General features: G+C 37.8%; 81 protein-coding genes, 1 tRNA gene and 1 riboswitch (1 of these 83 running past the window's edge). Of the genes, 14 read left to right on the top strand and 68 right to left on the bottom strand.

Annotated features, from left to right (window positions below; translation table 11 throughout):
- From DHD80_RS14605 to DHD80_RS14490, 24 genes are all read right to left on the bottom strand, one after another.
- Positions 1–1,991, bottom strand: partial view of a polysaccharide lyase family protein gene (locus DHD80_RS14605; RefSeq protein WP_251742195.1) — the 5' portion only. 754 nt of this gene lie to the left of the window's left edge; only the first 1,991 of its 2,745 coding nucleotides appear in the window; the start codon lies at positions 1,989–1,991; its stop codon lies off the left edge, out of view.
- A gap of 375 nt (positions 1,992–2,366) precedes the next feature.
- The gene (locus tag DHD80_RS14600) at positions 2,367–3,353 is read right to left on the bottom strand and encodes an exo-alpha-sialidase (RefSeq protein ID WP_251742194.1); all 987 of its coding nucleotides are present in this window, start codon (positions 3,351–3,353) and stop codon (positions 2,367–2,369) included.
- Positions 3,354–3,447: 94 nt separating this feature from the next.
- Complete coding sequence (locus tag DHD80_RS14595) at positions 3,448–5,028, bottom strand: glycoside hydrolase family 28 protein (protein WP_279347053.1); 1,581 nt, start codon at positions 5,026–5,028, stop codon at positions 3,448–3,450.
- A 51-nt stretch (positions 5,029–5,079) separates the two neighbouring features.
- On the bottom strand, positions 5,080–5,373 hold the full coding sequence (gene rhaM / locus DHD80_RS14590) for an L-rhamnose mutarotase (protein WP_251742193.1): 294 nt from the start codon (positions 5,371–5,373) through the stop codon (positions 5,080–5,082).
- A gap of 30 nt (positions 5,374–5,403) precedes the next feature.
- On the bottom strand, positions 5,404–6,795 hold the full coding sequence (locus tag DHD80_RS14585; RefSeq protein ID WP_251742192.1) for a hypothetical protein: 1,392 nt from the start codon (positions 6,793–6,795) through the stop codon (positions 5,404–5,406).
- A 47-nt stretch (positions 6,796–6,842) separates the two neighbouring features.
- Positions 6,843–7,871, bottom strand: a complete 1,029-nt coding sequence (locus DHD80_RS14580; protein WP_251742191.1) for an arabinan endo-1,5-alpha-L-arabinosidase — start codon at positions 7,869–7,871, stop codon at positions 6,843–6,845.
- Between the two features lie 33 nt (positions 7,872–7,904).
- Complete coding sequence (locus DHD80_RS14575; RefSeq protein WP_251742190.1) at positions 7,905–9,242, bottom strand: glycoside hydrolase family 88 protein; 1,338 nt, start codon at positions 9,240–9,242, stop codon at positions 7,905–7,907.
- 80 nt (positions 9,243–9,322) lie between these two features.
- Positions 9,323–10,405: a PKD domain-containing protein gene (locus DHD80_RS14570; protein WP_251742189.1), complete on the bottom strand. Its 1,083-nt coding sequence runs from the start codon at positions 10,403–10,405 to the stop codon at positions 9,323–9,325.
- A gap of 29 nt (positions 10,406–10,434) precedes the next feature.
- A complete protein-coding gene (locus tag DHD80_RS14565) occupies positions 10,435–11,151 on the bottom strand; it encodes a DUF6250 domain-containing protein (protein ID WP_251742188.1) in 717 nt (238 codons plus the stop codon).
- A 1-nt stretch (position 11,152) separates the two neighbouring features.
- Entirely contained in the window at positions 11,153–12,454 is a 1,302-nt protein-coding gene (locus DHD80_RS14560; protein WP_251742187.1) for a DUF4861 domain-containing protein, read from the bottom strand.
- A gap of 19 nt (positions 12,455–12,473) precedes the next feature.
- Positions 12,474–15,167: a hypothetical protein gene (locus tag DHD80_RS14555; protein ID WP_251742186.1), complete on the bottom strand. Its 2,694-nt coding sequence runs from the start codon at positions 15,165–15,167 to the stop codon at positions 12,474–12,476.
- Positions 15,168–15,185: 18 nt separating this feature from the next.
- The gene (locus DHD80_RS14550; RefSeq protein WP_279347052.1) at positions 15,186–17,114 is read right to left on the bottom strand and encodes a rhamnogalacturonan lyase; all 1,929 of its coding nucleotides are present in this window, start codon (positions 17,112–17,114) and stop codon (positions 15,186–15,188) included.
- A 16-nt stretch (positions 17,115–17,130) separates the two neighbouring features.
- Positions 17,131–18,408: an oligogalacturonate lyase family protein gene (locus DHD80_RS14545; RefSeq protein WP_251742185.1), complete on the bottom strand. Its 1,278-nt coding sequence runs from the start codon at positions 18,406–18,408 to the stop codon at positions 17,131–17,133.
- A 76-nt stretch (positions 18,409–18,484) separates the two neighbouring features.
- On the bottom strand, positions 18,485–20,062 hold the full coding sequence (locus DHD80_RS14540; protein WP_251742184.1) for a RagB/SusD family nutrient uptake outer membrane protein: 1,578 nt from the start codon (positions 20,060–20,062) through the stop codon (positions 18,485–18,487).
- Positions 20,063–20,072: 10 nt separating this feature from the next.
- Positions 20,073–23,054 (bottom strand): TonB-dependent receptor, encoded by a 2,982-nt coding sequence (locus DHD80_RS14535; protein WP_251742183.1) that lies wholly within the window; start codon positions 23,052–23,054, stop codon positions 20,073–20,075.
- A gap of 281 nt (positions 23,055–23,335) precedes the next feature.
- Positions 23,336–25,726: a DUF5703 domain-containing protein gene (locus tag DHD80_RS14530; protein WP_251742182.1), complete on the bottom strand. Its 2,391-nt coding sequence runs from the start codon at positions 25,724–25,726 to the stop codon at positions 23,336–23,338.
- Between the two features lie 69 nt (positions 25,727–25,795).
- A complete protein-coding gene (locus tag DHD80_RS14525) occupies positions 25,796–27,532 on the bottom strand; it encodes a RagB/SusD family nutrient uptake outer membrane protein (RefSeq protein ID WP_251742181.1) in 1,737 nt (578 codons plus the stop codon).
- 35 nt (positions 27,533–27,567) lie between these two features.
- Complete coding sequence (locus tag DHD80_RS14520) at positions 27,568–30,741, bottom strand: SusC/RagA family TonB-linked outer membrane protein (protein ID WP_251742180.1); 3,174 nt, start codon at positions 30,739–30,741, stop codon at positions 27,568–27,570.
- Positions 30,742–30,761: 20 nt separating this feature from the next.
- Positions 30,762–32,213: a fasciclin domain-containing protein gene (locus DHD80_RS14515; RefSeq protein WP_251742179.1), complete on the bottom strand. Its 1,452-nt coding sequence runs from the start codon at positions 32,211–32,213 to the stop codon at positions 30,762–30,764.
- Between the two features lie 37 nt (positions 32,214–32,250).
- Positions 32,251–33,957: a fasciclin domain-containing protein gene (locus DHD80_RS14510; RefSeq protein WP_251742178.1), complete on the bottom strand. Its 1,707-nt coding sequence runs from the start codon at positions 33,955–33,957 to the stop codon at positions 32,251–32,253.
- Positions 33,958–33,972: 15 nt separating this feature from the next.
- Positions 33,973–35,463, bottom strand: coding sequence for a RagB/SusD family nutrient uptake outer membrane protein (locus DHD80_RS14505; protein ID WP_251742177.1), 1,491 nt, complete (start codon positions 35,461–35,463; stop codon positions 33,973–33,975).
- Between the two features lie 10 nt (positions 35,464–35,473).
- On the bottom strand, positions 35,474–38,683 hold the full coding sequence (locus tag DHD80_RS14500) for a SusC/RagA family TonB-linked outer membrane protein (protein WP_251742176.1): 3,210 nt from the start codon (positions 38,681–38,683) through the stop codon (positions 35,474–35,476).
- Between the two features lie 76 nt (positions 38,684–38,759).
- Positions 38,760–41,018: a fasciclin domain-containing protein gene (locus DHD80_RS14495; protein ID WP_251742175.1), complete on the bottom strand. Its 2,259-nt coding sequence runs from the start codon at positions 41,016–41,018 to the stop codon at positions 38,760–38,762.
- Positions 41,019–41,372: 354 nt separating this feature from the next.
- Positions 41,373–42,773: a sulfatase-like hydrolase/transferase gene (locus tag DHD80_RS14490; protein ID WP_251742174.1), complete on the bottom strand. Its 1,401-nt coding sequence runs from the start codon at positions 42,771–42,773 to the stop codon at positions 41,373–41,375.
- A gap of 398 nt (positions 42,774–43,171) precedes the next feature.
- Here DHD80_RS14490 and DHD80_RS14485 point away from each other — a divergent pair, with 398 nt between their 5' ends.
- From DHD80_RS14485 to DHD80_RS14460, 6 genes are all read left to right on the top strand, one after another.
- Entirely contained in the window at positions 43,172–45,901 is a 2,730-nt protein-coding gene (locus tag DHD80_RS14485) for a glycosyl hydrolase (protein WP_251742173.1), read from the top strand.
- A 9-nt stretch (positions 45,902–45,910) separates the two neighbouring features.
- Positions 45,911–47,041, top strand: a complete 1,131-nt coding sequence (locus tag DHD80_RS14480; protein WP_251742172.1) for a glycoside hydrolase family 88 protein — start codon at positions 45,911–45,913, stop codon at positions 47,039–47,041.
- Between the two features lie 5 nt (positions 47,042–47,046).
- The gene (locus tag DHD80_RS14475; RefSeq protein ID WP_251742171.1) at positions 47,047–48,825 is read left to right on the top strand and encodes a family 43 glycosylhydrolase; all 1,779 of its coding nucleotides are present in this window, start codon (positions 47,047–47,049) and stop codon (positions 48,823–48,825) included.
- 483 nt (positions 48,826–49,308) lie between these two features.
- Positions 49,309–50,115, top strand: a complete 807-nt coding sequence (locus DHD80_RS14470) for a TlpA disulfide reductase family protein (protein WP_251742170.1) — start codon at positions 49,309–49,311, stop codon at positions 50,113–50,115.
- 362 nt (positions 50,116–50,477) lie between these two features.
- Complete coding sequence (locus DHD80_RS14465; RefSeq protein WP_251742169.1) at positions 50,478–51,668, top strand: DUF4998 domain-containing protein; 1,191 nt, start codon at positions 50,478–50,480, stop codon at positions 51,666–51,668.
- A 185-nt stretch (positions 51,669–51,853) separates the two neighbouring features.
- Positions 51,854–52,279 carry a hypothetical protein gene (locus DHD80_RS14460; protein WP_251742168.1) on the top strand — a complete coding sequence of 142 codons (426 nt, stop codon included), beginning with the start codon at positions 51,854–51,856 and terminating at the stop codon, positions 52,277–52,279.
- 750 nt (positions 52,280–53,029) lie between these two features.
- Here DHD80_RS14460 and DHD80_RS14455 read toward each other — a convergent pair.
- The 3 genes from DHD80_RS14455 to DHD80_RS14445 form a co-directional block, all read right to left on the bottom strand.
- Positions 53,030–53,103: transfer RNA gene (locus tag DHD80_RS14455), tRNA-Arg, on the bottom strand.
- 5 nt (positions 53,104–53,108) lie between these two features.
- On the bottom strand, positions 53,109–53,294 hold the full coding sequence (locus DHD80_RS14450) for a GIY-YIG nuclease family protein (protein ID WP_251742167.1): 186 nt from the start codon (positions 53,292–53,294) through the stop codon (positions 53,109–53,111).
- Between the two features lie 155 nt (positions 53,295–53,449).
- A complete protein-coding gene (locus DHD80_RS14445) occupies positions 53,450–53,902 on the bottom strand; it encodes a GatB/YqeY domain-containing protein (RefSeq protein WP_251742166.1) in 453 nt (150 codons plus the stop codon).
- Between the two features lie 100 nt (positions 53,903–54,002).
- Here DHD80_RS14445 and DHD80_RS14440 point away from each other — a divergent pair, with 100 nt between their 5' ends.
- Positions 54,003–54,896 (top strand): alpha/beta hydrolase, encoded by an 894-nt coding sequence (locus DHD80_RS14440; RefSeq protein WP_251742165.1) that lies wholly within the window; start codon positions 54,003–54,005, stop codon positions 54,894–54,896.
- Positions 54,893–56,080: a histidinol-phosphatase gene (locus tag DHD80_RS14435; RefSeq protein ID WP_251742164.1), complete on the top strand. Its 1,188-nt coding sequence runs from the start codon at positions 54,893–54,895 to the stop codon at positions 56,078–56,080. The genes DHD80_RS14440 and DHD80_RS14435 overlap by 4 nt, the downstream gene beginning before the upstream one ends.
- Before the next feature lie 230 nt (positions 56,081–56,310).
- Here the strand turns inward: DHD80_RS14435 and DHD80_RS14430 are convergent, their stop codons facing one another.
- The 11 genes from DHD80_RS14430 to DHD80_RS14380 form a co-directional block, all read right to left on the bottom strand.
- Entirely contained in the window at positions 56,311–58,308 is a 1,998-nt protein-coding gene (locus tag DHD80_RS14430) for a DUF4886 domain-containing protein (protein WP_251742163.1), read from the bottom strand.
- A 57-nt stretch (positions 58,309–58,365) separates the two neighbouring features.
- Positions 58,366–60,633: a beta-glucosidase BglX gene (bglX, locus tag DHD80_RS14425; protein ID WP_251742162.1), complete on the bottom strand. Its 2,268-nt coding sequence runs from the start codon at positions 60,631–60,633 to the stop codon at positions 58,366–58,368.
- 39 nt (positions 60,634–60,672) lie between these two features.
- Positions 60,673–62,481 carry a family 43 glycosylhydrolase gene (locus tag DHD80_RS14420; protein WP_251742161.1) on the bottom strand — a complete coding sequence of 603 codons (1,809 nt, stop codon included), beginning with the start codon at positions 62,479–62,481 and terminating at the stop codon, positions 60,673–60,675.
- The gene (locus DHD80_RS14415) at positions 62,478–63,290 is read right to left on the bottom strand and encodes a prolyl oligopeptidase family serine peptidase (RefSeq protein WP_251742160.1); all 813 of its coding nucleotides are present in this window, start codon (positions 63,288–63,290) and stop codon (positions 62,478–62,480) included. Before DHD80_RS14415 ends, DHD80_RS14420 begins: the two co-directional genes overlap by 4 nt.
- Positions 63,280–64,671, bottom strand: a complete 1,392-nt coding sequence (locus tag DHD80_RS14410; protein ID WP_251742159.1) for a glucoamylase family protein — start codon at positions 64,669–64,671, stop codon at positions 63,280–63,282. Before DHD80_RS14410 ends, DHD80_RS14415 begins: the two co-directional genes overlap by 11 nt.
- A gap of 44 nt (positions 64,672–64,715) precedes the next feature.
- Complete coding sequence (locus tag DHD80_RS14405; protein ID WP_251742158.1) at positions 64,716–66,869, bottom strand: glucoamylase family protein; 2,154 nt, start codon at positions 66,867–66,869, stop codon at positions 64,716–64,718.
- 1 nt (position 66,870) lies between these two features.
- Positions 66,871–68,241 (bottom strand): glucoamylase family protein, encoded by a 1,371-nt coding sequence (locus DHD80_RS14400; RefSeq protein ID WP_251742157.1) that lies wholly within the window; start codon positions 68,239–68,241, stop codon positions 66,871–66,873.
- Between the two features lie 120 nt (positions 68,242–68,361).
- Positions 68,362–70,074, bottom strand: coding sequence for a LamG-like jellyroll fold domain-containing protein (locus tag DHD80_RS14395; RefSeq protein WP_251742156.1), 1,713 nt, complete (start codon positions 70,072–70,074; stop codon positions 68,362–68,364).
- A 2-nt stretch (positions 70,075–70,076) separates the two neighbouring features.
- Positions 70,077–71,654, bottom strand: coding sequence for a RagB/SusD family nutrient uptake outer membrane protein (locus tag DHD80_RS14390; RefSeq protein ID WP_251742155.1), 1,578 nt, complete (start codon positions 71,652–71,654; stop codon positions 70,077–70,079).
- Between the two features lie 13 nt (positions 71,655–71,667).
- Positions 71,668–74,673: a TonB-dependent receptor gene (locus DHD80_RS14385; protein ID WP_251742154.1), complete on the bottom strand. Its 3,006-nt coding sequence runs from the start codon at positions 74,671–74,673 to the stop codon at positions 71,668–71,670.
- Between the two features lie 226 nt (positions 74,674–74,899).
- Positions 74,900–77,647 (bottom strand): LuxR C-terminal-related transcriptional regulator, encoded by a 2,748-nt coding sequence (locus tag DHD80_RS14380; protein WP_251742153.1) that lies wholly within the window; start codon positions 77,645–77,647, stop codon positions 74,900–74,902.
- 79 nt (positions 77,648–77,726) lie between these two features.
- Here DHD80_RS14380 and DHD80_RS14375 point away from each other — a divergent pair, with 79 nt between their 5' ends.
- The 5 genes from DHD80_RS14375 (at position 77,727) to DHD80_RS14355 (ending at position 82,216) form a co-directional block, all read left to right on the top strand.
- Entirely contained in the window at positions 77,727–79,424 is a 1,698-nt protein-coding gene (locus DHD80_RS14375; RefSeq protein WP_251742152.1) for a sulfatase, read from the top strand.
- Between the two features lie 152 nt (positions 79,425–79,576).
- Positions 79,577–80,839 carry a putative DNA modification/repair radical SAM protein gene (locus tag DHD80_RS14370; RefSeq protein ID WP_251742151.1) on the top strand — a complete coding sequence of 421 codons (1,263 nt, stop codon included), beginning with the start codon at positions 79,577–79,579 and terminating at the stop codon, positions 80,837–80,839.
- Positions 80,836–81,612: a TIGR03915 family putative DNA repair protein gene (locus tag DHD80_RS14365; protein ID WP_251742150.1), complete on the top strand. Its 777-nt coding sequence runs from the start codon at positions 80,836–80,838 to the stop codon at positions 81,610–81,612. The genes DHD80_RS14370 and DHD80_RS14365 overlap by 4 nt, the downstream gene beginning before the upstream one ends.
- 48 nt (positions 81,613–81,660) lie before the next feature.
- Positions 81,661–81,897, top strand: a complete 237-nt coding sequence (locus DHD80_RS14360; RefSeq protein ID WP_251742149.1) for a hypothetical protein — start codon at positions 81,661–81,663, stop codon at positions 81,895–81,897.
- Between the two features lie 76 nt (positions 81,898–81,973).
- Entirely contained in the window at positions 81,974–82,216 is a 243-nt protein-coding gene (locus tag DHD80_RS14355) for a hypothetical protein (protein WP_251742148.1), read from the top strand.
- A 45-nt stretch (positions 82,217–82,261) separates the two neighbouring features.
- Here the strand turns inward: DHD80_RS14355 and DHD80_RS14350 are convergent, their stop codons facing one another.
- The 14 genes from DHD80_RS14350 to DHD80_RS14285 form a co-directional block, all read right to left on the bottom strand.
- Positions 82,262–83,239 (bottom strand): polyprenyl synthetase family protein, encoded by a 978-nt coding sequence (locus tag DHD80_RS14350; RefSeq protein ID WP_251742147.1) that lies wholly within the window; start codon positions 83,237–83,239, stop codon positions 82,262–82,264.
- 47 nt (positions 83,240–83,286) lie between these two features.
- Positions 83,287–84,330 (bottom strand): 23S rRNA (adenine(2503)-C(2))-methyltransferase RlmN, encoded by a 1,044-nt coding sequence (gene rlmN / locus DHD80_RS14345; RefSeq protein ID WP_251742210.1) that lies wholly within the window; start codon positions 84,328–84,330, stop codon positions 83,287–83,289.
- A 73-nt stretch (positions 84,331–84,403) separates the two neighbouring features.
- Positions 84,404–85,453 carry a tRNA preQ1(34) S-adenosylmethionine ribosyltransferase-isomerase QueA gene (queA, locus tag DHD80_RS14340; protein ID WP_251742209.1) on the bottom strand — a complete coding sequence of 350 codons (1,050 nt, stop codon included), beginning with the start codon at positions 85,451–85,453 and terminating at the stop codon, positions 84,404–84,406.
- Between the two features lie 81 nt (positions 85,454–85,534).
- Positions 85,535–86,761 (bottom strand): 3-phosphoshikimate 1-carboxyvinyltransferase, encoded by a 1,227-nt coding sequence (gene aroA, locus DHD80_RS14335; RefSeq protein ID WP_251742146.1) that lies wholly within the window; start codon positions 86,759–86,761, stop codon positions 85,535–85,537.
- Between the two features lie 26 nt (positions 86,762–86,787).
- The gene (locus DHD80_RS14330) at positions 86,788–87,042 is read right to left on the bottom strand and encodes a hypothetical protein (RefSeq protein WP_251742145.1); all 255 of its coding nucleotides are present in this window, start codon (positions 87,040–87,042) and stop codon (positions 86,788–86,790) included.
- Entirely contained in the window at positions 87,042–87,368 is a 327-nt protein-coding gene (locus tag DHD80_RS14325) for a nucleotide pyrophosphohydrolase (protein ID WP_251742144.1), read from the bottom strand. Before DHD80_RS14325 ends, DHD80_RS14330 begins: the two co-directional genes overlap by 1 nt.
- Positions 87,334–89,382 carry a DUF3857 domain-containing protein gene (locus DHD80_RS14320; RefSeq protein WP_251742143.1) on the bottom strand — a complete coding sequence of 683 codons (2,049 nt, stop codon included), beginning with the start codon at positions 89,380–89,382 and terminating at the stop codon, positions 87,334–87,336. Before DHD80_RS14320 ends, DHD80_RS14325 begins: the two co-directional genes overlap by 35 nt.
- 9 nt (positions 89,383–89,391) lie before the next feature.
- Positions 89,392–91,305 (bottom strand): DUF3857 domain-containing protein, encoded by a 1,914-nt coding sequence (locus tag DHD80_RS14315; protein WP_251742142.1) that lies wholly within the window; start codon positions 91,303–91,305, stop codon positions 89,392–89,394.
- Between the two features lie 51 nt (positions 91,306–91,356).
- Positions 91,357–91,809 (bottom strand): D-aminoacyl-tRNA deacylase, encoded by a 453-nt coding sequence (gene dtd, locus DHD80_RS14310; protein WP_251742141.1) that lies wholly within the window; start codon positions 91,807–91,809, stop codon positions 91,357–91,359.
- Entirely contained in the window at positions 91,809–92,750 is a 942-nt protein-coding gene (rsgA, locus tag DHD80_RS14305) for a ribosome small subunit-dependent GTPase A (protein ID WP_251742140.1), read from the bottom strand. Before rsgA ends, dtd begins: the two co-directional genes overlap by 1 nt.
- 72 nt (positions 92,751–92,822) lie before the next feature.
- The gene (locus DHD80_RS14300; RefSeq protein WP_251742139.1) at positions 92,823–93,914 is read right to left on the bottom strand and encodes a bifunctional 3-deoxy-7-phosphoheptulonate synthase/chorismate mutase type II; all 1,092 of its coding nucleotides are present in this window, start codon (positions 93,912–93,914) and stop codon (positions 92,823–92,825) included.
- Positions 93,915–93,919: 5 nt separating this feature from the next.
- Positions 93,920–94,789, bottom strand: coding sequence for a prephenate dehydrogenase (locus DHD80_RS14295; protein ID WP_251742138.1), 870 nt, complete (start codon positions 94,787–94,789; stop codon positions 93,920–93,922).
- The gene (locus tag DHD80_RS14290; RefSeq protein WP_251742137.1) at positions 94,786–95,931 is read right to left on the bottom strand and encodes an aminotransferase class I/II-fold pyridoxal phosphate-dependent enzyme; all 1,146 of its coding nucleotides are present in this window, start codon (positions 95,929–95,931) and stop codon (positions 94,786–94,788) included. The genes DHD80_RS14295 and DHD80_RS14290 overlap by 4 nt, the downstream gene beginning before the upstream one ends.
- Positions 95,928–96,755, bottom strand: coding sequence for a prephenate dehydratase (locus DHD80_RS14285; protein ID WP_251742136.1), 828 nt, complete (start codon positions 96,753–96,755; stop codon positions 95,928–95,930). Before DHD80_RS14285 ends, DHD80_RS14290 begins: the two co-directional genes overlap by 4 nt.
- Before the next feature lie 342 nt (positions 96,756–97,097).
- Between DHD80_RS14285 and gldA the strand changes: the two genes are divergently transcribed.
- A complete protein-coding gene (gene gldA / locus DHD80_RS14280; protein ID WP_251742135.1) occupies positions 97,098–98,015 on the top strand; it encodes a gliding motility-associated ABC transporter ATP-binding subunit GldA in 918 nt (305 codons plus the stop codon).
- Positions 98,016–98,103: 88 nt separating this feature from the next.
- Here gldA and DHD80_RS14275 read toward each other — a convergent pair whose 3' ends face one another.
- The 16 genes from DHD80_RS14275 to DHD80_RS14200 form a co-directional block, all read right to left on the bottom strand.
- The gene (locus tag DHD80_RS14275) at positions 98,104–98,859 is read right to left on the bottom strand and encodes a head GIN domain-containing protein (protein WP_251742134.1); all 756 of its coding nucleotides are present in this window, start codon (positions 98,857–98,859) and stop codon (positions 98,104–98,106) included.
- A 103-nt stretch (positions 98,860–98,962) separates the two neighbouring features.
- Positions 98,963–100,069 (bottom strand): acyloxyacyl hydrolase, encoded by a 1,107-nt coding sequence (locus tag DHD80_RS14270; RefSeq protein ID WP_251742133.1) that lies wholly within the window; start codon positions 100,067–100,069, stop codon positions 98,963–98,965.
- 268 nt (positions 100,070–100,337) lie between these two features.
- Positions 100,338–101,291 (bottom strand): methylenetetrahydrofolate reductase [NAD(P)H], encoded by a 954-nt coding sequence (metF, locus tag DHD80_RS14265; RefSeq protein WP_251742132.1) that lies wholly within the window; start codon positions 101,289–101,291, stop codon positions 100,338–100,340.
- 400 nt (positions 101,292–101,691) lie between these two features.
- Positions 101,692–104,370 carry a methionine synthase gene (gene metH / locus DHD80_RS14260; protein ID WP_251742131.1) on the bottom strand — a complete coding sequence of 893 codons (2,679 nt, stop codon included), beginning with the start codon at positions 104,368–104,370 and terminating at the stop codon, positions 101,692–101,694.
- Positions 104,371–104,432: 62 nt separating this feature from the next.
- Complete coding sequence (locus DHD80_RS14255) at positions 104,433–105,470, bottom strand: homocysteine S-methyltransferase family protein (protein WP_251742130.1); 1,038 nt, start codon at positions 105,468–105,470, stop codon at positions 104,433–104,435.
- 48 nt (positions 105,471–105,518) lie between these two features.
- Positions 105,519–105,625: riboswitch (SAM riboswitch) on the bottom strand.
- Between the two features lie 81 nt (positions 105,626–105,706).
- Positions 105,707–106,216: a hypothetical protein gene (locus tag DHD80_RS14250; protein WP_251742129.1), complete on the bottom strand. Its 510-nt coding sequence runs from the start codon at positions 106,214–106,216 to the stop codon at positions 105,707–105,709.
- Positions 106,216–106,638 (bottom strand): OsmC family protein, encoded by a 423-nt coding sequence (locus tag DHD80_RS14245; RefSeq protein WP_251742128.1) that lies wholly within the window; start codon positions 106,636–106,638, stop codon positions 106,216–106,218. Before DHD80_RS14245 ends, DHD80_RS14250 begins: the two co-directional genes overlap by 1 nt.
- A gap of 187 nt (positions 106,639–106,825) precedes the next feature.
- Positions 106,826–107,890: an NAD(P)/FAD-dependent oxidoreductase gene (locus DHD80_RS14240; protein WP_251742127.1), complete on the bottom strand. Its 1,065-nt coding sequence runs from the start codon at positions 107,888–107,890 to the stop codon at positions 106,826–106,828.
- The gene (locus DHD80_RS14235) at positions 107,883–108,476 is read right to left on the bottom strand and encodes a bifunctional precorrin-2 dehydrogenase/sirohydrochlorin ferrochelatase (protein WP_251742126.1); all 594 of its coding nucleotides are present in this window, start codon (positions 108,474–108,476) and stop codon (positions 107,883–107,885) included. Before DHD80_RS14235 ends, DHD80_RS14240 begins: the two co-directional genes overlap by 8 nt.
- Before the next feature lie 6 nt (positions 108,477–108,482).
- Positions 108,483–109,295 carry a uroporphyrinogen-III C-methyltransferase gene (gene cobA / locus DHD80_RS14230; protein WP_251742125.1) on the bottom strand — a complete coding sequence of 271 codons (813 nt, stop codon included), beginning with the start codon at positions 109,293–109,295 and terminating at the stop codon, positions 108,483–108,485.
- The gene (locus DHD80_RS14225) at positions 109,261–111,354 is read right to left on the bottom strand and encodes a HEPN domain-containing protein (RefSeq protein WP_251742124.1); all 2,094 of its coding nucleotides are present in this window, start codon (positions 111,352–111,354) and stop codon (positions 109,261–109,263) included. Before DHD80_RS14225 ends, cobA begins: the two co-directional genes overlap by 35 nt.
- Before the next feature lie 261 nt (positions 111,355–111,615).
- A complete protein-coding gene (locus DHD80_RS14220; protein ID WP_251742123.1) occupies positions 111,616–112,860 on the bottom strand; it encodes a GTP-binding protein in 1,245 nt (414 codons plus the stop codon).
- A gap of 11 nt (positions 112,861–112,871) precedes the next feature.
- Positions 112,872–113,771: a sulfate adenylyltransferase subunit CysD gene (cysD, locus tag DHD80_RS14215; RefSeq protein WP_251742122.1), complete on the bottom strand. Its 900-nt coding sequence runs from the start codon at positions 113,769–113,771 to the stop codon at positions 112,872–112,874.
- An 11-nt stretch (positions 113,772–113,782) separates the two neighbouring features.
- Positions 113,783–114,412 carry a phosphoadenosine phosphosulfate reductase family protein gene (locus DHD80_RS14210; protein ID WP_251742121.1) on the bottom strand — a complete coding sequence of 210 codons (630 nt, stop codon included), beginning with the start codon at positions 114,410–114,412 and terminating at the stop codon, positions 113,783–113,785.
- Positions 114,412–114,672: a DUF2061 domain-containing protein gene (locus DHD80_RS14205; protein WP_251742120.1), complete on the bottom strand. Its 261-nt coding sequence runs from the start codon at positions 114,670–114,672 to the stop codon at positions 114,412–114,414. Before DHD80_RS14205 ends, DHD80_RS14210 begins: the two co-directional genes overlap by 1 nt.
- Before the next feature lie 100 nt (positions 114,673–114,772).
- A complete protein-coding gene (locus DHD80_RS14200) occupies positions 114,773–115,192 on the bottom strand; it encodes an Rrf2 family transcriptional regulator (protein WP_251742119.1) in 420 nt (139 codons plus the stop codon).
- Positions 115,193–115,343: the final 151 nt, after the last annotated feature.

Genomic DNA, 115,343 nt, shown 5'->3' with positions numbered 1-115,343 from the left:
AATCCCTGAAAATATTCCTTACCATGGAAAAACTCTTCAGCTGTTCGATCGGGGATCCCTATTTCCCAAATTAAAGATCCTTTTTCCCGTGGGATGTTCCAGGTAACCCCTCCCAGATTTGTGGTTTGTGCTGCAGAAACCTGTACATTTTCCAATTTATACTCCCTAACAGCTCCTTCAGAAAAAGCATATAGTGTATAATTACCAGGTCTTACATCGGGAATTTCAAACTTTCCAGAGGCATCTGCTTTCACCCAGTATTGATAATTTTTGGATTCAAACTGCCAGTTGCCCCCTGGCTCATGCTGTGCTAACCCAATCATGGCACCGCCACCTGTAACATCAGGCTTATAAGGGTCGTTGATGGAAAAAACACCACTCACCGTGCCCCTGCCTGCGGCCATTGGGTATTCCGGGGTATTTGTCAACCAATCATAAGGCCATTTGGCTTTTTCTTCATCGGCCTGACTTTTGGCATCATCCCAAAGTGCCCCAACACTCCCCTTGCCATCATTAAGGTAAAGTTTGTAAGGTCCATAAATCTTGCTCCATTCTTCTCCAGCTTCCAGATAGGTGCTACTCCCGTTGTAGTGGTTCATTCCAAAATGCACATGGATAATCCCAGTTGCAGCACTCAAATCCTGCTTGGTAGGCCCATCATTAAAATAATCATATCCACCAAACACCAACCAAGATCCTATATCATTCTTTTGGCTGGCATGGCCATAGGTACCAATATCCCAATATTCTACATTATAATCGTATTTACTATCATATTTACCGGCCCTTACACCAGTATTTATTTTGATGATTTCTGCTATACTCGTGGAAGTGGCATTGGCATAATCATATGAATTGGGCATTTCCCAATGTCTTAAGGAATCTACACAAATGTATTCTACCTGGTCCTGATCTAATTTCCAGACCATTCTCCATTCACTAAATCCAGTAGCGGGATAGTTCTCAGGATGGCTCAAAATTGCGTAGGTATACACCCCTTGCCCGTCACGCTCCAATACATAATGGATATCTATATCTACAGCTTGCGACCTCTTGCCCGGTTCCCAATAACTTTTTAAAGATATATCCACAAAATCATCGGAAAGCTCTTTTACAGAAAAAATACTACCGGAAGGCTGGGTATAATTTGACCCCCCATCCATACTAAAATAAATATCATTAGACATCTCCCGCCCTTTTAATAAATAGGAAGTAATATGAGCGTCATCCTTATCGATTTCTGCGTGTACATAATCGTTTTCAAGAACGATAGTATTTGGTGATTCTTTCAATAAGCTATTCGGATCCTGATAAATAGAAACTACTGTCCTATCGTCCTGGGCATTATAAGTCCAGGAAATTTTGTCAAAGTTCCTTTCCGGAACAATAACCCCCTCCTGCACCCAGGCTTCTACCTCAGTTTGTATATCCCCTTTTAACCTTAACTGGGCCGAGCCTCTTAAGATAACTTTTCCCGAGCCCACAATAAACCATTCCCCAGGTTCCAGAATACCGTCTTCTATATAAATCGTTCCATTTCCGCCTTCCCCATAGCCTAAATAAACGTTCTGCTTGGTGTAAAGCGCCCCACCAAGAATATCCACACGGCCTGTACCATTTTTACCAATAAATGCACTGGACCTTATATTGAGTTCCCGGCCTTTGTTCACGATCACATTGCCGTTTAACTGGTCACTGCCCCAGGTCATTAATAATCCCTCTACCGTTAACTCTCCTCCTTCAAGGGTATTTACGCTGCTAAACCTATTTCTATTTGTATTTCCTGTAAAAACAGGTTGATAGGGGGTTCCAGCCCCAATTTGTAGGGTATAATTGGCACCGGGGTCATCTTCAGGTGCCCAGTTTCCAGCATTCCAGAAATTGGAATCTACAGCTCCTTTCCATGTCAACTCCTGTGCCTGAAATAAAAAAGGTAGCATAATCATTAAAAGGCCGATACCTACCTTTTTTGAAGTGTAAAAATTTCTCATCAATAATTGGATTTTGATTAAAAAATTATTCAATATTCTTACCCCCTCAAGCAGGAGTAAATAATTAACTTTCAAAAAATATTTTTTATGAATTGAAGAGCATTTCAGTCTTCAAATTGCCAGATCATTTATTGACCTGTTTCTTTCTCCTTGTTTTATCACACCAAAAGACCTGAAAGCTTTTTAGTAAATTTGATTATAAAAGATCAGTTAATCCATATAAAGCTACGGGAGTCAAAATGCTTAGCCATCCTGTAATGTCCTGCTCTGCACTGAAGTAATTCATTTAATGCGAACAGATTAGACATTAAATATTAAACAGCCAGAAAACAGTATTGGCTTCATTAAACTTAAAAGGAGCGGAAGATTCAGATTTTATGGAGATTTATTTAAATCCAAATTAACTTCTTTGTTTCTATGCGTAGTTATTTCTCCATTCTTATATTCAAGTTCTGCCACCTGTATAGAACTTCTCCTGGTTTCATAATTATCAATCCCATTATTTTCCGGGGTTCTTCCAGGATGAGTGAAATAAAAGATAAAAGCCCGGTCCCCCTTCACCACAACATCTGGGTGGCCTCCTTTTACTTTGTCATCATTTCCGGTGCCAGGATTTTGTAGAATATTGTTTTCCTGCTTTTTCCAATTTTCAAAATCTTCCGAAGAATAGACGCTTAATCCATCCCAGCTATCGAAAATAAGCCAGTTTTTATTTTTCCATCGAAATATTTTTGCACCTTCCCCACTTTCCTCAATTACCTTTTTTCCGCTATCATTCCAATGATATAAATCTGAACTATCTGCATAGTAAATGGACTTGTTGTCATTTTCATTGTTGTAGTACATCCTCCATCTCCCATCTGGTAATTTAAAAACACTGGCATCTATTACTCTTTCCGAAGATAAATCCAGTGTAGACTTATAGTACCAGTTTAAGAGATCTTCACTGGTAAAATGTACAATATCGCGTGGATGGTACCAGTCCTCAAATATTCCGGGGACTATGGAAAGGTACATATGATAAGTGCCCTTATGCGTTATAACCTCTGGAGCCCAAAAGGTGGATTCTGAATCTTTCAGAAAAGGATAATTTATATTCGCAGTTTCCCGGTACTTCCAGGTTGCCCCTCCATCTGAAGACTCCGCAATACCAATTTTAGTACCATGAACCCAGCTTACCCCAGATAGGGTATCGGCTTTAGCCCGCCGATTGGTATAGAACATAAAATGTTTCTGTTCGCTGGGGTTCCATATTATTACCGGATCTGCAGCCCCATCAAAAACAGGATCCCTGAAGAGGGGTTTATCGGCAATATTTTGGTCCTGATCTGTTTGCGCCATGACGGGCCCACAAATAAACATTGCGCAACAAGTTAAAAGCAGGAACGTTTTCCTGGTTATATTTTGTTTGTTCCTTTTTCTGAAAGTGAGCCTATAATCCATAATCTTTGGTTATTTATTCTGTTATAATCTGGTCTTTGAGTGCTTCGCAATTTTGTAATTCAATATTACGCGAATTCTTCAACTTCAGGATGGGCGCATTTTCCGCTTTTTGGGCATCCACATTATGTAGTTCTGCACCTTTCACATCCTCAAAAATTAGCGCTGGCCTCACTTCCTCTCCCAGATAATAAATATTAATGTCATGCATTTCTATATTTTCAGCATGCCTTACAAAGAAACCATAAGAAGGCATTATCCCCATTTTTGCGGGTTCAGGATAAGTATCTATATGTTCCGGCACCACTTTTTGAATTTGCGTCTTTGCTGAATCCAAAGCTTTATACCAGATGTTGATATTGCTGAACCTTACATCTTTAATATCATGTCCGGGAATACCGCTAACAATACTGGAGAAATGTGAATCGGCATTATAAACATTGATGTTGCTAATATTGATCCTTCTAAGTTCACCTACAGCAATATTTTCCGGACCCCTCATTCGACCTGCTAGTCTGAGAAAAAAGGGGGAATTGGTAAGGTCCCGCATGGTAATATTACTTATGGTAACATCTTCTAACAATCCGCCATCAACCGTTTCGAGTGCAAGACCGCGAGACCGATCAAAAACACAATTGCTAATGCTGATGTTTTTAAATCCGCCATTAGATTCTGTGCCAAATTTAATTCTGCCTGTAGGACCTTCCTGATCAGGAACCAAATGGCCTTCCTCTGTTTTAAAGGTGCCATCTATGAGCGTACCCACGTCATAACCGGACACCTGGCAATTGGTAATGGTTACATTTTCCGTAGCTCTCGCATAACCCAAAGCGAACGAACTTTTTAATACAATTGCGTCATCATTGGGAGAGTTGACTGTGCAGTTAGAGATTCTTACGTTTTTACAAACATCCACATCTATCCCGTCCCTATTGGTATCAATTTTTAGATTGTCAATGGTAAAATTATCGACTCCGGTTGCCAGGATCCCAAAATGACCGCCTTTTAAAATGGTGAAATTTTTCAGGGTAACATTTTTGCAAAGTTTAAGGGCAATGGTTTTATTGCCCCCGCCTTCCCACATAAGGTTTCCTGCGGGAATACCTTTTTCTTCCCACTTTTCATAGTCATAAAAACCCCGACTCAAATTCTCACCGAGAATGGTTCCGGGACCTGAAATTGTAATATTATTAAGATTCTCACCCCAAATAAGGCTGTTGCGCCAGTAACTATGTCCATAATCCTGAAACTTATTCCCAGCTCCTTCTCCGGGATCATCATAGCTTCCACCATCATTTTTTCCCGCTGCCTTTAAAACAGCACCGGCTTCCAGATAGAGGTGGATATTGCTTTTTAATCTAATGGAATAACTAAGATAAGTACCTGCCGGAAAGTAAACCATTCCACCGCCATCCTCTGCCGCAGCTACAATAGCTTTATTAATAGCTTCTGTATCCAGCGTTTTACCATCTCCTGCAGCACCGTAATCTTTGATATTATATTTTTCTGTGGCTAAACTCAGAGCCGATGTAAGCACCAGCAAAAGGCAAAGGAAATAATGTTTTATGTTTTGAGGTATTTTTCTGCTTATATTCATTCAGGATCTTTTAAATATTTATCGATTGGGAAACTTATGCCATAATCTTATTTACTCCATATGGAAAACTTTTTTCAATGGCTTTTCAACTGGAGAACTGTCAGGATTAGTTTCCATAATGTCGGCCATATATTTCCACCATCTTCGCAAGACAGGCTCTTCAGAAAGGTTATCTACATCTGCATTTGCTTTTAATTTTTGAACCGCAAAAAGTGTCCGAGTTTCTTCATCTAAAAATATACTGTAATCATAAATTCCCCTTTCGGAAAGAAGCCTACTCAATTCCGGCCAGATTTCATCGTGTCGTTTCTTATATTCTTCTTCAAAACCGGGTAGGAGTTTCATTTTAAAAGCTTTGGATTCCATACTATAAATTTAAATTTTATTCGGATAATTTCTTTGCAGCCACTCCTCCGGCACGGGAACAATTACAATATTCATTGACCGGTCATCTTCTGAAAGCATAGCCGATTGAATTTGAATTTTGGTTCCATCGGGTTTAAAGGTGGGATGCAAATGATCTGCCGCCGTTTGCTTGTGTCCGGTAGTAAGCATTTTCATTTCTCTGCTATTCCTGTCTATCAGGTACAGGCTTCTGGAAAAGTCATCGCCCACAGCCCAACGTCCATCCGGGGAACCGTGTACATGCCAGAGTCCGCTCCCATTGGAGGTTTGGCCGGCAATGATCATTTCCCTTGTACGGAGGTTCACTATGGCAAGACCTGTAGGTTTTTTACGTGTTCCGGAAGGTCCCCAGCTCGTTTCCTGCCCCGGATTTTCCGGATCTCTAACCGCAGTACTTTTAGCTGCTTCTTCAAGGGGTTGTTCTTCAATATCAACATCTCTATGGCCCATAATTGCCATGGCTACTTCATCTTTAGAGATTACTGCCTCATGCGTTACCCACTCATAATCAGCTTCAGGATAGAGCGGTCGTAAACCGCTGCCATCTGTCATTACCGTCCAGGTTCTTTGGGGTGATTTACCACCAGTCTCCCAGGAAAACACTATTTCTCCCGGATTCCATGTATTGGACTGAATGTGACCTACCTGAAAAGGCACGGAAACCACGTGTTGAATTTCGCCGGTATTAACGTTCATTTTTGCAATCCCACCCGGGCCGGCGCCCATATTCCGCGGGCCAAAATCACCTTTAATTTCAATCCCAGGATCCAAATGTTTGGCAGCCTCCTCTTTTCCAATCCGGAAATAAACCCATTCCTCTCCCGCATCTAGGGCCATATCGCCACCGGCCCCAATTTCTGTCGGCGTGACCCCAACAACTCTTTGATACTTATTGGCAGGTTTCATCTTCCCAGCTTCACTATCTTGGAAAAGTTTGGCAAGGTCAGTTTCAATTACCTCCAGAGAGCGGTTACTCCGCCAATCTCCTTCAGCAGTAGCAGCAATGTTCCTCATATAATATAATTTCATCGAATTTTGTGCAATATTCAGCATGCCGGTGTATCCACCTTCTGTAACCTGTACAATCTGCCCGGTTTCTTCATTTACCGCCATAGCTTCCCCTTTCACCCTGTTGGAACGAAAAATAACCCACTCCCCATCTGCCGTCCATTGCGGGTGAGTAGGATAAATTTTAGAATCTCCCCCCGGGGTGCTGGTAAGGAAGATTAATTCTGTACCCGTTACCGGATCTTTAATTACTTTTTTTTCAGAAGGAAAACGTTTCCCTATTTGTGCGGATGCCGGGAGAATGGTAATTACTGCAATAACCGTAATAACAGCTAAACTGAAGTTGAATTTCATTTCTATTGAATTAATTATAATTAGTCTACCATTGTTATTCAATGGATTTATTTTCGGGAAAAAACTTTCTGCTGAAAAGCCGCCATTTTAAAGTGTTTTCCAGTTGGCTCTGTTGTAGGCCAACCATCCTGTGTTATGTATAAAGGTGCAATATTAAGAAGTGAATCACCATCAGCAGAACGGGTATAGGCATGATAAACAATGTAGGCTATCCCTTCTTCAACGAAAAAACCGTTATGACCCCTACCCGGTTCTTTATGATCTCCTTTCAGAAAAACTGTATAATTATTATCCAACCAGCTCTCTCCATCCTTATTCAGGTAAGGCCCTTCAAGATTTTGGGATCTTCCCATTACTACCTGATAATTACTATCAAGACCTTTACAACAAATTCCCCTGGAAGCAAAAATGTAGTAATATTCAAGTCCTTTAATGACAAAAACACCTTCTCCGAGCGATGTGGTGATAATAGTGATTTCAGGAGGATTGTTTTTGAGATGTCCTGTTTGTGGATTCAATTCAACCATTCGTAAACCTGCCTGATAGGAACCGTAAAGGAGCCATACCTTGCCGTTTTCTGCAACATACACGTTGGGATCTATAACATTTACTCCCTCTCCGCCATTTCTAAAGCTAATTACCTGCCCATTATCCACCCATCTATAGTCCGGGTCATCAGAATCAAGAGTGGTGTTTGTAGCATAACCAATACTGGAATTAAAGTTCATCCACGCAGAAACGGAATAATATAAATGGTATTTCCCATTACGATAATGAATATCGGGAGCCCATAAATGGCCATCTTGTTCAGGGATATCCTTTTTATGCCAAGCCGGTAAAGAAACAGAATCAAAGACGCTTCCTGTCCTTTTCCAATGAATCATATCTTCAGAATATTTCATAGTTACTCCCTGTCCTGTAGAAAAAATATAATAGGTGCTGTCCTGTTTTATCATTACAGGGTCATGCACCCGTAATTCTCCCTTTAAATGAAGAGCACCATTCTTTTCCTGAGCCTGATTCGTTAAGAAAATGAGACAGACAGAAAAAGCAGTTAAATAACATTTAAAGGTCATTAAGTTGTCTTTAAAATTAAAAACTTTGAAATTCTATCCTTTTACTTTAAGCTGAAGAGAACTATCATTTATTTCGAAATCATTGTTTTTTAATAGCAAAATCATTTCAGCACCCGCAAGAAGTACAGGGCCGTAACCATGAGCTGCATATTTATTTATAGGCCGGTAGTAGTAAAAAGCCGGATCGAAGCCCATGCCTGTTCCAACACAAGTACCTTCTACCTGTCCCTGTTCATTCACTTTTGTCGAAACGGCATTCCATGCTAAAATTGCCATTGGTGAATAGGACATTTTATCAATATATCCCCGATTAATAGCTCGTAAAATAGCATATGCAAAAATTGCTGTAGCTGATGTTTCAAGATAAGTATCATTTCTATCGATAAGTTGATGCCAAAAACCAGTACCATCCTGATATTTGGACAACCCTTTTATATGTGCCTGTAATTGTTTTAACACATCTTCATAACCCGGATGGTTTTCCGGTAATACTTCAAGAAGCTCTACCATTGCCATTACAGCCCATCCATTAGCTCTAGCCCAGTGGTACTGGGGTCTTTCTTCCATTTCCTGAACCCAGCCATGCATATAAAGTCCTTTTTCTTTATTAAACATTCTGAAAGAAAATTGCTTTACCTGCTTAACAGCATCATCAAAATATTTTTTATTTTCGGTACGCTTACCCATCTGTGCAAGCGCGGGAATACTCATAAATAAATCGTCCAGCCACAACGTATTATTCTGCGGTCTATTTCTTGCAAGTGTCCCATCTTTCAACCGGAACTGATCATTACTTATATAATCGATAAAATTTTCTATAACAGGATCCAATTTTGCGTCCAAACCATCTCTTTGCGCTTTGATCATAGCTGCACAAATAGCACCTGCATCATCCAGAGCACTGGGATGCAAAACTGAATGAACGGGTGATTTTTTATAAGACTTCCCGCGATGCTGATTGGCAATCTCAGCTATTAATTTTAGCCTTTTATTGGTATATTCCTTAAAATAATTTTCTCCAGTAGCCTGAGAAGCCAGTAGCATTCCTGCATAAGTAACGCCCCATTCATAACTTGTTAATCTAAAAGAAGCTGGTGCAAAAGCTATATTAGCATCAAGATTTTTGAAGTTTTTGACTGCGGTGCTATCTTTCGAATTAATTATATCCGCAGGAGTTGATTGATCTAAAAAATTATAAACCCTGTCCAAAACATTTTTAACCTCGCTTATTTCCGGCGCCTTATATGGCGTAGGGTATGCAGGTTTTAAAAGATGTAGAGGGGTAGTTGCATCATTGATTTGAGCTGCTACTTTACTTACTGAAATAATAGAAAAACCTAGTATAATGAGCAGGAGTCGGTTAAAAACCATAGGAAGAAGATTTAGTTTAATTAATTACTAAATTTAAAAAGATAAAAGTTTAAATGTATCCCGCCCTATCCTGTAAAGAATTATTTTACAACTACATCCCAAACTTTAGATCTCCTTGAGTTTCCAAAAGGACCAGAAACTTTCAAGACTACAATATACTTTCCTCGTTCTTTATAAATATGGATGGGATTTTTTTTATTTGAAGTTGTTCCATCACCAAAATCCCATTCCAGAGATGTTATTTCCCCTTTGGACTCGTCAAGAAAAGCAACTTCTCTATTTTTCATATCAATAATTTCAAATGACCAATCGGCCTCTAATTTTGGATAAAATTCGGGTTCCAGAGGCATTAATTTAAAGGATAATGCGTAAGAAGCATCCCCATACATGGTATGCTCCTTCGAAAGATTCCAAAATCCATTATTCGAAGGATTATTCACATTATCATAATCAATAACAGCCCATGACAAACTCACTTTTTTATTTTCTTCTAAAATAGATTCTACGGCTCTTACCGGGCCTTCGTGACCTGCATAGTCAAATGGCGTAATCCAAAATTCAAGAGTGAGCTTCCCGGATTCTCCGGGTTGAAAATCGTAGTTATAAGCTGCATTAGAAAAAGGAAGCTCTTTAATCCATGGCTGACTGCCCCATACCAAAGTCCAGTCTTTTCCCTGTGCCGGAGTAAAAATATGGTAATTCTGGGCATGCACTCCATGAAATGAAAAAAAAGCATCTAAAGAATCTAATTGTTTATTTGGATGAAAACGATCAATGAAAGGTCCTCCCGACTGGTCTCCGTCTACAATAAGTTCGAAGGTGTCATTATGTAAGCCGGATAATGAAAAATCCCAATAATCATCATAGGCTTCATATAAAAAATAGAGCCTATTCAGTCCCTTTACCCATCCAACTTTTACCTGCACATATAAATTGGTGGAATCCACTTTCTCATGCTTTCCACTATCTTCCCAAAGTTGATCCATGCCAATAATGTAGCTTTCCGGAACCATTTGCCAGTCATTTGTATTTCCATCTATCCTCGGAATTTGATCTTTCGGAAATTGAAAAATTTTAAAACTTCGGCTTTCCTGTGCATTTGTCATAAAAAAAATGAGAAGAAATAAACCAGCAGTTAAAAATAGCTGTGTTTTATTTTTCATAGTTGAATATCTCTGCCTATTCTTAAAATTCATTCTTCTACCTTGTAAATCTTAAAATCATCTATTTCCTGATGGGATTCAACGGTTCTAAACCCAAAATATCCTTCAGTAAGCGGTTCATTATCTTCATATGAAAAATATTCATTGTCATCTACAAAAACTTTAGTGGTTCCTTTAAATACAAGAATCTGAATTAAATATGTCTTATTAGCCTCTAATAAATGAGTCTTACCGGTAAGATCATAAATTAGATTTCGCTCTCCATTACCAGGATATTTTCTAAACCTTGTAGTTGTATTGCGATTACCGCCAATTCCCGCGTAATACATTCTCACCGAATCGTATTCCCCGAAAGAACCTGACCGCGTAAATAGATTAGAGTTAGTCATATCCTGAGCCATCCAGAATTGATTAAGATCAGACAATCGGTCATTTTCACCTCCCCTGATAATCACTTTACGGTGATATTCGATAAGGATATTATTCTCAATTTTCTGCCGGGACCATATCGTAGCCCCGCCAGCGACATTTACATCCATCTTTCCTTCAATAATCGAAATCTCCGAATTTGGTCTTTGTTCCTTTTCAATTATCCAGCTAGAAAGATCTTTATTGAAATCGTCTTTATATAATAGTTTTTCTTTTTTTATCTTTTGATTTCCTAATTCAAGAATTCCTGATGATTTACATGAACTAATTCCAAAAATTAGAAATATTAGTATGATTTTTTTTAAATCAACATTCATCTTATTGAATTACTATTTCTATAGCTGAAGATAATTGGTTTGCAGTTTTAATTACATATTGTCTAAAAAATTCGGGGTCTGCAAATTTCTTCTCCTGGCTTAACTCCCAGCCTGCGATTACGTAATAACTTACAGGTTTTGAATTTTTAATACTTAGTTTTGCAAGATAAGAGTCTGTTAATTTGCCATTTTTTAGTGCATCCATATATCCTTGATAACTATCCTTAGGAAGAATTAGAGCAAGACCTAAAATCCATTCTCGTTCATAAGTTTGATGATCATGCGTAATTATAGCAACCCAGTCATCATTAACTTCTATTTCACTAACAGGATTCTGATTATTAATATTAACAAGACCCACTGCAAGCATTTCATTAGCTTTTAATCCGGTGATGTTAACCGTATTTTTAAATCCATAAATTCCAGGCCATATCGTAGTAGTCTCTTTTACATTATAAGTGTTTCCTGCTATTTCCCAATTCTTATAATCATAACTTAAAACCGATTTAACAGGCCCTTCCTCCTCAATTTTAAAATGAGTAGTTGCAACATTGCTTACCGTATCTGTCACCAAAGCACCCAGCCTTCTCACGGTATCATTTACAATGAGACCGAATCCACCAACGCCCACAGAATTACCAACAGATAGAATATCCCTTCCCCAGTCTTCCATCACATGATAGTTGTCCTCTACCGCACCTGTGTCATTTATTCCCACATCTTCTGGTGAAATATTTGAACTTCGTTTACCAAAAATATCTTTAGAATAACGTCCATCCAGATATTGTCTAAATCCTACTTTATCATTTTCCCAGGTGGGTCCATCAGTTTGATATTTCTGAAAGCCCTGTTTTGCAGGCATGTCATTTTTTGTTAAAACCTCTTCCGTAGCTGGTGCAACTGTGTCGCTTTCTGTTTTTCTTTTTCCGAATCTAACACTTGTTCGTTTAGTGTATTCAGGATTTTTACTTTTTTCAGTCCATTTTAAATCTAACTCTTTAGATTCGTTAGGCGCAAAATCTGCAACCAGGAATATCTGGTTCCAAACCCCATCAATATCTGTATCGGAAACCTGAAGCGGATAAATATCATCACCTGAAGTTAAAACAGGATATTTTGTGGAATCTTCTATTTTTAGTTTTGATCTTTCAATTATTACTGGCTTATCAAAAAGTGAATCGGAGGAGCTATTTTTTAAGATTACTTTTTTTGAAAACGATTTTTCAGTATTCTCATTTTCTCTCTTACACTGTATAAATAGTATAGAAGAAAGTAGAACTATGGATATTACTAATTTTTTCATATTATAGGAAAATTATTAATTATTCAGATTCTTTAAATCGAGGGTGATTTTCCGGAATTTGATCTCCTGCAAACTCTAAAAGTTCGATGGCATTTAACGCCCATTGTGCAGTATTATTAGTAGATACTCCATCAACCTCATCTATAGTCTCCAGACTTTCTAAATTACTAAAAGATCTAGAATTGAAAGTCGTGTATCCACCCCAGGCATTATCACGTAAAAATGTATCCCATGCTCTTTTTGCATATTTTTTATCCCCTGTTTTGCTATAATAATAAGCCGCCATCCTTGAATACCAAGGTCCTGGATCACCCAGGTTAACCTCTCTGCCAAACTCCTGTTTAATTTCACTTAATGGTGCTGCATAAAATTTACTGAACTGAAGCCATAATTTATCCCATTCATGACTCTCCAGTAATGGTGTTAATTCATAAGATATTTCCGGGCCCCCCATTAAAACCGATAAATGTAAAAATCCTATGTCATCTTCTTGAAGTCTATACAACTTAAAGGTTTTAGGATCATACCCAAATGCGGCATCTTTTGCCGAAAACATTCCATAAGGCATTTCAGCAAGGCTTTTTACTCCTGCCATAATACGGTTTTTATACTTTTCGTCTCCCGTGCGCTCCCATTGCGTCATCCAGTTTCCAACAAGAGCTAACCAATCAGGACCCACCCTTGCATGTGTAGGATATTGGCTCTTTTCCATAATTAACCTTACCGGGTCAAGTTTTCCTATCGCATTATTTGAAGCTTCAGCTGATGCTTCCATAAGATCACCTGTACGCTCGTCTGTAGTTAAATAATAATAGAACCGGCCCAGGGCGGCCTGCGCTATTCGTACTTCTTTAGCTCCCCCTCCCCAGTGTAATACATTGTGTCTCGAACCAAATCCTTCAAAAGGACCTGAATGGTAAACATCTACCTCACCAGTATGGCGTGTCATGGCCTCGGCCATTCGAAAAACATCTTCCTCACCAGTTCTTAAATACTGATACCAAAGCCACATATTAGGCATTAATTCAGTATTATCCCAGGCATAACCGCCCATATCATATTTCCATTCGTGACGGTCACTATCATAACCATGCATCACATCACCATAATCCCAGAACCCATACCAGTTTCGTTGTTCAACCTGAGACTTGTAAAAATCAATAGACTTTTGAAGCTGTTCTTCAATCCACTTTTTACCCTTAGTAGAGGTATCAGGCAAACTCCATGCGCCAAAAACTTCTATCCCATGAAGATACTCAGGCGAAGCAGTAAGGAGCGGAGGATTCGTACCTATATTTGCTAATTCATTCAGTTTCTTTAAAGATGGAACATCAGGACTTGCATTAATATAAATCTCGCTTGTCCGGCCAATTCCTTCCGGGGTACTATGCCCAGGTTGAGCATCTTCGTAACTTGCTTCAAGGGAATGTCCCCATGCAAGCGTGTCATACGGTCTTAAATCCATCGCTGGCCCTTCAGGAGACCATAGCCATGCCTTAATTTCCGCTTTCTCAGTTTTGGCATTATTAACTTCTAGTTTTCCAGGATAAGACTGCCAGAAATTTCGAATGGTCATAGCTATACCACCTGATACGTCTCCTGCAAATACCAGCCCTTGGGACCTTTTACCTGATCCAGCATCAATCCATGTACTTTGATCGTTTGTTCTTTTTTTTATTTCGAAACCTTCCGCATTACTCTGTACTAATTTAAAATCGTTCCAGGATGCCCAGTGATCTAATAAGAATTGTTTTCGATCTGAAAATTCAGTTCTATTAGGCAAACGTTTGGCATTTAGCTGTTCTTCATATAGGTTAGTACTATCTTTATAAAGTTTAATCCTCCCATTTACAGGCTGTACCGGTTCATCCCAAAAACCACCGTCTTTATCTCCTGAAAATCTTATATGTCTATTATGAATTTCTTCATTCATTGGAATTTCAAAACTTACAGCAAGACCTTTGATAAAATCCTCATATTGATTTCCATCATAAATAAAGGTGTGAACCATTTTGGCTTGTTCTAACCCCCAATAAAAATATAATCTTAGACTAAAAGATAGCCAGCCCTGAGAGCCTTCTTTAACGTGCTTACCTTGAATTTTAATTACAGCCCTAACGGGACCATTCTGTTCAACGGTTACTGAAGAAATTTCACCTATAAATTTAGTGAGTTCCGGGCGATTTCCAATTTCTAGATCTGGCCCGTCTTGTTTTATACAAATCAGTTTACCTCCTGAACTAATTTCCTCTCCATTCACTGAAATAGACTCAATTATTTTATTGCCGGTTTTTGGAATAACAAATTCAGCTTTTCCAGTATCAATGGTGATGGATATTGAATCTTCTGATAAACGAAGCGTATCATTATTTGCATTACGTGAACGATTACCAGTACGTTGCAATTTTAAACCTTTGTTTTCTGGCTTGATCACAGATGCAAAACCTACCCACTTAATTGACCCTTCCGGCCAATAGGCCATATTCCAAAATTGTAGGGGAAGTGCATTCCCTTGTGAATCTGTAAGACTGAATTTACTATTAGACTGTACTTCTCCACGGTTAAAAGGAATTCCCCAACTAACACCAGTTGTTATGGAAGGTTTTTTATCTCCCAACCAATGCAAATCTATATCTGGATCATTCTGAGCCATTAAAACGGTACCACAGGATAACAAAATCAAGAATAAAAAATAGCTTAATTGTTTTTTCATGGTTTGTTTTAATTAGGGTTACCTTTTTATTGGAATTACTTCTATCTCTGGCTTATCTACCGCTTCCATTTTTTCACCAATAAAAAAACTGGTGTGTGGCGGTTGATTATAGGCTACATTTTGCCATGCTATACTTAGTCTATATTGAGGATCATGCATAAGAGTATAAAACCTATAGTCGGTTGGAATGGTAGTGGTATAAATACGTAGAGACTTATTATCCTCTGCCCTGAGAATTACCTCTTCACGCCAGTCACCCAATATATCTGCACTTAAAGCTGGAGTAGCTTTAGTACCATTATTAGATTTGGTTCCTTCAGCAACCAGTAACTTTTCAATAGTATCAGAATTATAATTCCATTTATAAATAACATTTTTATCCAGCAATTCCCTCTGTAGATCGCCATCCCACCAAATAGCAAAATTCATTGGCAATCTCTTATCAGAAATTTTTTCTCCATTAGAACTATATAAGCCACCTATAGCACCCCACATTTCATTTCCCGAATATCTAGGATCTATATTAGCAGTTAGACCTCGGCCAATGTCTCCTCTGGCCGGAACTCCCCAAATAGTATCTCCGGTTTTAGCTTCTCGTAACCATAAACCTTTTCCTCTGTATTTATCTGGGTCTTCCTGAGCTGTCCATATCTCCAGCCCTGGCCTATTAGGTAAAAGATCTGAAACATGCATGGCATCTCCATGACCAAGTCCTGAATTATATAAACCTTTACCATTATCGTCTACCGTCATAGAACCAAAAACTACTTCATCTCTTCCATCTTGGTCTACATCGGCAATCGAGAGCTGATGATTTCCCTGGCTTGCGTAAGCCTCGTATGGTTTATTATTTGTATCAAAGATCCAACGACGATCCAGCTTATTGTCTTTCCAATCCCATGCAACCAGAACAGTGCGCGAATAATAACCACGACTCATAACAAGGCTTGGTGACTTGCCGTTAAAATATCCTACTCCGGCAAGAAATCTGTCCATGCGATTCCCATAAGCATCTCCCCAAATTTGCTTGATTTTCTCCTCACTGGGATTTTCAGTATCTGGATGTCTAGAGGGCAAGTATTTGGTCGTTGCCATAGCAGCTCCTGTTTCTCCATTGAAAACTGTAAGGAATTCAGGTCCAGAAAGGATTCTGCCTACCCCATTTCTGTAATCAGCCCTGGGATCTCCAATAACTTTTCCTTTTCCGTCAATGGTGCCATCTGCTGTTTTAATAGCAACTTCAGCTTTTCCGTCACTGTCCAGGTCATATACCATAAATTGAGTATAATGTGCCCCAGCCCTAATATTCTTCCCTAAATCAATTCGCCATAATTGAGTCCCGTTTAATTCATAAGCATCGATATAAACATTACCAGTATAACCATTGTGAGAATTATCCTTAGCATTGGTAGGATCCCATTTCAGGATAATCTCATACTGCCCATCTCCATCTAAGTCTCCTACACTACAATCATTAGGAGTATAGGAATATTCTCTTCCATCTGGAGTTGTACCTCCGAGAGGTTGTTGAAGAGAAATTTCATGGTAAGGATTTTCCCAAACCGTAGCGTAGGAAGACGTAGAAGCATCTTTCTTATTTGTAGGTTTCACACTATACTTCCCATTTTCGGAAGTCTCATCTATAAAAAAGGTAGTTTTTATTAATGGTGACTTATTTATTTTAGTTGAGTTTCTGTAAACATCAAAAGCCGTATCCTCAGGCTCCGTGCCTAAAAGTCTCCAACTTATAAAAATCTCATTACTTGATTTTCTTACGGCGACTACACCACGATCCAAATTCTCCATATATCGCTGGGCTTCAGCTGAAAAATTAAAAAGTAATATGATAAGAAATAAGAATAGCTTGTTTAAATAATGTGGTAGATTCCTGTATTTCAGATCCACTAATAATTTAGAATAATTAATTTTTATTAATCCAATTTTCATATTTACATTTTTTCTATTAATCTTCGGAGTTGGCAGGATGAAGGGGAACCAACATTATATCATTTTCAGTAAAATAGCTAGAATTAATTAACACCCATTTACCATCAGGGCTCACTGATTGATGTAAATGAGCTTCACCAGTAAAGGGGCTTTTACTTAGTAATCGGTGGCCTTGTGAAAGTAAAGTTACATCGGTAGTATCACTGGCATTTAAGCGATATAATTTTCCGTCGAAAGTATCTCCTGAAATCCAATTTCCTTCCGGGGTGCCATTAGAATGCCAATAACCACCACCATTGGTTTGGCCATGGTACTCCAGATTACCGGTCCGAATATTTAATGAAAAAATTCCTGTTTTATTTTTTCTCAATCGGTCTAAATGTCCCATTACATTGAAGAGGATATGATCTGGACCCATAAATACTTCATGGGTCACCCAATCGCTATCTGACTCCTCAAAAAGTGGCCTGTTCTTTACACTACCATCATTATTTACGGTTAAATACCATATTCTTTGCGGTGAATCTCCTCCTGTCTCCCAGCAATACATGATTTCCCCCGAGACATAAGGATTAGCCTGAAGATGTCCAATTCTAAAGGGAACTTCTTTTAGTTTTATTGTATTTCCTGATTTAAAATCTGTTTTATAAATGGCTGATCTATGTTTCTCAATTTTTGTTGAAAAATATACGCTAGTCTCTTCAGCATCCAAACCAATTCCCGACGGGCTTATCGTATCCGGAATTTTTGCAATAATTTTTTCATATTCTGCAGGCTCCCCTACATTATCTTCCTCGCTATCAGATAATAATTGGTCTAGATCAAGCTCAATAATATTTTGACCTTTTACCAGATAAGCATTCCCGCTTTTCCATCCTAAATGGAAATTACCATTATCAGAACCTGTTGTAATTTGCACAATTTCATAATTATCCATAGAAACTGCATAAAACTGGCGATCACCATTCTCTCTGGAAGTTCGATTAGAAGTAAAAACTATGTATTTCCCATCTGAAGTCCACTGTGGATGCGTCTGATACATTTTAGAACTGCTATGCCTGGAAGTTGTAAGTGCATTTATTGTAACCCCTGTTACCTTATCTTGGTAGGTGAAATTTTCAGAAGGAAAACGCTGTCCAAAAATATCTTCCCCGGCCATATCGAACGTATGATCTACATTGACCCTTGATGAATAATCTTTTCCTTCTACTACTTGAGAAAACGCTTCCTGAAAACTCAAAAGCGGGATTATGATCATAAGGATTAAACTAAAACTTGTTGGTATTTTTTCCATCTGATTTTTTTAAATAAAAAGGACTGTTAGAGAAACAGCCCTCTTCATTAAAACAATTAAGGCTAAAACAATTGAATTAATATCCCGGATTCTGCTCCAATTTTGGATTGGAGTTAATCGCAGCTTGCGGAATAGGATAAATAGTTCTATAAGGTTCTGAAGCTTCCTTCCATTCCCATGGTTTAGTAAATTCTCCAAATCTTATTAAATCTCTTCTACGAGTCATTTCAAAAGCCAGTTCTCTATTTCGTTCTTCTAAAATATCCTCCAGAGTGAGAGATGTTAATTTTGTTGCATTACTTCTTTCCCGGATCATGTTTACATATTCCAATGCTCCATCCAGATTTCCCTGTCTAGCCATTGCTTCTGCTTTAATCAAAATTATGTCGGCATATCTTATAAATGCGATATCATTACCAGCATTTCCACCTTGTGTATTTGGGTCTATTAGCCATTTAATCCATTTAATTCCGGCATTCATTGGCTGACTTCTAATTCCCGTTGCAGGAATTATATCGTAGGGCACGGGACCTTCAGTAGAAACACCAGGTTCATATAAGGCCGAATTATTATCGGGAACAACCCTTTCCACCATTACTACTTCGCCATTTCTTGGATCTTTAAGAGGACCATATGCAAGAAACATTTCCTTTCTCACATCCTGATCTTCGTAAGCATTGTAAATGGACGGCCTTGTGGCAAAACCGTTTTGAGGAGTATAAGGAAGTCCAAAAAGCCCCCCAGAAATACCCGGTAAAACCTTTTGTACAAGAGGATGGCCTATCCCCCCCGCCACATCAGGAGAGTAAACGGCTCCAAAGATAAATTCAGCGTTATTCTGATTATCTGGAACAAAGTTGTCAAAGTAATTAGGAAGCAAGCTATACGATCCAGAGTTAATTACCATATCGGCATATTGTTCTGCTTCGGCATCCATAGCTATCCCTGTGTAGACCTCAGCATTTAAATAAACTGTAGCTAAAAGAGACCAAGCAGCTTCTTTTGTTAATCTGCCATAATAGGCACCACCGGCTTCACTTTTAGACGGAAGATCTTCCGCAGCAGCTTTTAATTCCGATACAACAAATTCAAAAACTTCGGTACGTGTATTTTGTTCCGGCAGGTTTAAAGGATCCACCTTTGGCTCCGTAAAAATTGGAACATTACCGAAAAGATCCATAAGAAAGAAATAAGCATAAGCTCGTAATGCTTTAAGTTCGGCAACAGGTCCAGATACTTCCAGATTAGAATCTTCTAAGGAAGTTAATAAACCGTTGGTTTGCCCTACCGTTCTAAAAAAGGTATTCCAGGTTCCGGAAATGTAAGAATGATCTGGATTCCAGTTATGCTCCATTAATTGCCAGAAGGCATCACCTCCCCACCATCCCTGGATTTTTGCCTGAACAACTACCTGATCTGCAGATAATTCTAAGGTTCTGTATTCTACCCCCATCCCTGTTATGGCAGCAAAATTCCTATAAATCCCCGACAGAGAAGACAATATCTGAAAATCATTCGAATAGAATGTTTCTGGAGTGTAAATTGAATAAGTATCTTCTTCCAGAGAACATGAGCCAAGAACTAGCATTGAAATGCTAACTAATATGACCAGTTTTGATCTCAATTTTAGTTTAAAAGTTTTCATATTTTTCATTTATTTTTTTTTAAAAAGTAACACTCCCTCCAAGTAAATATGAAGTTGGTCTTGGGTATGCCAGATAATCTACCCCAACGGCTCTCGTATTTACTTCAGGATCATAACCTGTATAATCTGTAATTAACAACAGATTTTTCCCTGTAACATATATTCTCGCTTTCTTTAGAAAGGAAATATTAGCCGTATTGAATGTATATCCAATACTTAAATTATCAAGTCTTAAATAGCTTCCATTTTCAAGCCATCTAGACGAGTATTGTGCCTGTTCATCCCTGCTTGTTCCATTGGTGAGGGCAGATTCCAGCACATTCACACCAGGGGCTCCTACCGGATACGAAAATTCCGCTCCAGTATTATTGTATATATCGTTACCAATAACGCCCCTCATATTTACGGCTGCGTCAAATCTCTTAAAACGAAAATTATTATTGAATCCATAAGTTAGATCGGGATTTGCATTTCCAATTACCAATAAATCTGCCTCTCCATCACCATCTTCATCCAAATAGGTTTCCATACCCTCACTATTAAGTCCTGTAAATTTCCTTCCGTAAAAGGAGTTTAGTGGTAAACCTGGTCTAATGATTTGAATTCCGTTTTGAAACCCGACAACCCCGGAACCATTTACTGTTCTAATTTCATCTCTTTGAAAATTCTCATTAGATAAACTTATTACTTCATTCTTATTAGTTGAAAAATTCAAATTAGAAGTCCAGGTAAAATCATTTGATTCAAAGATATCTCCGGTAATACCAAATTCGAAACCTTTGTTTTCTACTTCTCCTACATTGGCCCATTGTGTTTCTACTACAGATGGAGCTGCCGTTGAAAACTGAAGCAACAGATCGTTAGTTCTTTTTCTATAATAATCTATAGTTCCCGTAAGCCTCTGGTCAAAAAGACCAAAATCCAGTCCTATGTTTAATTGATTAGTTTCTTCCCACTTAAGATTTGGATTTGCATAATTGGTAGGCAAAACACTAGGTACTGCATCACCTCCAAACACGTAAACACTCGAGCCATTAATTGAAAGTTGCTCTCTATACAAATTGTTAGGAATTTCCTGATTCCCTGTAATCCCATAACCCAATCTAAATTTTAGATTACTAATTTTGGAGTCCTGCATAAAGTCTTCGTTAGTAATGTTATAAGCAAAAGCTCCCGATGGGAAAGTACCCCACCTATTATTCTCACCAAACCGGCTTGAGCCATCTCTTCTTACTGTTAAAGTAAGAAGGTATCTATCCAATAATTTATAATTAAGCCGTCCATAATAAGAAGCAAGTCTGTTAGCATCTTTAAAAGAAGTATTAGCTAAAGTATTACCTGATTGAATCAAATTCCATTTGGTAGCAGTAGATACGAACTGATTGGCCTGAGTAAAAGTATTTTCATTTTCAAATCTTTGGAAAGAGTATCCAACCAGAAAATTAATATAATTACTATCATTTATCTGCTTATCATAAGTAAGCGTAGTTTCGATAAGAGCGGTGGTATTTTTGAATTTACTTATAGAAGCACGGCCCCCTTCAGATTCTGCTGAAGGATGAGTTTCAGGAGCTAAAGTATATCTATCTACTCTTTCGTTTGAGTAACCTAGATTTAATCCGAAAGTTAAAGCTTCAAAAATATCGAACTTCACATCAGTATTACCAATAAAATAGTTGGTTTTATTAAGGTCTTCAACATCTACCCACGAAACCGGATTAATTCTTAATTCACCCACCTGATAAAAACTTCCATCCTCATTATAAACTGGTAAAGTTGGCGCCCAACGTAAAGCATCTTTTAAAATATTACCTCCTTCATTATTAATACTGGAGGAAATAGCTACTTTATCATCTTCAAGATTAGCGTAAGTCATATTTACCCCTAATCTTAATCTGCCATCTAAAGCGCGGTGACTTCCATTGAATCGTCCGGTGTATTTTTCTAATTTATTGGATAGTATAATCCCTTCTTGAGAAGTGTACCCTAATGAAGCTCTAAATTTGGTAGTAGATGAACCGCCAGAAAACGCGAGGTTATGATTTTGAGTAAAGGCTGTTCTGAAGATTTCATCCTGCCAGTTGGTATTCGCTCCTAAATCGGAATAAGGTTCATCAATACTCTCAGCGTAGGACCGATATTGATCTGCAGAAAGAAACGGTAAGGTTTCACGAACACTTGATACTCCAAAATAATTATCATATGTAAGATTTTCTCCAGCGCCATCTTTACTTTTAGTTGTTATAATAATTACTCCATTGGCACCTCGTGATCCATAAATTGCAGTAGCTGAGGCATCCTTCAAAACATCAATGCTTTCAATATCTGCAGGATTAATTATATTCAAGGGATTCGAAACTTCATTAGAAAATGCAGTTGTTCCACCTTGAGCCCCAAGACTAACACTGTTATTAGCACTTCCAAACTGAAGGGGTACACCATCTACAACATATAAAGGATCATTTCCCGCAGAAATAGAGCTTATACCTCTAATTCGAACTGTAGAAGCTGAGCCTGGCTGCCCGCTATTCTGAACAATATTAACACCTGTTATTTTCCCCTGAAGTATTTGTTCGGGAGCTATAGGTGGAGCATCTTGAATACTTTCTGCACTAATTGAAGAAATAGCACCCGTTACATCGCTTCTCTTTTGAGTCCCATACCCTATGACCACTACTTCATCCAATTCTCCGCCATCTTGAAGAGTTACATTAATAACCGATCTATTATTAACTTCTTCTTCAGTTGTTTGAAAACCAATAAAAGAGAATACGAGTACCTTTGTACCCACTGCCTCAAGGTTAATGGAGTAGTTTCCATCAAAGTCCGTCACTACACCGTTCGAGGTTCCTTTCTGAATAATATTTACTCCGGGCAAGGGTACGCCTTCCGTCGAAATAACGTTACCAGTTACCTGGTTCTCCTGTGCAAAGCTGCTAAAGAAGATAACCAATGCAAAATACGGCACCAGTTTTCTTAACTTAGAACTGATTTGATTCATAATTTAATTTTTAGTTAGCTAATAGTGTTAAAAAGTTAAGATATTATATATGCTTCGAAATCGATTTCGCATAAAAGGGTGATTGGAATTTTCTAAAGAATTACCCAATAAATTCAACAACCAAATTAAAGGTTATTATAAGATTTTGTATCCTGTACTGTGCTGTGAACTCAAAAAGCTTTTAAAAGCTAGAAAAAATTATAACCTGGCAGGTTATAATTATAGAATAATGTAGTTTAAAACCGAAGTTAAAGGTAAATATGGAATTTGTTAAAAAAACGTTATTTATATTCTAGGATAATATCTTTCTTTCGACTTTCCGGTGTCACAGTTAATTGTTGGATTTGACCATTGAAATAGTTAAGTTCAATTATAGTATTCTTATAGGCATGAAGTCTAAAATGGACATCCCACTCTTTCGGCCAGGTAGGCAGAAGATAAATTTTTTCTCCTTTTTCCTGGAGTAGCATATCCTGTAAACCTATCATGCCAGATCCTCCCCAATTATGATCGGGCACCCAATCATGCCCAGGCCCCCAAAAAGTTGGATATTTCCTTTGTGAATTTCCAAGCTTTTTTAATAACTGCTCTTTAGTATAATTAGTAAGTAAGAGATTGGCCCCCATGAAAACTCCCGGTCTCCAACTCGCATAATTATTTTTATTTTCTTCGTTCATCTTATATTTCCATACATTCTGAGCATATTCAAAATCTTCTGTTTCAGAATTAATTAAACGATACGGAAACAATGCGTAAAGTGATGGCATAAAACCTGAATGCCAGGCTATATCCTCTTTAGATTCCCGTAATAAGGTGTGTTCTTTTCCACTATCATCTGTGTATACAAATTTTTCAAGATCCGGAATTCGGTTTTTTAAATCCTCGAAGTAATTTCTTATACTATCTGGTAGAACTTTTTGTGGCAATTCCAGACTATTCTGGATTACTGCAGTTAGACCAGCGATAGCGTCGGAAGCGTTAGTGGAGTTTGGACTGTTTTCACCCGGGGTTGTTGGGTAAAGCACTAATTTTCCATTCTTATCTAATGCCTTACCTGTTTCCTGCCTATGCCTGAACTGATAATGTTCATCATAAAAGATTACGGCGTTATAGATAAAAGGAAGGTACTCTGAGATATCATTACCGGAATATTTATAATACTCGAGAATCATAAATGCGAATTCCAGTTGGGTTTGAAAAAGTGTCTGGACGTATCGATTGGATTGTTTTCCCTCTTCATAATTGAGCGGTCTTTGAGTTATCCAGAAAGCATCATGGACAAATCCATAATGAGAAGCAATTGGCAATCCCGATTGTTGCATCTGCTCAGTAAATGAACTACCAGTATGCCCCCAATAGTGTTCTGTTCGGTTAACAGCATTTGAAAGAGCTCTTCTGTAGAATTCGAATTGTGGTAAGATCGCCTCAAAATCTCCCGATTTAAGCATCGGCCAATAGACTAGGCGCTGATTTTGGGCTGTAAATGATCCACCACCCCACCTTCTATAATCAGGATCATAATTAAAATTTTTATCTACTAAAACTGGATCAAAGGTGAGGTTTCCACCATTGAATTTTGTTGGCATTAACCCGTAAGTATTGCCTCCTAGCTGATAGCGAAATAAATTATAATTCCTGCCTGCCTCCCACGCCTTATCGGTCTCTTTATTAGTTGATTGTTCATTAAGGATGATAAAGGAACGTTGCCAGAAACTTTTCCACCATTCAAGATTTTGCTTAAAAATTTCTTCTTCAGTTCTATCTATATCTGCTAATTTGTGTATTTCATTTTTCCACTCTTGGACATTTTTTGAATGATCTACTATGGCAAATACCTGAAAAGAAGTATTTTTTGAGGAAGAAGCATTTTCAAAATTCCATGATTTGTATGGAGTTCCAGAGTAAAAGCCGTTAGAATTTCCAACGAATTGAAGGTTTTCACCTAAGAGCATTCCTCCTGAAATAAGATTCTTTAAAGGGTTATACATTTCACCCTTTATATCCTGGAGCCCTTGTTGCTCTATGGCAAAATCAAATGCACTGAAATGATCGTCATTATTATGAAAAAAATAAAATTTATCGTCTTCTAAACTAAAATGATCGCCATATTTTATAAGATCTACCAGATAATTATCGTAATCAAAAAGTGATGCTCTACGTCCTCTAACTCCCGGCACTTTTTCTGCATCCAACAAAACATCTTCAGCCCGCCAGGTTTCATATGAAACTTTCATTATCAATTTAGTATCAGATTCAGCTTCAAAATGAATAACCGGTCTTTCTGCTTCCACCCATATTTTCACTTCGGTTTCGCCTATTTCAGAATGTTTGGAAGTGATATTAATATAACCTTCTTTAAGCTTTAGTTCTTGTTGGAATTTATCCTCTTTATTAAATGGATTAGGTTTTAGCTTTACACGAAACCTACCCATTTTTAATGATTCATTATTTTCATCAAATGCACCACTCTGAGCCGCATAAAAGTAAATTTCTCCATTCTCAACCCAAACATTCGCACCAAGGCTGTGCCCGTTAACCGGCATAGATTCAGAACTATTTTTACTTTGGGAATCCCATACAATATTGTATTGCCTGATTCCATGATGCTGAGCTGCTCCAATGGCCATGCTCATACACATCAAAAAAGTTATAGGAAGAATTCTCATTTTCATATCAAACCATAAAAAAGGATGGATTAAATATTATAACCCATCCTCCTAATTATCAAAACTAAAAACTACTTAGTCATTATCTTCTTCCTTCCAGTTAAAAGGTAAATACCAGTTATCTGGATTCATCAATTTGGAACGCACTTCAGATGCTCTAGAATCACCTTCTTTCTGCAGTTTTTCATAAACTTTATCTGCTAGAAAAGCAGGATCGTTTCTTCTTAAAGCAACTCGCACAAGATCCCCCCAGCGATTCCCCTCAAAAGCGAGCTCTAGTGCAGCTTCTTGAATAATATTATTTTCAATGGCAATTGTACTATCGCCTTTAACCTCAGCAGCTTCAAGATAAGCCCTGCCCCGAACACCAGTACCCCTATACCAGTCACCACGATAATAAGGAAAGTCACCCTGGCGGGCATCAAAATCGTAAGGTGGTACATCATGAGTTTGTTGAATATCTGTCACATCAACAGTTCCAGGGATATCATATTCATTGTGAACACCATTATTTAAAAATGCATCGGCCAGTCTGTGGCGACCGTCTCGATTAGCTGCCTCAGCAAATCTGAGATGTAATTGAGCAGCTCTATAAAGGAACCACTGGCCTTGCTTATCGAAGAAATCGTCTGGCGTAAAGGTTTCAAAATTCAAATAATTTGAAAGATATTTCATAACTACAGGTTGTCCTCCAATAGTCTTATAGCTAAATTTTCTACCTCTTGCATCATATGGAAATCCGTTGAGTTGAGTTTGATCGCCCCATAGATCAATTACTTTTTGGGAAGGTTTCAGAAGATACTCTCCTCCCTGCATAGAAAACAAATTTATAAATGGATTCTCGGGCTCAAAGTCCGGACTGAATGGTAATACCCAAATCCATTCATAATTCCAATCATTATCCATTTCCCGAGAAAATAAAGATCCCCATCCTTCTGTTGCCGTATTAATAAGGGATTCCAAGTCTTGTTCCTGATATCTTATATAACTAACAATAATATCGGTTCCCCATGCCAATCTATAGGTATTAAAACGTTCAGAATCATTTCCGCTTCCAGTGGCTGTTTCCATTACGGTTCTGTAATGGGTTGCTGCCTGAGTATAATTGCCTTTCCAAAGGTTTAAATCTCCAAGTAGAAATTCTTTATTAATAAAGAACTTGGCTGTATTGTATCCATCCACATTTATTACAAGACTTTCTGCAGTATAAGGGTCTACATACGGTAAAGCTTCTGTGAAGTGAACTAGCTCTTCTAATAAACGATCAAACGGTAATCTTATAAATTTAGACTCATCTTTAATGTCTTCAATATTTTTCAATGGATCGGTGATGTATGGAACATTTCCATAATGAATCCCAAGTTGAAGGTATATCCATGATCTCAAAGCGCCGATATCAGCGTAACGTTGGTTGTATTCTTCCTGAGTAAAACGCTTATCTGCAAGCATTTTATCAAAATTTGCCAATACATCATTACAATTCAGAATCACTTTATAAAAATCTGCGGGATTCGCATAAGGATTATCCGGGCTAACCTCATGATTTTGTAATTCTCTTAAATTTGGATCGGCATTGTTAGTGACTGAGATTAAATCTGCTCTAACCTCATTTAGAACCACATACTTCTTTGCCAGATTCATAAATTTGCCATAAACGCCTATAACCGCTGCATCTGCATCGTAAACGTCTCGATAATTCTGTGATTCAGTAAGCTTATCCTGAGGTTCAACTTCAAGGTAATCAGAACAGGAAGAGATTGCTAAAAGTGATAGGAAAAGTAAAGAATAACTTAATTTGTTTACTATTTTCATGTATAGATTCATTTTTCAAATTCTTATTAATGTGATTACAGCCCAAGACGTAATCCTAATTGATAGGTTGTAAACTGCGGTTCAAGACCTAAGTCTACACCTTTTGAATATATGGATGAAGAACCACTAAATTCAGGATCATATCCAAGATAATCGGTAGCTGTAAAAATGTTGTTTCCAGTCACATAAACCTTAGCATATTTAAATGTGTTATCATTCATGGGGATATCGTAGCTTAATATTAAGGTTTTTAACCTTACATAGGAACCATCTTCGATCCAACGACTAGAGAATGAAGAATTCCCCATAGGATCACCCCAGGAAACTCTTGGGATATCTGTTTGCTGGCCATCTGTTCTCCATCTATTTAACACTGCCTGAGTTTGGTTTTCAAATCCTGACATTCCTTCTAAAAGTGCTCTTGTACCATTATACACATCATTGCCAGCTGAAAAGGTAAATATGGCATTTAAGGTTATATTTTTATAAGACATTTTATTATTGAACATTCCGACCCAATCTGGATTGGGATCTCCGATAATATTACGGTCATTTTCATCTATAATCCCGTCGTTATTGAAATCAGTAAATTTAATATCCCCCCCTCTAAACGCTGCAAGTTCTCCATTAGGAAGCCTTTTATTTAACCCATCTGCCATTGCATCTGCATTTGTAGTATAGACACCATTGCTCTCAAGACCATAATATAAATTAGCAGGTCTGCCCTCAGTAGTAATAAAAGTAGCTTCACCAAAATTTGTTACAATACGCTCTACAGGTAAAGATTGAACTTCATTGTCATATTTTGATGCAGTCATTCCAATATCCCATTTAAAATCTCCACCTATTACTCTTGCATTCATGGAAACATCTATTCCATTAGTTCTCATTTCACCACTGTTAGAAATTACGTACTCCATTCCAGTGGACTCATTCACCGGTTCATAGATAATCATATTATCTGTATTATTGGAGAATACATCCACACTAGCACTAAGTCTTTCTTTTAAGAAAGAAATATCAAGACCTAAATTCGCTTTCTTTACAATTTCCCATTGCAGTTCTGGATTACCAATATTACCACGGACCAAACCTTGTAATCCCAATAGATTTTGAGAAACATAATAAGTTTTGGAAGTATAATTTCCAATATCATCATTTCCGCTTAAACCATAACTAGCCCTTAATTTTAAGAAGTTAATAGCACTACCTTCCATAAAACTTTCAGATGAGATTAACCATGCTCCCGCAAGTGATGGCATAAAAGCAAATTTTTCGTTACCAATTCCCAAAGCCCAATCCTGAGCTTCACTTCCAAACCTACTGGAGCCATCGAGGGCAAGGTTTAGAGAAAGAAAATATTTATTTTTATATCCATAGTTCGTGGCTAGGTAGACGTTAAGCCAATTCCAGTCTCCAAGGAAACCTCCTACTTGTCTTAAAGAATTTGTTCCCGCACCTACACTGGTAAAATCATCTGTTGCAGAATTAAATCCATAACCGTAATCACTTTCTGCTTTATTAGCCTGAAGTCTGAATCCTAATCTAGAATCAAAAGAATGATATCCACTAACCTTCTGATAGTCCAGATATGTGTCATTATATAAAGTAAATAATCTTTGTACTTCACTTCCAGATTTGTTTCGTACAACCCCGGTACGAAGTGTATCATTTACTACTCCAATATCCGGAATAAAAAAGTTTTCCCTTACTTTACTATAATTAAGCCCAACAATAGAATTTAAGTGAATAGAATTATTAAATTCATATCCAAAATTCAAGTTTCCAAAAAACCTATAATTTTTATTTAATCCTTGTGCGTTGTTCAAAATTGCCACAGGGTTGCTGGTATTAAAAATATCTGAATCGGAAAGATTTGGTGAAACCTGTCCATTATCGTCAATTTGATTTTCAGAAAGAAAGGGCGCCTTAATTAGAGATAAGTTCAGGGGACTGGTCATCGAACGTCCCTGATTCCTAAGGTCCTGCTCTCCATACACAAAGGATAAATTAGAATGTATATTTAATTTAGGACTTACTTGCAAATCAGCATTAAAACGTGAATGATATCTGGTTAAACCGGTGTTTTGAATTATTCCTTCATTCCCAAGATAGCCAACAGAAAGTGCATATTTGGCAATATTATCCCCACCCTGAATCTTCATATAATAGTTCTGGTTAACACTAATTGTTTCAAAAACACGGTCCTGCCAGTTAGTATTATTATGATATTGGTAATATTCCGGACTCCCTACGGCATCATTCATAAATGGTTGAGCTTGTAATCCCTCCTGAGTTAGACCTTTCGTAGTTAGTAATTCAGATAAGTATGTTCTATATTGGCCAGCTCCAAGTATAGGTAATTTATCCGGCCGCAGGTTGAATCCCCCATACATTGCAAAATCAATTTTTGTAGTAAGTTCTTCGGCACGTGTTGTGGTAATGAGCATTACACCATTCCCTCCTTTGGTTCCATAAAGTGAAGAACCATCTTTTATAAAAGAAATATCTTCTATATCTTTAATGTCTATATTGGAAATAGGTGAATTGACAAAATTTTGGTTTAGACCTGCACCGTAATCTTCATCGTCATAAATCATTCCATCTATAATAATAAGAGGTTTATTTGTTGCATACAAAGAATTATAACCTCTAATAAGAATGTCTGCTCCTACATTAGGAGCGCCGGAACGTCTCGTCACATAAACGCCGGAAACCTTTCCCTGAATATATCCACCTACAGCTTCTGTTGCACTCGCTCCCCATTGAGCCTCTCTATCATGAATATTTCCAGTAGCGTAAGGCACTTTTGATTCCATTTTTTCCCCGGAAGGCATTTGAGTATTATTATAAAAAGATGGGTAACCGGCTTCATATAATAAAATTTCTACTGATGATTTTCCATATAAAGGAAATTCTTTTATTTGATAACCATCTCCTTTCAATAATAGTGGTGTATCAAGATTAGGAACATGAATTGTAAATGTGCCATCATCATTCGATATGACTGCGGAAAAATTTGGCACTTCAATATTTATCCCAGACAGAAGTGCCCCTGTTGTCACATTTTTTACAACTCCGGTTATAGGAATACCTTTATTTTGTTCCGTTTTCACAGTAGTACTGTCTTCCTGGGAGTAGGATACTCCTGAGGATATAAAAGCACAACAAAAGCTAAAATTTAATATGATTTTTGTAATTCTTTGCATAGGAAAGGTTAATATTAAAATTATTCAATGATTGGAACTAAAACTAAATAATCCAGGGTTAAAGCATTCCATCTTGATGTTCCGGTATTTGCTGCTACAAGGGCTAAATCAACATCTCCTGCCTCTTCCAATGTAAACTCACCAAGGTAAACTTCATCATAATTAAATGGAACCACCTCCTGATCACCAAATTCTTTTATAGGATCAATTTGAGTTACTGTTCCATTTTCCGATATATATGTTCCCCCACCAATTCTTAAATGTTGCCAGAAAGATCCTTCAAAATCATTAACAGCCCTCCAATAAACCTTATATGTGGTACTGTAAAGCTGAGGCGCCCGATATTTAATTTCAAATTCGGGTACACCATGACCATAGATTTCAATATCTCTAAAATATTCTCCAGATGGATCTGTTTTTTCCCTATAAAATGTAAAAGCTCTTTTATCATCCTGGCTAAAGCCAGTTGGCTCCTCTCCTTCGATTTTTATGGGCTGCAACTTATCTTCAAGTTTTACATTTACTTGATTCATTACGTAAACAATACCATTGCTTAATTTTACCGGTTCGCCAACTATATTCATTGTATTTATTGGAACTTTCACCCCAAACTGAGAAATAAGCGTATCTGGAAGGTTATCACGATTGTAATAGCCTTCGAAAATTAAATCTCTTGAAACATAATATCTAGCGCGGGTATTAGGTGTTAATGACTTAGTATATGGTTTTAGTTTTTGCACCTCCTGATCATAACCATCATTTTGTATTAAGAAATAGGTGAATTTTTTCTTTTCATCCTTTAAATAATAGCCTGTTCTAAGAATTTCATTTAAGATGGTATCCTTATCCAATTCCATACCCTCATAAATCTCAAAAAATCTCTCCTCTTCTCCAAAAAGATCATAATCGTTTAATTTTGTGATAAATTTGTTTTGATCATAATCAGTATTTTCAACTATAAATTCCCACAAATTCAATTTTGGAGTTAAGGGTGCATCTATTACATGATAAATTCCATTAGAGGCATACTGATCTACAACAATGATATTGGCATTTTCAATTTTCTGGTTCGCATAAAAAGACTGATACTTGCCAGTAAGCATTTGTACCTGAAGCGTATCTTCTACTGATCCTGTAGTCGTAGAGGCTAACGTTATATGGTTTTTAACAAATTCAATCTTTTTATCTAAATCAGTTAGCAATTCAGATTCCACCATGCTCATAGCCGCATTATTTGGAGCCCAGATGGTAAAGGTCTTAGAAGAATTCAGGATTTCATCATATCCGGTTTCCTGTAATAATTGGTAAAAACTGGACAGATCTGAATCCTGAGAAATTTTTTCTCCTATTGTTGCCTTTAAATTGGAGTTATTCACTTTTACATGGTCTTCCAGACTATCTGAGCACGATTGTACCGCACCCCAAACAGCTAGTATGCATAACAATCCAAACAATTTCATTACGAATTTCATCCTCATTATTTAAGGTTAATTTTTAGTTTCTTATTGCTTATTCACCTTCCGCTGGTTCTTCTCCTTCATTTTCATATACCAGCTCTCCATCACCCCCTAATTTTGGCCAGAGCTGATCCATTTCTACCGGTCTAAATTCAATAACATCTATCCAGGATGGCCCCCCTGCACCAGTTAATGCTTCGAGTCTAAAGACATGCCGCCCTGTGGTTTCCACATCAACAATTCCCATAAATCTGCTATTATAGATCCAGGTATCACCGGCGAGGCTTTGTTTATAACCCTGGGACTCATATACTCTTGGAGGAAGTTCTGTATTTCTATATTCCCTAAAATCTACTGTTCTGGATAATAATTCTCCATCAAATTTAGCCTGAGCAACAGATGCCCTACCATTTGTTCTATAAGTGATCCAGACTTTATATTGTCCTTTTATAATAACAGGGGTATCAAATTCAATCCACGAGCTACTACCAGTACGCAATCTTTGTATTTCCAGCCAATCCCCCCAATACGCCTGGGCTTCCCGAGAACCGGCGGTATGTGCAACATATTTCACATATAATCCACCTCCCCATCTAATATTTTGAAGTTCTCCCGGGTAAAACGTCACTTCATTTCCAGGTCTACGAAAAATAGAAGGAAGCTGCCTGATTTCGGGCTGATCACCCACATCAAAATAGACAGGAGTAGGAAATCTTACTTTTACATTGAAATTCTCCTTTACGATATGAAGCACTCCATTGGTAGCTGTAACATCACTTTTTTCTCGATCCAGTGGTATACCTCGCTCCAGTTGACCATTAAAGGTTTCTTCATTTAGAAGTACCGTATCTTTCTTTACTCTAACCCCAATAACTTCCGAAGGAGCTTTGGTAATATGGGATGGTGAGGTGACCAGATCAGCTACGTATTTAAGACCTGGTAGGATTCTATATGCAACAAAAAGATTTAGACTATCATCAGGATCCATAGGATTACCAGTATGAGAATACCTGTCCTTCAAGTCCTGAAGAGAATTAATTCCAGCATTTTCAAAAGCTGTATTAGTCTGAGCAAAAACAGTAAGGTAACTTGGAACACTATCTGAATCATATGTTAATGGCTCATTTAAGGGTGCATTCCAGCCTGTTGCCACCACAGCTTCATTGAACAATGACAAATCTTCTCTGGAATCAAGCATTTGTGCCAGGGTTTGTGTTGCTTTAGGAAGCACTTTATCTATTACATGAATTATCCCGTTCCCAACTTCTATATTGGCCTTAATAATCCTGGCCACTTTATTTACCGTAATTTTAGTTTCACCATTTTCATTTTTTGCACCAGTTGTAAGAAACTCTCCATACATTGTAGAAGTTGGTATTTTTCCATCGGTAAATGAAGATGTATTTATTTTCTGCTCAATTAAATGAAGCCTCACAAGATCTTCTAGATCTTCCATACTCACATCTTGGATAGAACTTGCACCTCTTGAAGTAAGATATTCGTCTATAGCATCGTTTGTTGGTAAAAACAACGTATATGTTCCATAAGTTCCAACAAATACATCATTCCCCGTAATTTTCAGAATTTCTAAAAATAATGAAAATTGATCAGGATCATTTTCAATATAACCCAGCATGTTCACTTGAGTATCTGTTCTCTCGGCATATTCTTGCTGACTGCAGGAATGAAGGATTAATCCAAAAATTCCGAGCACCAAAATCGATTTAAATATTCCCCAAGATTTTAATTTCTGAATCATAATTTTATTATTAATTTATTCATAGAATGGATTTTGTTCCAGAGCCTTATTAGCATAAAGTTCATAGAAATAAATAGGAAGGTAATGGCTATTTGAGTCTTCTAATTTTGCCAGAACAGATTGTTGAATATCTGAAGGAACACTGTAGGCTGCCATGGATAAAAGTAAATCTATCCTCTCATAATTATTTCGTTTTGCATTTCTTAGCACATCAAACCAGCGCTTTCCTTCAAATGCAAATTCTCGAGCTCTTTCCTCCAGGATATAATCAGTGATACCTTCAGTATCAGAAGGGTTTCTCTCTGTCTGGTCCAGGGCGGTGGCTCTTTCCCTTACCTGCCCTATTAGAGCCAGTGCTCCCTCATTGTCACCCATTTGGTTTAGGGCCTCTGCTTTCATTAGTAAAATATCAGCATATCTGTAAACAAACCAATGAGTATCTGAGGTGGCTCGTGATTTTCTTTCGTTGGTGGTTAAACCAATATATTTATAAATGTAATTGTTAATTGCAACCAACGAGGCTCTATCACCCCTTATATCTTTTTTGGTTGGATCCTGAAAGTTTACCCCGAATACTTCTTCGGTAACTCTTGCCGAAGCAGTATACCTGGGTCTTTCAAAAAACATATCGTAGAAAGGATTCAAATTATTTAAACTATACTGTAGTTCAAAAATACTTTCTGTGGAATTTCCCTCAGCAAAAACAATATTAAACCATGAATTATTCGCAGGTATTAATGCATAATTCCCAGAGTTTATAACTTTATTACAGGCTTGTACCGTCGAATTATAATCTTCCAGCCACAAATAAACATCTGCCTGCAATGCATTGATTGCATATTTTGTAATTCGGCCTTTGTTTGCCGCAGGACTTCCGTAGTTTTCTTTTGCTTTCCCTTCGGCTTCTTTTAAGTCTAAAGCAATCTGCTCAAGAATTTCCTGTTGTGAAGATTTGGGAATTTGAAAATTATCCTGATCTGTTAATGTTGCATCCAATTTTAACGGAACATCCCTAAAAGTTCGAGTAAGTGTAAAGTACAAATAAGCTCTTATAGTTAAGGCTTCTGCAACATATGAATCTAGTTGTTCTTGAGTAAAGGTTGGATCTTTTTCTAATACTCCTGGAGCTAACTCAATAACGGTATTACAGAAATTTATAATTCTATAAAAAGCAGACCAGGTTGTAATTGGGTTGGTATCTAAAATATTAAATCTGGTAATATCCCTTTCATCATTGCTTGCATATTCGGTAGCGAGAACCATGTCGGCTCTCATCTCTCCCCACATAAACAAATAATCGGTTAAAGGCCTGTCGTTCACACCGGCTGGCTGATTCAACATAGCATCATAAATACCGATCACAGCTGCCTGAACATCTTCTTTAGTTTGATAGAATTCCTGCCGTACCGTACCATCTTCTGGTTTTAAATCTAAATAATCATCGCAAGACTGAAGTATCATTACTACAAGTAAAACAAATGAAATTTTAAAAATATTTATCTTCATAGCACTTTAATTAAAATCTGGTTGAAATACCTAGGGTAAAACGTCTGGTTGGTGGAGTACGCGAATAATCTATAGCAATTCCAAAAGGGTCTCCTCCTCTCATGCTCACTTCTGGATCCTGCCCACGATAGTTCGTAAAAGTCAAAATATTATCAGCAGTAAGAAAAACTCTTAAATCCCCCAGATTTAAATTCTGTAAAAATTGTTCGTCAAAGTTATAGCTAACTGTTGCAGAACGGAATCGTAGAAACGATGCATCTTCCACATATCTGTCTGACCCAAGCCAGTTATAACCCGCTCCATAAACTGCCCGGGGAATATCTGTTTCATCTCCGGGGTTTCTCCATCTACTTAAAACAGCGGTACTTTGATTATCCCAACCGTACATGTTGGTAGTTAACATATCTGTTCCATTAACTACGTCATATCCTATGCGGTAATTGAAAAATGCAATAAATTTCCACTGGTCATTTAATGTTATGGTTGGCCCAAATCCGCCGGTGAACTTTGGATTACTGTTTCCCAGGTAAACCACATCTCTGGAGTCTATATTACCATCATTGTTAATATCTTCATACATAGCATCCCCAGGTTGAAATACATAGTCTGTATTAGGATAATTAAACCTCATATAAACTGTTTGTCCATTAGGGCCGGTAATTAAATCCCCATCTCCATCTCTGGCTTGTGTAGCTTCAATATCTTCATAAACTCCTTTAAATTTATAGCCGTAGAATGAACCAAAAGGGTTATCAATTTGTAGAAATCGTTTAAATTCTCCGTTTCTGTCAACATTTCCCTGTTCACTGGGAAAAAATTCTGAAATTTCACGAATTATATTTTCATTTCTGGCAATATTAAAATTGAACTCGATTTTTAAATTATCTGATTTATATGGAGTAGTATATAGGCCTACTTCCCATCCCTGATTATCTAAGCGTCCAATATTCATATCAATCGAATTATAACCTGATATAGAAGCGATATTCAAATTGTTAAATAATAAATCATCTGTAGAATTTTGGTAAACATCAACATCCAGCATTATCCTTTCATCAAACATTCGAAGGTTGAATCCTAAATTTTTACCTGTTAAAGTTTCCCATCTTAGATTTGACAATTCGATATTACTTGGATATACACCAGCTAAGCCAAGATAATCTGCACCAAAATTTCCATAGGTATTAAAAAACGTGTAATCATACCTGGGGGCTCTACCAGATTTACCATAACTGGCTCTAAAACTTAGATCATCGATAAATTCAAACTGCTGCATAAATTTTTCTCCAGATAATCTCCAACGCGCAGAAATTGAAGGAAACAATCCATAGCGATTTTCCGGACCAAATTTCGAACTACCATCGGCTCTAACGCCAACATTTAAAATATACCTGTCTAACAATCCATATTGTACGTTTGCAAGCGCTGCCACACTTCGGGACCTACTATTATTTGTGTATAGATTGAGGTCGTCATTTTGTGTTCTGGATGGAACCGACGGATCTGTTAACAATGAAGAGGCTGTATTTGAAGTTAAGGCCTGGTGCGAAACATAATTATAATCATTAGACTGCAGTGAAACTACACCCTGAAAGGTGCTATTTTCCCCAACCTCTGGAGTAAATATAAAGTTCGTTTTTGTAATGAGGTTAAATGCATCAACATCGGCATCTGTAGCCCGGTTTACTACAGTTTCAGTAAAAGGACGCCCGGTAGCATTTTGAGGCAGAAAGGCATTTAATTTTGTGTTATTTATATCAAATTGCAAATCAAAGGTTGTAGTCAGTAATGACGGAATCAGCTGCCAGTTGATATTAAAGTGTGATACAATTCTCTCCCCTCTTTGAGTGTTCTCTGCAAACTCTGCCATTGCCACAGGATTGTATGTTCTGGAATATGCTCCCTGAATATTAGATACAGGAGAAAAATAATTGGGCGTCTGGTTCCCATATTCATCATATTCATAAATGCTCATATTGGGCATTTTAACGTATGCAACACTTCTAAGTCTATCACCATTATCAGTGCCGTTTACATAATTCCTTTCTGTTTTAGAGTGGGTGTAAGAAATATCAGCCCTGAATTTAATTCTATCTGATACGATATAATCAAGATTCAATCTTGCATTAATTCTATTGAGTCCAGTTCCTATGGTCACACCTTTAGAATCATAATACCCCAGAGATGTATAATAGCGTGCTTTTTTACCGCCTCCCTGAAGCGATAAATTATGATCCTGAATTAAACCAGTTTGAGAAATAGCTTCGATCCAATTAGTATTATTACTATAATTTTCATACCAATAAACTTCCTGCGGATCATACTGAAATTCCTTTATGGTAAGTGTATTTAAAGGTCGTCCATCCCTATTCATAAATTCTTCCGGAATTAGTTGCGAATATTGATCCCCGCTTAACATGGGAATTGTTTCCGGTAGCGAAGCCACAGATCCTCTAAAAGTGTAGCCAATTGTAGGCGGTCCAACCGCACCACGTTTTGTGTTAATCATTAAAACACCACTGGCTGCTCTTGCACCCCACATGGCCGTAGCGGCTGCATCTTTTAAGACGCTAATACTTTCTATATCAGAAGGAGCAATATTAAGCAGCGCTGCATATTCTTCCTGATCGGCAGTACCAAAATTAAAATCCTGTGGTACTGAAGTTTCATAAGGCATTCCATCTACCACTACCAATGGATCTGAAGACCCATTAATGGAAGAGGTACCTCGAATTCTAATTTGCATTCCTGCGCCCGGATCACCGGAGGAGGAGGAAATATCCACTCCAGGCATTCGACCTTGTAAAGCCTGTTCTATAGTTGCAGACTGTGTGTTTTCAACTTCCTGAGCACTAATAGTTACCACACTGGTTGTCTGGTTCCGCTCAGCAATATCCAGTAGTCCGGTTTCCCTTACCTTTTCAGCCGTAACAATAACCTCGTCCATTTGCTCTAGAGAAGCTTCTAAAAATATCTCAATATTATTAGTGTTTTGACCGAGAGTGATAATTTTAGTCTTATACCCTATAGATGATATTTCTAATTGATGATTCAGATTTTTTACTCTTATGGCGAAACTACCATCAAAATCTGTTGACACCCCCGTGATAGTCCTATTCTCAACATCTTTTTCAATAACAGTGGTCCCAATAATTGGTTGATTGGTTTCACTATCTAAAACTTTACCCCTAATTAATTTTGAGTTGGAGTTTTGTGACACAATTATATTGAATGAAAATATCAGCGTTAGGAAGAGTACGCGATATAAAATTTTGGTTAAATTTTTAATCATAATATTAATCATTGTATAGAAGATAATTATCAATCAAATGAATTAAAGACCTGTCTGCCAAGTTGTTACTGTATTCAGGAATCAACATTGCAGATCTATTATTTTCATCCACTAATTCAAGGCTACCTGGTTCGTTTACTACTCTTATATAAGCTGCCTCTCCAAAATCATCTTTAAGGAGTGTTCCAATAAGCCCACTAATGAACCCATCAGCAGCTATAGTTCTGGTATCCAGAATATGATAAAGAATAAATTTTTCTACCATCTCTTTCTCTGCAATGTCTGAAGGATTGAAATTTGGCTCCATCCCGGTCTCGGTTTCGGTTCCGGGAAGAACACCATCTTCGACAGCCTGGCGGATGGCATCATTACTTGGCACTAAAAACGTATATTTAGTCCCTAAATCCACACCTCTAATTGCGTTAGTCCCTCTATCATAAATACTTGTATTTTCAAGATATCTATAGAAATATTCAAAAGGAGAATCTTCCAGGACAATAGTATCATGACCTATTGCCAATTCTTTTAAATCCTGTGCAGGTGGTTCTTCACTGAATTCAAGTAAATTATCAGTATAATATACACGCCCATTTTCCTGATCTTCATATCCGGTAATATTCACAACGTTTTCAAGCGCTTCGTTTCCTGCAGCATACACCTGGTTATTATCATATTTTATATATTCTCCAGGAATTTCATTGTCTCCACTTCTAAATATTCCAGTTCCGGAAAGATCATCTAACTCCCCATTAGGGGTTTGAACAATATGGTTATATAAAATTCTTAAAATTCTCGCACGGGCAATAGAACCCGCAACAGTTGTATTAGTTACAGGAGAAGTATAAGTCCATTCCTGACGATCCAAATTATACCCATAGCCTAAATCTTGAAGAACTTCATCAGACATGAGAAAAAGAGTATAATTTCTTCCTATGTTACTTATTATATTTTTATATCCGTCTGGCTCGTTTAAGGCCCGAGTCATTAAAGTATAGTCTGGATCCAAATATGCCGAGGTATAAACCGAATAAAATATATTAGATTTCTGAATAATATTAGTACCATAGAACAATCCATTACTGAGCACCTGTGGATCTACCACATCTGTATTTTCATTAAATCTTGCTTCCTCTTCAAGAATATTTGTACTACTTGCAAATTTGCTAGGCCACACCGTATTTTTCCACATATGAGCATTAACAAAATCTTCAAACACATATTTAGGCAATGCATTTATAGAAGAATAGTGTTTTAGCAAAATCTCATCAATAAATTTTTGCAAAGCTTCGTTTTGCGGAACAAACATGGTAAAACCATCAGCCTGTGCATCATTGTCGCTTTCTTTAAGATAATTTTCATTATTTGGAGAAAAACCTAAAGCAGGATCATAAACTTTTACATAAACATCCTCAGAATTTCCTGTATAAGTTTTATATGTCTGAGTAGCTTCATCATTTTGTACATAGCTTACTAGATTATTATCCAGAATACTCTTAAAGAGACTGTATTCCGGTTTCCCTCCTAAATATTGATCTATATTTTGGAGCGGAAGTGAGACTTTAGACACTTCATCTATAACACCATTTTCCGCAATAATATCTTCTGTTATTACGGTTCCGTCTATAACATTAAATCCAGTGTAAGGTTCATTAGGAAAGAAGTAATTATAATCTGCAGCACTAAGCCTGTTAAGCTGCATATATTCTTCATAAAAATAAGGGATATATTTATTATTATTATCCCCCTCAATATAATAATTAGCGTTTCCGTCATTATTCCTATTAGAGGCAATTGTAACAATTTCCTGTCCATTCACCATCTCCCGAGTAAACCCAGTGTAATAGGCTGTTCTTCTTTTATATGCCATGTCGGGCTCCCATCCCAACGGACCTTGAAAATCTGCAATATGATCTGTTCTGAATGCATTGTAAACCAAGGCATACTTTACAATTTTAGATGCAGCAACCGAATCGATATCCCCCAATGAACTAAATTCAGGGTTCTCTTGAAAGAAATTATTGAAGGCTTGGTCATTTGGAGCAAACATGGTCCAGTAACCTGCCTTACTTAAGATATCTTTGTATCCTGCTTTTTCGATTACTTGAAGTAAATTAGTGAAATTACCCCTAGCCTCTAAAACCTGAAATATAGGATCTTCCAAATCATCGGGTCTAGCATAATATTCATCAAATTCCTGCTTGCTACAGCTTGATAAGAGCAAAGAAATAGCAAAAAGTAAAAAGCTTATAATTTTGTTTTTCATTCTTTTTAATGTTAGGTAGTCTTACGGAATAGCTTTTTAAAACCTTAGTAAAATATTAACAATGTAAAATTAAAAGCTTTTAACTTATTAGGTATCCTGTACTGTACTGCCAAGAGTTATGTAATCCTCAAATTTTGTCCTAAAAATTTTATTAATCCTTATTTTAACCTTATAAACACTGAGTTCTTAATAATGAACAGAAGTATATTAAGCGTCAGACATTTGGAAAAAATGCTATTAAAACACCCGATTTTTTTGGTTTCTATTTTAACAAATTTGTTAATTCATGAAAGATTAAGAGGTATTATATCTTTTGAGTTTTATTTAAGATTCTTGTGTAGAAAATGCTAATTTTTACTCCTTTAATTCGACATTCACCGACTTAGCATCTTTATCAAATTGTGCATTGAGTTTATGTTTCAAAGTAGTTGTAATTTCAGGATATACATTTATCAGATTTATTGTTTCAGAAATATCATTTTCAACATTATAGAGTTCGAAATCTGGCTCCCTTTGGAGATGCCTAGTTCTAATTAATTTCCATGGTTTTTCTATTAAGCTTTCCTGAAGGTGCCCCCTTATGTATATGCTTCTATCAAAAACGGAATGATTTACCATTGAAGACCAAAAAGAACGTCCTTCTATATTTTTCGGAAATTCTTTGATCCCTGCTATTTCTAAAAAGGTGGGCATTAAATCCTGTGCGCTATTATACTCATTGAAAGTACCCGCTGTTAATCTCCCCTTCCAAACGAGTATGGCCGGCACTCGAATGGCCCCTTCATAATTACGGGTTTTAAAATCTCTAAGAGGTTCATTGTTCCCGAGATTGGAATTAGGACCATATTTACCTTCGTATTGAGAATCAGGATACCAGTTTTCCTGAGCGCCATTGTCACTCATAAATACGACAAGAGTATTTTCAGAAAGTTTTTTTTCATCTAATTCTTTCAATACCCTTCCAATGGCATCATCCAAATGTGTCATCGCAGCAGCATAATCAAGTCGGGAACTATCTTTAATTATTCCACGGTATTGTTCTTTCCATTTTTTAGGTTCCTGTAAAGGAATATGGGGAGCACTATATGCCAGTTGTAAGAAAAATGGTTTATTAATTTTTTCATTTTTAGCAATCCATGCTATCGCATCCTGTGTTAGAAGATTTGTGACGTGTCCCTTTTCATTAATAAAATCCCCATTTCGATGCCAGCTGGAATCTCCATTTTTATAAGTGTGCGCATATTGATCTATCTGACCATGCAAAAATCCATAAGAATAATCAAAACCATAAGCTTCCGGACCACTTTCGGGTTTTAAACCAAGATGCCACTTTCCAATTAAGGCTGTTTGATAACCTACATCTTTAAGAATTTGCGGAAGTGTTTTAATAGAATCCGGCAAACTCTTCTCACTTCTCCCACTAATAGGAGCGACTATGCCTATTCGACTCGCAGGCATACCGGTTAAAATACTGGCTCTTGTGGGTGAACAAGTAGGGCATACATAAAAACGGTTAAATTCTAATCCATTCTTAGCAAGTTTATCGATATTCGGAGTATTAATTTGGGATCCATGAAAGCTCATATCATTCCAGCCTGCATCATCGGCAATTATTAAAAGTATGTTTGGTTTTGAAAAGTTCGCAACCTTATCTCTCTTATTATCTTCCTTTTCAGATGTTTTGCAACCATAGGTAATAGTTGATAAAGTAAGGAATAGTAGAATTTTATATGGATACCTATAATTTAATCTCATTTTAAAGTTTAGGTAAATAATTTAGGATATATAAGATTTCAAAAATAAAATTTAAATACCTGCACTGTATCCTGTACTATACTGAATCAACAAAAACAGGACGGCACAGGATGCTAAGGGGATAAGTAAACCATAACTTGAATCATTAATTCTCGCTTTGGCACGAAGGCAAAATTTTAAGAAATTATATCCGAATTTGTATTTAAGAAAAATGAATGGTCTATCAACTGAAGGAGATAAAATACATTAAGCATTAAAAGAAACTTTCAAATATGATCTAATATTTTGATCTTTAGTCAAATGTTCATTTTACTCCTCAAGAACATGGACGATTTTTCAGAGCAAATTTTAAACAAAACCGATATTTATATAGTGAAGATCCAAAAGTCAAACATTTAATGGAAAAAAAATTAATTATTTTCGCTCTTATTTTATCGAGTAGCATTCAACTAGTAGCGCAGAACAAATCAGTTGACACCATATTTTCACTTGAAACAAATAGAGAAACCAAGACCTGGACAAGATGGTGGTGGATGGGTAATGCCGTGGATAAGCCAAATATTAAAAATAATCTGATAAAACTCCATGAAGCTGGAATAGGTGGTGTCGAGATAACTCCTATTTATGGCGTAAAGGGGGAAGAAGAAAATTTTATTGACTTTCTATCTCCTGAGTGGATTGATATGCTAAATTACACCATTAAGACGGCAGATAGTCTTAATATGGGAGTTGACATGGTACTTGGGACAGGATGGCCTTATGGAGGGCCGCAAGTAGAAATAGAATATGCCGCAACCAAACTAGTTACCGAAAAATATGAGGTAAAAAGTGGAGAGAAATTTAATAGTTTGATAAAAGCAAATTCCAAAGAAAAACAAGCTACTATATTATTATACGTACTTGCATTTGGTAAAGACGGATCCTATAAAAATCTTACAGATGAATTAGAGGGCAATTCTCTCTCTTGGAAAGCCAAAAAAACAAATTATACTATTTATGCAGTTTTCTCTGGAAAAACAGGACAACAGGTAAAACGATCAGCTCCTGGAGGTGCAGGCTATACGCTTGACCACTATTCCGAAGAAGCTTTAAACGATTACCTGAAACCATTTAATAAGGCTTTTGAAAGCCTGGATGGTAAATTAAATTCAATTTTTAATGATAGTTATGAAGTTTACGGAACGGATTTTACACCAGATTTCTTCGATGAATTTGAAAAAAGAAGAGGTTATGATCTTAAACCAAATCTTGAACTTCTTTTAAGTAAAAAAAATTCTGAAGAAGCTAACAGAGTTAAAAGCGATTACAGAGAAACTTTATCTGATTTATTATTGTATAGATTTGAAGAGCCATGGACGGCTTGGGCTCATGAAAAAGGGCTTAAAACCCGCTTGCAGGCCCATGGTTCTCCTGGGAACCTTATAGATTTGTATGCTGCCGCAGATATTCCCGAATGTGAAACCTTTGGCTCCATGCCCTTCGACATACCAGGATTTAGAAGATTGAAAGAAAATATTCGAGAAGGTGATGCTGATCCTGTTATGTTAAAATTCTCATCCTCCGCTGCCCATATTTCAGGGAAACCTCTTACTTCTTCAGAAACATTCACTTGGTTAAGGGATCACTTTAAAACAGCATTATCACAAACTAAACCTGAAGTAGAAGAATTAATGCTGAACGGGATTAATCATATTTATGTCCATGGAAATACTTATTCTCCAAAAAGAGCAAAATGGCCAGGATGGAAATTTTATGCTGCTGTGAACTTTAGTCCCAATAATACAATTTGGGAAGATGCTTCAGGGCTTTTCGAATATATCAATAACTGTCAATCTTTTTTACAGGCAGGTGAACCCGATAATGAAATTCTTTTATACTGGCCGGTTCATGATATTTGGGGGAATTACCTGAATGGCGAGCTTTTTTTCCAAATGAAAATTCATTCTCTGGACGAATGGCTGCATGGCACTCCTTTTTATAATTTAACCAAGGACTTAATGCGTAAAGGCTATCAATTAGACTTTATTTCTGATGCCTTTGTAGACCAAGCTGAAGTTCAGGAAGGAAAAATTGTGCTGCCAGGTGGTACTTATAAAAGTCTTGTTATACCAGATTCTGATAAAATGCCTTTAAAAACTTTAAAAAAATTAATTGATCTTAAGGAAAAAGGTGCCAGTATCATTTTTGAAGGGCTTCCTGAGTCAGTACCTGGTTTTACAAATTATGAGCAAAGAACTCAATCTCTAAAAAATTTACTAACTGATAAGCTGCCGCTTTTAAATCCAGTTTCGAATATTCCAAATGAGCTTGAAACCAGGGGGATACTTCCCGAAACTATGATCAAAACTGGCCTAAAATTTATTAGAAGAGATGAAAATGGGGAAAAAATATATTTTTTAGTAAACCACACTTCCAATTCCATTAATGAATTTATACCTGTAAATGGACAATTTTCTTCAGTAATACTATTTGATCCATTAACCGGAAAATATGGCAAAGCCCAATCTAATATACTGGAGAACAAAACAATGGTGAAAGTTAATATATTACCCGGTCAATCATTCTTTCTTAAAACAGGCAACATTCAACATAATGAGGAATGGGGTTACTATCAGTCATCTGAAAAATCTCATCTATTAGAGGGTAAATGGTACTTAACTTTTGATAAAGGTGGACCCGAATTACCAAAAAAAACCACTATCAATCATCTTGAAACCTGGACAAACTTAAGTGAAAAGGCAGAAGCATTTTCCGGTACTGCTACATATACTATAAATTTTAAAAGACCTGAAGGCAAAGCAGACAACTGGTTACTAGACTTGGGTGATGTTCGGGAAAGCGCAAGGATTTGGGTAAACGATGAGTACATAGGTGAAGCCTGGTCTGTACCCTTTAGATTAAATATAGGGAATTTAAAAGATAAACAAAATACACTTAAAATTAAAGTAACCAATCTGCCGGCAAATCGAATTAGAGATATGGAAATAAGAGGTGAAGAATGGAAGATCTTTTATGAAATAAATATGGTGAATAAAGATTATGAAAAATTTGATGCAACCAAATGGGATCCTACTCCATCCGGTTTATTGGGCCCAATAACCTTAACTCCTCTAACCAAACAGAATTAAAATTAACTAATGAAAGCAAAGACAGTTTTAGCCTTCGCCTTATTCCTGACTATCTCAACGCTAAGCGCTCAGGAAACTTTTGACCGTAACCAGGTATTAGATCAAATGCAGCTGGCCAATAAATACTTTATGGAAAAATGGCCTGACGTGGGCAAATCTATTATCACCAATAAAGAAAGGCCCAGTAATATCTGGACCCGGGCTGTTTATTATGAAGGTTTGATGGCTCTTCACGAGATATATCCAAAAAAGGAATATTATCAATATGCTCTGGATTGGGCAGATTTCCATGATTGGGGTTTCAGAAGCGGAAATGAAACCCGGAATGCAGATGATTACTGTGCTGCCCAAACGTATATAGATTTGTATAACCTTGAACCAGCCTCGGAAAAACTGAAGAATACCCGGGCCTGCATGCGGAAATTTCTTCACACTCCTCAAAACAATGACTGGGACTGGATAGATGCCATCCAGATGGGAATGCCGGTTTTTGCTAAGATGGGAGTCCTGGAAAATGACGAAAGGTATTTCGAAAAAATGTACAATATATATATGTATACACGAAATAAAGAAGGTGAAAATGGCCTCTTTAATGAGACAGACGGGCTCTGGTGGCGTGACGCTGACTTTGATCCGCCTTACACAGAACCTAATGGCGAGGACAGTTACTGGAGTCGCGGAAACGGTTGGGTTGCTGGAGCTTTAGCCAAAGTTCTTTCAATAATTCCTGAAGATGCACCTCACCGGGAGCAGTATCTAATGGATCTTAAAACAATGGCTGCAGCTTTAGCCGAGACACAAAGAAAGGATGGTTTGTGGAACGTTAGTTTACATGATGATACTCATTTTGGGGGGCCTGAACTTTCTGGAACTGCCCTATTCATTTATTCAATAGCTTATGGCGTTAACCATAATTTACTAGATCGGGAAAAATACCTCCCTATAATCAAGAAAAGCTGGAATGCGATGACAGAAAAATCACTTCACGATAATGGTTTCTTAGGTTATGTACAATCAACAGGAAAAGAACCTAAAGATGGACAGCCCCTCTCTTATGATAAAATTCCGGATTTTGAAGATTACGGACTTGGATGTTTTCTTCTAGCCGGCAGTGAGGTTTATAAAATTGAAAATCTTTGAATATAATGAAAGTTACAGCCTTATTTTTCTTAGTTTTTTTTCAGACTATAATTTTTCGTGCCCAGGAGAAAGCCATTGAAGTATGGCCTAGTGCTGTGCCCGGATATATTGAAAATGCAGATTACTCTGAAAACAAACACATTGATGAAGGCGTTGTAACCGGTATTAGCAAAGTAACAGAACCCACTCTAACCGTTTTCAAGCCTGACGTGGCAAATGGCACATCAGTCATAATTTTTCCCGGAGGAGGATATAGTCACTTAGCAATTGATAAGGAAGGATTTAAAGTAGCTAAATGGCTAAATGGGCTGGGGATTACCGCTTTTGTACTTAAATACAGGTTACCTAGTGATCTAATAATGAAAAAAAAGGAAGTTGGCCCATTACAGGACGCACAGGAATCTGTGAGAATAGTACGTAGAAATGCCCAGAAATGGAATCTTAATCCCAATAAAATTGGTGTTATGGGATTTTCCGCTGGTGGGCATTTGGCCTCCACTATTACTACTAAATATAATTTTAAAGTTTATAACTCAGATACCACTAGCGCCAGACCGGATTTTTCAATATTTATTTATCCCGTAGTGTCAATGAAGGAAAGCGTAACCCATGAAGGTTCTAAAAATAATTTATTAGGCAAAAATGCATCTAAGGACCTTATTGAAGAATATTCTAATGAATTAAATGTAAATTCTGATACCCCTTCAGTATTTCTGGTTCACGCAACAGATGATCACGCCGTACCGATAGAAAACAGTATAAATTATTATTTAGCGGCTAGAGCGGCAGGCGTACCTGCTGAACTTCATGCCTATGAAGATGGTGGACATGGGTTTGGAATGGGAAGGCAACTTACGGCAAATCAGTGGCCTGAAATGCTAGTAAAGTGGCTGAAGAAGCACAAACTTTTAGAAAAAGATTCCCTATTTCTATTTTCTTATTTCAAGGGAAATGGAGAAGATGGTCTACATTTAGCCTATAGTGAAAATGGTAAGAACTGGAATACACTTAACAATGACCAATCATTTCTCAAACCCGAATTAGGCAATGAAAAATTGATGAGGGATCCCTGTATTATTAAGGTAGATGGAGAGTACCATATGGTATGGACTGTTGGATGGAAAGAAAAAGGTATCGGGTATGCCTCTTCTAAAGATTTAATTGAGTGGAGTAATCAAAAATTCATTCCAGTCATGGAAAATGAAGAAAATGCCAGAAATTGCTGGGCCCCGGAGATTACTTATGACAAACAGAGTAAAGAGTATCTGATTTATTGGGCTTCAACCATACATGGAAAATTCAATGAAACGGCTGCTAAGGGAGACGAGGGTTACAACCATAGAATATATTATACAAAAACAAAAGATTTTAAAACTTTTTCTCAGACTCAACTTTTATTTGACCCCGGTTTTAATATCATCGATGCGACCATAAAAAAATATAATGGCATATATTATATGTTTTTAAAGGATGAAACAAGAAATCCTGCTCAAAAGAATATTAAAATTGCTACAGCCCATGAGCTTTCTGGACCCTATTCCAATGTAACTTCTCCAATAACTGGTAATTACTGGGCAGAAGGCCCCACTGTAGCAAAAATTAATGACTACTGGTATGTATATTTTGATAAATACACTGATAAAAAATACGGTGCTGTAAGATCCAAAGATCTTAAAAATTGGGAAGACGTATCAGCACAGATCAAATTCCCTTTAGGAACCAGACATGGAAGTGTCTTGCCAATATCTAAGAATGCCCTTAAAAAACTTAGAAATTCATTTTAAAAGGCCAGCCTTAATTTGGAAAAGGGTGTATTATTAAATTTATTAATAATATAGTAGGTTTTTTACCATCGGTAATAAGAAACCACATTAGAAGGAGTTGAACCATGTATTATTCCATCATCATAAACAATTTATAAGAAAACTTCTCCTATCAATTAATATATTAATTGATAGGGATCTATTCAATAGAAAAAAAAGAACTTTAATTCTAAAAAAAAAATAATTCTGATTTTAGAACAAAGCCATAGAAAACTCTTAGAGCACCAACGATATAAAATTAAATATTTATGAGAACGATTATTACGACTACATTAATTTCCCTGTTTTTAAGTAGCTGCCTAATAGCTCAAGAATTTCATATTACTGGCATAACCTCTGATTTACCTGATGGTACTTTAATCTGTTTAAGAAATGTGGATTTAGATACACCTATAGATACGACCTACCTAGAAGCAAATAGATTTGAATTTAAAGGTGAAATTAATGAAGGGTACAAGACCCGCCTTTTTTTTTGTAGAAAACACCGCTATTACTATTGATTTGAGAAACAAAAAATATGTAAATGACGCGGTAATTACAGGTGGCAGAATTCAGAATCAACAGGCAGAATTGGTAGCGCTTTTGTCTGAATCCAAACAAAAATATGACAGTATAAATCTTCTGATAAGAAACGATCACGATTTAACGTCTAATCTCAACAAAAAAAGGAGCGAGCTCTATTTTAAGATGGATGCAAAAACATTAGGCTTTATAAAATCTCATCCTGATTATGAATACAGCGCATTTTTACTTGACGAACTGAGCTTAAATAAATCAAACGCTGAAATTCAGACACTGTTCAATTCTTTAACTAATGACGTCAAGCAATCTAAATACGGTAAACTAATAGCCAAATATTTAAAGTTGTCAAAAGACCTCAATCCAGGAGAAATCGTAGAAAATTTTACCCTAAAAAATTTGAAAGGTGAGAAAGTTGAACTAAATTCTTTTCGCGGTAAGTATGTCTATTTGGATTTTTGGGCGTCTTGGTGTGGTCCCTGCCGCGCACAACATCCAGGTTTAGCTAAACTATATAAAAAATATAATAATAAAGGTTTTGAAATTATAAGTGTATCCTTGGATAACTATAAAACAAAATGGGAAAAAGCAGTTGAAAAAGATAATATGACATGGACTAACCTTTATGATCCGAAAGGTATTAAGGGAGATATAGCACTTACTTATAAGATTTTTTCAGTTCCCATAAGTTTTTTAATTGACCCCCAAGGGAAGGTTATCTCCCGTTATTAAAATGGACATCATGATCTCGAGAAAAGGCTTAAAGAATACTTTAGTAATTAATGTTTTGAATTTTTAAAAAGATCATAATTTATTGCAAGTATTTTTAAATAGTATTCAGTAATAACGTTGTTTTGTATATAGCTAGATTCCAACAAATTTTGACGTCGTCAAACAAAACCTTTCATGAGTACTTGGAAAACCTGCGTTGAGTATTTTGTCATTTCGCATGGGAATCAGCACACTACAGGATACCCAATATAGGTTTATCATTTATCTTTATGAACCATAAAGGGTTTTCGAGCTTTAGACAATTGAGTTTGACTAATAAATATCTAAAGCATGAATATATCAATTACTATAAAATAACAAAAATGAAAAATAACTCTAATAATTATTTTTTAATTCTGCTACTACTTATATTAAGTCTCATCAATTTTTCGTGTAATTCTGATGACAACCAATTGTTACTTAATAATAGTCAACAGTCTTTAGGTCATATTAAATCTCTGGTAATTCTATCTGGCGAGAATCGGGTAATGGTCAAAGGAGTAATTGATGATCCTAAAGTTTCGGAATTGAAAATATACTGGAATGATAAATCAGATTCTGTTGTTGTTCCTATAAATACCTCAAATGAAATAGACAGCGTAGAAGCAATAATTGATAATCTTCAGGAAAAACTCTATATTTTTGAGGTTCAAACTTTTAATGAAGAGGGTCTTAGCTCTAAAATTGTTACAGGGGGCGCTGAGGCTTTTGGTTCAGATTATGCCAATAGTCTCGAAAATCGTTCGGTCGTTTTCAGTAAATTAAATGATAACACTTTAGATATTACGTTTGCCCAAGCGAATGCTAATTCTGGTATTATTGGAACGGAATTTTACTATGCTAATACTGAAGATGAAAACAAAGAATTATTTATTGCTAAAAATGAAGTAATTGTTTCAATCAGCGATTTTAAGATTGGATCAACCTATAGATATCGTACAGCTTTTGTCCCTTCTACTGTGGCTATGGATACCTTTTATACTGCCTACGCAAATTTCAATCCAGTACAATTTCCAAAATTAAAGAATGCCTCAGCTCCTATTGAAGCGGCTGAAGTTAATGGAAGATGGGGGAATTTAGCCGACTGGATTAGCAATGACGCCGTGAAGAACCACGATGGTTATGGTGGCTGGGATTCAAGAAATGGCTTTAATGTAGAATCTGGGTGGGGTGCCCCTGGTATTATTAACGGTAAAATTTATCAGGTAGTAACCGCTGGGGCAGCTAATTATACATTGAATGTTGTTTTAAATGGCAACAATCATCAGGAAACAGATGAAGGAGGGTTTTATTTAGTAGTAGCAAAAGGTGAAGGACTACCTGATGTAGAAAATATTGCATCAGCTTCTGAAGTACTTGGTTACGCGCGAGTGGTTAGTTCAAATTTAAATTATGTTATAGACTTTACGGTTGATGAGACTATGGAAATTTCGGTCGGTATAGTAACAACTCAAGATGATTCTGGGCGCTACACGCCTATTAATTCTTTTGAATTAGTCCCTGGTAGTAATTAATTCCTTCAATAACCTTTCTAATTCTTAATTCTTTCTTTTCTATTTATCTTGCTCTAATGGTAATATAACATCCCGGCAATTAAATCTATATCCTTTTAGATCTCATTCAGGTTTTCTAAAATAAAAAAGAAGAGCATAGAATAAGTCCTTAATTTTGAGATATCTAACTTCAAAATGAACTTATTATGCTCCAGGACAAAGTTATAGCAATTTATTGTTTGATCGAAGATTTACTAAAAGGGATGAACCATAACGAGCACAATAACAGGATATTTACCGATAGCCAGATCATCACCGCAGCTTTGGTTTCTGCGCTTTATTTTCGGGGTAACCAGCCCCTGGCATTGGATTACATGCACAGCCATATTTTTAATGATGTTATCAAAAAGAGTGGGTTTACCAAACGCCTGCATAAACTAAAGGAAACCTTGATGTTCATTCTTTTGCGCATTGACAGGGCATTCAAATACATTTGTTGTGAAATGGAATATATTATCGATTCCTTCCCTACCAAGATTTGTCACAATAAAGGATTAACCGTTGCAAACTCTTCAGGGACGAAAAATACAGGGGATATAATGCCAACAAGCAGGAACATTTCTATGGGGTGAAGATCCAACTCATCACTACTGCCGATGGTATACCGGTAGAAATGTATCTCATGGAAGGCGCCGAGCACGATTCGCAGATACTTAAAAAGATGTACCACGACCTGTGCCCCCAGAAAGTTCCCTTTTCGGTGATAGTGGGTATACCAACTACAAGATAGAGGACAGGTTCAGGGAGGCCGAACAAGTCGACTTACAAATCAGCAGAAAATCAAATTCAAAGCGAAAGGGTTATAGTACCCGCTATTTTATCGGATTATTTTTACTAGGATATGAGGATGCAATAGAAAAAGACATTAACAATTATCCTGCAGAATTTTATTTGGATTGGCAAGATATTTTTTGCACGGGAAGTGTTTATCCAAAATAAGATAGAAAATGAAAATGTGTTGAAGATCACATAGTTGTTGTCCTTTAAATTAAACATTTAGTAAGACGAAAATCAAATCAACTATAAATGAGTATTTCAGTATTCACAAACCATTCTATCTACATTGTAGACAGATAACTTTTTTGTAGACGATTTGTAGATGTAAAGTATCAAATAATATCAAATTAAATGATTGTCTAAAAACCACAAAACCCTGCAAATCATTGAATTTGCAAGGTTTTGTAACCCTTTGTGAGTTTTAAAAGTGACCGCGGAGGGATTACCTTCGGTGATCCCTCAAAGCTCCGCTTTGAAAAAAGGAAAGGTTAAATATAATTTCTGAGCTCGCTCAGAAATTATATTTAACCTTTCCTTTTTATTCGTGACCGCGGAGGGATTCAAACCCCCAACCCTCAGAGCCGAAATCTGATGCGCTATTCAGTTGCGCCACGCGGCCAATTTCTATTTAAGTAGGTCTTTCAAAAACTCCCTGCCTACTCCTGATTTTAAAAACCTCTCATAATCCCTTGCCTCGAGCCTGGTTTCAAAACTTCTTTGGAGAACTAAATTCCAAGGCCGAAAACCCTTGGTTGATTTATTTTCCCCATTATTATGCTTAACAATCCTTTTTCCTAAATCTTGGGACAATCCCTTATATAAACGGCCATCTTTTCACTTTTCAAAACATAAACCCAAAACATATTAAATATAAAAAATCCTTAAACTAAACTTCTCAGCCGAAACCTGCCTGCCGGCAGGCAGGTCTCATGCGCTATTCAGTTGCGCCACGCGGCCAGTTATTTTTAACTGGAAAGTTTTCTTTTTACAATAACCGAAATTGTCTTACCATCTGCCTGCCCGGCAAGTTGCGAAGAAACCATACCCATTACTTTCCCCATATCCTGCATTCCGGAAGCACCGGTTTTTGCGATTGCCTCATCAACCTTTGCTTCAATTTCTGCTTCCGTCATTTGCTCTGGTAAAAAAGCTTCAATTACTTCAGCCTGCTCCAATTCAGGTTCAACAAGATCCTTTCGATTTTGCTCCATATAAATTTGAGCGCTGTCCTTACGCTGCTTTACAAGTTTTTGCAATAATTTCAATTCTTCCTCTTCAGACAAACCATCTTTTCCGGAAGTTTCAGTATTTGCTAACAAAATGGCACTTTTCACTGCTCGTAAAGCTTCCAGTTTCACACTGTCTTTCGCTTTCATCGCCGCTTTTAATTCTACCATTATTTTATCCTGCAAACTCATACCTTCTATATTATGCTGCGAAGATAAAATTTTCTATTCGAAAATACCATTTATTTATCCCTGTATAATTAAGTATATTAAGCCTTCAAATTTCTTTCTCATGAAAAGTCTACTGGCCCCGCTCTTCTTTTTTGTTTCGGTTTTTACGATCCAGGCACAACAAAAAAATCTTGACAGCCTTTATAAAGTACAACCGGTTCAAACAGAGGTATATGCAGAAAAAGCTGGCGAAAAACTTATTATTGACCTCTACCTGCCCCAGAATAACTCTGAAGATAAACCCCTTATCATATTTATGCACGGCGGCGGATTTTCAGGTGGAAGTCCGAAAAATGAACAGGAAGTTAGATTTGCCAATATTGCGGCCGCTAAAGGTTATGCTGTAGGATTAATTTCTTACCGGCTCACCCGCAAAGGACAGTCTTTTGGATGTGATTATCCAGCTGAAGGAAAGATAGAAACTTTTAAATTAGCTGCGGAGGATTTTATGGAATCGGTTTATTTTATGATGGACCATGCTGAAAAATTTGGAATTGATCCTGAAAATTTAATTGTTGGAGGGAGCAGTGCCGGGGCTGAAGCAGTCCTAAATGCCGTCTATAATCCAGAACTTATGCTTGAGAAGCAAAACAAAAAAGTTGATTTTAAAGCAGTTATTTCTTTAGCCGGGGCGATTTTAGATGTTCGGTATTTAACCGAAAAGAATAATGTTCCCGGACTATTTTTTCATGGAACTGCAGACAATTTAGTGCCTTATGCCACAGCACCCCATCACTATTGTGAACCCGATAGTCCCGGATATCTAGTATTAGACGGGTCAAAGACCATTACAGAAAAACTGGCAGAACTTGATACTTCTTATTTATTCTATACCTATAAAGATGCCGGTCATGAAATTTCAGGAATGCCCTTTAAAGAGCTGCCCCATGTTTTCGAGTTCTTAAAAGATGTTGTTTTTGAAAAGCATAAAATCCAGTCCACTATTTACAGATGAAAAAAATTCTTTTAGCCATACTATTAAATCTCAGCATTTTCAATGCCTATAATACCAACGCACAGGAAACAAAATGGTACAAAGGAAACCTTCACACCCACTCTTACTGGAGTGATGGTGATGAATTTCCGGAAATGATCATGCAGTGGTATAAAGATAATGACTACCAATTCGTAGCCTTATCAGACCATAACATCATTGCAGAAGGTGATAAATGGAAAACAATTTCAAAAGACAGTCTATATCAAAAGGCATTTGAACAATATTTGGCAAAATATGGCAAAGATTGGGTTACCTATGAGAATGATAAAGAAGGATTAGAGGTGAAGCTAAAAACCCTGGAAGAATTTCGTCCACTTTTCGAAGAGCCTGAAAAATTTATGATTTTCAAAGCTGAAGAGGTTACCTCTTACCTGGGTGATAAGGCCGTGCATATGGGAGCGATCAATATCGAGGACCTTATTGAACCCAAAGAAGGTTCTACCATCGTTGAGCTTATCCAAAATAATCTGGACGCCATTCAAGAGCAGGAGAAAGAAACAGGCAGGCCTGTGATGCAACATCTTAATCATCCAAATTTCACCTATGCCGTTACCGCCGAAGATATTATAAAAATTGACGGAGAAAGGTTTTTTGAAGTTTTCAATGGTCATCCCTACGTGAACAATTATGGGGATAGTATCCATGAAAGTACCGAACAAATGTGGGACAAGGTGAATATCGCTTACCATTCTATGGGCAAACCCCTTTTGCTTGGAATCGCCACAGATGACAGTCATCATTATCATCAATATGGATCGAAATTTAGTAACGCAGGCCGCGGATGGGTGATGGTAAATGCTTCTGCATTAAATCCCAAAGCAATTATAGAGGCGATGGAAAATGGCAAATTCTACGCTACCACGGGAGTGGAACTAAAAGATATTAAGTTTGAAGAGGCTGGGCTTTCAATTGCCGTTAAAAAACAAAAAAATGTCACTTATGAAATTCAGTTTATCGGGGTTAAAAAAGGTTCTACCGAAAGTGAAGTTTTAAAATCTGTAAATGGAACGGGTGCCTATTTTGAAATTTCTGAAGATGTTTTATTTGTAAGGGCTAAGATCATTTCAGATAAGAAGAAAAAGAACCCTTACTCTGAAGGTGACACTGAAGTTGCCTGGACGCAACCTGTTTCAATACAATAAAAAATTCTTAAATAGCCTACAGTAATTAATTCTTGCTAAAATCTAAGCGCAAAGACTGGTAAAATTATCAATTTTGGCGGGGAGTTTTCATTGAAGAATACTGATAAAGCAGAATGTATAAATAAAGCTATTATCTATAAACAAACCATCCTGTCTTGAAGAAGACTGGAGAAGCGATAAAAAAAGCCCCGGCTTAAACAAACCGGGGCTTAACCTTATTATCAACCTAATTATTCTGGTGCTATGCGCATAGCATTGATATAGAAAAATCCGTAGCTATTATCATTATTGGGCCCTGCGGAAACCTCTATAATGATTTCCCCATCACTATTGGGCTTCACGCCCTGCACACAGGCTAATTGATCTGTATTGCTCGCAGTATTTAAAACTGCTGAATTCGTATCCTCCCCAATAACGGTATATTTCGTCTCCCTATTATCAGTGGCGGTACGGGAGCCAAAAAAGCAAAATTCATAGCTACTATCCCCTTCAAATCCGCTAAGTTTTATGACACCTTTTTCGATAAGCCTCCCACTCCATTCTCTTTTGGAGTTTCCAAAATATGATTTACCAGAAACATCGGCAGGCATGTTAAAATCTGTACTCGTATCTGTTTCCCCACTAGTGTTCTGCCCATTAAACCTACTTGTAATCATCATCTCGATCCCGGTAAATTCATTATCCTCATACTTTAAATTTGGGATAGTCGATCCTTCTATGTGGCTAGTCATACCATTCCAGCCGGTAGAATTAGAAGACGCAGCAAAGTCTATATACACATTTTTAGTGATCACTCCTGTTCCTCCCGCGCTTTGATATTCTGTTAGTTCGGTAACCATATCTGGGGTCTGGACTGCTTCATGAGCTGCATGCTGGGCAATTTCCAAATCTATTGGGACGAATCCATCCGGCATATAGCTATTATCCACCACACTTTCGTTAAATAATATTTCAAACCAGGTACTCGCGGCAGTATATCTTCCAATTTCGTTCAAATGATAGCCATCTCTATTAAAATTATCGCCCAGATAACTAGTCCTGGCATTTTGAATTGCGGTACCAGAAGGCACAATACTATAAGCAGTAATTAAGTCTTCAGCCTGACTGTAGGCATCCACTATAGCTTCATACATCGTTATTTGATCATTGTCATAATTAACAAAGCCTGAATGGGTTGAGTTCTGTGCGTATGCCCAGGTTTGGTGCAATAAATATTTGGTATGTGGATTATCAACATTTTGCGCAACATATTCATAAAGGCTTAGCAAAGGCTCCGTAAAGGTTTCATACTGACCGGATTTAGAACTTGTCTGTTGAAAACTGATATAATCCCAATTTTCATCAGCTAAAGCAGTAGCGATGGAAACATCTGAAGTAGTGGTTTTATTTCCCTGGAGATTTATTTTTCGGTAACTATAATTATCGGAATTATCCGTAGCATTTTGAGCATGTAGTGCAAGCTCTGCCCCGCCAATATAAAGGTTTCCAATTACAATTTCTTCGCCAGCAGCGTTTGCAAGGCCATAAAGATAGTATTCTATAGCATCTTCAGAAAAGCTGTTCCCAATTGCCAAAACTTTTAATATCCCATCATTCTCATCTTCAACCGTTACGGTAGTTGTGCCAACAATCCCGCCATCTTCAGAACTTATAGTTAACTCTGTAGTACCCGTAGTTAATCCCTGGATTACCACTTCATATGTTTCAGGATTCGTTTCAAAAGAAATAATGTTTTCGGGGCTCGCAGACCAGGTATAATTTCTGGTGGGTATATCTACCAGATTAAAATCTGGGGTTATGGTAACTGTAGATTGCGTATAGGCGGTAATACTTTCAGGTAGTCTAACTTCTGTTTCCCTTATCAAGTTTGTTTCGATAGTTGTACTAGCCTGTTCTGATCCATCTAATGTTTTAATTGTGGCAGTAGCAGTCCCTTCTCCAATCGCCTTGATAGTTGCCGCATAATTCTTAGCGACAGAACTTATTTCGATTACCGTGCTGTCTGAAACTTCCCATTTATATTCAGCCATGGGAGATTGAATATTGCCAAAAAGGGGAGTAAGCACAAGGTCATTTCCCACAGTCATATGGGCATATTCCAGGTTGAGGGCTACTTCTCTTTCAGGTTCCAATACCTCATCTTCTTCGCATGCCGTAAACGTAAAAAGCATACTTAAAAAGACAATTAACACATAACTGAACCGGTTAAAGGATTTTGAAATTTTCATATTAAACTCATTTAAATTAATTGATTGTAAAAAGGTTACTTAAAATTCATATCATTATTACTCCAAAACAAACGTGCCTGAAGCTTTGATATCTGAAGAACCTCCTACGAAGAATTCAAATTCTCCAGGTTCCGCTACAAATTCCAGTTGCGAATTATAAAATTTTAGATCGTCTTCAGAAATTTCGAAAGTCACCGTTTTAGATTCACCCTTTTTCAGCATGATCTTCTGAAAACTTTTTAATTCCTTCATGGGCGGGGTAATACTTCGTACCATATCATGTAAATAAAGCTGTACCACCTCTTCACCATCAAAATTTCCTGTATTTTTAATCGTGGCTGAAATTGTCAAATTTCCTCCTAAATTCAATGTTTTCGCACTGGCTTTTACATTGCTATAACTGAATTCCGTATAACTTAATCCGTGTCCAAAAGGCAACAACGGCGTATTGGGTGAATCCAGATAATCAGATTTAAATTTCTCGAAATCTACACTGGAAGAAGGCCTTCCCGTATTTTTCATACTATAATAAACCGGGATTTGGCCCACACTTCTAGGCCAGGAAGCGGTAAGTTTTCCTGAAGGAGTATAATTTCCAAACAGCACATCGGCAATTGCATTTCCAGCTTCCACTCCCGGGTGCCAAACCTGAAGGATATTAATGGGCATTTCCATCTCTTCGGATATATTTAAAGGCCTTCCGCTAAATAAAACAGCAACTACCGGCTTTCCGGTTCTCACCAATTCTCTCAATAATTGTTTCTGACTTTCAGGAATTGTTAATTCTGTCCTGCTGGCTGCTTCCCCGGTCATTTCCGAAGCTTCACCAATCGCCGCTACAATGATATCAGCATTTTTCGCCTGGGTAAGCGCTGTCTTTAAAAGTACTTCCGGAGCTTCTTTAGAAATTTCGATCCTTTCTCCAAAGACATTTATTTTTTTTGCAAAAGCGGTATCATTAGATACATTTGCCCCTTTCGAAAAAACTATGTTTGCATCTGGAGCAACATTTTTAAGCCCTTCCAACACTGAAACAGATAAGGTTGGGTCTCCCGTTGGCGCCCAGGTTCCCAGCATATTATTTCTGGAATCCCCCAAAGGACCAATTAGTGCAATTTTTGCATTTTTCTTTAACGGCAGGATATTATCCTGTTTTTTTAAAAGCACAAAACTATGCGCAGCAACTTCCCTGGCAAAATCACGGTTTTCCTGAGTTAAAATATCAGTTTCTGGCCTGGATTCATCGGAATATCTATACGCATCTTCGAAAAGTCCCAATTTATGTTTCGCTTCTAAAATCCTGCGACAGGCCGTTGTGATATCTTCTTCGGAAACTTTTCCTTCATCAACAGATTTTTTCAGTGTAGTCAAAAATCCTTCCCCTACCATATCCATATCCAGTCCTGCATTCAAGGCCAAAGCTGAAACCGCCTGAAGATCACCCAACCCATGGGCGATCATTTCATTCACCGAAGTATAATCTGATACTACAAAACCCTTAAAATTCCATTGATCGCGTAGCAAATCGGTTAAAAGCCATTTATTTCCACTGGCGGGAATACCATCTATATCATTAAATGAACTCATTACACTGGCAACGCCGGCATCTATAGCAGCTTTATAAGGAGGTAAATATTCGTTATACATCTTGATCCTGCTCATATCGGTGGTGTTATAATCACGACCGGCTTCAGAGGCGCCATATAAGGCAAAATGCTTTACCGTGGCGAGCATCGTTTGTGGTTGGGTAAGATCTGTTCCCTGGTAACCTTCTACCATAGCTTTAGCAATTTGAGAACCTAAATAAGGGTCTTCTCCCGCGCCTTCAGCGATCCGGCCCCAACGCGGATCTCTGGCAATATCTACCATAGGTGAAAAATTCCAGTTTATCCCATCTGCAGTTGCTTCTTTCGCAGCAATTTCAGCGGCATGCTTTATCATATCCATATCCCAGCTGGATGCAGTTCCCAGGGGAATGGGGAAGGTTGTTTTATAACCATGGATCACATCAGATCCTATTAAAAGAGGAATTCCAAGACGGGTATCGTTCACGGCATATTCCTGTGCAATCCGGATCTTTTCAGGTCCTGAAACACCAAACAGTCCGCCCACATTTCCTGCTTTTATTTTATCCTCCACATTTTTACTCACTACAGAACCTGTAGCAACGGCGCCACCCGGAGTTAATAAGTTTAATTGCCCAATCTTTTCTTCGAGCGTCATTTTCTTTAGTAATTCCTCAACTTCCGGAATTCTTTCCTGTGCATTCAGGACAGATATCCCCAAACATAATATGAGGCTAATTGAAACATAAATTTTTCTCATTTTCTTATTCTTTTGATTTCCTATTTGGTTTTTTTGGATTTACTCTAATACTATTATTTCCGATCTTTCTGAAATCCCATTTTCATTGAATGCTTCTATACTGAAGTAATATTTTGTATCGCGGTCCAGGCTGCGCATAAAATGCTCATTTACATCATAAATTAGCCAGGATTGATATAATTTATCTGGTGCAATGCCCCAGCGGATGTTATAACCCTGAGCACCTTTAATCGGTTTCCACGTTAAAGAGGCATTTCTACGGTCTTTTTCGCGTGAAACTTTGAATTCCTTAACCTTTGCAGGTTTCTTACCTAATCCTTTCCCAAAAACCCTTATTTCTGATAAGGCCAGGTTATTCCCCGGAACCTCCACGTTATTATAGCGGACGTATTTTCCTTTCACAGGTTGATTAAGGGTAATGTAAGCGTTCGGCGCATCCTTATAACTCTTACTTCTGTCTACCACGGTTTCCCATTGTTTACCATCTTCTGAAACCTCCAGGGTAAACCGGTGTCTTAAACCTTCAGTTCGGGTATAAATACCCGATTCTTCATCATGAAAATTCAATTGAAATGCATAGATATTTCCGGTTGTGGGCATTTCAATCTCCACCCATTGCTTATCATCATTGGCTTCAGCAACCCAGAAAGATTTCGGACTTTCGTCGGTTAAAACCTTCGAAATTATTTCACCTTCACTATTCTTTTCCAGTGGCATTTCGGTGATTTCGAAATCATCATCTGTAGAAGTACTTTTCTTTATCTGCATTTTCGAAGAGGAAACTCTTGCTTTTCCTTTGTAAGAAAGCAACATCCAGCCGCTATGCTGTCCCGCTTTTGTTGGATGATTCGGTCCAAACAGCGGATAGTCGCCGTAGCTGGTATTGGAATACATCAATCCCTCGTCATCAAAATAGGTGGGAAACATTGCCAGACGACGTTCCCAGTGAGAGTTGGAGGCTAGAGCCATGGTGGCAAAATGCCAGTACTGCCCATTGGTTTGTTTCATGGTGATCCCATGGCCGGCACCATTAGTAAAACCGCCCGGCTTAAAACTCATGGGATTATTTTTCATATAAGTAAATGGACCAACTGGTGTTTCGCCCACATAAGCAGCATCGGCATACACATTAAATTGTGTGCCTGGTGCCGCATATTGCAAATAGTATTTACCTTTATGTTTGGTCATGGAAGCTCCTTCCATGTATCCTTCCTTTAAGGTGGGATGGAAATTATTCTCTCCAAAGCGTTCCCAGCCGTGTTCTTCTTCAACCAGGTTAATCAATTCTTTTTCCACCCCGGTTTCAAGGAAACGGTCGTCTTTATTCAGCATTTTCACCTTAAGGGGATGTACGTTCGACGAGCCCCAATAAAGATAAGATTTACCGTCATCATCAATAAACAATTCCGAATCCTGGATATTATTAGTAATTGAAGCGGTAGGTGTCCATTTACCACTTTTCGGGTCATCGGTGTAAAGAATGCTCCCGTAACCCGCGGGATCACCTGCAAAGTATACCAGTGAATCTTTATAATTGAAAGCGGTTGGTGCATTGGACCCCTCGAAAAACCATTGTTTTGGTTTTATAAATTCCCAATTTATTAAATCGCTGGAATGCCAGTAACCAAAAGAACGGGTGACAAACATGAAGTATTCACCCCGGAATTCAATTACTGCCGGATCGGCACCGGAACGGTAGGAAATATTCTTGCTGGAATTGTAAACCATATAGGTATAATCAATATCCAATGGATTACAATAGGTTTCGGGAACTAGCATCTCTTGTGCATAAACGCTGAACCCAAATAATAAGGCTATTGATATAAGTATATTCTTAAAATCTTTCATTTATTTTCTAAAGATAATTCCAGCTGATCATCCTTCTTATGAGAGAATAACCAATCAAGTAAATAAGGTTCAGAAAATGCAGCATCCCAACTATTATGATTCGCATCTTTATATAAAGTAAGGTTTGCGTTCCCGCCATTTTTGTTGATCGCAGCAACCATTTCTTTGGAATATTCAGGATTAACCACATCGTCTTTTAGGCCATGAAAAACCCAGATGAAAAAATTGTCCCTATATTTTTCAGATATAGTAGTATCTGCAGCGCCACAAATAGCAATAGCCGCGGCGAACATTTCCGGTTTTCGGGAAATGATTTCAAAAGTCCCCATTCCACCCATAGAAAGGCCGCCAACGTATATTCGGCTCGTATCAACGAACTTTTCCGAAGCGATAGAATCAATTAATTTCATGGTCAATCCCAGGGATTTGGTGGGTTCGCCACCTTGATGAAATTTAAAATCCAGGGGGTAACTGAACCTATCAACATCCACCTGCGCCCAATAATCTTCTTTTGGAGCCTGCGGAAAAATGACAATCGCGGGATAGTTCTCCCTATTTTCTGTTTTTAGAAAAAGATCTGAACCATGGACTAGTTGAGTTTCATTATCATTCCCACGCTCCCCTGCGCCATGTAAAAAGAGCACCACGGGATAAATTGAATCTTTTGAAAAATGAGGAGGATAAAGAATCCGGTAATTCAGGGTATCCTTATTCTGAATTAAATGTTCTTTTTTAAATTCCTGCTTATCCTGCGCTTGAAGCTGAAAGCCACAGGCGATCAATAACAACCAAATAATTTTATTCTGCATTTCCATAAGTAAAGTCTAAAGATTTTAATCCATTCTGAATTTCCGGAGCGCCCATAAACAGGTCCCAGATCAAGCCTGAACGATAATTTTCTATCATAACGATCATTGGCCCCTGGTCAATGGCGAGGTATTTCTCTGCAACCCATTCTTCTCCATTTTCCAAGGTATAAGCATCATAAAAACCTGCAGGGCCCCATAAAAGATCATGAAGATCTGTATAAAAATAACGCATAGCCCTCATGGATTGTTCGGGAGTATAGGGTAAAGATGATATAGCTGCAGTTGGTGAAACCACACCTCTATCACTATCTGGGGAATGGGCCGCATAACCAACACTTCCATCATCACTTCTAGTATAACTCGCGGTTAAACCCCAAGATTTATCAGAATAGGTAGCGAAACCTTTCGGATTTTCAAGACAATATTCATAATTGATAAGCGAATGATTTTTATTCAATTCCCAATAATTAGCATATTTATCTTCCAAACCTTTGGGATTCAAGCCCAAATAAGAATAATGTGCCCAAAATAAAGGCCCGCCTTTATCACCGCCCGTGTTGTGTTTCAAAATAAGGGGCAAACCGTATGCTTCAACATCTGTAGTGATGTCCCCACCTCGAGCCCAACCCTTGTGGTACACTGAAGGTTTGATGGCATATTCAGGAGAAGATGCTGCCATAACATAAGTGATTAAACATTCGTTATAACCTTCTATCATAAAGTTCATTTCCCATTCATAAGTTGGTGACCAGTGCCAGAAAATACCATTCTTATTGTTCGTATACCAATTCCATTCTATCCCCTTCCAAAGTTTATCATACTTTGCCGCAATGGCCTTCTCTTCTTCTGAACCATTTTTTAAATATTCCCTTACAACAATGAAACCCTGAGCTAGGAAGGATGTTTCTACAATATCGCCTCCATTATCCTTTTCACCAAAAGCCTGAACTTCTCCTGTCTCTCCATTCAACCAATGTGGCCAGGCTCCATGAAAACGTGGAGCTTTATCTAGAAAATCGGCAACTTTATTTAATCTTGCCACGGCCGAATCCCTGGGGATAAATCCGCGGTCCACTCCTGCTACTATTCCCATAAGCCCAAACCCGCTTCCCCCGGTGGTGACCACATGCGCATCATCTTTTGGATAATTACCATCTGGATGAAAACGTTCCCTTCCCATGCCACTATTAGGTTCTGCATAATCCCAAAAATATTTCAGGGTTTGTTTTTGTACTGAATCCAACAAAGCTTCATCTGAGATCTCTAAAGAGTCGCCTTTTAGTTCGTCTTTATTATCCGTAAGTTTTTTGTCGCTATTATTTTTACATGAGCCTAAACAAAGGCTCAGAAAAAGAACAGGAAATATAAATTTTTTAAACATCAATATCATTTTTGGGTTGGTTCTTTAATAGTTGACAGTCCTTTTCATTCCGTTTGTTTAATTTTTGAAATTGCCTGCTGAACATCTTTATTTTTCATGAACAGGTTCCATAAAAGTCCGGAACGGTAATTTTCGATCATCACAACCATGGGGGCCTGGTTTAAGCCCATAAAAATTTCCGCTACCCAGTCTTCAGTAAGGTTAAAAGCGTCCCTAAACCCATATTCTCCCCAGAGAAATTTTCCGTTGTCCCTATAAAAATGCTTGAGCGCCGCCATCGATTTTTCAGGAGTATAGGGAAAAGATGAAATTGCACCTGTAGGGGCCATAGTTCCATCATCATTTTCCTGTTTTGGCTCCCTTGCTTTGTAACCCCATGGGCCGTCACTTGCGGTCAATCCCCAACTGTCCTTTCCGAGTCCTTCAAAATTATTGGGATTTTCTACACAATACCGATAATTGATCTTCGCGATATCCTGATTATTGTCAAAATAATTAGTGTATTTATCTTCCATTTTGTGAGGATCGAGACCTAAAAAGGAATAATGGGTAAAAAATAAAGGTCCGCCGTTACTCACCCCAACCTTTAGAGGAATACCAAAATAATTCGTGCCATTAGTAAACATCGAACCTTCGAGGGTTTTACCCCAATTTGATCGATAATCCTGAGCTACCTGATCCTGGTTCGCCCAGCCAGTGTAATACATTTCCGGAGAAATTCCATGCGTGGGAGATGCAATGGCCATAAAATAGGTGATCATGGTTTCATTCCATCCAATAAGTTGATGATTGATTTGCCAGTTATGGTCCGGAGACCAATGCCAGTATAAAAACTTGCTATCTTCAGTTTTTTTGAACCAGTCCCATTCTACAGCTTCCCAAATCCTATTAATCCTTTCTTTTAAAATTTTTTCTTCGGAAATATCTTCCGAAAGATATTCTCCTACACTTACCAAGCCCTGCATAAAAAAAGAGGTTTCTACGAGATCTGCACCATTGTCTACCTCTCCAAAGAAAGGTTCCACTTTTCCTGAAGGACCATCAATAAAATGGGAAACCGCGCCATGAAAGCGATCGCTTTTTTCAATAAAATCAACAACTTTTTCAATTCTCTCTAAAAACTCATCCTTTTGGATAAAACCTTTTTCAGCGCCAACGATTAACGCCATTAATCCGAAACCAGATGCCCCCGTAGCAATCATATTTTTCCGGCCGGGAATATTTTCAAGCGCCAGACCACTATTTTCTTCGGCTCCATCCCAGTAATAACGAAAAGCTGCTTCCTGCACCATATCCAGCAATTCCTCATCATTCATTTGCCTGGTTTCAGCTTCGCTTGATTCAGAAAGGTTAGATTCAGCATAATCATAACCCAGTGCACTTATTTTATAGTGATATTTTTGATCTGGAACGCCAGTAAAATCTGTGAAAAGATTAAATTCTAAAGGATCCTGAATTCCTACCGCTGTATAATTTTTATCATCCTGTGACCTGTATACTTTTATATAGCGAACATTCTCCAAACCCACCGGATTCCAGGCAATATCAACATGCCGCTCATAGCCTCTTGAAGATAAAATTTCAGGAACGGGAAGATTTTTAGCATTCATTTGCTCCGAAAGAAATTCTACCTGATCGAGAAAAATCTGATGTTCTAAACCATCAGTTCCATTTTGGCGAAATTTCAAACCGCTAATCTCATCTGAAGAAAGCCTAATCCCGAAATCTGAAACAGGTATTTTTACCTGTATCCATTTTTCAGAAATATCACCTCGGAAATATTTTGAAAATGGTAAAAAATCTGAAGTTGAATTCCCGATGTTAAGAGCGATTTCAGGTAAGATTTCAGCTTTGATATTTTCAGGGGTATATATCCAAAAACTAAGCGTCTTCGATTCTTTCAGAAAATCTTTACCTCTCGATTTCGGATATTTTAAATTCACTTCCCATGTACCACCCTCCGAAGAAGTATAATTTAGGCTTAAGCTATTTCCGGGAGTGAAGGCAACGTCCTTTTCTAGGGGAAGCCTTTTTTCAACATTTAAAACAAAGGAAGGTATGGAATAAGAGACTTCGCTGTAAAACCAGCTGTTTTCCATTAAACTGTTATCGAAGAAAGTTTTATTGTATTCGGGTTCCTGGCCAAAATTGATAAATGGCAATAGAAGTAATACGAATATGAAACTTTCTTTTTTCATATTAGTAGGTGAATCCCAGTTTATCCAGTCCGCCTTGCACATCCTCATCTGCCATGAAAAGATTCCAAAGTAATTGCGTCCTGTAATTTTCAATCATCCCTACAATAGGCCCTTGATCTATAGCCAGGTATCCATTGGAATACCAGTTATGTTCCTCAGAAAAAGCATCATAGAATCCATAAGTCCCCCAGATCTTACTGCCTAGATCTTCATAGAAATGACGCAGTGCGGTCATAGATTCATCAGGAGTATAGGGAAAAGAAGATAAGGCAGCAGTTGGAGTTATCACTCCAAGATCATTGGTAGGGCTATGAGCCGCATAACCTTCATGACTATCTGAAGCGGTTAAACCCCAGGTATCTTCCCCATATCCTGCGTAATTTTTTGGATTGTTCACGCTATAGGTATAGTTGATCATAGCGTGTGCAGTATTTTGTTGCCAATAATTGGCATATTGATCACTAAGATTTCTAGGGTCAAGGCCAATAAATGAATAATGACTAAAGAATAACGGTCCGCCATAGTTTGGACCCAACGGCATATTGAAACCGTAATGTGACCTGTTTGTCACGATACTTCCACTGGAAGCCCAACCTTCTGTATATACTTCTTTGGTAATGGGATGGGTAGGACTGGAAGCTGCCAGAACATAAACAATCAGGGATTCATTCCAACCTTTTATAGGTAAATTGATCTCAAAGTTATACGTGGGAGACCAGTGCCAGTAAAGCACATTTTCACCTTTAGTATGCCAGTCCCATTCAACAGCTTCCCAAATGGCAGTGATACGGTCGCGGATTCCGGATTCCTGATCTCCGGCATCATCAAAAAATTGACGGTTGATCAATAAACCCTCCATTAAAAAAGCGGTTTCCACAAGATCGCCACCGTCATCTTTTGTACTAAAAGGTCTGGTTTGAGCAGTATTTCCCATATACCAATGAGAATAAACCCCATGATAAGTAGGAACGCTTTCTAAAAAATCAAGAATTTTTTCTAAACGGTTTACAGCATCTGCCCGACTGATAAATCCTCTTTCTACTGCAGCAGGAAATGAAGCGATACCAAAACCGCTCCCTCCCATCGTAACAATATTTGGACTATCACCACCATAGGCGTCGTCTTGTGACCTTTCCCTTGCCATCCCGCTATTAGGTTCAGCGAAGTCCCAGAAATAACCAAAGGTCTTTTCCTGAACCAGATCAAGGAGTTCATCATCAGTCAAAGTTTCTACCTCTTCATCCGGAGGAGGAGTTTCTCCAACATCATCTGTACCTGGAATATATGGCTCCTGATATCCAGGGCCATCATTATTAGAACAGGACACAACGATAAATAATCCTAACGATAAAACTAAACCTGAGTATTTCATTTGTACATGCGTTATCTTTCTGAAGATCTAGGACGAACTTCAGAAAAGGTTAAAACCAAAATCCGAATAATTAAAAAAAAGCCCCGGGCATTTCAGACCCGGAGCTTTAATCTATGTAAACTATTCAGCCATTAAAGACTGAACCTCGTCTGCGGTAAGCACTTTATTATATAAAGTTAGATCATCCATAAAACTAGAGTCTGATAAATGATTCCAACCTGTAAATCTTGGAGCACCAGACATGATCGAAAGAATATCTGCCCCGGTCCAGTCTATTGGATTGGATAAGGTGCCGGTATTGGCCAAATCACCATTCAGATAAATTTTTGTTTCGGTTTCTGAAATTGTAAAGGCTACAAAAACCCATTCGCCGGCAGTTACATCTATAACACCGCCATCATTCCAGCTGTCGCCTTCTCCTGTTCCAACATTTAATTTGATCCTTTGTTCTTCAGCGTTTCCTTCCCTAAATAACCTGAAACCACTCGTTCTTTTATTCTGTGCATCAGGATTTTCGGTATCTGGAGGTCCAATTACTAAAATACCTGCACGATCTGGATCTGCATTTACTTTATACCAGAAAGTTGCACTAAAATTACTACTGGTTAAACCCTCAGCCGGGGTAGTTAAATAAGAATCTGCTGCACCGGCATACGCATTGTTTCCTTCAACAGAATCACCTGCGAAATCTGGGTTCCCCACCACAGTAACTTCACGGTTAGAAACATCGTCCTGATAAGAACCATCAAAAGAAAGGTGTAAAGTTGCCGAAGAAGAGTTGATCAAATTCTGAATTTCTTCCTGAGATAAAGCAGCATCAAAAAATCTAAGTTCATCGATGGCACTGCTATCATATAAGTGGCCCCAATAACTAAAAGTTTCTCCACCAGATCCAATGGTTAGTTTTTCAACCCCCGTCCAGTCAATAGCTGAAGGCATAGTTCCGGTGTTTTGTTCTACACCGTCAAAATAGATCTTTGTTTCGGTATTACTAACTGTAAAGGCTACGTGAACCCATTCTCCAGCATTGGCATCTAATACCCCACCATCATTCCAGCTTTCACCAGTCCCAAAACCTACATTCAACTTCAGCCTTTGTTCATCTGCACTTCCTTCACGGAATAAGCGGAATCCCTGGTTACGATCATCGGCATCATCACCGGCAACTAAAATTCCAGCCCTATTAGGGTCTGAACTTACTTTATACCAGAAAGAGGCCGTAAATTCTGTACCTATATTTCCATCAAATGGCAAAGTCAAATAAGCATCCTGAGACCCGGTAAAGGAATTGCTTCCTAAAAAGGATTCTCCCGCAAAGTCAAGATTACCGGTTACATCTGAAGCTTTTAGTGTAATTAGGTCTACATAATCCCCATCAAATGGCAAATACAAATACTCATTTTCGAATTTAGGGGTATACGGTGGCTCTTTGCTAAAATTGACCGTTTTTGTAGTAACATTGCCTTCAAGGTCTGTAGCTTTAACGGTTACAGTATGCTCTCCATTGGTAATATTATTATAAACAACTTCATCGTTTACTATGCGGTAGTCTTTGAAGTCACTCATAGAAGCGACCATATTCCCATCTACCATTACTTCGATGTTAGCTATTTCTATATCATCAACAACATTAAATTTTATGGTTATGGAAGAAACTTCGTCAAGAACTTTAATCGTATTTCCTTCCGCCGGCGAACTAATAGTTACTTCAGGCGCACCTGCATCTGCACCCGGCTCTACCTGAGTGATAGGGTCTATCCCATCATACTCACAGGAGCTGAAAAGGATTGCAAAAACGAAAAATCCAAATAATTTATTTATAGTGTTTTTCATAATTATTGATTTATCATTAATTCATTTGAAATTCTTATGGCGTTCAATTCTGCATTTGATTGTAAAGGAAGTGCATCTACCTGAGCTTGTGGATAAGGTAATAACTCATCTCCTGCAGTAAACGTTCTACCATCATAGCTCAACTCGTTATATTTATCTAAACGGATCATGTCATAATAACGAATTCCCCATTCCATGGCCAGCTCGGCGAATTTCTCATCAAGAACCTGATCTGTAGTCACACCGATTAAGGCGGACATTCCTGCTCTTGATCTCACCATATTTACAGCTTCATCTGCTGAAATTCCATTTGCACTTGCTCCATGTGTAATCGCTTCTGCATACATCAATAAAATTTCCGCATATCTAATTACGATCATATTTTTTCCTGCGCCGTAGTCATTTCTACCATCAGTTAATTGATTAGAAGGTAAATAATGTTTGCCACTGGCAAATAATGCCCTAGCATAATCATTGATTACATCCCCTGAAGGTGTGGTGTTACTTACAAGACCGGGAAGGTTTGTATAACCATCATCCTTCAATTCTGTAATTCCCCTATCAGTAAACAATACGCTGGTTTGAAGCCTAACGGATTCATTTCTATCAAGCATAAATTTGATAAATTTTAAACTTGGTTCATAGAATCCCCAACCGCTAGAAGCGTTTTCTCTTGCCGGTGTCCAGTTTTGAGGTCCAAAAGGGGCGTATAAGTGATACACAGCATCCCCGGTTTCACTACCAAAATCTGAATATTGCATCTCAAGTAAACTTTCATCGCTTAGCTCACCTGGTTTTTTGAATAATTGATAAAAATCAGGATATAATGAAAATCTACCGGAATTGATAATTTTTCCAGCTGCATCTGCAACACCCTGATAATTTTCAAGCTCCTGATTGGCCAAAGCTTTAATCGCGTAAGCGGTATAAGCAGTTACCCCCCCAGGGATATCGGCTCTTTCATTCGGTCTCAGATTTGGAAGGTTTGGAATAGCTATATCCATTTGGTCTGAAATCCACTGTAATACAGCTTCTTTAGACTGAGGTCCATCCTGAACTTCTTCTAAAGGCTGGTTTGAAGTAATGATAAAAACGTCACCCCAAACCTTGGCAAGGTTTAAATGGAACCAGGCTCTTAAAACACTAATTTCGGCTATGTACTGGTCGGCAAGGGCAACCCCATCGGCATCAGCAAATTGTTTGAAGTTCTCGATCTGCAAAATCGCAGCGTTCATATTCACAATATCATTATAGTGAACAGCCCACAGTGAGTTGTACATCCAATAATCTTTGCTGTAAACGAACCTATCGGTATCAGCAAAAGGCTGCTGATCCCCTTCACCACCTGCATTTACATCATCACCCCTAACACCAAGTAACAATGGCTCTTCCCAGCCACGAGAGGTAAATTCAGAATATGCCCCCAGCAGTGGCTGGATCATATCCTCCGTGTCTGTATAATCAAGGTCGCTTGTATTAAGCTGACCTTCCTGCGAATCCAATTTATCTGTACAGGAAAAGGAAACTCCCAGTACAAAAACTGATAATACGCTTAAAAACAAATTTTTAATTCTTTTCATTATGCGCTTTTTTTTATATTTTAATATTTAGGCCTACAGTATAAACTGAAGGTATTGGGTATGTTTGTCTATCTACCCCATCTGATACTTCCGGATCAAAACCATTATAATCAAAAAAGGTAAATGGTCTTTCTGCCGTGAAATATATTCTGGTGGTAGGCAAATTATCATTTTCAATGGTATAACCCACCTGAATATTCTGAATTCTGAAGAAATCGCCATCCTCTACCCAGAAATTACTTAATCTTTGGTTCCAAGATTTTCTCAGACCCGCTGAAGATGGATACGTGTTACTCGTTCCTTCACCATGCCATCTATTGATCGCCAAATCAGCATCCATGTTGGTATCCTGGGTAAAAATGATCTCACCCCTTTTTCTGTTAAGGATTTTGTTCCCGGTTTGACCATAGAAATTCATTGAAAAATCTAAGAATTTATAGTTGAATCCTATGTTTCCCCCAAAAGTATATTCCGGAAGGAATGAACCAAGGATAATACGATCCTGATCATCAATTATTCCATCACCATTTTGATCTCTATAAATTAGATCTCCTGGTGCAAGATCGTTTTCAACTGCTACAGGGTCTGCATCTACCTGAGCCTGATTTTGGTATACTCCGGTTCTTTCATAACCATAGAATGCAAATAACGGGCCGCCTTCCTGAGTTCTCTGGCGGAATTCAGCTGATCCTGAATCTATATAACCACTTTCGTTATCGATTTCTATTGCCTCATTTTTAAGGGTGGTAAAATTCGCTCCAATTGAAAAACTGAAATCCTCATTTACCTGATGATTATAATCTACGTTTAATTCAAGTCCCTGGTTTCTAATTACTCCGGAATTCTGGTTTACAGATCTGTTCACAATGGGAATAAAAACCGGAAGGATTGCATCTTTAGTATCCCTGATATAATAATCGGCGGTTATGGAAAGGTCATTATCCAAAAGTTCCAGGTTTAAACCAAAGTTTTTCTCTTCAATAACTTCCCAGGTGTTGTTTGAAAATACACTGCTTGAAGTAATTCCGGTTCTTGGCTCATCATCAATTGCAGCAGTCACCACCGTAATGGTATTGGAGCCATCACTGGCAGCAACATTATCATTACCCAGTTTACCCCAACTCGCTCTAAATTTCAGAAAATCAATAAACTCATTGTCTTTTAGGAAATTCTCATCAGAAACTACCCAACCAAGTCCTACTGAAGGGAAATAGCCCCAAGGATCCTTGGTGAATTTTGAAGAACCATCTGCCCGCATGGTAGCATACAACAAATATCTATCCATAAAGCTGTATTCCAACCTTCCGAAGTAAGAAATACCATAATATCTCCTCCCTATTTCATTCACATTATTGTTAAAAGACTCAGGATCTGCAAAGTTCAAATACCAACTGGACTCAAGGCTAATCCCTGTGATATCCTGCCCTGTTGCATTAAAAGTATTGGCTGCTTCATCACGATAGGATGCACCGGCCATTAATTTTAGATCATGTTCCCCAAATTCCTCATCATAAGTCAAAATATTATCCCAATATTGGTTGGAGAAAGTATTATCTACTCTTCTTATCGACGAAATTCTTTCAAAATTGTTCCCTAAAGTATAAGGAAGGTTTACATAGCGTTCTTCAAAATCTGAAAGGTTGTGACTATAGGTAGTTTTAAAATCTAACTTATCTGGAATAATCTCGTATTGAAAAAAGATACTTGCCAATATCTTTCTGATTTTTTGCTTGTTATCGTTATAAGTAAGGTCTGTAAAAGGGTTTTGCGTCCCTCTATACCCCAGGTTTTGGGCATTCGCAAATCGAATTGGAGATGCTTCAGTATTTAAAGGATCGATAATTGGCATAATAGGTACTGCAAAATAGGCTTTAAACCACGCGGCGTTTTCCGGGACATATTTTGTGGCGTTACTAATAACGGTATTTACACCAGCTCTAAGCCTATCGGAGATGTCGATATCTACTTTAGACCTAATATTGAATCTTTCATATTCGTTCTTCATATCCAAAATACCTTCCTGGGTAAAGTAGTTAGTCCCAATTGAATAAGTGACACTTTCACCACCACCGGCAACACCAATACTGTGGTTTTGTATAATCCCTTCTCTAAGAACTTCTTTATACCAATCTGTATTTACAGCAGGAATATTAGGGTTCACCCTGCTACGACCATAACGCTGCATGGCATTCATAACAAACTGAGCATCAGCAGCAGATCCAGATTCAAAAGCCATAGTTGTAAATTGTTCGGCATTGGCCATTTTCATTACATTTTGAGCTCGCTGAATACCTGTATACCCATCATATTCAATAACAGGTTTCTGATTTTTTTTACCTGACTTCGTTTCGATAATCACCACTCCGTTTGCAGCACGAACTCCATATATTGCTGAAGAAGATGCATCTTTTAAAACGTTTACAGATTTAATATCCTTTGTATTAAGAAAATCGATATTGTCATATAATGTTCCATCTACCACATACAGGACGCTGGTGGCATTTTGAAATGTTCCTAATCCCCTAATTCTCACCGTTGGTGAATCTCCAGGAGAACCCGCACTTACGATTTGAACACCGGATACTTTACCCTGTAAGGATTGCATCACGTTAGATGTGGGAGTTTTTTCAATCTCTTCTGAATCTATTGTGGATATCGCTCCAGTTAGATCTCGCTTTCTCTGGGTTCCATAACCAACAACAATAACTTCATCTAATTGGCCGGCATCTTCCTGTAATTGAACTTGATAAGTAGTTTGGCCTGTTATTGGAACTTCTAAAGTCTGAAAGCCTAAAAAATTTATTTCGAAAACATCACCTGCAACAACGTTATTTAATGTGAAATTTCCATCAAAATCGGTTACTGCAAATATGTCCTTACCTATTACCTTAATAGTGGCTCCCGGTAAAGGAACTGCATTATTATCTGTAATAGTACCGCTTATGGTTTTTTCCTGCGCGTAATTAATGCCGTAAAAACTAATAAAAAGCGCAATTGCTAAGAGTATTTTTTTCTTCATGCTGGTTGGATGTTTTGCTTAAGTATGTCATAAATATACAAGGGAAGCCCTTTTTTACGCAAACGTTGTAGTACACATCTAATACATCAGGTGAAAATTTATTTTAAGTCATTGATTATCTTGCATATACGATTTTTTTGAAGTAAATTTTTATAAGCTTTTTATCTATATGATGTAGCAATGTAGTAGTGATTTTTTCTTAATTATTGGCTTTTCTTTTAGTTTATTAGAAATTTTTGATGAGAAATTTTGTTAAATTAATTTTACTATCCAATCCCATTTTCTTCCTTAATCTATAACGGTGTACTTCTACCCCTCTTACAGATATTCCCATTAAAGGGGCAATTTCCTTGGAACTTAAATTCATTTTTAGATAGGAAGAAAGCTTTAGATCCTTACTGGTCAGGTTTGGATATTTCTCCAATATCGCTTTAAAAAAGTCTTCATGTACTTCATTAAAATTAGTTTCAAAAACCTTCCATTCATCTTTATTCTTAACTGCCCTATTGATTTTGGTCATAATATGCTTCAGCCGAAACTGATTACTGAACTTCACTTTGTCTTTATTCAACTCATTATGAATCTCCATAAGCACTTCATTTTTCTTGGCAGCCATCATCGTAGTATTGGCCAGTTCTTTTCGCTTTACATCAATTTCATGCATTAAACGTTCTTTTTCCAATTTTTCCAGCCGCTCTTTGTGCTCCTGTTCAAATTTCAACTCCAAATGCTTTTGATGCTTTTTCAGTTTTATCTTATTAAAATAAAAGATCAACGCCAGACCAAGAATAAATATTAAAGCATATAAAAATTTCATCCAATTGGACAGGTACCACGGAGGAAGAATAGAAAAACTCCAGATTTTATAGGGAGTTTCAGATTTTGAAGATTTTACATTTAGGGAATAATCCCCATAATCCAGGTTTCTTAGCTCTATTAACCCGCCTTTTACTACTCCAGAAATACTGTCCTCACCCGAAAGTAAATAGGTGAGCTCCTCTTTTTCATTAAAGGGCAACCCAACTTTTAGATTCAAGTTCCGGGAATCTTTATAAGTAATTTGACTATTATTTGATCTGCGGTAATAATTGGAGTTATCTGATATCGTTCTTAGAACAGGTTTGCTGATCTTATTTTCCTTAAGATTTTGTTCAAGCCTGTACAAATCTACCCTGGCAAAACCATCATTGAGGGTCACATAGAGAGTAGAATCATTAGCTTTCACAATATTTTCATTAGACTTCACCAAACGTTCATCAAACTCATTATCTGAAATTATAATCTCATTCCCCTCCCTTACAATTTTGAGGCTATTGTCCTCTTCATTCACAAAGTAATATTCAGAATTATTAGCATCGATCAAACGCTCATTAGTGTACTTTTCAAATTCTTCAAATTTTTCAAATTTATCCTGAAAAGAGTTATACATAAACCATTGCCCGCTTATAAAAACTATAACCTGATTATTGATTTTATAGACTTCCGGTTTATAATTAAGCTGACCTTCAATTAAAGGTTCTTCTTTTACAAGACGGGTTACATTTAAGTCGTTATCAAATTCAATTTCAAAAAAACCTTCATATGGATGGGCCGCCCATATCTTATTGGGATTTTCAAAAACAAAATCTTTAATGGGAAAGGTAATGGAAGTGATTTCTTTAATCTCCTTAGTTTCTGAATTATACACACTAAGCCCGGTGTAATGACTTATCATCAAAAGATTTGAAGAACCCGGAACCCGTTCGATATGGTAAGAACCCGTTCTAATTTCAATGGGGATTAATTCCTGGTCCTTAATTTTAAATATTCCGGTATTATGATTTACGTATAGCTGATTATTAATAATTTCCAAATTCCAGGTATGTCCTTTTCCCTCATTTAATCCAGAAAGTTGTCCATTCTTAAATGAATAGATCCCGGTATTGCTGCCTATATAGGTATTCCCTTCAAAATCTATCACATCATACACTGCGCCCAATTCACCACTATCATCTGTGTAAAATTCCAGAGGTGCTTTAAGGTCAATCACATCAATACCCCTATCTAAGGCAAGCCACAATTTTCCATTGCCATAGGTTAGACCAAGAACTGTATTGTTTTGCAGTCCGGAAGTCCTTGCATAATTATTGATCTTACCCGTTTTAAAGTTATAGTAGATGACCCCATTTTTTACCGTTCCAAAAATTAGTTCGTCATTGCTGATAATTAGAATATGATTTAATTCAAATCTAGAGATCAGAACATTCAGTTCGGGGTTGGGGAACTCACGAATCCTACCAGCTTCATAAAGATAAATTCGATCTTTTGTCCCCAATACCAGTTGGTCATTCCATTCTATTACATCGATGATATTTCTCTCTTCAAGAATTGAAAAGTTTCCTGGCAAAGCTTCTCTTGAACCGTCATCATTTAAATAATATAAGCCATCCCGCCTTCCCGCTACTAACAATCTGTCATTATACCTTTCAAAAGCTGTTGTAACCGAATTTTCCAGCCTTGCGATAGACTTCCCGTCATATTTATATATTGCCCCAAAGGATCGGAAATAAATTATTTCTCCAATTGAAGTAATTTCCCAAAACTCCTCACTTCGCAATTCAAGATCTGCCATCAAACTTTGTAAAGAGGTATAATTAAAAATTCCCCATTCATCTTCTTCCCAAAATCCAAATTCTTTAAAGGAACCTGTAAAGATTTTATTCTGAAAAGCATAAACAGATCTTATGATAGCATTCCCCTTCAAACTTTTTAACTGCCAGCTTAATCCATCAAAAATCAACAAACCCTGATTATTGGCTGAATAAATAAATCCATTATCAGCCTGGGTTATATCCCAATTTTGGGTTGCCCCATTATATACTGCGGGGGAAAAATTTTGTATGGGTGGGACGAATTCCTGGGCGTAGCCTGATATTGATATAAGACTATATAATACAAGGCTTGCTATAAATTGAGTAAATATATTTTTATGCATTTGAGCAAGTATTGAGCAGCTCAAAAGTTACATATTTTTAACCTGAATTTTGTAATTTTCAGCAAATCAAATTTGAGAAATGGTTAAACGCTTATTTATTATCCAAAATTTTTCATTTATTTTAATCTCCCTGGTTCTATTTTCCTGTGTAAATAAAGATTCTGAAAAAGCAAAAATTAAGGGGGAAACAAAAAATTCGAGGCCAAATATTATTTTTATTATGGCCGATGACCACGCGGAGCAGGCCATAAGTGCCTATGGCCACCCTATAAGCCAATTAGCCCCTACTCCTAATATTGACCGGATCGCGCAAAACGGAGCGAGGTTTAACCATAACTTTTGCACCAACTCAATTTGCGGACCAAGCCGTGCTGTAATTTTAACCGGAAAGTTTAGTCATCTTAATGGCTTTAGAATGAATGGTGAGAAATTTGATGGTTCACAACCAACCCTTCCCAAGTATTTAAAAAAAACAGGGTATCAAACCGCTATTGCCGGAAAATGGCATTTAAACGGAGAACCCCAGGGATTTGACTATTGGAATATTTTAAAAGATCAGGGCAATTATTACAATCCAGATTTTATTCAGAGTAACGATACCACCAGAATTGAAGGTTATGCCACAGATATCATCACCGAAATGAGCCTGGACTGGCTTCAGAATAAAAGAGATAACGAAAAACCATTCTTTTTGATGGTACATCACAAAGCTCCACATAGAAACTGGATGCCGCCGTTAAGGTATATTCGTAAATATGACTCGGTTAATTTCCCCGTTCCCGAAACCTACTTTTCTAAACATGAAAATCAGGTAGCTGCCCAGGAGCAGTTACAAACTATTTATGAAGACATGTATGAAGGGCATGATCTTAAAATGAGTGTGGCCAAAGGAAGTGATTCGCTAAGGCATAATCCCTGGACGACAGATTTTGACAGAATGAATACCTCCCAGCGTGAAGCCTGGAACCGGGCTTATAGAGAAAAAAATGATGCTTTTTATGACCTCAATCTTTCAGGCAGGGAACTTGCCGAATGGAAATTTCAGCGTTATATGCGGGATTATATGGGAACAATTGCAGTAGTTGATGAAGGCGTGGGAAAAATTTTAGATTATCTGGAAGAAAATGATCTAGCTGAAAATACCATCGTAGTTTATACTACAGATCAGGGATTTTATTTAGGGGAAAAAGGATTTTTTGATAAGCGTTTTATGTATGAACAGTCTTTGGCCATGCCCATGCTTATGCAATATCCAAAAGCTATTGAAAAAGGTTTAGAAATAGATGCACTTACCCAAAATATTGATTTTGCCCCTACCTTTTTAGATTTTGCTGAAGCTCCTATTCCTGAAGATATGCAGGGAAAATCCCTCAGGCCATTGCTAAATAAGAAGATTGAAAATGGCAATTTTAGAAATGCTATTTATTATCATTACTATGATTTTCCTGCATTCCATATGGTGAAACGCCAATATGGAATTCGAACCCATCGTTATAAATTGATCCATTTTTATGACGACATTGATGAATGGGAATTGTATGATTTGGAAAAAGATCCTGAAGAAGAAAATAATTTATACGGAAAAGAGAAATATACTGAAATTCAGCAGGATTTACACGAAGAATTAAAGAAGCTTCAGGATAAATATCATGTTAGTGCCAAAGAATTTGAAACCACTCCAAAGGAGCAGGTAAAGAATGCTTATAGAAATTTCGGCAGACTGGCCGGTGAAGATCCTGATACCTATCCGCAGAAGAAAAAAATATCTCTGGATTAAAAATTTGGTTTTAAAAATTAAATTCGAATTCTAATTTGAAACAATTTAGTGGTCATTAAGCAAAGTAATTTCTAAATAGGGTCAAAAAGATCTTCAAAAACAGAAGTTTAAAATAGGATTATTTCCTAATTTTGGATATAATCCTATTTTTAATGAATTTCGATCGAATTAAAGAAAAACTTAGCATCCTGGCCGATGCCGCTAAATATGATGTCTCCTGTTCCAGCAGCGGCTCGAAACGGACGAATACCAACAAAGGTTTGGGAGATTCTTCGGGAATGGGAATTTGCCATTCATATACGGAAGATGGCCGATGTGTTTCCCTGCTAAAAATTTTACTTACCAATCATTGCATTTTCGACTGTGCCTATTGTGTGACCCGAAAAAGCAATGATATCAAAAGAGCTGCCTTTAAAGTAGAGGAGGTTGTAGATCTCACCATGAGTTTTTATCGGCGCAATTATATAGAAGGACTTTTCCTGAGCTCGGGCATTTTTAAAAGTGCCGATTTCACTATGGAACGACTCATTCGAGTTGCCAAAAAATTGAGGTTGGAAGAAAATTTTAATGGGTATATCCATTTAAAAAGTATCCCGGGCGCCAGTGATGAATTGATGCGGGAAGCCGGTTTGTATGCAGATAGACTCAGCGTAAATATTGAAATCCCCACCAAATCTGGATTAAAACTTTTGGCTCCCGATAAAAAACATGAAGATTTTATGAAACCTATGGAAAAGGTGAAAAATGAGATCATTCAGTATAAACAGGAAAAAAAGTTTATAAAAAGTACTCCAAAATACGCACCGGCAGGCCAAAGCACGCAAATGATCGTGGGAGCTTCCGGGGAAAGCGATCGGGATATTATGTATTCCTCGGCTTTTTTCTACAAAAAATATAATATGAAGCGGGTATATTATTCCGGGTATGTTCCCATTAGCGATGACCCCAGATTGCCAGCTTTGGGAAGTGCGGTGCCTATGCTTAGGGAAAACCGGCTTTATCAAACCGATTGGCTGATGCGTTTCTACGGTTTCGATGTTCGGGAACTTCTCAATCAGGAGCATCAACATCTCGATATGGAGATTGATCCCAAATTAAGCTGGGCGCTTAGAAATCGCGACCTCTTCCCGATAGATATCAATAGGGTTGAAAAGCAAATACTCTTGAGAATTCCGGGAATTGGTCTTAAATCTGTCAATAAAATTATCCAGGCCAGGAAATTTAGAAAATTAAATTGGGAGCACTTAAAAAGAATAGGTGTTGCTTTGAATCGGGCGAAATATTTTATAATCTGTGATTCCCGTGAAAAGGAATTAGTTGAATATTCCAGCGACCATTTAAAAAATATTATTATCAAAACTTCGGTGAGTAAATTCAGAAAAGAAATTTCACCACAACTGAGCCTTTTTGCATGAATTCAGTCAATTTCACATATGACGGCACATTCGAAGGTTTGTTGACCTGCGTTTTTACAGCTTATGAGGGAAAATTACAAGTTTCAAATATTCAGGTGGAAGAAGATGTCCAAAATCAATTGTTCAGTGATATTTATAATGTAATTACCGATGTTGATAAAGCGAAGCGGGTTGCTAAAAAATTGCAGTTGAAAACTTCTCCCAACGGATTCAAAAGTATGAAATGGGCGCTCCTAAGCGAAATTAAAGGCATTGAAATGGATGTTTTCGAAATGATCAGAGAAGTTATAAGTAATGACGCTAAGGTAGATACAGATTATTCCCATCCGTCTATTTTAAAAGTCACTCAAATGGCCAAAAAAATAAGTAGGGAGAAGCACCGCATGGAAGCCTTTATTCGTTTCAGGTTAACCAAAGATCATATCTATTTTGCGGTGATGGAACCAGATTTTAATGTACTTCCCGTGATCATCCCCCATTTCACCAGGCGGTATGCAGATCAAAAATGGATTATTTATGATCTAAAAAGAAAAATTGGCGCGTATTACGATTTGAAAAAAACAGAATTTATTCAATTAAACCTTGATCCTGAAATAGGAATTTCTGGCGCTTCCCAGCGATATTTTCATAAAGAAGAATCTAATTTTCAGATTTTATGGCAGGAATATTTTACCAGCACCAATATCAAAAGTCGAATAAATATGCGGCTTCACCAACAACATGTACCAAAACGTTACTGGAAATATTTAAGTGAAAAGAGTACTTTTGGATAATTAAAATTTGTGTAACTTTGTTGCTTCAACTAATTAAACATTTTAACAATGAAAAAATTATTTTTATTATTTGCTGTTGCAGCAATGAGCCTTTCTATTTATTCTTGTAGAGAAACTACAGAAGAAAATGATGACATGGATGACATAGAACATGTTGGAGATGACATCGAAAATGCAGCTGAAGAAGCTGGAAATGACATCGAAAACGCAGCAGATAATGCTGGTAACGAATTGGAAGAAGAAGTAGAAGGAACAGATGATATGAATGGTGATGATGATATGTAATCATCATTTATTCTAAATAAATAAAAGCCATTCATGTATTTGAGTGGCTTTTATTAATTAATCTAAAATTCTTATTATGAAAAAAATTTTAATTCTTTTTGCAGTTGCCCTAATGAGTATTAGCTTATACTCTTGTAGGGAAACTACTCAGGAAAAAACTGAAGAGGCCCTTGAAGCCATTGGCAAAGATGTTAAAGAAGGTGCTGAAGAGGCCGGAGAAAAAATTGAAAAAGGCGCTAAGAAAGTCGGGAAAGAAATTGATGAAGAACTTCACAATACCGATGATGTAAATGGCGAAGAAGCAAATGATGATATGTAAGCTTCAAACAATATAAATGCTAAAGGCTTGTTTAAGGACGAGCCTTTATTTTTTTCTTTCGATCACGTAATTCACCATGAGTTCAAGGCTTTCTCGATAAGGTGTTTGAGGATAGCCCTCTAGGATTAAAAGCGCTTCTTTCTGAAACTCTTTCATCTTATTGACCGCATACTCCAAACCTCCACGTTCCTTTACTAATATAATGACCTCTCTCACTCTTTTCTTGTCTTTATTATAATTTTTTACAGAGTTGATGATCCAGGCTTTCTCTTCTTTCTCTACATTATTGAGGACATAGATAAGCGGAAGGGTCATTTTTTGCTCCTTTATATCAATTCCTGTGGGCTTGCCAATTTTCTCGGTACCGTAATCAAAAAGGTCGTCTTTGATCTGAAAAGCCATCCCGATAAGCTCTCCAAATCTTCGCATTTTCGCGATCTCATTGCTTTCAGGCTTAACTGAAGCTGCTCCCAGGCTACAACATGCCGCAATTAAGGTGGCGGTTTTCTGCCGAATAATATCATAATAAACTGCTTCGGTAATATCCAATCTTCTGGCCTTTTCAATTTGCAAAAGTTCCCCTTCGCTCATTTCTTTAACCGCAACCGATATGATCTTCAAAAGATCAAAATCATTATTGTCTATAGAAAGTAAAAGTCCTTTAGAGAGCAGATAATCCCCAACTAAAACAGCAATTTTATTTTTCCATAATGCATTGATGCTAAAAAATCCTCGCCTGCGGTTGGAGTCATCAACAACATCGTCATGAACCAGCGTGGCTGTATGAATAAGCTCGATCACAGAGGCACCCCGGTATGTCCTTTCGTTTACTGAACCTTCGGAAACCATTTTAGCGACCAGAAAAACAAACATAGGCCGCATTTGTTTTCCTTTTCGGTTTACGATGTAATGTGTAATCCTGTTCAGAAGGGCAACTTTTGAAGACATCGATTCGAAGAACTTTTTTTCAAAAAGTTCCATCTCTTTATCTACCGGTTGCTTTATTTGGGAAATTACCTTCATAAAGGTTTTAAAGATACATTAATTGTAAATGAACACACAGAATTAAATTAAGCTGATTTGTTGGCAAGTTGTCCGCAGGCTGCATCAATATCTTTTCCTCGGGAACGTCTTACCGTGACCGTAATCCCATTTTGTTCCAACACGTTTTGATACATTTGGGTAGCTTCACCGGAAGCCTGCTTGAATTTACCATCATCTATAGGATTGTATTCAATCAAATTCACCTTGCAGGGAACATATTTACAGAACTTCAGCAGGGCTTTGGCATCTTCAAAAGTATCATTGATGCCTTTCCATACAATATATTCATATGTAAGCCTGCTTTTTGTTTTTTCGTGCCAGTACACCAAAGCATCTCTTAAATCTTCTAGAGGAAATGTCTCATTAAAAGGCATAATTTGAGTTCTTACTTCATCGATCGCAGAATGGAGAGAAACAGCCAGTTTGATCTTCGCATTATCATCTGCAAGTTTTTTGATCATTTTTGGCACTCCGGAAGTAGAAACGGTGATCCTTTTGGTAGACATTCCCAGACCTTCAGGAGAAGTGATCATTTCAATTGCTTTCATCACATTATTGTAATTCATCAGCGGTTCCCCCATCCCCATAAATACAATATTCGAAAGCGGGCGGTCGAAATATAACCTGCTTTCATTGTCGATGGCTACCACCTGATCATAAATTTCGTCAGGATTTAGATTTCGCATTCTTTTCAATTTTGCGGTGGCACAGAATTTACAATCTAAACTACAGCCTACTTGTGAAGAAACACAGGCGGTAGTCCTGGTTTTTGTTGGAATTAAAACCGACTCAACAGTAAGTGAATCATGAAGTTTTACGGCGTTTTTTATAGTCCCGTCAGAACTGCGTTGCATGCGATCTACACGAATATGGTTGATCACAAAATTCTCTTTCAGCATTTCCCTTGTTTCTATGGAAATATTGGTCATATCATCAAAAGAATGTGCGGCCTTATTCCAAAGCCATTCATAAACCTGAGATCCCCTAAAGGATTTATCCCCAACAGAAACAAAAAAATCCTGCAACTGCTGTTTAGTTAATGCACGTATATCTTTTTTCTTTTCTTTCACGGTGTAAAAATACAAAAGACCTCACTGGTTTAAGTTACCAATGAGGTCTAATTCTATATTTCACTCAATCTAATTAGATGATTAACATGGCATCCCCATATGAATAGAAACGATAACCTTCTTTTATAGCTTCTTCATAAGCTTTCTTCACAAAATCATGTCCTGCAAAAGCTGCAACCATCATCAATAATGTTGATTTTGGGGTATGAAAATTCGTGATCATGCAATTTGCAATATGAAAATCGTAAGGAGGAAAAATGAATTTATTCGTCCATCCACCAAATTCGTTCAGTTCAAGATCTGAAGATACAGCGCTTTCAAGAGCGCGCATCACCGTAGTTCCCACAGCACAAACCCTTCTTTTATCGTTTTTAGCCTTGTTTATTATTTGTGTAGCTTCTGAAGTGATAAAGGCTTCTTCGCTATCCATTTTGTGTTTGGAAAGATCTTCCACCTCCACCGGGCTAAAAGTCCCCAATCCCACATGAAGGGTCACTTCAGCAAAATCGATCCCTTTAATCTCCAGTCTTTTCAGTAAATGTTTTGAAAAATGGAGCCCTGCAGTTGGAGCTGCAACAGCACCTTCATTCTTAGCGTAAATTGTTTGATATCGGTCTTCATCTTCCGGCTCAACCTCTCTCTTGATATATTTTGGAAGCGGGGTTTGACCCAGTTCCTTTAATTTTTTTCTGAAATCACTATAGGAACCGTCGTATAAAAATCGCAAAGTACGCCCCCTGGATGTGGTATTATCGATCACTTCAGCAACAAGACTTTCGTCGTCACCAAAATAAAGTTTATTTCCAATTCTAATTTTTCTTGCAGGATCTACCAGTACATCCCATAATTTAGTTTCAGGATTTAATTCTCTTAAAAGAAAAACCTCGATTCTCGCTCCGGTTTTTTCTTTATTACCAAATAATCTCGCCGGAAATACTTTCGTATTATTAAGAACCATCACATCCTGTGGATCGAAATAATCAATTAAATCTTTAAATTGTTTATGCTCAATCGTCTTCTCTTTGCGGTTTAAAACCATCAATTTAGCCTCATCCCTGTTTTCAGAAGGATATTCAGCCAAACATTCATTAGGCAGTTCAAAATTGAAATTAGAAAGTTTCATTCCCATAGTTCCTGTTTTAAAAGCTGCAAATATACAATCTCAAAGAGGGCGTTGTCAAGTAAATGCCTATTTATTTAATTATTAATTGGTTTCGGAAACCTGAAAACCTAATTTTTCGAAATCTGACCAAAATTCGGGATAGGATTTGGAAACTACTCCCGCATCTTCCACAATCAACTTCGTTCTTAAACCCAGTGGTGCAAAGGCCATCGCCATTCGATGGTCGTTATAGGTGGCAATTTTCACCCCTTCCTTTAAATTACGGCAAGGTCGAAGCGTTAAACTGTCTTTTGAGATCTTAACTTCGGCACCAAATTTTTCTATTTCTGCCTTTAAGGCCTCAAGCCTGTCGGTTTCCTTAATTTTCAACGTATGTAAACCTTTAAGTTCACAACCCATATTTAAGGCAAGACAGGTAACCGCTATGGTTTGGGCAATATCCGGAGCATTTCGAAGATCTTCTGAAATACGATTTGGCTTCTGCCCTTTTTCCTTTTTGAGTGTAATTGAATTTTTGCCAAACTCGGTAACCACACCAAACTTTTCATAAATTTGTGACAGGCAGGAATCTCCCTGTTTACTGTTTTTATTGAAATTGGAAAGCTTTATTTCTGCAGTTTCTGAAATTGCCGCCAAACTATAAAAATATGATGCAGAGCTCCAATCTGACTCAACAGCAATAGTTTTTGCTGCAATATCTTTTGTGGGCTGAATAAAAATTCGGCCATTTACATATTCTCCATCAATCCCAACCTGTTTCAGCAAACCTAAGGTCATTAAAATGTAGGGTTCAGAAGTAACCTGTCCGTTCAATATAATTTCCAGACCATTGGGAAGGGAAGCGGCCACGAGCATCAACGCAGAAATATACTGGCTGCTAACATTTGCTGCCAGGCTCACGGTTTTTGTACTTATTTTCTTTCCACGGATCTTTAGGGGAGGATAGCCTTCGTCCTGTGTATATTCTATATCTGCACCCATTCGCTGCAATGCATCTACCAAAAGGCGAATAGGCCTTTCGCGCATCCTTTTAGAGCCGGTAAGGATTACTTCCACTCCTTCTCTGCTCGCAAAGTAAGCCGTGAGAAACCTCATTGCCGTTCCTGCATGATGAATATCTATTTCTCCATTCCCTTTCTGTAAAGCAGCCGCCATCACCTGTGAATCATCACTATTAGAAAGGTTTTCAATTTTAAGTCCCGGATAAAGTGCTTGTAAAATCAATAGGCGATTTGATTCACTTTTTGAACCGGTAATCTTTAAATTTCCCTGAATATTATTATTGGTGTTGGATACAGCGAGGTTCATGTTTAGCTTTTGAATGAATTGCTAATTTATTGTTTCTTTTGATTTATGCGAAACTGTCCCAGGGATAAAATAAAACCATAAGCAAATGCAGCCAAAAACTGACCAATAATGAACCTCAATAATTTCCCATTCTCAGTTCGCTCTGAAAAATATAAGCTGAAATCAAAAGAGCCATATTCAAACAACATGCTTATGATATTATATAAAATCAAGAAGGAGAATCCCAGCCAGAAAACCGATTTCCAGAAATTAAGGGATTTAAGCATCGTTTTAAAACTCATTATTTTAATTTCTCATTGTTCTGATGCCTGTCATGGTCTCTTTCAGTTTTGATGGCCAGCTTTTTATCAAAGGCTGCTTCGAGATCCACACCGGTTTGATTGGCTAAACATAAAACTACAAAAACAACATCTGCCAGCTCTTCACCAAGATCTTTAGCTTTATCACTGTCCTTTTCACTTTGTTCCCCATAACGTCTTGCAATGATACGGGCCACCTCACCTACTTCTTCGGTAAGCTGAGCCATATTGGTAAGTTCATTAAAATAGCGTACCCCGTGTTCTTTTATCCAATTATCTACCTCCAGCTGCGCTTTTTTCAGTTCCATTTTTGTTTATTTTGGTAAAAACAATAGCTTCGTTATGCTTTTCTACAATATTACCATAAAACGCCTTTAAAAACTCGAAATCCTGCGGATTAAATACCAGGCGGTTAATATTAACTTCAGATTCTACCCGAATAAATTTTCCCTGGTGCCTTACAATATATTTGAAATCTCCGGCTTCATTCGCCAGTTGCACGATAAGATCTTTCGGCAAAGAATTGACCTCATAACCCTGTGGCACCATAATATTTATAACCTGGTTATTTGTAGATGGATATTGAAAGAATATCGGATAAAATCTTTCATCAGCCTTAAAGGGATTTTCATCCATTTTCTCGAATAACAAAGGCTTTAAATAAATATTATTATTTATAATTTCCATTCCATTATCAAGTACAAAAGAATAGGTCTCTTTAATTTCTGAACCAAAGTTGAATTTGTTCTCCACTTCTACTTCAGATAAACTAATATTCCCTTTGTCCTCCACCAGCTTATTCGTGTATTCCTCTTTTTCTGTAGAAAGATATACTTCGCGAAATTTTTTAGCAAATAGTCCTTTATAAAATCTCGTGGATTTCCCTTTCAGTTTGGTATCTGCCAATTGAATATTCAACTGGGATCTCATTTCCGATTTATTGGTGGGTTGCAAATTTATCCATTGCGAAGCACCATTACTTTCAATCAACCTTCCCTGCCAGTTTCTCGCCCTTCGGGGTAATTCACCAATGCTTGCACTATGATCTGTCGCATCCATAAGCATCATGGTACTATTTAGTTTTAATGCGGTAATCAGGTAATTAAATCCGTTACGAGTGGGAAATAAGGGAACTCCATTGTTCTGGGTACTTACTAAAACAGGATTCGCCTGTAATTTGGCATAGTTAAGCATGGCCGTAAGCAATAAATTAATATCACCGGAATTTCCCGAACCTTCCTTATAGGCTTTTTTAATACCATGCTCCGGATAAAAACCATATATACCATTCCATTGAACTTTTTGTTTTACGAAATAATAGATCATCGCCGCCTTCTGAAATGGATCTGACACATCGACCAGTAACCTATCCAGATCATCTTTAAATATGTTTACATTTTTCAGCTCGCTGGCATACCCTACATCGTTATAAATGGAAGTAGTAACAGCATCCCATGTTTGTGAATAATTATCGATAGGTGTATTTGGAAAATTTGTATACTGCAACTCCCACTTTAAAAATGCGGCATAATTATATAAATAATCTACTCGTTCTTCCTGTTTTAATGCCGGAATATTTTCCTGATTTATTTCATAAACGTTCTGGCTGAAATTGATCGTGGAGTTCACCATTTCGGTACGGTGCGTTTTCCCGCTCCCAGACATCACATTATCTGTCACGGTCCTTTTAAAAGGTTTAGAAGAAGTTTTAATATCTACGTAAAAGGGTGCTCTGGGATTGTTATGCACTTTAAATACAAGATATTCAGGTATAGTGACCGAAATATCTACTTGATTTATAGGAACAGTATACTGAAGTTGAATAGGATCGATCGCACCTAAATATGGAGATTTTATGGCATATTCATACTCAATCACGCAACCTTCTTTAATCGCAGGCATGGTAAATTTTGTAGTTTTATTATATTTTGAGCTTTCTTCAAGAAATATTTTATCACGTTCGAGTTTTTCTTCCTGGATTTTCCCATCGATCAGATTATACGTAACCCCCTTGATGCTACTTACAGTTTCATCGTTCGACCCTCCATAAACGGTAATTTCTTTTGTAGCCCAGTCAAACCCATCTTTATTATATATTTTAATTCGCTGTCTTATCTCGGTTACCAAATTGAAACCCGAATTTCTGCTAAAATCGTAATAGGTTCTTTGATAGGAATACAGTATAGTGGCATTCGCTTCGGGATTAAGGGCGTGTTGTTTCTCCAGCAGTTCTTTTTCAGAAACTTTTCCGAATTTGTAATTTTGAGCGTTACCAAATGATATAGTTGCTATGAAGAATAACAGCGTGCAGTATTTTTTCATAATTAAAATTTAGAGAGATTCGATGATAACAGCTTTTTGACTGTTCATATGATTTACCTGGTTTATAAATGTTCTGAAATTATCAAATTTTTCCGGGGGCCATTCACCTTCATTAATGACCAGATATCGGTCTACCACGATGCTCTTTTTCCCCTCCAGATCACCCTCCTTTACGGTGAAGGTGAATTCACCAAATTCTGTATTAAATTCCGAAGACTCAGGGATAGATTCAATAGTATAATTTTCCGGAATAACATATTCAAAATGGTCTTTATAGGTTTTACCCCGCTCCATACGTACCGGGTATTTTCTATTATCATTTTTACCTAAAATAAGGCTGCTGTTATTCACGAAATTTAGAGAGAGCAGCAAGCGCTTACCTGCTTTGGAGGCTAACCTAGAACCGGTAAAATCAATTTGTTCGGTAAACACTACGTTGTCCCTATCATTCTCAAATTCGATCTTTTCAAATTGAATATTCTGCAGGTTGGACCATTCATTTCTAAAATATGATTTTTGATCCTTTTCGGTTTGTCGCTCGATATGAAAAGTATCTCCATACTCAATCCCTTTGGTGATTCTTTCCATCTTCGCCAGGTAATTTCCATCTTCCTGCAAATGAATCGTACCGTTTAACATTTGAAGATTTTCATCAACGCCATACTTTTTCGTGCGAATAATTTCTCCACCTTCCGGCTTTAATCGCAATACATAGCGATCATCCGTAAAATTTCCTAAGTAATTGAAGGGTGCATACTGGCTGGTACATTCCAGCCATATATCGTCCTCATCTTTACGTGGAATGTTTAAAATAACATGATTCCCCTGGAAGTTCGTGAAGTGAGGATCAATATCAATTTTATCATTTGCATGGACAATCGTGTAAAAAGATTCGATGCCCTGAGATTTTAAAAGAGCCTTGGTATAATTCGTAAGTCCTTTACAATCACCATATCCTAAACGATCTACCTCGGAGGCAGGGGCAGGCTCAATCCCCCCAATTCCCAGCATGATTGCTATATAACGGGTATTTTCCTGTACATAATGATAAACGATCGCTGCTTTTTCCTCTAAACTTTGAGCGTCAAGGGTTAATGCTGTAATCTTATTTTTGCTCTCTTCAGAAAGTTCGTCATGACCCTGCACGAGATTCTCATACTGCCATTTCCCGAAATCTTTCCAATTCTCTGCTGCGCCTTTTTTTCCTTCTATATGAAAATTATGGATGGCAACCCGCACATTTGGAACCAGTGATCGTAATGGCGGACTCAAAATTTCCTTTTCCAATGCTGCAAAGTCGTTTAATGTATAATGTACCTCATAATCATTGTTCTCGCTCTCTACCTGGAGCCCTTCCAGATTCTTTTCTGAAAAACGAAGAGGTATTTTATTAGGGTTTACAATCTTATATTCGGCATTTTCAATGCTTACCTGGAAATCATCTACCGGAAACCAGGGCTTTAAAAAAAGTGAGTTTTCGTTCTCCACTATGCTGGTGTATTTTACAGTATATGGATAAGAACGTGGCGTATAATCAAGGTAGCTCACTCGGTTGTCTGAAAACAATACGAAAGACTGGTAATTGCTAACATCTTTAAAATTCTTTTTTTTTATCTTATCGATTTCTTTACCGTTCGCGTCATATATTAAAGCTTCCTGCTCGTCTATTTTGACTGCCTCATCGTAATTTTGATAAGCTTGGATGTAACGGTTCCCTTTGGAATTTAATACGGTCACTACTCTTTCTGTAGTGATAATTATCTCATCTACATCTTTAATTTCCACGTTATACTTGAAATCGCGTACAACTGCATTGGCATTTTGAGTAAGTTTTGGGTTAATGGAAGTTACAGAATAATGATCCTGGCTGTAGGTGTAGCTAAAAAATAGGCATAGCATAAATGGAAAAAAGATTTGGCGCATTGCGTATGGAAATTTAGACGCGCACAATATATAATAATGTTTTAACTTATTTCAACGCCTATCTTTAGAATCCAATAATATGGTTACGGGACCATCATTCAGGAGTTCCACCTTCATATCGGCTCCAAATTCACCTGTTCCAACAGTTTTTCCCAGGTTTTTCTCAAATTCTGAAATAAAATCCAGATAAAGGGGTTGGGCAATCTCCGGCTTTGCAGCCTGAATAAAACTGGGCCGATTTCCTTTTTTTGTGCTCGCATGCAAAGTAAACTGGCTTACAATAATCGCGTCTCCATCTACATCTTTTAAAGAAAAGTTCATGGCAGCGTTTTCATCGCCAAAAATCCGCATATTGATAATTTTTCGGCAAAGCCATTCCACATCCTCTTTGGAATCTTCGTTTTCGATGCCAACAAATAGGAGCAGCCCCTGCTGCATTACCGCATTTATTTCCTGGTGTATGTGCACTGAAGCTTCTGAAACCCTCTGAATGACAACTTTCATTATTTTTGGTATTGATCAACCCTGTAATTATCTTCATCCCCAGCCATGATTTGCAAATAACTTTTATAACGTGACCAGGCGATTTCATCATTTTCCAAAGCTTCCTTTATGGCACATTTTGGCTCTTCGATATGCATGCAATTATGAAATTTACAGTGCTGTTTCAGCTTAAAAAATTCAGGAAAATAATCCCCAATTTCTTCACGGTCCATATCTACCACCCCAAAACCTTTTATGCCCGGAGTATCAATAATCCTAGCATCAAAACTTAGATCATACATTTCCGCAAAGGTGGTGGTATGCTGTCCCTGGCTATGTTGCACTGAAATTTCTGAAGTTTTAAGTTCCAGTTTTGGCTCCAGCGCATTCACTAAAGTAGATTTTCCGGTACCGCTATGACCCGAGATCATACTGGTTTTACCAAGCATTTTCTCTTTTACCTTCTCCACATTTTTGCCTGTTTTTGCGGAAATACCAATGCACTCGTATCCCGCTTCCCGGTACATTTCTGCTAAGTATTTTACTTCACCCAATTCTTCCGGCGAATAAGTATCAACTTTGTTAAAAAGAAGGATTGCATTGATATGATAAGCTTCCGCAGTGACCAGGAATCGATCGATAAAAGTGGTAAGCGTTGGCGGATTATTTAAAGTAATTAGCAAAAAGACCTGATCAATATTTGCCGCGATAATATGCGTTTGCTTGGAAAGGTTTACAGACTTCCTGATGATATAATTCTCCCGATTATGGATTTCCTTGATCACCCCGGTATTGGTATCCTCTTCGAGATCAAATTTCACTATATCCCCCACAGCCACAGGGTTGGTACTTTTGATTCCCTGAATACGGAATTTACCTTTAATCCTGCATTCATGAAATTTGCCATTTTCAGCTTTCACCTGGTACCAACTTCCCGTCGACTTATAAACCGTTCCCTGCATCCACTAAATATTGATCATATTCCTTATTTTGGTTGCTAATTTAACTCATTTAAACCGCCAATAAAAACCAGATTAGGATTTGATCCCGTCCAGTATTTTTTGCTGATGGTTAATTGATTCCTGGTGGATTGCTTTGAACAATCTCAGTACAAATTCTTCACTTAAACCTCTTTCTTCTCCTTCCAGTACCATTTTACCCAGGATTTCATTCCAACGTTTGGTTTGAAGAATGGCTACGTTTTGTCCTTTTTTAACTTCACCAATTTCTTCTGCAATCTTCATTCTTTTTGAAAGAATATCAAGGATCTGGCTATCGGCTATATCGATTTTCGAACGTAAATGCCCCAGTTTGCTTTGAAATTCCTCACTTGCTGAAACCTCTTTTCTCACTTTAAGATCTTTCATAATTTGCTTTAAAGTATCCGGCGTAATTTGCTGTGCGGCGTCACTCCAGGCTTTGTCTGGCGTATGATGTGTTTCCACCATAATTCCGTCGTAATTCAAATCCAGCGCAGTCTGGCAAAGATCAAAAATAATGTCACGCCTTCCTGCAATATGTGAAGGATCCAAAATTAGCGGAAGATCAGGGAATTTATTCTGAAGTTCAATGGGGATTTGCCATTCCGGGTTATTTCTATATTTCGTTTTTTCATAGGCTGAAAATCCTCTGTGAATTACGCCAAGTTTTGAAATATCAGCCGTATGTAATCTTTCTACCGCTCCTAACCATAACGAAAGATCAGGATTTACCGGGTTTTTCACCAATACGATCTTATCAGTTCCTTTTAAAGCATCTGCAATGTCCTGAACGATAAATGGGGAAACTGTTGTACGCGCGCCAATCCATAGAATATCCACATCGTGTTCTAATGCAAGGTCCACGTGATTTGCATTGGCAACTTCAGTAGTAGTTAACATCCCGGTTTCTTCTTTAGCTTTTTGCAGCCATTTTAAACCAAGTGCCCCAACACCTTCAAAGTTTCCGGGTCTTGTTCTTGGTTTCCAGATCCCTGCTCTCAATACCGTAGCATCACTGTCTTTTAATTGATGTGCAATTGTCAAAACCTGTTCTTCAGTTTCGGCGCTGCAAGGTCCTGCGATTACTAAAGGATGATTTAATCCGAAGTCGTCTAACCAGCTTCTCAGTTCTTTTGAATTCTCCATAATTTTTATAGTTTAAGTTTTTCGTTTTCTGTAATTCCGTTTAATACGTCTTTAATATGATTGGTTTTTTCCATTTCGTTGAAAACCTCTTCAAATTGATCATTTTTGATTAAATCCCTGAAGTGTTTTAGATTCAGGATATATTCGTCCAGTGTTTCCAGAATATTGAATTTATTTTGCTGAAAAATGGGCGCCCACATCGCCGGTGAACTTTTGGCAAGTCTTACGGTGGAGGCGAAACCAGATCCCGCCAGATCAAAAATATCCCGCTCATTTTTCTCTTTTTCCAATACCGTTTTGCCCAGCATAAAGGCACTGATGTGCGATAAATGGGAAACGTAAGCGATATGCCGGTCATGGGCATCGGGATCCATATAGCGGATACGCATCCCCAGTTTTTTAAAAATTTCCATCGCCCGCTCCTGTAGTTTGAACGCCGTTTTTTCTACTTCGCAAATAATATTTGTCTTGTTTTTATAGAGATCATTAATAGCCGCAGAAGGTCCCGAAAATTCTGTTCCGGCGATGGGATGGGCGGCCAGGAAGTTTCTTCGGTTCGCATGCTTTTCAACAACCCTACAAAGTTCTTTTTTGGTAGAACCGGCATCGATCACCAGGCAATTTTCATTAATATGATCAAGAACTTGGGGCAATACTTTTAAGGAAGCATCTACGGGAATAGCAAGAATAACAAGATCGGCTTCGGATATCCTACTGAATTCTGCTGAAGCATCGATAATTCCAATTTCTTCAGCTTCTTTTAAATGATCTTTATTCCTATCTACTCCCCTGATTTCCCAATCTGGAAAATCCCTTTTTAGATCTTTTGCGAAAGAGCCACCAATTAACCCAATTCCTATGATGTATACTTTCATTCGTTTATTCTATTAATTGCGGTTTGGATTGTTTCTTCATCGGCACACAGGGAGAATCTAACATATCCGTCGCCCTGAGAGCCAAAAATAAATCCGGGTGTGATAAACAAATCCTTTTCATATAAAAGGCTATCTACAAGTTTTTCAGTAGTTGTATTTTTGGGAATTTTAGCCCAGACAAATAATCCGACCTGATTTGGAGGAACAGTACAATCCAGTTTAACAGCGAGTTCATGTACCAGCTTTTTTCTTCTAGTATAAACCTGATTAATCCCTTCAAACCAATCTTCAGATAAACTTAATGCCGCAATCGCACCAGCCTGTATAGGATAAAACATCCCGCTATCCATATTCGATTTTACTTTTAAAACCGAATTGATATTCTTTTCACTGCCTATAAGCATACCCACACGCCAGCCGGCCATATTAAAACTTTTACTCAGTGAATTCAGCTCCATAACGTAATCGCTGATCTTACTTCCTCTAAAAATACTCTGCGGATTAGAATTTTGAATAAAACTGTATGGATTATCATTAACCACGAGGATCTTATGAGCCTCAGCAAATTCAGTAAGTTCTGCGAATAAATCAGCTTTCGCAGTTGCTCCTGTAGGCATATTCGGGTAATTTACCCACATGATCTTCACCTTGCTTAAATCTTCTTCAGCAAGTTTTTTGAGATCTGGCATCCAGTTACTTTCTTCAGAAAGGGGATAAAACCTTGTTTCAGCTTCTAACAATTTTGTCACGGAAGAATAGGTTGGATATCCTGGATTTGGCAACAATACCTCATCACCTTTATTCAGAAAAGCCATAGAAATATGAAGGATTCCCTCCTTGCTTCCCATGAGGGGCAAAATTTGTGAATGTGGATCTACATTTACCCCATAATAGGTTTTATAAAAATCGCTTATTCCATGCCTTAAGGCATCCACTCCCTTATAAGGCTGATATTGATGGGCATTTTTAGAAGTAAGTGCATTATTTAAAGCTTCTACCACTGAAGGCGGAGGCGGCAGGTCGGGGCTTCCAATCCCAAGATTTATTACAGGTTTTCCCTGAGCTTTTAGTAGCGCAACTTCCCGTAACTTTTTGGAAAAATAATATTCTTCTACGCTATGTAACCTATTGGCCGTGATCATGGCAAGTTGTTTTTATATATTCCTAATATTTTTAAATCCTCGGTCATCAGCTTTAGTACGCTAATCGCTTTCTCAAAATCTTCATATTTGTCAAAAATCACATCTACAAAAAATGAATATTTCCACGGTTCGTTAATAACCGGTAAAGATTGGATTTTGGTCATATCGAGATAGCAGTCCCGTAAGATATTCAGTAAAGAAACCAGACTCCCACGTTCACTTTTAAGATCAAATTTAATAGAAGCTTTATCCAGTTTTTCACCGTTTGGTTTACGTTCTTCAGTTCCAAGGATCAAAAACCGGGTGGCATTACTCTTTATGGTATGAATTTCCGAGGCTAAAATTTCCAATCCATACATTTCTGCCGCGGCAGGACTGGCCACGGCACCTGTTTTTTTCAGTTTCTCTTCAGAAATTCGTTTGGCAGCTTCCGCAGTATCAACATCTTCAATCAATTTTATATGCGGGTGCTTTTTAAAAAATTCTTTACACTGAAGCAAAGCCATAGGATGTGAAAATACTTTTTTAATATCACTGATCTCCTGACCTTCCAAAGCCATCAAGTTCATGTTTACCGGCGTATAATATTCGCCTATAATATGAAGGTCATATTCATCTATAAGGGCGAAATTGGGCAAAATAGAACCGGCTATACTATTTTCTATAGCCATTACCGCTTCATTAGATTTTTTTTCAGCCAATTGCCGGGCAAGTTCATGAAAAGATAAATGTTCGATCACCTCCACATCGCGATGATAATAATTCATAGCCACCAAATGGTGAAAAGAACCTTTTATTCCCTGAATTCCTATTTTTTTATCCATTCACTTAATTCAATAAAAAAAGTCTCGATTTTAGATCGAGACTTGTATATAATTTAGATTGATTTAATCATATAGCATTCCCGATCCTATCTCTAAAAAAGAAATAAAAATAGTAGAATGCATTCCAGTTAATCAATCGTGTCATTTTTCAATGTTTAATGAATCACTAAAGTAAAGCAATAATTTAAACTTCAAAATTAAATTGCATCATTTCGTACAAATTTTCGATATTCGGAAATTCTTCTAGTTTTTAATGAGAATTATAATTTGAAGACAGCAAATTACGTTGAAGCCTTGAGAATTTTTCTACATTAAAGAACGAAGAAAGTTTAAATTTGAAGTATGTCTATTAAAATAACCGGTATTTCCAAGTACTACGGAAGTCAAAAAGCTCTAAACAACATTAGTTTTGAAATTTTTCCTGGAGAAATCGTTGGATTTTTAGGTCCAAATGGAGCAGGAAAATCTACTTTAATGAAAATTCTTACGGGTTATTTACAGGCAGATGAAGGTAAAGCTGAAGTCTGTAATTTGGAAATTAATGAAAACCCGCAGGAAATTCAGCAGAAAATTGGCTATTTACCGGAACATAATCCTTTATATACAGAAATGTATGTTCGGGAATATTTACAATTCACCGGTTCTATTTATAAGATAGATAAATCCAGGATAGAAAAAGTTATCGCCCTAACCGGGCTTTCGCCAGAAGCGCACAAGAAAATTGAGCAATTATCCAAAGGATATCGCCAGCGGGTAGGCCTTGCCGCAGCCTTGCTCCACGAACCGGAGGTGCTCATTTTAGATGAACCCACCACAGGTCTTGATCCAAACCAGTTAATGGAAATTCGGCAAGTGATCAAAAATATCGGGAAATCAAGGGAGAATGGAGCTTCAGGAAAGACCGTTTTTCTCAGCACTCATATCATGCAGGAAGTAGAAGCTGTTTGCGATCACGTGATCATTATTAATAATGGTAAAATCGTGGCAGATAAAAAATTAAAAGAACTGCGTGAAGGAAATGAACAGGTGATTTTTGTGGAATTTGATTACCGAATTGAAGAAATTGCCCTTCAGCAAATCCCGAATTTAAGATCTGCTAAAAATACGGGCGGTTTTACCTATGAGTTAATTTTTGATACTTCTAAAGATATGCGCCCGGATGTGTTTGATTTCGCACATGATAATGGTCTAAAAACACTTCAGCTCAATCAAAAAACCAAAAATCTGGAAAATCTTTTTGCTGAATTAACAGCCCCCTAACCCCCGAAGGGGGGACTTCCGCCAAACCCCAAAGAGGGCTTTCCTCTAATACTTTATTCCGGAATCAAAAAGTCCCCCTGCGGGGGATTTAGGGGGTTTCGAATATCAACTTCCCCTTAAAATGCTCTTCTACATCCACCACGGGCGGGCGGTTTACCGAAATAACATCTCCATAACTGTAAATATTCCCTTTTAAGGATTGCTGCGGATTCACAATTAACTTGTTGGTACCACGGTGAAAAATATCATAATTCTGCACTACTAAATCTGAAGCTTCCAGCCTGCCATCACCGCCTGCAAAGAAAGCATTGAAATTTTCCACATTTCCGCTTAGAAAGTAATTGGAGTAGTTATCATTGGTAATTCTAAGGTTTTCCACATCCAGATCAAGAATAAAATCCCCATCGGTATGAATATCGGGATCCAGTTCCTGGTTAACGGAAAGCAGGTAAAGTTCAGGAAAGGCAAGTGTACCAATGCTTTCTATGGCGATTCCTGTACTGCTTCTGAGCCAGGTTAAATTTGGAGTAGTAACATAAATTTTGGTGATTTCATAATCACGTACCAGGTTACAGGAGTTCCCATTTCTTAATATAAGACGATCTCCATCAACTTCTGCAGTGACTTCATTCAGGAGGTTTTTTCCGGTCTCTATGACTACCTTCTGGACAGGTCCCTGCTCAATAAAAAGTTTGATCCTTTCAAAAACCATGATTTCTGAAAAGCTTTCCACTTCTACTTCTGTCCGGGTAATAGTACCTGCAGCCTGGAAGCAGTCATAACCATCTTCCGTATCGCAACCCATCAGAAATACAAGCCCAAAAAATATCAGGAATTTTTTCATTATTGTAAATTTTTAGAAAATTGCAACAGTTCTTTATTTATTCTAATAGCCGGCTCTCAACTTATCAAATACCCACCAGCCTACGGCAGGCAGGTTATGGGCCTTATAATCTATATCCTATTGAAAATTCAACCGCTTCCGCATTGGCTCCATGAGACCTCACGGTTGCAGAGGCCCATAAATGCTCAGATAATTTTCTTTCCAGTCCAAAACGATTGTAAACCTGATCTACATAACCCGTATAAGGATAATAAATATAATACCCCAAATGGTTGATCAGTGAGATTTTGTTAAAAGTAAGTTTATGCCCTATAAAAATGCCCACTCTCTTAGAATCTTCATCTCCACTTAAATTCAAGGTCGGAAAGGCCGCAGCGCGGTAATTAATAAATTCTTCCAGCGATCGTGAAAAAAATACTTCAGTCCCCGCCTGTAATGTGCTTTTTTTATTGATCACTTTATCGGCATAAGCCGTAATGGTAAAAAATGGCAATTGCGGGGAACCAATTACTCCGGCAGTATTTACCCCACCACGTAAAGCAAAATTATAGTGAATGGGTTCGGTATATTTTTTCTCTTTGGGATTCTTCGGAATATAATCCGGATGCGCTTCATAATCCAACAGATAATTCAAACCTACATTGAAAGTAAAGGTATTTGTACTGTTATTGGGCGAATTTAAATCGGCATTGGAATAATGAAGAATAGTTACCCCCGCCTGAATACCTAAACCTTTATAAATATTTTGTTTGTTGAAATTCCCCATAATATAGGTAGTGCTTAAAAAACGGGAACCGTAGGCATTATTGATATAATTCTCATCAGCATCATAAGGATTGGACGCATAGGCAACTCCCTGCCCCACCCGAAACATCAAATATCTTTTTAAAAAATAAAAATTGAAATGCCCGTAAATCCCGTAATTCTTCCCTAAATATTTATTCTGCATATTCTGGTAGGAAAAGGAATAACCAAAATCAGGATAATTATAGCGACGCTCCCAGGCTTTAAGTCCGTACGTCTTCTGGTTCCAACTAAAGATTACGCCGGTTGGGTGACCGGTGATCAAATGGGCAATACTGTGATTATGTTCCAAAATACTTCCGTAGAAATAATTGGCGTCAAAACTGTAATATTTTGGGATTTCATCCTCCTGCGACTGTAGGGCAAAGCAATTAAAAATGAGGAGGCACAGAAATAATTTTTTCATACGGGGGCAAATCTAACATATTTACGAAAAAAATGCCGGGAAGTTTTCAACTTCTAAAAAATAAAAAATTTCTTAAAATCGACTATCACTGAGGCAAGCCGCAGGGTTATTTCACCCCCCGATAGCCATCGGGGTTATTTTGCCCTCTGGGCAAAAACTGAAATTTTATATTTCCCCTCACCCAGAACTGCGAAAAAGCAGTTCCGACCTCTCCCGAGGGAGAGGTGAAGAGGAAACCCCGACGCAAAAGCATCGGGGAATTATTAGATTAAAATATCGCTTTGGCAATTTGCTCAATATTGCTGCTCTTACCCATAGAATAATAATGTAACACAGGAGCACCGCCTTCCATTAATTCTTTTGATTGTTTGATGCACCATTCAATTCCCACCTGCCTTACTTCTTTATTATTTTTACATTTTTCAACTTCAGAAATTAATGGCTCAGGAATATCAATCTTAAAGACATGCGGCAATAGCTGAAGATGTCTCGGGATTGCAATAGGTTTAATCCCAGGAATAATGGGCACATTAATCCCTGCCTTTTTCGCCTCGTCTACAAATTCAAAATATTTTGAATTATCGAAAAACATTTGGGTAACGATATAATCTGCCCCTGCATCCACTTTTTCCTTCAATCTTTTAAGATCTGAATTTAAGGAAGGTGCCTCTATATGTTTTTCAGGATAACCCGCAACACCAATACAGAAATCGGCTTTGTCATCAGTTTCCACTACGTCGTGCAGGTATTTTCCCTGATTCAGATTATTGATTTGCCCCACTAAATCACAGGCATAATGGTGCCCGCCTTCCGAAGCTTCAAAGTACTTCTGGTGGTTCATGGCGTCACCTCTCAAGGCCATCACGTTTTCAATGCCCAGATAATGGCAATCCACCAGTAAATATTCAGTTTCCTCTTTAGAAAACCCACCACAAAGCACATGGGGCACTGTATCAACATTATATTTATGCTTGATGGCCGCACAAATACCTACCGTACCAGGGCGCATTCGGGTGATCTTTCTGTCAAAAAGTCCGTCGCGGTTCACATACACATATTCTTCGCGGGAAGTGGTCACATCGATAAATGGAGGTTTGAACTCCATCAGCGGATTTATATTATCATAAAGTTCCTTGATATTCTTCCCTTTTTTCGGCGGGATGATTTCAAAGGAAAACAAAGTTTTCCCATTTGCTTTTTCGATATGTTCGGTAACTTTCATTTTTTAATTTTATACATAGACCTGCAAGGTTTTTAAGGACTTACAGGTCTGCTATTTCGTTTAATTTTTTCTTTTCATTTTTTGGGCGTTGCCTTTCAGGCCGGGCTTTCCGCTTTATCTTTTGCCGTATGCTTCGACAGGCTTAGCATGACGGTAAAAGGATGCCGCTACAACCTGCCTGCCGGCGAGGCAGGTCCCTAACGCATATCCTATTCTAAAAATTCAATATTCAGAATTCAATATTATATATTTCTACTCAATTTTAAATACTCGATGCTCCGCACTATCATTACTATTCATTGATCATACTGAGCTTTTAATACGTCTTTTATTCTTTATACCTTTAAACTCTCGCGTTCTCAAATATAAATACTCACTTCTAAATACTACCTACTCAATACTATTCCGCGATATTCGGATTTAGCCACTTCTCGGCTTTCTTATAATCTATTCCTTTTCTTTTAGCGAAATCTTTTACCTGATCTTCTTTCATTTTTCCCAAACCAAAATACCTGGCTTCAGGATTGGCAAAATAGTATCCACTTACACTTGCCGCCGGCCACATAGCCAGGCTTTCGGTAAGCTTCACGCCAATATTTTCCTCAACCTTTAATAATTCCCAGATACTGAGTTTTTCCAGATGATCGGGACAGGCGGGATAACCGGGTGCAGGCCGAATGCCCTTATATTCTTCTTTGATTAATTCTTCTTTGCTCAGATTCTCTTCAGAAGCATATCCCCAGTAATTCTGGCGGACTTCCTTATGCAGATATTCTGCAAATGCTTCCGCCAGTCTATCGGCCAGCGCCTTGATCATAATTGAATTATAATCGTCAAAATCCTTCTCAAATTTAGCCGCCAGTTCTTGGGTTCCGAAACCTGTGGTGACACAAAAACATCCTATATAATCCTGGATTCCGCTCTCTTTTGGCGCGATAAAATCTGACAGGGCGAAATTTGGCTTTTCAGCATACTTCTTAAGTTGCTGCCGAAGGGTTCTGAAAACGATCTTTTTCTCTTCTGAAGCTTCTTTATATTTCACTTCAATATCATCGTCGTCAATAGAATTTGCTTCAAACAAACCAAAAGTTGCCTTCGCCTTCAACAGTTTTTCATTCAAAACACGTTGCAATAAAACCTGGGCATCGTCGAAAAGACTTTGCGCCTGCTCGCCTACTTTCTCGTCTTTCAGAATATCAGGATAACGGCCATGCATATCCCAGCTTCTAAAAAACGGGGACCAGTCTATATATTCCTCCAGCTTTTTTAAATCGAAATCTTCTATCACCTGAATTCCCAATTGATTAGGTTTTATAATATTGGCGGATTTCCAGTCAATTTTAAATTTATTTCGCCGTGCTTCCGGCAGCTTTAAATAGCTTTTTACTTTACTGCGCTTCTTAAAGTTGATCCTGAATTTATCATATTCGGTCTTAAGATCACTTTTGTATTTTTCCCGGGTGCTTTCTTTTAATAGATCGCCAACCACAGTTACCGCACGCGAAGCATCGTTAACATGTGCTACCGCAAAATGATATTGTGGATCTATTTTTACCGCGGTATGCGCTTTGGAAGTTGTAGCACCTCCAATGAGTAACGGCACTTCAAAATTCTGCCGTTGCATTTCTTTTGCCAGAAAAACCATTTCATCAAGCGAGGGGGTAATAAGTCCGCTAAGGCCTATCGCATCTACATTTTCAGCTTTTGCGGTTTCAATGATCTTTTCTGATGGCACCATTACGCCCAGGTCTATAATCTCATAATTATTACAGCCCAAAACAACACCCACTATATTTTTACCAATATCGTGTACATCTCCTTTTACAGTGGCCATTAAAATCTTACCAGCCGATCGCCTTACATTAGATTTATCTGCTTCAATGTAAGGTAGCAAATAGGCAACGGCTTTTTTCATTACCCTTGCTGATTTCACTACCTGTGGCAGGAACATTTTTCCGCTTCCAAAAAGATCCCCAACCACATTCATCCCAATCATTAAATGACCTTCAATAACGTCCAGAGGTCTTTCAGCTTCCTGCCGTGCCTGTTCGATATCTTCCAGAATATAGGCATCGATCCCTTTTACCAAAGCGTGCGTAATTCTATCCTGTAACGGGTTCTCCCGCCAGGAAAGATCTATCTTATTTTCTCTCTTTTTACCAACTACATTTTCAGCTAAAGAAAGTAGTCGCTCGGTTGCATCTTCTCTTCGATCAAAAATCACATCTTCCACATGCTCCAGAAGATCTTTTGGAATTTCATCGTAGACCTCCAGCATCGACGGATTCACAATTCCCATGTTCATTCCAGCCTGGATGGCATGATATAAAAACACCGAATGCATGGCTTCCCTCACGGGATTATTTCCACGAAAAGAAAAGGAAACATTACTAACTCCCCCACTCACACTACAATGCGGAAGGTTTTCTTTTACCCAGCGTGTTCCTTCAATAAAATCTATAGCATTTCTTTTATGCTCGTCCATTCCCGTGCCGACCGGAAAAATATTCAGATCAAAAATGATGTCTTCGGGAGGGAATTTCACCTGGTTTACTAAAATATCATAGGAACGTTTTGTAATTTCAATTCTACGTTCGTAATTATCGGCCTGGCCCGTTTCATCGAAAGCCATAACGACCACCGCTGCGCCGTAGCGTTTGATTTTTTTCGCATGACTGATAAACTCCTCTTCACCTTCTTTAAGACTAATCGAGTTTACCACACATTTTCCCTGAACTACCTGTAGACCGGCTTCTATAATTTCCCATTTTGAGCTGTCTATCATGATAGGAACTCGGGCAATATCAGGTTCTGCAACAACCAGATTCAGGAATTTAACCATGGCTTCTTTCCCCTCAATAAGGCCATCATCCATATTAATATCGATGATTTGCGCCCCATTATCTACCTGTTCTCGGGCTACCTCTAAAGCCTCATCAAACTTATCCTCCTTGATGAGTCTAAGAAACTTCTTTGAACCTGCAACATTGGTACGTTCACCAACATTTACAAAATTGGTTTCTGGCGTAATTACCAGTGGTTCGAGTCCGGACAGCTTTAAAGATCTTATTTCTGACATTCTATATTCTTTGTGTTCCGTCACCCTGAGTTTATTTCAGGGTCTGAATCATTATGCTATTTCTAATTCGCTGCTGAATCAAGTTCAGCATGACGGGGATCCTCTTTTAAATTAATTTTTCTAGGTTCGTATTTTGCAGCTACTTCAGCAATGGCTTTTATATGTTTTGGAGTGGTTCCGCAGCAGCCGCCCAGAATATTCACCAATCCTTTTTCGAGATATTCTTCGATTTGGGTTGCCATTTCCTGTGCATCCTGATCGTATTCCCCAAATGCATTCGGCAATCCGGCATTTGGATAGGCCGAAATTCCTGATTTTGAATATCGATTTAAAACTTCAAGATGTGGGGTTAATTGTTTTGCTCCCAGAGCACAATTAAATCCAATACTCAACAAGGGAATATGGGACACCGAAATAAGAAAAGCTTCTGCCGTTTGGCCTGAAAGCGTTCTCCCAGAGGCATCTGTTATGGTACCACTCACCATCACGGGAATATCAATATTAAGTTCTTCCTTTAATTCTTCGATTGCGAAAAGGGCCGCTTTAGCATTTAAGGTGTCAAAAACAGTTTCCACCAGTAAAATATCAACCCCTCCATCAATCAGGGCTTGAGCTTGTTGACGATAAGCAATTTTGAGCTCTTCAAATGAAATCGCCCGGTAACCGGGATCATTCACATCTGGGCTCATACTAGCAGTTTTGTTGGTGGGGCCTATAGCACCGGCTACAAATCTTGGTTTTTCAGGATTTTCAGCCGTTACTTCTTCTGCCACCGCTTTGGCAATTTTGGCCGACTCATAATTGAGTTCATAAACCAGATCTTCCATTTTATAATCGGCCATAGCGATGGTGGTGCCGGAGAAGGTATTAGTTTCCACAATATCGGCTCCGGCATCAAAATATTTACGATGAATCGTCGCGATCGCTTCAGGTTGGGTAATAGACAACAGGTCGTTATTTCCCTGAAGGGAAACCGGCCAGTCTGCGAAACGTGTTCCACGGAAATCCTCTTCAGAAAATTTATATTCCTGAAGCATGGTACCCATGGCACCATCGAGTATTAATATTTTTTGAGAGAGTAATTCTTCTAGTTTTGACATAGTATTGATTGTACATCATTATCAAAAAAAGAAAATAGGAAGTATTCTTTGTTATCTATCCACGCCAGGCGTGGTAGAATTTAGCACCTTCTCCCATTACAGGAGGGTTGCCAAGGTTTCAGCGGGTCTAATCCCTCAACCTTTCTTGATAACGACATTAATTTTATGAACTTATAGGCAAATATAGGCATCAGCCCCGAAAATACAATAGATTTGAGATAAATTTAAACAGGAAATTAAAAGGAATACCTGCCGGTTTGTCCTTCCACTTTAAAAGGAGAATTTGGTTTTACTACCTTTAAAAATTGTTTTAACCCTTCTTTCTTCTCTTTATTCTGAATACTAATTTCGTAATCGTATTTATCACCAGAGCCATCCATAAAATAAAGATGGTCCTTATTTTCCTGAATTTTATGTTTCCAAAAACTGCCGTATCCCCGATTATTAAACCCTAATTGTTTTAGATCTGAAATCAAAAAAATCTGTTTTTCTCCCTGAAAATCGATCTCAATATTTTCTTCTGAAATAAAAATCCCGCCAAGATTTTTTGATTTGATAAAGGATAAACTTAAAGCAAACAAAAAAGTAATTGCATACACAAAATAGGATAATACGCTTAACCAGGGAATGTCAGGCTTCCAAACGAAAACACTTGCGGCGCTGGCAACCAATAGTACAATTCCTAGCGTTCGCAACCATTTAGACGGCTTCCAGGTTTTTACTATTCTCGTTTCAAAAGATTCCATTAGGATACCTTTTTTCCATTAAGATCAACAGAGTAAGAAATTTCAGCTGCTTTCTCTAACATTTTTGAAACAGAGCAATACTTGTCCATGGATAACTTTACTGCTCTTCCGGCTTTAGCCGGAGGAATATCCCCCTTCAAAATAAAATTGAGGTGAATCTTTTTGAAAACATTTGGAATTGCCCCTTCTTCACGAAAACCTTCCACCTCAACCTGAAGATCATCCAGTTCATGCTGTTGTTTTTTCAAAATCATCACAACATCAATACTGCTACAACCGGCAATTCCCCTAAGAATAAGATCCATTGGGCTGGAACCTTTTGGCTCTTCTTCAGATTTATTATCTAAAAGAACAATATCCCCCCGCTCATTCTTAGTTTCAAAAAGGTAATTATCATTGATTCGTTTTAAGCTGACCTTCATATTTTTAAATTTTCATCGAATTTACAAAAAATCTGATCTCCCCTTCATCTTTCTACTGCCACCATTCTTTTAAAAAAAGGGAGCAGTTTCCATTTTTAGCAGATCCTAAAATAAATCCTGGTCATACAAGACTAAAAAACCTGCGGAAAAGTTTCCGCAGGTTAAAACAAGCAGTATAATTGGCTAATTAAACTCCGATACTCTGAACCACTTCTCTTTTTGCCTCCTTTTTTGTACCATCAAATCCTTCAACACCGCCCACAGTAGTATATTTCAACACATATTTTTTATCTGGATAAATTCGCTGGTAAGCACTCTGACACATGATCGCGGCTTCATGAAAACCGGAAAGGATCAGTTTTAGTTTACCTTTATAGGTATTCACATCGCCAATGGCATAAACTCCGGGAATGTTGGTTTGGTAATCATAAGAATTATCGACTTTGATCGCATTCTTTTCAATTTCAAGACCCCAGCTGCCAATGGGTCCAAGCTTTGGAGAGAGTCCGAATAATGGGATAAAATCATCTACTTCCTTAAATTCTTCTCCCCTTGCCTGGTCTTTATGACGAATGACTACCTTTTCCAAGATATCTTCACCCGTTAGGCCTACCACTTCAGCATTGGTAATCATTTCTATTTTGCCTAATTTGGCTAATTCTGAAACTCTTTCTACAGAATCTAAAGCTCCACGGAATTCGGCTCTTCTATGCACTAAAGCAACTTCAGAAGCAATATCAGCTAGATAAATTGCCCAGTCAAGAGCGGAATCCCCACCACCTGAAATTACAACCCTTTTATTGCGATACACTTCCGGATCTTTAATAAAGTAAGAAACTCCTTTGTCCTCAAATTTGGCAATATTTGCAATAGGTGGTTTTCTTGGTTCAAAAGATCCGAGTCCGCCAGCGATGGCAATTACCGGGGCGTGGTGCTGTGTTCCTTTATTTGTGGTGACAATGAAAGTGCCGTCATCCAGTTTTTCTAAAGTTTCTGCACGTTCGCCCAGTGTAAAGCCTGGTTCAAACGGCCGGATTTGCTCCATCAGGTTTTTTACCAGGTCACCGGCAAGAATTTCTGGGAATGCCGGAATATCATATATGGGTTTTTTTGGATAAATTTCTGAACACTGCCCACCAGGTTGTGGCAAAGCATCAATTAAATGTGTTTTTAGCTTGAGGAGTCCCGCTTCAAAAACGGTGAACAACCCAGTTGGTCCTGCTCCTATTATCAGGATGTCTGTTTTAATCATTTTTCTCTTTTTTTACGATTAAGGATTCTGTTATTGTATTCATTTGCTCCACTTTAGCTTCAAAATCACCTTTAATGGACTTGCGGTATTCATTTAAATTTTCAACCATTTGATTCACATTTTCAGGAATTACTTCTTCAAAAAATTGTCGTAATCTTTTCGCTGTGGTGGGTGATTTACCGTTGGTTGATATGGCAATTTTCACATGTCCTTTATTTACAATTCCACCCATATAAAAATCACAAAGCTCTGGTGTATCGGCAATATTGGCGAGTAGGTATCGTTTTTTCGCATCCCGATGTACCCTCTTGTTCAATTTGGGATCGTTGGTTGCGGCGATCACAAAATGCTTCTTTTTAAGGTATTTTCCTTTATACCTGCCTTTGATAAGTTTTGCACCGTGCTTTTTAGCCAATTCTTCCGTTTCCGGTAAAAACCATTTGGCAACAACTTCAACATTTGCATTGGGACTGGATTTGAACAGAAAATGTAATTTTTCATGGCCCACATTTCCTCCGCCAACAACCAGAATATTTAGTTTGTCGACCTTTAGAAATACAGGATATAATTCGTTTCTATCTTCCATAGCCCCCTAACCCCCAAAGGGGGTATTAAAATATTCATCTTCTTCAATCACATTCTGAAAAGCCTTCTGCAAAGCATTCGCTTCTTTTACTACTTCGCCAATGACGATAATTGCCGGTGCGCCCAGTTGTTTTTCTGAAACTACCTTTTCAATAGTCTGGATGGTGCCAAAACCAGATCGCTCATTCACCGTGGTTCCATTCTGAATTATTCCCACCGGAATATTTTCTTTTCCGAAGCCTTTGAAAACCTCCACGATTTCTTTCAGTTTTCCCATTCCCATCAAAATCACCACAGTGGCTGTTGATTGCGCAGCCAGCCGAACGTCCTCAGATAATTTTTTCTGGGAAGTGGTTCCTGTGATTACCCAGAAACTTTCTGAAGTTCCTCTCTGCGTAAGGGGAATTCCACTATTGGCCGGAACTGCGATGGAGGAGGTGATTCCTGAAACCACGGCAGTTTCCAGACCTTTACTTCTGGCGTAATTGATCTCTTCTGAACCTCTTCCGAAGATAAAAGGATCACCGCCTTTCAATCTTACCACATGACCTCTTTCCAAAGCGTATTTCACGATTAATTCGTTGATCTCTTCCTGCGGAAAACGATGTTTATCTTTTCGCTTCCCTACAAAAATATGTTCCGCCTGTGGCGCGTATTCCAACAGTTCCCGGTTGATCAATGCATCATATAAAACCACATTGGCAGTTTTTAATGTATTTACGGCTTTGATCGTGATCAACTCAGGATCGCCCGGACCTGCTCCTACTACACTTAATTTTGGTGAGTTATACATTTTGTACCTCCTTTGTTCTAAATGCATCTGCTCTTTTTAGGAATAAATGCGCGTCTTCTAAATATTTATTTGCAAAAGCCTGGGATGGCTCATTTTCATTTAATTGATAAACAAATTCCTTGAAAGTTGTAGCTAATTCAATTTTACCTGTTTCAACAAAAAGTTCATCAAATTGGGCAATGATCCCGGCCTGAGTATTTGTTTTCACATCTTCCGCCAGTAATAAAGCTTTGGCTGAATTCACAATGGAAGTGTAAGAATGGTAAATACTATCTGCCCAGTCGTTTCTTTCCAGTGCGCTTTTCGCATTATCAATCTTTTCTTCACTTTCAAAAAGTAAGGTCGCAATTAGATCTATGATCACACCGGCACATTCACCTACACCAACCGCCTGTATATAAGGTTTTTCATGACCCCAATCCACAAAATCATTTTCAGTAAGATTTGACGTATCTGCCAGGTCTTTTAATAGATCGTAGAAATAGGTCTTTTCTTTACGATCGTAATATTCAGCAAACTTTTCTTCTGATTCTGAATTTGCTTCGAAATCATTTAACAGAACCCGTAAAGCTTCAGGTCCACGTTTACTGGGAACCTTCACTACTTTATCGGCAAATCTTCCCTGACCGTCTCCTATCGTACCTCCGCCAAGCAATACCTGTAGTGCGGGGGCAACCGTCTTTCCAACTTTGATAGACATTCCCTGAAAACCAATTTCAGCCATATTATGCTGCCCACAGGCATTCATACATCCACTTATTTTTATGGTGATATCCTTTCCGTTAATAAATTGCGGATATTCTTCCTTTAATACATCCTCCAGTACCTCAGCAATACCGGTACTGCTGGCGATCCCAAGATTACAGGTATCGGTTCCGGGACATGCCGTGATATCTACTGTTTTATCATAACCGGTTTCAGCGTAGCCAAGCTTTTTCAATTCTGAATAAAAGAAAGGCAGAAATTCTTTACGTACATGACGAACTAAAATATCCTGTCTCAGTGTTAACCTGATCTCATTTCCCGCATATTTTTTTACCAGATCGGCCAGTTGTCTTGCACCACCGGTATAAAAATCACCTAGCGGAACACGAATTCCCACAGCAAACAATCCTTCCTGCTTTTGGGCAGAAACGTTTGTATTCTTCCAGGTCTCAAAATCTTTTTGATTTCCAATTTCTACGGAAGGAACTTCAACTTCCTGTAAAGTTGGAGCAGCTTCAAATTTTTCGATTTCGAATTTGGGCTGTTTTTGAGAAAGGGCTGTTTTCTGCTCTTCCACGAGTTCCATAAATGCTTCTTTCCCAATATCCTTGATTAGAAATTTCATCCTGGCTTTTAATCGTTTTGAGCGTTCTCCATAACGGTCAAATACTCTTAAAACACCTTCAATCAGGGGAATGATTTCTTCTGCCGGAAGAAAATCGTATAATTCATCTGCATGCCTTGGCTGGGAACCGAGTCCGCCACCTAACATCACCTTAAAACCACGTTTTCCGTCCTGTTGTTTGGCGATAAATCCAAGATCATGGATATAACTGAGCGCCGTATCTTCATCTGAAGAAGAAAAAGAAATTTTAAATTTTCTTCCCATTTCCTGGCAGATCGGATTCCGCAGAAAAAATTTGAAAGCTGCTTCAGCATAAGGCGAAACATCGAACGGTTCTTTAGGATCTATCCCGGCGGTTGGGGAAGCAGTAATATTTCTAACGGTATTTCCACAGGCCTCACGCAGGGTGATATCGTCTCTTTCCAGCTGCGCCCATAATTCTGGAGTTCTATCTAAACTCACGTAATGAATTTGTATATCCTGGCGGGTGGTAATGTGCAAACGGCCTTTGGAATATTCATCGGAAACATCGGCAATTCTATGTAATTGCTCAGAAGTTACTTTACCAAACGGCAGTTTTATACGAACCATCTGAACCCCAGCCTGCCTTTGCCCGTAAACACCACGTGCCAAACGCAGGCTTCGGAATTTCTCCTCATCGGCTTTTCCTTCCCGGAACAGCCTTATCTTTTTCTCTAAATCGATGATATCTTTTTCAACGACAGGATTTTCGATTTCGGTTCTAAAACTTTGCATGATCTTTTCTTTTAATTTCTTTATTTTGAGACTTTCAATCTGTTCTTAAGAGATGCTGAAACATCCCGACAGCTATTGGGACAACATTACGGCCCACAAATTTGAAAACTCATTAATGAAAAAAGCCCTTTTAACTTTCTAACTTAAAAGGACTTTTTTATAATTCAGTTTATAAAACAGGCTTTTAAGGGTGCGATAAATGGCGCATACACATTTTTGACAGAACATTCATAATAAATTGTTTCACTGTGTTTAATTCCTTTATTTGATAAAACCAACTCCTGCAGTTGTATTTGTTTGTGTATCTACCAGGATAAATCTTCCGTTACTGCGATTTACACTGTAACTATCAGCGAAAATTGGCTTACTTAATTTAATTCTTACACTTCCAATATCATTGAGATGAAGGCTTGATCCTTCCTCTTCTTTCCCGAAATTTGAGTCTACATGGCCTTTAACTTTATCAATTTTGGCCAAAATACCGTTGGTATTGTGCTGTAATACATACTTTGCCCCAGGAATCAGGGCTTTATTATCCATCCAGCAAACGGTAGCATCGAGTAATTTTGTTTCTGTAGGCACTTCAGAAGATCTCACCAACATATCTCCCCGCGCTACATTAATATCATCTGACAGGGTAATGGAAACCGAACTTCCCGCAGGAGCCTCCTGGAATGACTCATCGAAAAAATGTATTTCTTTAATCGTCGATTTTTTCAAAGATGGTAATACACTAACCTTGTCACCTACTTTTAAACTACTTCCGCTAATTTTTCCAGCATAGCCCCTATAATCGTGGAATTTATCGGTTTTAGGACGAATAACCGTTTGAACTGCGAATCTTGCCTGGCTTTGCTCTGCAAAATCTTCGGGTTTAAGGTCCTCTAAATGCTCAAGAATTGTTTGCCCTTCATACCATGGCATTGCTGTAGATTTTTCAGCAATATTCTCACCCCACAAAGCACTTACGGGAATAAAAGTCAACTTTTGATCTTTGAAGTTGCTCTGGGCTCTTAAGTCCTGGAAATCCTCAACAATATCATTGAATACTTCTTCAGAATAATTAACAAGGTCCATTTTGTTTACGGCGACGATTACTTCTTTAACCCGCAATAAATTATTGATAAAGAAATGTCTATACGTTTGCTCGATAACTCCCTTTCTGGCATCTATAAGAATAATAGATGTTTGTGACGTAGATGCTCCGGTCACCATATTTCGGGTATATTCAATATGCCCGGGAGTATCGGCAATAATGTAACTTTTCTTTGGTGTGGAAAAGTAAATATGCGCCACATCTATGGTAATCCCCTGCTCCCTTTCGGCTACAAGACCATCTGTAGCAAGTGAAAAGTCAAGATAGTCCAGGCCATTTTTTTTGCTCACCCTATCAATGGCTTCAATTTTATCTGAAGTTAACGACTTGGTATCGTAAAGCAGCCTTCCAATCAAGGTACTTTTACCATCGTCTACACTTCCTGCTGTTGCTATTTTTAAAACTTCCATTTTTTTCTTTTTTAGAAATAACCCTGTTGTTTTCTGGTTTCCATTGCCGCTTCTGATCTTTTATCGTCTATTCGTGCTCCTCTTTCTGAAATCGCAGAATCCCGTACTTCCTGAATTATCTTTTGAACCGAATCTGCTTTAGATTCTACCGCCGCAGTACAGGTAATATCACCAACGGTTCTAAACCTTACTCTTCTATTCTCTGTAACTTCATGATCTTCTTTATAAACATATTCTGAAGCGGTCCAGATTAAACCATCCCTTTCAAATATTTCCCTCTCATGGGCAAAGTAAATTGAAGGGATTTCAATATTTTCTGAATCTATATAACTCCAAACATCCAGTTCTGTCCAGTTTGAAATTGGGAAAACACGAACATTCTGGCCTATGTCAATTCTTCCATTTAGCATATCAAAAACCTCAGGACGCTGATTCTTTTCATCCCATTCCCCGAAATCGTTTCTAATAGAGAAAATTCTTTCCTTCGCCCTGGCCTTTTCTTCATCCCTGCGCGCTCCACCAATACAGGCATCAAATTTGAATTCTTCAATGGCGTTTAGCAGCGTGTTTGTTTGGAGCGAATTTCGGCTGGAATATTTTCCTTTTTCTTCAATGGAAACCCCATTATCTATATCGTCCTGTACTTTTCGAACAATAAGATTTAAGCCTAATTCTTCCACCAGCTGATCTCTAAAATGAATAGTCTCAGGGAAGTTGTGCCCCGTATCTATATGCATTAGTGGAAACGGTATCTTAGCCGGATAAAATGCTTTTTGCGCCAGCCTCACCAGGGTAATAGAATCTTTTCCACCAGAAAATAACAGTACTGGATTTTCAAATTGCGCTACTACTTCCCTAAAGATGTAAATAGCTTCGCTTTCTAACGTATTTTGATGTAAAATTGAACTCATTTATCTCTTTATTAAGCGTGTAAACCACATTCTCTGTTTGCCAGAACTTTGGTGGGATCAAAATATTTAAATTCATTTGGAAGGTGGTGCGTTCTTAAGTAGCTATCTAACTTTTCGTCACTCCAATGATAAAAAGGACTTACTTTTAGAATACCATCTTTACTATAACTAAGGATATCGATGCTATCCCTAAACGCGGTTTGGCCCTTCCTTAGATTAGTAAACCATAAATCAGGTTGCTGCTGGTTCATAGCCCTCTTAAAAGGCTCCAATTTCACCTGCTCGGTAAATTTTTGATGTTCCGGACTATCCACTTGGGGAATCCCTCCAAATATGGTATTACGATGGGCCACTGTTTGCTTTGGTACATATAATTTCACATTTAAGTGGAGTAAATCAATCACCTCTGCAGCGTGTTTATAAGTTTGAGGCGTGTTATAACCAGTGTCGCACCAGATAACCGTCATATCTGCTTTTGCATTTATGACCGCATGCAAAATAGCTGCCTCATAGGGCCTAAAATTAGTAGTTACAACAGGTTTTTTACTATTGGTCAAAACCCATTGGATAATTTCAGAAGGAGCAACTCCCCTTAATTGACTATTTAGAGTTTTTAACTCTTTTTCTGTATACTTTCTCATTACCTTCCAAAATTTATCTTATCCCAAATTCTCTCATGCCCAAAATACAACAACATCTTTGTCACTAATTCTACAGATCCAATTGCCAGCGCAGTACTCACCTGCCCTGTTAAGATCCACGAGATGGCTATAGTGTCCATTGTTCCAATTATTCTCCAACTAATAGTTTTTACAATACTCCTAATAGGTTTTTCAGAAACCTTATCTTTTTTATAAGAAGTTTTAGTCTTCGATTGTTCTATAAACATTTCTGAAATCATTATTTAACTTATATCCTATCGGTTTACTAGGTTTTGAACAAAACTATAGTTGAATTTCCGTTCTACCAATTATTTTCCTATTTAAATTCTTATTTTAACATTACTGATCGAATGTCGCGATATCCTGTAATGTATTATCCCCAAGCACCTCTAATGATGCATCCCGAACCTGAATCATTAATTTATGCACCGAACAGGTTTTTTCATCAGGGCAGTCATCACATTTTTCATAATAATTAAGGCTTACACAAGGAACCATCGCAATAGGCCCTTCCAAAACCCTTATCACCGCAGTCATTTTAATATCTGCCGGTTCTTTAATAAGGTAGTAACCACCACCTTTTCCTTTCTTGGAACCTAGAAACATCGATTTTCGCAATTCTAATAAAATACTCTCCAGGAACTTCTGTGAAATATTTTCACTTTCCGAAATCTCCGATGCCTGAACCGGTTTTCTGTCTTTTTTTCTGGCGATATACGCCATTGCCTTTATTCCGTACTTAGTCTTTTTTGAAAGCATGAAACGAATTTAGTGAAAATCCGGGTTATCAGTTATCAGTTATCAGTTATCAGTTATCAGTTATCAGTTATCAGTTATCAGTTATCAGTTATCAGTTATCAGTTATCAGTTATCAGTTATCAGTTATCAGTTATCAGTTATCAGTTATCAG

The sequence above is a fragment of the Gramella sp. AN32 genome, assembly GCF_023718305.1.
Taxonomy (GTDB): domain Bacteria; phylum Bacteroidota; class Bacteroidia; order Flavobacteriales; family Flavobacteriaceae; genus Christiangramia; species Christiangramia antarctica.
The sequence above is the reverse complement of the archived record's forward strand: the minus strand, read 5'-3'. Positions and strand labels throughout refer to the sequence as shown.

Bases quoted from the DNA above. Each gene is read 5' to 3' on its own strand.
- DHD80_RS14600 (WP_251742194.1), bottom strand. From the start codon at position 3,353: ATGTTTATTTGTGGGCCCGTCATGGCGCAAACAGATCAGGACCAAAAT.
- DHD80_RS14595 (WP_279347053.1), bottom strand. From the start codon at position 5,028: ATGAATATAAGCAGAAAAATACCTCAAAACATAAAACATTATTTCCTT.
- rhaM (WP_251742193.1), bottom strand. From the start codon at position 5,373: ATGAAACTCCTACCCGGTTTTGAAGAAGAATATAAGAAACGACACGAT.
- DHD80_RS14585 (WP_251742192.1), bottom strand. From the start codon at position 6,795: ATGAAATTCAACTTCAGTTTAGCTGTTATTACGGTTATTGCAGTAATT.
- DHD80_RS14580 (WP_251742191.1), bottom strand. From the start codon at position 7,871: ATGACCTTTAAATGTTATTTAACTGCTTTTTCTGTCTGTCTCATTTTC.
- DHD80_RS14575 (WP_251742190.1), bottom strand. From the start codon at position 9,242: ATGGTTTTTAACCGACTCCTGCTCATTATACTAGGTTTTTCTATTATT.
- DHD80_RS14570 (WP_251742189.1), bottom strand. From the start codon at position 10,405: ATGAAAAATAAAACACAGCTATTTTTAACTGCTGGTTTATTTCTTCTC.
- DHD80_RS14565 (WP_251742188.1), bottom strand. From the start codon at position 11,151: ATGAATGTTGATTTAAAAAAAATCATACTAATATTTCTAATTTTTGGA.
- DHD80_RS14560 (WP_251742187.1), bottom strand. From the start codon at position 12,454: ATGAAAAAATTAGTAATATCCATAGTTCTACTTTCTTCTATACTATTT.
- DHD80_RS14555 (WP_251742186.1), bottom strand. From the start codon at position 15,167: ATGAAAAAACAATTAAGCTATTTTTTATTCTTGATTTTGTTATCCTGT.
- DHD80_RS14550 (WP_279347052.1), bottom strand. From the start codon at position 17,114: ATGAAAATTGGATTAATAAAAATTAATTATTCTAAATTATTAGTGGAT.
- DHD80_RS14545 (WP_251742185.1), bottom strand. From the start codon at position 18,408: ATGGAAAAAATACCAACAAGTTTTAGTTTAATCCTTATGATCATAATC.
- DHD80_RS14540 (WP_251742184.1), bottom strand. From the start codon at position 20,062: ATGAAAAATATGAAAACTTTTAAACTAAAATTGAGATCAAAACTGGTC.
- DHD80_RS14535 (WP_251742183.1), bottom strand. From the start codon at position 23,054: ATGAATCAAATCAGTTCTAAGTTAAGAAAACTGGTGCCGTATTTTGCA.
- DHD80_RS14530 (WP_251742182.1), bottom strand. From the start codon at position 25,726: ATGAAAATGAGAATTCTTCCTATAACTTTTTTGATGTGTATGAGCATG.
- DHD80_RS14525 (WP_251742181.1), bottom strand. From the start codon at position 27,532: ATGAAAATAGTAAACAAATTAAGTTATTCTTTACTTTTCCTATCACTT.
- DHD80_RS14520 (WP_251742180.1), bottom strand. From the start codon at position 30,741: ATGCAAAGAATTACAAAAATCATATTAAATTTTAGCTTTTGTTGTGCT.
- DHD80_RS14515 (WP_251742179.1), bottom strand. From the start codon at position 32,213: ATGAAATTCGTAATGAAATTGTTTGGATTGTTATGCATACTAGCTGTT.
- DHD80_RS14510 (WP_251742178.1), bottom strand. From the start codon at position 33,957: ATGATTCAGAAATTAAAATCTTGGGGAATATTTAAATCGATTTTGGTG.
- DHD80_RS14505 (WP_251742177.1), bottom strand. From the start codon at position 35,463: ATGAAGATAAATATTTTTAAAATTTCATTTGTTTTACTTGTAGTAATG.
- DHD80_RS14495 (WP_251742175.1), bottom strand. From the start codon at position 41,018: ATGAAAAACAAAATTATAAGCTTTTTACTTTTTGCTATTTCTTTGCTC.
- DHD80_RS14490 (WP_251742174.1), bottom strand. From the start codon at position 42,773: ATGAGATTAAATTATAGGTATCCATATAAAATTCTACTATTCCTTACT.
- DHD80_RS14485 (WP_251742173.1), top strand. From the start codon at position 43,172: ATGGAAAAAAAATTAATTATTTTCGCTCTTATTTTATCGAGTAGCATT.
- DHD80_RS14480 (WP_251742172.1), top strand. From the start codon at position 45,911: ATGAAAGCAAAGACAGTTTTAGCCTTCGCCTTATTCCTGACTATCTCA.
- DHD80_RS14475 (WP_251742171.1), top strand. From the start codon at position 47,047: ATGAAAGTTACAGCCTTATTTTTCTTAGTTTTTTTTCAGACTATAATT.
- DHD80_RS14470 (WP_251742170.1), top strand. From the start codon at position 49,309: ATGAAGGGTACAAGACCCGCCTTTTTTTTTGTAGAAAACACCGCTATT.
- DHD80_RS14465 (WP_251742169.1), top strand. From the start codon at position 50,478: ATGAAAAATAACTCTAATAATTATTTTTTAATTCTGCTACTACTTATA.
- DHD80_RS14460 (WP_251742168.1), top strand. From the start codon at position 51,854: ATGCTCCAGGACAAAGTTATAGCAATTTATTGTTTGATCGAAGATTTA.
- DHD80_RS14445 (WP_251742166.1), bottom strand. From the start codon at position 53,902: ATGAGTTTGCAGGATAAAATAATGGTAGAATTAAAAGCGGCGATGAAA.
- DHD80_RS14440 (WP_251742165.1), top strand. From the start codon at position 54,003: ATGAAAAGTCTACTGGCCCCGCTCTTCTTTTTTGTTTCGGTTTTTACG.
- DHD80_RS14435 (WP_251742164.1), top strand. From the start codon at position 54,893: ATGAAAAAAATTCTTTTAGCCATACTATTAAATCTCAGCATTTTCAAT.
- DHD80_RS14430 (WP_251742163.1), bottom strand. From the start codon at position 58,308: ATGAAAATTTCAAAATCCTTTAACCGGTTCAGTTATGTGTTAATTGTC.
- bglX (WP_251742162.1), bottom strand. From the start codon at position 60,633: ATGAGAAAAATTTATGTTTCAATTAGCCTCATATTATGTTTGGGGATA.
- DHD80_RS14420 (WP_251742161.1), bottom strand. From the start codon at position 62,481: ATGAAAGATTTTAAGAATATACTTATATCAATAGCCTTATTATTTGGG.
- DHD80_RS14415 (WP_251742160.1), bottom strand. From the start codon at position 63,290: ATGCAGAATAAAATTATTTGGTTGTTATTGATCGCCTGTGGCTTTCAG.
- DHD80_RS14410 (WP_251742159.1), bottom strand. From the start codon at position 64,671: ATGTTTAAAAAATTTATATTTCCTGTTCTTTTTCTGAGCCTTTGTTTA.
- DHD80_RS14405 (WP_251742158.1), bottom strand. From the start codon at position 66,869: ATGAAAAAAGAAAGTTTCATATTCGTATTACTTCTATTGCCATTTATC.
- DHD80_RS14400 (WP_251742157.1), bottom strand. From the start codon at position 68,241: ATGAAATACTCAGGTTTAGTTTTATCGTTAGGATTATTTATCGTTGTG.
- DHD80_RS14395 (WP_251742156.1), bottom strand. From the start codon at position 70,074: ATGAAAAACACTATAAATAAATTATTTGGATTTTTCGTTTTTGCAATC.
- DHD80_RS14390 (WP_251742155.1), bottom strand. From the start codon at position 71,654: ATGAAAAGAATTAAAAATTTGTTTTTAAGCGTATTATCAGTTTTTGTA.
- DHD80_RS14385 (WP_251742154.1), bottom strand. From the start codon at position 74,673: ATGAAGAAAAAAATACTCTTAGCAATTGCGCTTTTTATTAGTTTTTAC.
- DHD80_RS14380 (WP_251742153.1), bottom strand. From the start codon at position 77,647: ATGCATAAAAATATATTTACTCAATTTATAGCAAGCCTTGTATTATAT.
- DHD80_RS14375 (WP_251742152.1), top strand. From the start codon at position 77,727: ATGGTTAAACGCTTATTTATTATCCAAAATTTTTCATTTATTTTAATC.
- DHD80_RS14370 (WP_251742151.1), top strand. From the start codon at position 79,577: ATGAATTTCGATCGAATTAAAGAAAAACTTAGCATCCTGGCCGATGCC.
- DHD80_RS14365 (WP_251742150.1), top strand. From the start codon at position 80,836: ATGAATTCAGTCAATTTCACATATGACGGCACATTCGAAGGTTTGTTG.
- DHD80_RS14360 (WP_251742149.1), top strand. From the start codon at position 81,661: ATGAAAAAATTATTTTTATTATTTGCTGTTGCAGCAATGAGCCTTTCT.
- DHD80_RS14355 (WP_251742148.1), top strand. From the start codon at position 81,974: ATGAAAAAAATTTTAATTCTTTTTGCAGTTGCCCTAATGAGTATTAGC.
- DHD80_RS14350 (WP_251742147.1), bottom strand. From the start codon at position 83,239: ATGAAGGTAATTTCCCAAATAAAGCAACCGGTAGATAAAGAGATGGAA.
- queA (WP_251742209.1), bottom strand. From the start codon at position 85,453: ATGAAACTTTCTAATTTCAATTTTGAACTGCCTAATGAATGTTTGGCT.
- aroA (WP_251742146.1), bottom strand. From the start codon at position 86,761: ATGAACCTCGCTGTATCCAACACCAATAATAATATTCAGGGAAATTTA.
- DHD80_RS14330 (WP_251742145.1), bottom strand. From the start codon at position 87,042: ATGAGTTTTAAAACGATGCTTAAATCCCTTAATTTCTGGAAATCGGTT.
- DHD80_RS14325 (WP_251742144.1), bottom strand. From the start codon at position 87,368: ATGGAACTGAAAAAAGCGCAGCTGGAGGTAGATAATTGGATAAAAGAA.
- DHD80_RS14320 (WP_251742143.1), bottom strand. From the start codon at position 89,382: ATGAAAAAATACTGCACGCTGTTATTCTTCATAGCAACTATATCATTT.
- DHD80_RS14315 (WP_251742142.1), bottom strand. From the start codon at position 91,305: ATGCGCCAAATCTTTTTTCCATTTATGCTATGCCTATTTTTTAGCTAC.
- dtd (WP_251742141.1), bottom strand. From the start codon at position 91,809: ATGAAAGTTGTCATTCAGAGGGTTTCAGAAGCTTCAGTGCACATACAC.
- rsgA (WP_251742140.1), bottom strand. From the start codon at position 92,750: ATGCAGGGAACGGTTTATAAGTCGACGGGAAGTTGGTACCAGGTGAAA.
- DHD80_RS14300 (WP_251742139.1), bottom strand. From the start codon at position 93,914: ATGGAGAATTCAAAAGAACTGAGAAGCTGGTTAGACGACTTCGGATTA.
- DHD80_RS14295 (WP_251742138.1), bottom strand. From the start codon at position 94,789: ATGAAAGTATACATCATAGGAATTGGGTTAATTGGTGGCTCTTTCGCA.
- DHD80_RS14290 (WP_251742137.1), bottom strand. From the start codon at position 95,931: ATGATCACGGCCAATAGGTTACATAGCGTAGAAGAATATTATTTTTCC.
- DHD80_RS14285 (WP_251742136.1), bottom strand. From the start codon at position 96,755: ATGGATAAAAAAATAGGAATTCAGGGAATAAAAGGTTCTTTTCACCAT.
- gldA (WP_251742135.1), top strand. From the start codon at position 97,098: ATGTCTATTAAAATAACCGGTATTTCCAAGTACTACGGAAGTCAAAAA.
- DHD80_RS14275 (WP_251742134.1), bottom strand. From the start codon at position 98,859: ATGAAAAAATTCCTGATATTTTTTGGGCTTGTATTTCTGATGGGTTGC.
- DHD80_RS14270 (WP_251742133.1), bottom strand. From the start codon at position 100,069: ATGAAAAAATTATTTCTGTGCCTCCTCATTTTTAATTGCTTTGCCCTA.
- metF (WP_251742132.1), bottom strand. From the start codon at position 101,291: ATGAAAGTTACCGAACATATCGAAAAAGCAAATGGGAAAACTTTGTTT.
- metH (WP_251742131.1), bottom strand. From the start codon at position 104,370: ATGTCAGAAATAAGATCTTTAAAGCTGTCCGGACTCGAACCACTGGTA.
- DHD80_RS14255 (WP_251742130.1), bottom strand. From the start codon at position 105,470: ATGTCAAAACTAGAAGAATTACTCTCTCAAAAAATATTAATACTCGAT.
- DHD80_RS14250 (WP_251742129.1), bottom strand. From the start codon at position 106,216: ATGGAATCTTTTGAAACGAGAATAGTAAAAACCTGGAAGCCGTCTAAA.
- DHD80_RS14245 (WP_251742128.1), bottom strand. From the start codon at position 106,638: ATGAAGGTCAGCTTAAAACGAATCAATGATAATTACCTTTTTGAAACT.
- DHD80_RS14240 (WP_251742127.1), bottom strand. From the start codon at position 107,890: ATGATTAAAACAGACATCCTGATAATAGGAGCAGGACCAACTGGGTTG.
- DHD80_RS14235 (WP_251742126.1), bottom strand. From the start codon at position 108,476: ATGGAAGATAGAAACGAATTATATCCTGTATTTCTAAAGGTCGACAAA.
- cobA (WP_251742125.1), bottom strand. From the start codon at position 109,295: ATGCATTTAGAACAAAGGAGGTACAAAATGTATAACTCACCAAAATTA.
- DHD80_RS14225 (WP_251742124.1), bottom strand. From the start codon at position 111,354: ATGCAAAGTTTTAGAACCGAAATCGAAAATCCTGTCGTTGAAAAAGAT.
- DHD80_RS14220 (WP_251742123.1), bottom strand. From the start codon at position 112,860: ATGGAAGTTTTAAAAATAGCAACAGCAGGAAGTGTAGACGATGGTAAA.
- cysD (WP_251742122.1), bottom strand. From the start codon at position 113,771: ATGAGTTCAATTTTACATCAAAATACGTTAGAAAGCGAAGCTATTTAC.
- DHD80_RS14210 (WP_251742121.1), bottom strand. From the start codon at position 114,412: ATGAGAAAGTATACAGAAAAAGAGTTAAAAACTCTAAATAGTCAATTA.
- DHD80_RS14205 (WP_251742120.1), bottom strand. From the start codon at position 114,672: ATGATTTCAGAAATGTTTATAGAACAATCGAAGACTAAAACTTCTTAT.
- DHD80_RS14200 (WP_251742119.1), bottom strand. From the start codon at position 115,192: ATGCTTTCAAAAAAGACTAAGTACGGAATAAAGGCAATGGCGTATATC.